A 115,343-nucleotide genomic window follows, 5' to 3' on the forward strand; every position below is an offset into this window, starting at 1 on the left:
TTTACTAGCTCATTATTATTTGTTGTTATTCTTTTTCAAAAGAATTAAAAAGCGAATTGACTTCGCAAATGTTTAATCTTAAGTTCTACAACTTAAAATTACCTTACACTTGTAATCAAAATCTTGTTCAGTTTTCAAAGATCTACTCTTGATTGTTGCTGTTTAATTCTTCCTTAACGCAACATGTATAACTATACTACGTTGTGTTTTAAATGTCAACAGATAAACTCAATTATTTTAAATTTATTTGTTAGCAATCGGCAAAACCGTTACTGCAACATCAAATATAATACAGTATTTTGCACTTTAGTGCAAGAGCAATATTTATGATAATTAATTTAGTTCATAATCAGTGACTTATTAATTATTATAAAATCATTTTTCTCTCTCACTGAGCATTTACTACTATACATGCGCTCAAATACTTTGTCAACACTTTTGGTCAAAAAAGGTCAAACTTTTTTCAATTTTTATTTTCCATCTAATAAATGAACGTAATCGTACAAGTGATCAATCTTTACAAAAGCTACTCTAACAATGTTTCAAATCATTTTTGTACAAATAAAAAGAGATGATTAAAATCATCTCTTTTTCTATCAAACAAATCTATTTTTTATTATATTCATCCTGTGGATTATCAGAATTATCTTCTGGTCTCATAGTTGGGAACAAGAGAACATCACGAATGGATGGTGCGTCAGTTAAAAGCATTACCAAACGATCAATTCCAATTCCTAATCCACCTGTAGGAGGCATGCCGTACTCAAGTGCTTCGATAAAGTCTTCATCGATACCCTGAGCTTCATCATTCCCCTCTTCACGTTCCTTAGCTTGAGCTTCAAAACGTTGACGCTGATCAATTGGATCATTTAATTCAGAAAAAGCATTAGCATATTCATTACCAAGAATATATAATTCAAAACGGTCCGTAAATCTTGGGTCATCAGCATTTTTCTTTGCCAAAGGAGAAATTTCAATTGGATGACCATAGACAAACGTTGGCTTCTTTAGCTTTGGTTGAACGAACTGTTCAAAGAAAGCATTAATGATATGACCAACTTTCCAGTATGATTCATAGTGCACACCGTGTTTATCAGCCAACTTCTTAGCGTCATCATCCGACATCTTAGGCCAAAAATCAACTCCCGTATATTTTTTCACGGCATCAACCATATGAATTCGATCGAATTCTTGGTTCAAATCAACTTCTTCACCCTGATACGTAACCTTACCATTATCACTAACGGCTTTGGCAGCGGCTCTAAAAATTCCTTCGGTTTCATCCATTACATCATGAAAATCAAAGTATGCAGCATAGGTCTCAAGTTCAGTAAATTCAGGATTGTGTTCCTTATCCATCCCTTCATTTCTGAACACACGGCCAATCTCGTAGACACGTCCCATGCCACCTACAATCAAACGCTTCAAATGAAGTTCCAGTGCAATTCGCAAATATAAATCAATATTTAAAGCATTATGATGAGTTATAAATGGACGAGCGGATGCTCCACCGGCAGTAGTGTGTAATACTGGGGTCTCAACCTCAGTAAAGTCCATCTTATTATCCAAGAAGTTTCGAACTGCCTTAATAATTTTACTCCGCTTCTGGAAACGCTCAAAACTATCACGATTTGAGATTAAATCAAGGTATCGCTGACGATACTTTTGTTCTTTATTTTGTAATCCGTGATACTTATCAGGAAGTGGACGAAGTGCCTTTGATAGGAAAGTAATGGATGTCGCACGAACGGTTAGTTGCCCCATGTCTGTCTTAATTACTTCACCAGTAAAGCCAAGAAAGTCCCCGATGTCAGCACGTTTAAAGATATGATACTGTTCTTCTCCAACAACGTCTTTTCGAACGTAAACCTGGATTTTACCCGAACGATCAAGGATATCGGCAAATCCAACTTTACCTTTGCCCCGTTTAGCTACCATTCGCCCAGCAATCGTAGCCTTGACATCTTTTTGTTCTAATTCTTCCTTATCGTACTTATCAAACTCTTTGTCTAAATCTTTTGCCAAATAAGTTGGCTTAAAGGCATGACCAAAAGGATCAATTCCCTCATCTCGTAGCTCTTGCATCTTTTCTCTACGAACTTTTAATTGGTCATTCATTTTCTTCTCTTGTGCCAATTCAAATCCCCCAAACTAGTAACTTACATTCATAATAACATAGTTAAGCATCGTAATTATGCATTTTTCCGTGCGTTTCTCATCGCATCTTTTTCTAGAAAATCATCGAAGATCTGGTCCATCTCTGCTTCAGACTTAGCATTGTTTAACTTCACTTTGGTTCGAGCCGAATGAGAAATTCCTTTCAAGTAATAAGCTGCCTGACCTCTGAATTGTCTTGGTCCAACATATTCACCCTTAATTCGAACCAGCCCATGCAAATGTTCCTTAGCAGTGTTGATTTTTTCCTCAACACTTGGTTCCGGGATTAATTCACCAGTTGATAGATAGTGCTCAGTTTGCCTCAAAATCCAGGGATTTCCTTCAACGGCACGGCCCATCATTACTGCATCACAACCTACTTCATCAATCATTTGTTTAGCCTGTTGTGGAGTAGTCACGTCACCATTTCCAATGAACGGAATCGTCAATGCATCGGCAACTTCTTTTAAAATTTCCCAGTTAGCATGACCGGTATACATTTGTTTTCTAGTTCGACCGTGCATCGCAACAGCAGAAGCCCCAGCCGCCTCAGCAGCAAGCGCATTTTGCACCGCATAAACATGATCCTCATCCCAACCAGTTCGCATCTTAACCGTTACTGGCTTTTTAACGGCAGCAGTTACATATGACACCATTTCATAAACCTTATCAGGATCAAGGAGCCACTTAGCCCCGGCATCGGTCTTAACGACCTTATTTACGGGACAACCCATGTTGATATCGATAATATTAGCAGCCGTCTTCTGATCAATAAACTTAGCAGCCTCCACTAAAGTTTCTTTGGTTCCACCAAAAATCTGAATACTCATTGGGTGTTCATTAGGATCAACGTTAACCATGCTTAACGTTTTTTTGTTGTTATACATAATTCCACGATCGGAAATCATTTCACAAACAACTAATCCCGCACCAAACTTTTTACAAATGATTCTAAAGGCTGAGTTCGTAACTCCAGCCATTGGAGCTACTACTAGTTGATTTGGAATCGTTACGTTTCCAATTTTCCACTCCATTTTTTCACCTCATCTAAATTGTTTCCAAACATTTTATATAATACCATACCCGTACAAAAAAGAGCGAACCGTATGACAGCACGCTCTTTGATACTACTTATCCCTCTCATTCAGTAAATCAACCAATTCATCTTCCGAAAAGTTATACTTTTTACCACAAAAATTACATACAACCTGTGCCCCATGATCTTCATCAATCAATTGCTGCAGATCCTTCTTACCAATTCCCGCAATGTCTTTGGCAAATTTTTCTTTGGAACAATTGCAGACAAATTCGACTGGCATATGATCAATAACGTTCAGATTATCCGTGCCAAATAACTCATTCAAAATGTGATCAGGATTAGGATCCTTTTCTAACATGGACGAAATACTGGGCGCATTCTTTAAAGTCTGCTCCAACTTATCAATTGCCTCGTCAGAAGCACCAGGCATGACTTGAATCAAATATCCCCCGGCACTTTGGACGTTGTTTTCTCCGTCAATGTCAACTGAAACTCCAACGGCTGATGGAATCTGTTCTGACTTTGCTAGATAAAAGGTAAAATCATCACCAATTTTACCGCTTGCGAGTGGAACATCACTAGTGTAGGGTTCACTTGTTCCCTGATTTTTAACAACTTCTAAAAAACCATTCGTTCCTACACCCTTAGAAACATCAACTTTCCCATCCTTTGTGAGTGGCAAGTTAACGTGAGGATGCTGAATGTATCCCTTAATGTGTCCCTTAGCATCAGCATCAATAACCATTCCGCCGACTGGACCACGTCCATTTAAGCGAACAGTCATACTTTCTTTTCCCTTTAACACTGAGGCCGACAGCATCAAGGTTGCAGCAATCGTTCTTCCAAGTGCTGCCGTTGATGTACTCCAGGTACCATGAATTTTTTGAACATAACTGACAATTCCAGTCGCGTTTAAGCCGTAAACCCGAAACATCCCATCTTTAGTAAGTGCCTTAACTAATACATCATTTTTATCATTCATTTTATTCCCTCCTTAGATTAAAAAAGAACGTGGGCTTTGATCCCAACGTTCTTTTCGTTTATTGATCTTGATTATCAGAATCTTGGTGATCTGAATTACTATCATGATTTTCATCGTGTTTTTCTTCAGAATGATCAATTTCTTGTTCAAGTTTCTTTTCGTGCTCGTGCTCCTTAGTGTCAATGGCTTTCTTAGCTTGTTCAAAGGTTTCATTTTCACTAGGGTACTCATCACTATTAGTTGAATGTTCAGGCATTTTACCGGTCTTGTAGAGACTCAAAATTTCCTTTTCATCCAACGTCTCGTATTTAAGCAACGCATCCGCAATTGCCTTGTGCTGATCACGATGACCCTCAATAATCTCCTTAGCTTCACCATGAGCTTCATCAATAAAGTACTTCACTTCATCATCAATCTTAGCTGCGGTTTCCTGTGAGTACTTAGGAGCAGCGTATGGATCTTGGTTAGGACTTTCGAGTTCCACGGTTCCAATCTTGTCACTCATTCCATATTGAGTAACCATGGCACGAGCAAGATTAGTGGCTTGCTCAAAGTCATTTGAAGCACCAGATGATTCAGAATGGAAAACGACTTCTTCAGCAGTTCTACCACCCATTAACCCAGCTAATTGTTCTTGAGCGTTCTTCTTTGAGATCAATTGTTGGTCTTCCTTAGGCAGCATGATGGCATATCCACCAGCACGACCTCTTGGAACAATGGTAACCTTATGAACAACTCGAGCGTCATTTAATACTAAACCAACGATGGTATGACCAGCTTCATGGTTAGCCACAATTTGACGTTCGTGTTCGTTAATAACCTTATTACGTTTAGCCGGTCCAGCAATAACACGATCCTCAGCTTCATCCATATCAGCCGCATTAATCTCATTATCACCATTTCTCGCGGCCAGTAAGGCAGCTTCATTTAGCAAGTTCGCTAAATCAGCACCAACAAATCCGGGAGTCTGTTTAGCAATTTCATGAAGGTCAACATCAGAAGCAAGTGGTTTGTCTTTGGCATGAACTTTCAAAATTGCTTCTCGTCCACGAACATCAGGCTGACCAACTAAGATTTTCCGATCAAAACGACCTGGACGAGTTAAGGCTGGGTCTAAAACATCAGAACGGTTCGTGGCGGCAATGACAATAACACCTTCATTACCAGTAAAACCATCCATTTCAACCAACAACTGGTTAAGGGTTTGTTCACGTTCATCGTGACCGCCCCCCATTCCGGATCCACGTTTTCGTCCAACGGCATCAATTTCATCAATAAAGATGATGGCCGGTGAATTCTTCTTAGCTTGAGCAAACAAGTCTCTAACACGACTCGCACCAACCCCAACGAACATCTCAACGAAATCAGACCCTGATAATGAGTAGAATGGAACGTTTGCTTCACCGGCAACCGCCTTGGCTAACAGCGTCTTACCAGTACCCGGAGGTCCTTCAAGCAAGACACCTTTTGGTATAACGGCACCCAGCTTAGTAAACTTCTTTGGATCCTTTAAAAATTCAACAACTTCGACCAGTTCTTGTTTTTCTTCATCTTCACCAGCAACGTCACTAAACTTAACATTACTCTTAACTGGTTTAGCCTGGCTCTTTCCGACTTTCATGACACCACCAGCGCCACCACCTGCTCCACCAGCTTGCTTCATCATAATGTAGAACAAGTAAATGAAGATTAATAATGGTAGAACTGAGATTGCTAAGTTTAACCAAAAGCTATTCGATTGTGTTTCTTTAGTACTCATCGGCACCTTATTCTTATTAGCTAACTTGGTAATCTGACTAACCGATGAGTCATTCTTTAAAATGCTAGTAGTGAATCCATTTACCTTAGTGTAAGTATTGTTGCTCGACTTGGTAAGTTTTCCATTACTAAAATTAAGCGGAATCCCGTTATTTTTCTGCTTAACATTTTGGGGCTTCTTGTACTGACCAGTTATTTTATATACACCGCCAGAAGGTTGAACAGAGAAGTTTTTAACCTTGTTCGTCTGCAAATCATTTGTAAATTGACTTGAACGAATTCCCTGAGTTTGAGTGCTTTGTGATCCGCTGCCACCACCAGTGACAAGCATAATCACACCCATGACAACCACAAAGATGATGATATAAAATAGGCTACTCTTAAAAAGCCCATTTTTATTATTTTTCATTTGTGCCTCCCAATCTAATTTCTCGAAAAGATAACAAATAGAATGTTATCACTTTTACTTTAAATGGACGACCGTTTAGGCCGAATAAATTGAAGGTTTTAAAATTCCAATGTACGGTAAGTTACGATAAAAACCCTTGTAATCAAGTCCATAACCGACAATAAATTCATTTGGAACGTTAAAACCCACATAATCTGCCTTGGCAGGGACAACTCTTCCCTCAGGTTTATCAAAAATGGTACAAACTTTAATTGAATTAGCTCCTCGATCTGAAACCAAATCCTCAAGAAATTGAAGGGTGCGTCCTGTATCAATAATATCTTCAACAAAAATGATATCACGGCCACTAACATCACCATCAAGATCACGGATGAGCTCAACTTTTCCGGTTGAAGCAGTCCCACCCTTATAGCTTGAAACATCGACAAAATCAAGATCTAGATATATGTCCATCTGGCGAATAATATCGCTCATAAATAGCACTGCCCCAGTCAGCACACAAACTACTAGTGGCTTTTTGTCTCGATAATCATTACTTAACTGCTTCCCTAGCCTTTTTACTGCAGAAGCAATGTCTTTTTGACTATATAAGACCCGCTCAATATCGTCATTCATTTGTTATATCCTTTCGCGTAATTAAAAGTTCATACCCGTGAGTTGCACCCTTAGGCAACCACTTGCTTTCCTTATAACCAATGACGGCCAACACACTCTCCTTACTGTCCACTAGTACTTGCACGTGACGTCGCTTGGCACTTGGAACTTTCTGATTAATTAACAATCTTCTTAAACTCTGATGACCGCCATTCTTGAGTTCAACGGTATCATCCGGTTTAAAGGCTCTTTTGGACAATGGAAACTGAGAGTCCGCCAAATCAAAATGACTTCGACGCCAAAAGTTTCCCTTTGGAACATGATTTTCATCAAAAATACCAAAATTAAATCCGTTAACGTTGCGGTTCCACTGGTTTAATTCTACCACAAACGAACTTTCATCACGGTGATCATCGTAATTGTTAGGAGATTGTTTAAAAAACATGATTTTATTATAACTTTTTTCAAAAAAATAAGCATTTGAAATTCGCAATTTCCCCTGTGGTTTTCCAAAATCTTTAACTAAAGTCAAAATTTCAGTAATTTGATTATCAGAAAGAGTAACCGTTGACGTCAACTGTTTTAACAATGCGCGAAGTAAAATGGAAAGTTGATTAATTGACGTTGTATCGTACTCGGCACTTACGCAATCTCTTTTAATCTTTAAGTCATGTCTCAAAAGATCAGCTTGAGCGAAACCACTTGATCCGTCGAGTTCCGATTGCAAATTACTAGCAAACTTAGCAAAATGAGAGATAACATTAGGATTTTCTTTAATTAATTCTGGTAAAACCTGGTTACGAATCCGATTACGGAGGACCGTATTTTCAAAGTTAGTTTTATCATCATACCACGTTAATGAGTGTTCTTTAGCATACAAACGGATGGATTCTTTCGAAAACTGTAGTAATGGTCGAACCATCGTTCCTCCATTAAAGGGATGACTCTCTTTAATTCCTTGAACCTCAAACAAATTCCCACTGCGAATGAGTTTCATAAGGATGGTCTCGGCTTGATCATTTTCTTGATGAGCCGTTAACAAGACTGAAGCATTAAAATCATTCATGACTTCCGCAAAAAAATGATAGCGAAACTTACGAGCTTGATTCTCCACCCCACTACTAATCTGGTCGTGATTCCAATTGCCAACCCGCAAATCAAGGTGATGTTTCTTACAGTAATCAATCAGAAACCGTTCTTCAACCTCACTTTGTTTTCGTAAATGGTGGTTAACATGAGCAACAATAATATGAGGTTTAAAATCTTTTAAGTGTTGGAGTAAATCTAACAAAGCCATAGAATCAACTCCAGTTGAGACCCCAATCACAACATTTTCGTCTTTTTTCCACCACTGTTTCTTCTTAACCAACGAATTAATTTGATTACGTAAATTCAAATTAACCTCCAAAACAAAAAAGCCGAGCAATTTGCCCAGTTATTCGTTCATTAACTACGACGACCACCACGACCGCCGCGTTTTCCTTCTGTGTTTTTCTTAATGACGGACATCCGACTTTCGCTTTCTTTCATGAAGTCTGAAAGCAAATCATCAAAGCTTTCATTCTTACCCTTATGGCCATTACGATTGTCGCGGCCACTGCGATGTCCATGATTCCCGTTATTTGAGTGCCCGTAGTGTGAATGCTCATCATGATTATGTTCACCATGATGTTGATGTGATTCTTTTTCTGGATGATCGGAAGCTTTGCGAATTGATAGGCCAATCTTACCATCATCCCCAATGCTCAAAACCTTAACGGTCACTTCATCGCCAACCGACAGAATATCATGAATATCTTTTACGTAACCATCAGAAACCTCACTGATATGAACTAGTCCAGTCTTATGATCGCCTAGATCAATGAAAGCTCCAAAATTAGTAATTCCTGAAACTTTCCCAGTGACCTTCTCTCCAACCTTAATTGTCATAAAAAAGCCATTCCTCCTAATAAATGTTGTGTTAATTATAACATAATCCTTTAAAGTAAAATAAAAGAAGATTACATCCTAGTAATCCTCTACTCATTACCAATCTTACTATTCTGTGGGAAACTGTAAACAGTTTCGCCTGGTTTTGTATAATAATATTTAGCTCGCATCAATTCTTGAAGATAATTCTTGTTATTTAAAAGCTTAATTTGTTCATTAAGATTCTTTTCTTTTTGTTTTTCAACCTGGTAATCCTGTTTTTTTCTGGTAATTTGGGCATTCACACCGTGAATTTGATTCATTCCACTAACAATTTGCCACCCGAGCGCCAAAAAAGCCACGGCAAATATTGCCACGAGAGCAACCAGTCGCTTGGTTCTTTTACTTAACTTCTTATTATCTCTTTGATGTTGGTTTGCTTTACTTTTCCTTGAAGCAGAATTCAAGTATTCAACGTTGTTATTTCTGTTCATCAGGAATGCCTCCACGAATTTATATGAACATAGTACCACATGTAAAGCCAGAATATAATATTAATTCAACAATAATTATTCTAATTCATCATTTTCAGCCCGATAGTCACGATCATAGGTTTCACTGATGGTCTTATACATCGTGTCTGAATCAGACTTTTTGGTGGTATCTAACAGTTGTAGCACCTCTACGGTTAAATTTTTATTTCCAAACTTAATCAGAATTTGATCGCCAACCGAAACCTTACTTGATGATTTAGCTGGCTCGCCGTTTACAAAGACTCGCCCTTGATCGGCAATCTTTTTGGCAACTGGACGACGTTTTATAATCCGTGAAATTTTTAAAAATTTATCAATTCTCATTTTTGCTTATCTCCTACAAACCGTTTCATAATTGGAACCATCGCTAACTCCGAAGCCGTCAAAACTTTTCCTTTCAGACACATTCCTAAAAACACGAATGCCCCAATCGGAATAACAATCATTAATTTAATAACATCTACCAGTCGACTGGTATCTCCAAGGACGTGGTTCAATCCGAATTCAGTTAAAACAACGACAATCACCATTACCATACTGATTAATGATACCTCTAATAGGAACTTCCAACTAAAAATGTGCTCATGAACCCGCTTTGGACTAGTATACCAGTTAACTAATAACACGATTAACAGAGCAATGATAGTTGATAATGAAGCACCAATGATTCCGAAATGAATTACGCACCACTTAGTGATCATTATTTTACAAATTAGACCTAACAAAATAGCGGTCACCGTACTTTTAAAGTCATCAATACTCTGTAAAACCGAGTTAAAGGCTGTCACCATCGTAGCGAAGATGATGCTCAAACAATATACCGAAAGCGTGATGTCTAAATCATAACTCCCAAACAAGAGATGATTTAATTGAGGCATAATACTAATCAGTCCGAAGGTAACTGCCATCGTCACTACCAGTGTAATGCGCATACTGTGTTTTACAAGGGTCTTAAATGACCTTTCTTTTCCAGCATGATGGTAATACGCCATCTGCGGCAAGACGGTTGAAGAAATGGCCGTTCCAATCACTAATCCTAGTTGAACAATGGGCTGAGCGCGATCATAAATCCCCTTTTGGGTCTGAGCCATTAGATTACTTACACCACTTACTACCAGCCCATTTTTTACCGTAAATGAATCGACCAACTGCATTAACACCATTAGAGCAGCTAAAACACTAAGCACACCACCTTGTACGATGATTTGCTTCGCTAATTTCAGGTAGTTAAATTTCAAATCTTGAAAGTGAAAATGAGCAAGTATGTCACGTGCATAATATCCCAAGATAAGTGCTGAAAAAATCGCTGCTAATGGAGCCGATAACATTGCTAACGTCCCCATCTTGTATAAGTTCCAATGCTGGACGGCTGCTAAATAGGCTACCACAATGATCATTGAAACCCGCACAAACTGCTCTACCACTTGAGAAGTCGCCGTTGGAATCATCTGCATGCTAGATTGAAAGTACCCCCTCACATCCGCTAAAAGGGGCATCAACAAAAACATCCAGCTTACCGCTTGAATTACGGGTTTTAATTCAAAGTCTCCCATTAAAGCAGCAATTTCTGATGAAAATAACTGTAATCCACCAAAAATAATCACCGAAATGATCATTAAGATCACCATGATTTGGAAAAACAACGTTTGCTTCTCCCCTTCAGTCTCCCGTTCCACAATCATCTTGGAAACAAACGCTGGAAGACCGGTCAAGGCAAACGCAACCCCAATCCCATAAATAGGATAAACCTGCTGATAGATGTAAAATCCAACGTTTCCAACAAAATTTTCCAGTGGAATCCGATAAACAGCACTTAGTACCTTTGAAATAATGGCAGCTACCGAAAGGATCAAGGTTCCACTAACAATCTTTTTACTTGTCTTTTGATTCATGTTCTTCTTGATCCAATCTTATTTTACTCAAGCCTTTGACAAATTGATAAAGCTGTTTCAACCAATCGGCATCTTTCATCGTTGGTTGAACAACTAACTTAATTTGAAAACACCCGTTAACCACTTTCACTGAGGAACGAAAATCCGTATCAGCAATGGCTTTCAAAATTTCCTTACTAGTGAATCTTTGGGTTCCTACCTTACTCATGGTAACGGTTAAATTATTTTGATCTTTGCGAATTTTATCAATCAGATCATAATCGGCAAGCATCTTAATGCGGTCAATTTCAAGCAGATTAGCTACTTCATCAGGATATTCACCAAACCGATCAATTAAATCACTTTGTAGTTCGGTAAATTGTTCCTCACTATCCATCTGTCGGATTCGCTTGTATAATTCAATCTTTTGTTGCTGATCCTCAATGTAAGTCGCCGGAAGATAAGCTTCAATCCCGAGTTCAACCTTTGAATCAGACTTTTCAACCACGCGATGCTGGCCCTTCTTCTTGGAGACAGCGTCAGACAACATCTTAGTATACATATCATAACCAACTGAATTAATAAAACCGTGCTGCTGCTTTCCAAGCACGTTTCCAGCCCCACGAATCGAAAGATCACGCATGGCCACCTTAAATCCTGAACCCAATTCAGTGAAATCCTTGATGGCTTCTAGTCGATTCTCAGAAACTTCGGTCAACACTTTATTTGGCTGGTACATAAAGTAAGCTTGTCCTACTCGATTACTTCGACCAATTCTTCCCCGAATCTGATAAAGCTGGGAGAGTCCCATCCGATCCGCATCCTCAACGAACAGGGTATTCGCATTAGGAATGTCAACTCCCGTTTCGATGATGGTCGTCGTAACCAACACATCATAATCTCCGTTAACAAAGTCGTACAGGATCCCTTCCATTTGATTTTCGGACATCTGGCCGTTGATGGAAGCAATCCGCGCATCAGGCAAAAGGGTCTGCAACTTGTCGACCGTCTGATCAATATCTTTAACCCGATTATGCAAATAAAAGACCTGTCCCCCGCGTTGCATCTCCCGTCTGATTCCGTCCACAATCGAACCCTCATTTTGTTCCATCACGTAGGTTTGAATCGGATAGCGATTAGCCGGAGGCGTTTCAATGACTGATAGGTCACGAACGCCCATCATTGACATGTTTAAAGTCCGTGGAATTGGTGTGGCAGTTAGCGTCAACACGTCAACATCCGACCTCAATTCCTTGATTTTTTCTTTGTGTTTAACCCCAAATCGTTGTTCCTCATCGACGATTAAAAGACCTAAGTCATTGAACTTCACGTCTTTAGACAGCAAACGGTGGGTGCCAACCACGATATCAATTTTTCCGTCCTTTAGGTCTTGAATGGTTTGGCGGGTCTGTTTGGGCGTGTCAAAACGCGAGAGAACTCCGATTTTAACCGGGAAACCATTAAATCGTTCAACCATGGTCTCATAATGTTGTTGAGCTAGTACCGTTGTCGGCACTAGAAAAGCCACCTGTTTCCCGGCTTCAATGGCTTTAAAGGCCGCTCTCAAGGCTACCTCAGTTTTCCCGTAGCCCACGTCTCCAACCAGTAAACGGTCCATCGGATGGAGACTCTCCATGTCTTTTTTAATTTCATCAGTACTTCGAAGCTGATCGGGTGTCTCCGTGTATGGAAACGCCTGCTCAAACTCAGCCTGATATTGGTCATCAACCGGAAAGGCATAACCCGACTCGGCCTCCCGTTTGGCGTATAAGTCAACCAGATCATCAGCAATGTCTTCCACCTTAGAAGCGACTGACCGTTTGGTCTTGGCCCATTCCGTTCCACCAAGTTTATTAATTTTTGGATGTTTATCTTCAGATGAAACGTATTTTTGTACCAAATTCAGTTGGTCAACAGGAACGTAGATCTTAGCTCCCTTTTGATAGGTCAAAGTCATATAGTCCTGATGCCTACCATCGACTTCCATAGTCTTCATCCCATCGTATCGTCCAATTCCGTGATTAACGTGAACAACGTAGTCACCGGGTTTTAAATCGGTATAGCTTTTGATTCGCTCTGCATTAGAAAAGGTCTGTCTTCTAACTCGTTTCTTTTTCCCTTGTTCATTCACCCGTTTAAACATATCTGATTCAGAAACAATCGCTAGGTTAGCGGCCGGCAAATCAAAGCCATTTTTTAGGTTAGCTGAAACAATCTGAGTCTTTCCCTTAATAATGTTATCAGTGGTTGATTGAATGGCCTCAACACCAAAATCACTCAACGTTGACGAAACCTTTTCCACTCGTTTTTCATCACTAACGGCAATGACCACGGTTCGTTTCTCAGCTTGATAACGTTGCATTTCTGCTTTAAACATCGGCATTTGTCCAAAAAAACGCTGCATTGGGTGAACCTTGATGTCGATGATGTCAGAAAGCTTCATTCGCCCTAGTCCCTTTTGAAACAGAGAAAATAAAAGGGTCGCATGATGGTCACTGCTAGTAACCGTTCTAAAATTAAGCGACAGTTTCTGGTCAGAAAACAGTTCATGATTATCTTCAACTGAATCACGCCAGTTCTGTTCGTCACTTTCAAGTTGCTTATTAGCATCCCTTATGCGACTGTAGTCATCATAGACTACCATCCCATTTTCAGGTAAATAATCTAAAATTGAGGTTTCCTTTTCAAAAATAAACTGACTGTACTCACTCCATTTTTGGTCAATCGATTGGCCTTTGAGCCCGTCAATCACCTGTTGAATGTTATCAACTAAAACGTCACTGCCGTCGTCTTTGATGGTTTGGTTCAATCGTTTGGAAAGTTCCTTGATTCCATGCTTGCGATCGCTTTCGCTGGGTAAAAAATCAGAAGCTGGCAACACACTAATCTCATCAACATTTTCCACACTTCGTTGGGTAGCAGCATCAAAGTAACGCATGGAATCCACTTCCGTATCAAAAAAATCAATCCGAATCGGATAGTCCGAATTAAGCAGATAGATATCCAAAATTGATCCACGATTAGCAAATTCACCGGGGGCGGAAACCATGTTCTTCTTCTCGTAACCCATTTGAACCAACTGTTGTTGAAGTTTTATAAGGTCCAAGTCGTCTCCAACCTTGACGTGTAATTGGGCTTGATTGAAACTAGTTGGCTCTGGTAGATATCGTTTAAGACCAGCCGTTGAAACAATCACCACCACTGGTTTTCCTGACTCAAGCGCGTTTAGGGCCCGCACTCTTTGAGCTCGATACTGCGGAGAGCTGGTTGCAATCTCTGCCGCGACGAGTTCTTCAGCTGGAAACTCAAAGACCTGATCTGAATCCATTACTTCATTAAAAGACTCGGTAATTTGATCCGCATGGTTCATCGTATCGGTTACGTATATCGTAGGTTTTTGCTTATCATTAATTAATTGTTTTAATAATAGAGTACGAGCGGATCCACTAGTCCCAGTGATCAGTTGCTTGGTATCAGGAGCAAGATTAGAACTGATTTTTTCATACTGTGGCATTTCTTTTAACGTTTCATCTAGCTTCAAAAACTCATCTCCTCTTTTATTAATTATACGAATTAATTAAACTGATTTTCTAACTTACTGAAGGGAGTACCAGAAACCCACTCGTCTAATGCTTTAACCGCATGATCCTCCGCTTCTAAAAACGGTGCCCGTTGTTCCAGACTAAATTTACTCAAGACATAGTTCACAACACTTTCACGTTTGGGATGACTGGTTCCAATCTTAATCCGATCAAACTGATCGGTCCCAAGGTGGGCAATGATACTTTTAATTCCATTATGACCACCAGCCGAACCGTGGTTTCTTAGCCGAATTCGTCCCACTGGTAAATCCATGTCATCGTAAACAATCACTAAATCATCAAGATCTAATTTGAAAAATTGCATCAACGGATGAACTGCGCGCCCTGAATCATTCATCATCGTCGTTGGTTTGACTACCATTACCTTTTCACCATTGACTATTCCCGTACCATACATGGCATCCATCTTTTGTTTATTAATCGCAATCTGGTTTTGATCAGCAAACTTATCAACCACCATAAACCCCGTGTTATGCCTGGTACCATCAAATTCAGCACCAACGTTGCCTAATCCCACAATCATTTTCATTGCTATTGTCTCCCATTTACTTCTAATTAACCTAAAATGGCCGAAATGAATAATTACTCACTCGGCTTAATCATGTTTATTGTATCATAATAGATTAACGATTTGAGCTGATCCCGTACCATTAAGAATATGGTTCTGTATAAATAAATTCGTTCATGATATAATCAGTTTGTGAACAAACTAATTTCAAAAGGGAGAAATATTATGGCTGAAAAACACGAAAAAGTTGTTTTAGTTGGTGATGGTGCCGTTGGTTCATCATACGCATTCGCAATGATGCAACAAGGGATCGCCGAAGAATTTGTCGTTGTTGATATCGACAAAAACAGAACTGAAGGAGACGCATTGGACCTTGAAGATGCCCAACCTTTCACTTCTCCAAAAAAGATCTACTCTGGTGACTACAGTGACTGTAAAGACGCTGATTTAGTTGTGATCACTGCTGGAGCTCCACAAAAACCCGGTGAAACTAGACTTGACCTGGTTAACAAAAACTTGAAGATTTTGACTACCATCGTTAAGCCAGTTGTTGATTCTGGTTTTGATGGAATCTTCTTAATTGCTGCTAACCCAGTTGACATTTTAACCTACGCAACCCAAAAGATTTCTGGCTTTCCTAAAAACCGTGTCTTTGGTTCAGGTACATCACTTGATACCTCACGTTTCCAAGTTGCCGTTGGTAAGAAGTTAAACGTTAACCCACAAAGCGTTAATGCTTACGTTATGGGTGAACACGGTGATTCAGAATTTGCTGATATTGATGAAGCTTCAATCGGAAACGTTCCATTGGTTGAATTTGCTAAACAAAATGGTGTTAGCAAGGACGACTTATTGAAAATGGAAGCCGAAACTAGAAACAAGGCCTACGACATCATTAACAAGAAGGGTGCTACTTTCTACGGAGTTGGAACTGCTTTGATGAGAATTTCAAAGGCCATTTTAAGAGACGAAAACACCGTTTTACCAATCGGTGCCCCAATGAATGGTGAATACGGTTTGTCCGATATTTACATTGGAACTCCTGCCATTGTTAATGCTTCAGGAGTTGCCAAAGTCCTTGAAGTTCCATTAAGTGATGACGAAAAAGACAAGATGAGTGCTTCAGCTAAAACTTTAAAAGAAACCATTGCTAAAGGTATGAAGACCATCAACCTTTAAAAATAAGTTTAAAAAGAACAGACATTTATGTCTGTTTTTTTATGCTCCCAGTTATTTTGTGTTAATATTAATTAGAAATTACTTATGTGAGGAGCCTTAACCATGATTTTGCAATCTTTAGTTAAACCTAAAAGTGACCTGATTACTGTTGATGAAAACACTGATCTCGACACCGCATTAAAATTAATGGAAAAGAATCATTTTCGTTGCATTCCCGTTTTAGATGCCACTCATAAAGCCTTCAAGGGTAACATTTATCGCATGCACATCTACAAACACGAAGCCGATGGCGGCAAGATGTCCGACTCGGTTATGACCCTGATTAGAAACGAAACTAAATTTGTTAACCTGAATTCAGCTTTTTTCAAGGTCTTCTTTACGATTAAGGATCTTCCATACATTGCCGTTCTTGACGAGTTCAATAATTTTTATGGCATTTTAACTCACACGAAATTGATGGAAAGCTTGTCACAATCATGGAACGTGAAATTTGGTAGCTACGTGATTTCAGTTGTCTCACCTGGTGAACGTGGGGACTTAGAAGAGATGGCTCACATTATTACTAGATATACCGCCATTTCAAGTGTGATCAGCTTGGATTCAGTTGATCGTTCTGGTAAAACGGTCTATCGAACCATGTTTACCCTCCCGTCTAAGGTGACTAAGGATCGTCTGGACCGCATCATTGCAGCTCTAGAACGAAAGGGATTCAAAGTTCCAGAAGTTGAAGATCTAAAACAAGAATCAAAAGAAACTCCAATCGAAGAAAATTAGATACAAAAAAGAACGTGGAATAATTCCACGTTCTTTTTTGTATCTTATGTATCATCAGACTTCGTGCGTGCTCTGACTGAGCCCTAGACTTAAACTAAGACCAGCATCAACTTTTCTCATGATATCTTTACTTAAATGAGTGACATGATCTTTAAGACGCTGCTTATCAATCGTCCTAATTTGTTCTAACAGAATCACCGAACTCTTCTCAATTCCGGCATTCTGAGGTGTAATACCCACGTGAGTAGGCATCTTTGGCTTAGTAATCCGAGCCGTAATTGCGGCCACAATCACAGTGGGACTATAATGATTTCCAACGTTATTTTGGACTACCAAAACTGGTCGCATTCCACCCTGTTCAGAACCAACGACTGGAGATAAGTCTGCATAGAAAATATCGCCACGTTTAATTTCAACGTTTTCCATAGACTATTCCTTCCGCATAAATAAACTTACAACCGTGACTTCTCGTCTTCATAATTGTCAAAGAGCCGTCTTGCGATCTCATCCTCACATGGAGAATATTCATCAACAATTATTGAATTTAGATTGGCCATGATTGAGTAGCCATAAATTAAAGAATTAATTAGAGGGTCTTTATCAAACGAGTCACAGTCCATGGCAACTTTGTGGTTGTCAAAAGAAAGTCCTAGTTTGGTGAAATATTCTTCATTTTTCTGAGACCAAATAGCATCAATCGTGTATTTGTATGTCATGGAGAATTCCTCCTTACAAATAGTTACTTCAAATGATTACTTGATTTATACACCCGTGGCAATCGATCCGAATACCCACATGCAATCTCATAGTGAATGGTATGACAATAGTCGGCAACGTCTTGGAGAGTAATAGTATGACCATGATCAGTTCCCACCAAAGTCACCTTCGTTCCAATTGGTAACTGATGTGGTAACTTCACCATCAGTTGATCCATACATACTCTTCCGACAATTGGACAATACTGTCCATCTACTAAAAGTGAAAATCCCTGCATTGAGCGACGAACTCCGTCTGCATATCCAACAGGAACCGTTCCAATCCACTCCTTTGAGTTGGATGTATAAGTTGCACCGTATCCAATTGAACGACCAGCATTAACCTCTTTAACGTAAACTAACTCACTGGTAAAGCTCAGTGCTGGTTTCAACTTAAATGGTGAAGCAATCTCAACCCCCGATGGATTCAAACCATAGCCAGCCACTCCAAAGCGGACCATGTTTCCACCCGCTGCTTTATGCCACATACTAGTAGCTGAATTTGCCACGTGAACATAACGAGGTTTATCGGGAATCGCAGTCATCAATTCGTTAAAATTATCCAATTGATACTTAAAATAATCATCATTAGCGCTATCTGCGGTAGAAAAATGAGTAAATACTCCCTCAAAGTCAATATACTCGCTAGTTCGGTTCAACTCAACTATTGCATCTCTAACTTCCGAAACAGTTTGGAGTCCGATCCTTCCCATTCCAGTATCCAAAGCCAAATGAACCCTAATCTTGTTCTTTAATTTCAGTTGCTCAGCTAACTTAGCTGCCCGCTTAATCCAATCAATCGAGCTCACCGTAACCGAAACATTGTACTTCGCAATTAATGGAACATTTGAAAGGTTACAAAGACCCAAAACAAGAATGGGTTCAGACACAAATCCAGCTTCTCGAAGCTGAATGGCTTCGTCTAAAATGGCAACACAAAAACCAGTAGCTCCTGCTTGTTTAGCAATCCTCGCTACTTGAACCGCACCGTGTCCATAAGCATTAGCCTTGACAACCATGAATAGATCCGACTTGGCATCCAATCGTTTTCGTTCCTCACTAATGTTATGAAAAATGGCATCTTCATCAATAACTAGTTGTGCATTTCGATTTCTTCCCACTGCCATAACGTATACTTCCTCGAATAAAGTACTATCTAATTATTCTTTGATAATTATTATAACACTTAATAAATTAATTTTCTAAATAAAAGAGAGAACCAAGAAGGCTCTCTCTTTGCTACTTATTCTTAATAACAAAATTCTTTGATTTACCGTGGTTACCACCATTATGACCTCGTGAATCACGACGTCTTGAGTCGTGACCACCGCGATGATTGCCAAAGCGTTTGTGACTGTTCCGGTCATTTCTCTTACCGCGATAACCGCCACCACGATGACCACCAAAGCCACCATGATTTTTAAGTGGTTTTTCGGCCGTAATGTGAACCTTAACCTGATCTCTTGTCATGTCATTCAAAAGAGCAGAAACCAAATCGACACTGTCATACTTTTCAAGGAGCTTTTTTGCGACCCGCTCAAACTTGGCAGTATCCGTCTTCTTTACTAACTTTTCAATATCATCTTCAGCAAATTTTAACTGACCAGCAAGGGCTTCGTCTTCTGAAGGTGGCTTTAAAGGAAGCATCCTTACCTTGGTAAGTCGTTCAATTCCTCTTAAATAACTCATCTCATTTGGAGTGACAAACGTTACTGAAGTACCATGATGTCCGGCACGACCAGTTCTCCCAATTCGATGAACATAACTTTCTGGATCTTGAGGAATATCAAAGTTATAAACGTAAGTGACACCCGAAACATCAATTCCTCTAGCAGCCACATCAGTAGCCACTAAATAATTAATCTTGTCGTTCTTAAATTCGTTCATAATCTGAGTTCGCCGTTTTTGGGTTAAATCACCGTGAAGACCAGCTGCCCGATAACCACGCGCAATCAGTCCCTTAGAAACTTCGTCGACTCGTCGTTTAGTTCGACAAAATACGATGGTAACCTTGGGTGTTTGAACGTCAAACAAACGGGTCATTGTATCAAACTTTTCGTTATCTTTAACCTTAACGTAGTACTGATCAACTAGGTCAGTGGTTAATTCCTTCGACTTAACCGTGATCTGCTTTGGATCTCTCATGAACTGAACCCCAACTCGTTTGATGGGTGCCGGCATGGTTGCTGAGAAAAGCAAAGTTTGCCGATCTTCTGGAATGTTCTTAATGATGCTTTCAATATCATCTAAGAATCCCATGTTAAGCATTTCGTCGGCTTCATCTAACACCAAGTACTTAACGTGTCCTAGTTTTAAGGTGCGACGATTAATGTGATCAAGAATTCGTCCTGGAGTTCCCACCACAATCTGTGGCTTCTTCTTCAAATCTCTAATTTGCTGGCGAATATCTGAACCACCATAAACTACTTGAACTCGAGCTCCTTCAACGCCACCAAGACGTTGCATCTCTTTTTGCGTTTGAATGGCAAGTTCTCTAGTTGGTGAAATTACAAGTGCCTGCACATCTGGATTATTCAGATCGATTTCTTGCAGGATTGGAAGGGAAAACGCAGCCGTTTTCCCAGTCCCAGTTTGAGCCTGTCCAATAACATCCTGACCCTTTAACAATAATGGAATTGTCTGAGCCTGAATTGGAGTGGGTTCGTCAAAGCCTGATTTTTCCACGGCTTTTAATAGACTATCAGATAGTCCTAAATCTTTAAACTTCAAATGTGTTCCTCCTATTGAAACTACAATTGTGAATTCAATGATTTGCTTGGAAAAAATCCGTTTTCCATAATGCGCAAATCGTCTGATTCACATTTATTTCTATATTCTTCAGCGATTACGTGTCTAAAACATATTACACCATCTGGCCTAATTTCACAAACCGAAGAACCTATTCTAACGCTTTTAAAACTCGTTCTAAGTGAATTCCGTGACTCCCTTTTAACAAGACTTCATCCCCAGTAGATAACTGGGAGTCTAGGCTTTTAGCTAATTGATCAAGCTGATCAACTGGATAATAATGAAGGGCATTTTGATTGGGATATTTTTTTTGCAACATTTGATATAAAGACTTCATAAGTGGTCCAACTAGGTAAACCTGGTTAATCAATTGCGGATCGATTGCATCAGAAATATCCTCATGCATCTCCACTCCCTTATCACCAAGTTCCAGCATGTCACCTAGAACTGCAACTCGCTTCCCTTGTAAATGAGTGGATTGAAACGCCTTTAAAACGGCTTTTAGAGCTGATGGGTTCGAATTATATACGTCACTTAAAATCATTTCACCATTTTGACCCTTAACCCATTCAGTTCGATTATTAGTAAAACTGGCATGGTCTAGTGCTGATTTCATGTTGGCCGGCAGGATTTCCGCTAGTTCACCAACTTCAATGGAAGCAAGGGCATTGTTGACGTTATAGTCACCAATTAGCGGAATGGTGAATTTCATGTTTCCAAACCGATTGGTCTTAAACGTCGTTTCGTGGTCGCCGTCATAGACATCCTTTGGGTAAATATCATTAGTGTCTTTTCTTCCAAAGGTCAACTTTTCAACGTCAAGTGATTTAGCCCGTTCGTTTAATAAGGGTTCATCACCGTCATAGACAAACACCCCATCTGGTCTAAGTCCATGGGTAATCTCCATTTTGGCATCAGCAATCTTAGCACGGGTTCCGAAAAATTCAATGTGAGCTTCACCAATCATGGTAATGACAGCGATATCTGGTTTAACTAGCTTACTTAAAAAGTCAAGTTGGCCGGGTCGATCCATCCCCATCTCTACCACCAAATATTCTGTGTTAGATTCCATGGAAAGGATCGTAATTGGGACTCCAATCTCATTATTAAAGTTAGCGTGCGTCTTAGTAACATTAAACTGAGTGGTAAGAATTGAAGCAATCATGTCTTTAGTAGTGGTCTTGCCATTACTTCCGGTAATTGCCACCACTTTAGGATTAATCTTATTTAAATAGTGTCGACTGAGATCCTGTAGGGCTTTTAGTGTGTCATCGACTAAAATAACCGGAAAATCCTTCGGAACATCACTAATTCGACTTTGACTCCAAAACGTTGCGTTAGCCCCGTTTTTGATGGCACTAGCAATGAAATCGTGCCCATCGTGATTCCCAGTGAGTGGAACAAAAAGATCATGCGGTTTTAACTTCCGACTATCAAACGAAACTCCCGTTATTTCAACGTTTTCGTATTTTTTTGAATTCAAGTCACCATTAACGGATTTTGCAACCTCTAAAAGGTTCATTTTCATAACAAAAACTCCTCTTAATTCGATGTAAATGCATTTAAAGTATATCAGAAAAAAATCAATAAAAAAGCGACTCAGCTGGTTTAAACCAAATCGTTTAATTCTCCCTCATCATCAACGTCTCTTTGAAGTTCCCACGTTTTAGTGGAAATATCATAAGTAATTTGACCAACTTTAAAGGCTCCACTTTTCAACTGGTCATAAGAGTTCCAAATTACCTTTGGAGATCGTTTTTTGTGTCTCATTAAGGGAATCTCAAGCTTTGGTCTCTTCATAACTATCATATCACACGGAATAATAACTCCCGTAATTCCCAGTTTTAACAACTTGGTCATGGTACGTTCGTCGATATCCCTAAACGGCACTGACTTTACGAACATTCGTCTACTGTTCCACTGCTTTTTTAGATGCCGTTTAATGCAGACAGCTAAAATTTGATTAATGGCACTAAAATGACGCATGTATACCTTTGTAAAGCCAGTGGATTCACCCAAAAACACAAATTGATTCTTCAATTTAACCGAAAATGGACTCGTTTGATTGAGTGGGATACCCATGTGACTCAAGTACAATAAATCTGCGATTTCATCCTCATTTAAAGAATCCAGATCCTCCCGGTTTCTAAAATCAACCCATTTCTTGGTACTAATTTTATTGTTAATCATGTACTCTCTAATTTCATTTTGACCGGTAATTAAATCAAATTTAGTGGACATATTGAAATCATTTGCGTAACGATAATCATCATTTAATAAAATAATATTTTGGGGATCGTTCTTAATTCCGTTTAAAAAATCCAACGGAAGAATTCCCCAACTGTAGGCAAAATTCTTAACTGGATTAACCTGAAAATACACTGTGTTAATTAACATATTTGTCTTGCTCCAATCCTTATTACCCCTTTCACCATAAAATAAGATTTTAATAACCATTTTTCCAACTCACGTCATTTTCTTACGTTATAATTAGCATTCATTTTTATATATATGGAGTTCAATTACTGTTAATATAGTAATAACGATTTAAATTTCGGGAGTGTGGATTATGAAAAAAACTAACGTTTTATTTGTCTGCTTGGGGAACATATGTCGATCTCCCATGGCAGAAGCAATGTTTAAAAAAATGCTTATAAATAAAGGACTTTCAAATCATTATTCAGTAAGTTCAGCTGCCACCGAAAACGATGAAGCAGGTAGTCGTCCTCATCCTGGTGCTCAAAAAACCATGGACGCTCATCACTTGGATTATAGTGGGAAACAATCCCACCCAATCACCGCTTACGACATCGATCATGCTGATTACATTATTACCATGGATGACTACAATATCAGTGATCTTAAAAAGATGATCCCCAAAAGTCAATGGAATAAGCTTCATTTATGCATGGACATTGTTCCCGGTAAAAAGGGAGTCAACATCGTTGATCCTTGGTATACCCATCGATTTGAGGATACCTATCAAATGCTGGATCAATCTTTGCCCCTGTGGCTAAAGTACATGCAAGAACATCATAACAGCAAACAGGAAGGAAGCGAATCATTTGAATCAGAATAAAGCCCCAATCTCTGATCCGGTTCCTTCAGAAATATGGCACAAAAACCTAGTAGCACTATGGTTTGGGATGTTCATGAATGGATTAGGTTTTAGTGAAGTCATGCCTTTTCTCTCCTTGTTCATCGCTACCCTAGGCCACTATAATTCTAGTCAACTAAGTATCTATAGTGGGCTTGCTTTCTCAGCCTCTTTCATTGTTACCGCCGTCGTCTCTCCCATTTGGGGATCTTTGGCTGACAGATACGGACGAAAAGTGATGCTTTTACGAGCATCACTTGGAATGGCAATCTGTCTAATATTGATGGGCTTTGTTACTGCTGTTTGGCAGTTAATTGCCCTTCGATTTATTCAAGGAATCTTCTCTGGATACATGAGCAATGCCAACGCCTTACTTGCGACTCAGGTACCAAAGCGAGAAAGTGGGAAAGCCCTTGGAATTTTAACCACCGGCAACGTCTCAGGAACCCTTTTTGGTCCCTTCATTGGCGGAATCTTAGCTTCTGTCTTTAGTTATCGTCTTACCTTCTTCATTACTGGTGGTTTACTCATTTCCGTCTTTTTTGTCACGCTATTTTTCGTTAAAGAACACTTTAAACCGGTTGCAAAAGAAGACAACTTATCTACCAAACAGGTTATTTTCGAACTTTCAAACGTCAAACTGATTTTTGGAATGTTCTTGACCACCCTGATTATTCAAGCCTCTAATTTCTCCATTTCACCCATTCTGTCACTGTACGTCAAAGAAATCATGCACAATAGTCCTCAAGTCACCTTCTACAGTGGAATTGTTGCCGCAGTTCCGGGGATTGCCACGCTTTTTGCCGCCCCCAAACTGGGAGCATTAGGCGATCGAATCGGGACCTCCAAGATTATGCTAGGCGGTTTCATCTTTGCCATCTTGGTCTACATCCCCATGGCGTTTGTAACCAACGTCTGGGAATTAATGGGACTCAGATTCCTAATTGGAATCTCCAACGCCTGTATGTTACCTGCCGTTCAAACCATTTTGGCTAAAAACACCCCATCTAACGTTACTGGTCGGATTTTTAGCTGGAACCAGTCCATGCAAGCAGCTGGAAACTGTATCGGACCCATCATCGGCTCCATTGTTTCTTCTTTGTTTGATTACTCAAGTGTGTTCATTTCAACCGCGATCCTTGTCTTCATTAACTTCTTGTTAGTATTAAACGAAACCAGAAACGAACAGAAGACCGTAAACTAAATTTAGACAAAAAAAGAGCCAACTAAAAGTTGGCTCTTTTTATTTATTATTATTTGTCGGCAAGACCATATTTCTTGTTGAAACGATCGACCGCACCATCTGCTTGGTTGAACTTTTGCTTACCAGTGTAGAATGGATGTGAATCAGATGAAATTTCAACTCGGATTAATGGGTAAGTGTTGCCGTCGTCCATTTTGACGGTTTCATCAGAGGTTGCAGTTGAACCAGTAATGAACTTAAATCCAGTACTTGAATCTTGAAAAACAACTTGATGAAAATCTGGATGAATTCCTTTTTTCATAATATTTCGCTCCTTTTGCCCTAAACACAGTTCAGAGATTGATTATCGAATATAACATCAACCATAATAGCTTAACATTATTTTTTGACGTACGCAATAGGACCCAGGCGTTAGTCGTCCTGGTCAATCATCTGGACGTTAGCGTGTAGATTGGTTAATTTATTAGTAATATTATCATATCCGCGTAAAATATTGTCCGCATTTTCAATGACGGTCTTACCACTAGCCATCAGCCCAGCAATGACCAAGGATGCCCCAGCGCGGATCTCTCCGGCTTGAACGGTTGTCCCATGGAGGTTCTCACTCTTACTGATAATAATTGAATTATCAGTTGGATTGACCTTGATATTAGCCCCCATCTTCTGGAGCTGGGCAATGTGATTCTGACGTTCCGGATAAATCGTATCGTGAATCACACTATCCTCGTCTGCTTTAAACAGCATGGGGGTAATTGGTTGTTGTAAATCCGTCGCAAACCCTGGAAACGGTGCCGTTTTAATCTCGATACCATTTAATTTCCCAGTCTTTGGAACATAAATACTGTCTTCGCCAACTTCTAATTGAACGCCGGCTTCAATCAACTTAGCCGTGTAGGCTTGTAAATGCTCAGGAATTACGTTCTTAACGTTAATTCCCTTCCCAACAGCGGCGGCTAACGTCAAATATGTCCCCGCTTCAATTCGATCAGGGATAATCGTATGCGTCGCCTTGGCCTGGAGATGATCAACGCCTTGAATCCTGATGACGTCGGTCCCAGCTCCCCTGATCTTAGCTCCCATACTATTCAAAAACGATGCAATATCAATAATTTCCGGTTCTTTAGCGGCATTACTAATGGTAGTAACCCCATCAGCCTTTACCGCTGCCAGAATCGTGTTGATCGTCGCTCCAACCGAGACCATGTCAAAGAAAATTGAAGCACCATGAAGTCCATTTTCCGTTGCATTAATATCGACCGAATCATCACTTTCATTGACTTCTGCACCCAAGGCCTTAAAGGCGCGAATGTGCTGGTCAATTGGCCGTGGTCCGATATTGTCTCCACCAGGGAAACTAATCGTGGCACGATGAAACTTGCCAAGAAGCGCTCCCATAAAATAATAGGAAGCACGCAGACTTTTAATTGCTTTACCGGGCAATTCACCCTCAAGTATATTAGTTGGATCAATGTTTAAGACACCATCTGAAAAATCAGATGTTACGTTCATCGACTGGAGGATTAGCATGAGATTATGCACATCCAGGATATCGGGAACCATGTCAAGTTCCACTGGACTATCCGCCAAAATAGCGGCTGGTATCAAAGCAACCGTACTATTCTTAGCTCCGCCAACGGTGACGTCGCCGTATAGAGGATGTCCTCCTGATATTTTTAGTATCGTCATAATTGGTAATCCTCACTTATATCATATCTTTTAATAATAATCATAGGAAAGTTTTCACCAAAACACAATACAAAATCAGAAATTATTTTATTAAGATTATAAAGAAGCCTGATTACTTCTTGTGATTATGCATGTGTTCTTTGTCGGAAGCGGCGACAAACGCCTTGAATAATCCCTCGGGACGATTTGGCCGTGATAAAAATTCGGGATGGTATTGTGCTGCAACATAAAATTTATTGGCTGGAACTTCGACTACTTCAACCAAGTGATCATCTGGTGAGGTTCCAGAAATAACTAAGCCAGCATCTTCCAAGTCTTTTCTAAATTTATTATTGAATTCATAACGATGACGATGACGCTCTGAGATTTCCTTTTTGTTGTCGTATGCAGCGGCGGCTTTACTCCCTGCTTTTAACTTAGTCTTATAAGCACCCAAGCGTTGGGTTCCACCAGCATCAGTAACATCATTTTGATCGGCCATGAGATCAATCACATTGTGCTTAGTTTGCGGATCAAATTCAGTTGAGTTGGCATCCTTATAACCCACAACGTCTCTAGCATATTCGATGGTAGCAATCTGCATTCCAAGGCAAACACCTAAATAAGGAACATCATTTTCTCTAGCATATCGAGCGGCTTGAATCATTCCTTCGACCCCTCGATTACCAAATCCACCAGGAACCAATATTCCGTCCATTCCCTTTAACTTCTTAGAAACGTTGTCTCTGTTAATCGTACCCGCATCAACCATGTGAATGTTAACCTTATCGTCAGCAGCATAACCAGCATGTTTTAAAGCTTCATTGACGGACAAGTAGGCATCATTTAGATCAACATACTTACCAACAATGGCAATGTTAACCTCGCCCTTGAGATTTCTGATGTGCTTCTCCATCTTCTTCCAATCTTTCATGTCAGCCTCTGGAGCTTTAACGTTAAAGTGCTTTAAAATCTCATCGTCCATGTCTTGTTTTTGAAAACTAAGCGGGATTTGGTACAAGTTAGGAGCATCGATGGACTCGATGATATCCTTAACCGGAACATCACAGAACATGGCAATTTTTTTCTTCATCTCATCACTAACTGGTTTCTCAGCACGAAGAACCAACATATCGGGTTGAATGCCAATTCCCCTTAATTCTTTAACACTGTGCTGGGTTGGTTTGGTTTTCATTTCCTTTGCGGCGTGCAGGTACGGAACAAGCGTAACGTGAATATAAAAAGTATTCTCATCACCGACTTCATGTTTCATCTGACGGATGGCTTCCAAAAACGGTAGGGACTCGATGTCTCCAACTGTTCCACCAATTTCTGAAATAACGATATCAGCGTCCGTGCTTTGAGCGGCACTCATAATCTTTTGTTTAATCATTCCAGTAATGTGAGGGATGACCTGAACGGTTCTCCCAAGATAATCTCCGTGACGTTCTTTTCTTAGAACTTCTTCATAGATTTTACCGGTCGTAAAGTTAGAGTACTTGTTTAAATTGTTATCAATAAAACGTTCGTAATGACCTAAATCAAGATCAGTTTCAGCACCATCATCGGTAACAAAGACTTCTCCGTGTTGATAAGGATTCATTGTTCCCGGATCAATGTTGATATATGGATCAAATTTTTGGATCGTAACGTTAAAGCCACGATTCTTCAATAATCTTCCGATTGAAGCCGAAACAATTCCCTTTCCTAAGGAAGAAACTACTCCACCGGTTACAAAAATATACTTAGTCATGCTTAACTCCTCCATCAAATTTAGGTTACAACATAAAAAAAGCTCCCCATTCATTGAATAGGGAGCGGTTACTTATTCGAAATACTTCACATGTCTGTAAAGTGCCCAAATAGTATGTTAAGTGATTCTACATAATTAGTCAAGTTTAATCATTGTCGTCGTCATCATCTTTTTTATCGTCATCGTCATCTGGATTGACCTCTGAGAGGTCGCCTTCAACACCGTCATCATCGTCAATGGCGTCATCATCAGTATCAGGATTTTCTTCATCAAGATCCTTATGATACTTATCCTTGTCGTCAGGGGTATCATCAAAATCATCCTGATCTTCTGGATCATCGTTATCATAGTCGATCACGTCATCATCGTCAGCTGCATCAGCCATAAAAGCATTCACCTTACGATGCTTTTTGGGAGTATTACCGTTGTCTTCTTCACCTTCATTGATGGTGGCTTCGTTAATGGATTCATATGGGTACCAAGTACGAAGACCCCAAACGTTATTGCCAAGGGAGATAAAACTCCCATCAACATTAAGGTCTGTGTAGAATTGAGGTAAACGATCACGAATTACTTGGTTGCTGTCCCCCAAGTATTTTTGTACTTCGTTGGTTAAATCAACGAATGACATGGTTTTACCAGCATCAGCTAAAATTGCATGAGCCACTTCAACCATTGATAATTCGCTTTTATCTTGCTTGTCTAATTCTTTAAGTTCCAATTCGACCACGCCTTTCTAGATTCCTAACAGACTAATAATACTAGTTTAACATTTAAATTGCAATTTGACTCGATAGTCGCCGACTTTCTGTCCGTCGGTGTACAATTCATAATTAATCTCAATCATTTGCCATCCGTTTTTATCATCTCTAGATTGCTTAATACTAGTGGTATGTGCCCCAATTTTCAAATTACCAAATGGCGTTCGGTACAAGTCTTCGATTGTTTCGTTTGGTTTAAAATGAAGTTCAAGATGATTTTTGCCAGCACGAGTTAACCGAATCGCATCTTTTCCAATCCGGTAGGTGACAGGAACGTTCGGTTGTCCGTCAACGTGTTCAACGTAACGTAAATAACGATAGCCGTTAAGCATAACTAGTTGCCCATTTTCTTTAAAATGATGGTGTTCGACGTTTTCGTCCTGTTTTATTTCGATTGCAATCTCAACTTGAACTTTTTCGATCTTTTCGTTTTCTGTCAAAAATATCACCTCACAAATTTGATTTTACGCCGTTAGCAATGGAAATGCACTAACTTTGAGTTTGTCATGACGTTTATTTTTATTTCAGTTATAATGAAGAGAGATTAGTATAAGTGGAGGTCTTTTATTGAAGTATTACAATCAACCATTGAAATATGACAAAGTTTTTCGTGACCCAGTTCTGGGTCACGTTTACGTTGAACACCAAGTAATTCTTGATCTCATTAATACGCCTGAATTTCAACGTCTAAGACGAATCAAGCAGTTAGGAACTACTTCATTAACCTTTCACGGAGCAGAACACACCCGATTTAGCCACTCTTTAGGAGTGTATGAAATTACTAGACGAATTTGTGATAATTTTAAGCGAAATTATCCGTCTAAAAAAGCGGGTGATGGCTTATGGGACGATTCAGAACGAATTGTGGCCCTGTGTGCCGCTCTACTTCACGACGTTGGTCATGGAGCTTATTCACATACGTTTGAACACATTTTTCACACCAATCACGAACAGATTACCCAGCAAATCATCACTTCAAACGAAACGGAAATTAACCACGTCTTAAGTGAGGTCGGTCCCGATTTTCCCGAACGCGTCGCCAGTGTCATTAACAAGACCTATGACAATCCGCAAGTCGTCCAAATGATTTCAAGTCAAGTTGATGCCGATCGGATGGACTACCTTCTAAGCGATTCATATTACACCGGAGCACAATACGGTAATTTTGATTTGGATCGGATTCTTCAGGTGATGCGTCCGTACTCTGGTGGGATTTGTTTTCGGGCAAGTGGTTTACATGCGATTGAGTACTACATTGTTTGTCGTTTTCAAATGTATCAACAAGTATACTTCCATCCCGTCTCACGTTCGATGGAGGTTATTTTAAGTCACCTACTGATGCGGGCGAAAGAATTAGCGTTACAACCTAAGAGCACCTTTAAGCCTAGTCTTTTAATGCCAATCTTTTCTAATAACTACTCCCTAGATGATTATTTACAAATTGACGATGGGGTGCTTAACACCTACTTCGTCATGTGGCGAAAGTCGGAAGATCCGATTCTCTCTGACCTCGCCAAACGTTTCTTAAATCGGCGTCCCTTTAAATCCGCTAAATACAATGATCAGACGGAATTTTTAATCCCTAAGCTACAAAAGATCATTGAAAAAGCCGGATTTAATCCAAAGTACTACACTGCCACTGACAACAGTTTTGATCAGCCCTATGATGTCTACGATCCCAAAAGTAAACATCAAAACGCCCAGATTGAACTGATGGAAAATGATGGTAATTTGGTAGAACTCTCTCAAACTAGTGACCTAGTTCGTGCCATTACCGGAAAACTAATTGGTGACAAGCGTTTTTTCTTTCCACGTGAAATGCTTAAGCCAACAAAAAACGTTGAACTTTTTCAACCTTTATACGATGAATTTCAAAAATACATTGATAATGACAACCTTATAATTCCAAAGGAGAACTAACATGGATATCAAATTAATTGCCATCGATATCGACGGCACCCTATTAAACGAAAAAAATCAATTAGCAAAAGCAACCATCGAAGCTATTACTAAAGCCTGCAATCAAGGCATAAAAGTGGTTCTTTGTACTGGTCGCCCCATTACTGGCGTAAAGCCATACCTTGATAAGCTCGGAATTGACGGAGACGATGAATACGCCATCACTTATAATGGTGCCCTAGTCGAAACGGTTAGTGGCAAAGTGTTAATCAAAGAAACGGTTAAGTATGATGACTTTTTAGAAATTGAAATGATGTCACGAGAAATGGGAGTTCACTTCCAAATCGAAACGGTTGATTCCATTACCACTACCGATCGTGATATTAGTCCCTTTTCCGTTGAAGAAAGCCATCTTGTTTCGATGCCCATCAAATATCGAACTCCTGGTGAAATCACTCGTGACGTCAACATTTACAAACTGATGTACGTTGATTATCCGGACAAGATTACCAAAGCAAAGGGCAATCTACCAAAATCAATCTACGACCGAATGAGTGTCGTTCAGAGTTCACCGGTCTTTCTTGAGTTTATGAACTCAAATTCAAGTAAAGGCAATGCCTTACGGGATCTTTCCGAAAAGCTTGGTTTAAAGCCAGATAACGTCATGGCCATTGGCGATCAGGGGAATGATATTTCGATGATCAAGTTTGCGGGACTGGGAGTGTCCATGGGTAACGGAATCGATGAAGTTAAAAAGAACTCCCAATTTGTTACTAAACCTAATTCAGAAGATGGGGTAGCATACGCCATCAATAAGTACGTTAATCAATAACAAACGAGCGCAAAAAAATAATCTTAGCATTTTAAGCTAAGATTATTTTTTATCCATTACTTTTTTTCATCATCCTTACCATAGTCAAATCGATGACTAAACAGCGGACTAACGGGACGATTTTCGTTAATTCTAGTAATTGCGTCTCCAATTAATGGTGCAACTGAAATTTGTTTGATCTTGTCAATTTTTTTATAATCGGGTAACTGAATGGAATCAGTCACAACCAGTTTCTTAATTGGCGAAGCTTCGATTCTTTCGGTTGCTGGCCCTGATAAGACGGGATGGGTACAACATGCATAAACTTCTGAAGCACCAGCATCCATTAAGGCTTGCGCACCTTTCGTAATGGTTCCAGCTGTATCAATCATATCGTCAATCATGATACAACGCTTCCCCTTTACATCCCCAATGATGTTCATAACTTGAGCAACGTTGGCTTTTGGGCGACGCTTATCAATAATAGCAATTGGAGCCTTTAAAAACTCAGCCATGGCACGAGCTCGACTCACCCCACCATGATCAGGTGAAACAACTACCGCGTCTTTTGCGAGTCCGTTCTTAATGAAGTAATCAGCAAGGAGCGGTGCCCCCATCAAATGATCAACGGGAACATCAAAGAATCCTTGAATTTGAGCAGCATGTAAATCAAGGGCTACCAAACGTGTGATTCCATCTTTTTCCAGCATGTCTGCCACTAACTTAGCGGTAATTGGTTCACGACTTCGTGCTTTTCGATCTTGTCTAGCGTAACCATAGTATGGAATAACCACGTTAATGGTTTTGGCACTTGCTCTTCTTAAAGCATCGATCATGATTAATAATTCCATTAAATTATCATTAACGGGATCAGAAGTTGATTGGATAATATAAACGTTATCGCCACGAATGCTTTCTTCAATATTAATTTGAATCTCACCATCACTAAAGCGACTGACGGAAGCCTTTCCCAAGGGAACTCCCACTCGTTTAGCAATCTTTTCTGCAAGCGGACGATTTGAATTTAAAGAAAAAATCTTTAATTTTGGATCAGCATACTTTTCAGCCATTATAACCCCCACATTTTTTTCCTACCTAATCAATTCCATTATATTATTTTCAGAAAACAATTTCACTATTTAGCTCAAATTAATTAGCGCCTTTAAAGGGAAGCTTTTTATAATAACCCGGCTTGTTAGTCTGGCGCTCTCTAGCAATTCCCATGTCGTACTGATCCATGTCGTCGGTAATGGTCGAACCAGCCGCAATAAAAGTATGATCAGCGATGTGGACTGGGGCGATCAAGTTGGAATTACTTCCAATAAAAGAATCATCACCAACCGTTGTGGTGTGCTTATGGGCTCCATCGTAATTCGCAAAAATCACTCCGCAACCAATATTAATGTGTTTACCGAGTTTAGCATTGCCAACATAAGTCAGATGACCCATCTTGGTTCCCTCACCAATGGTGGCACTTTTAACTTCACAGAAGTTGCCAATGTGAACATTCTTTTCAATCTTAGCGCCTGGTCTTAAATGACTATCGGGTCCGATATCAGAGCCGGACATCATCTCAGAATCTTCAATTACCGAAGAGAAGACCTTAACGTTATCATGAATTTTACTACCAGAAATTTTAGAGTGGGCACCAATGATACAGTTACTACCGATTTCCGTCCCATTTTGAAGTTGAACTCCTGGTTCAATAATGGTATCCTGACCAATTTTAATGTCACTATCAATATAGGTATCATCGGGATTAACAATCGTAACACCATTTTGCATGTGCTGACGATTAATCCGGGCTTGCATAATTTGAGTGGCACGGGCCTGAGCGACCCGATCGTTTACACCCATCGATTCATTAAAGTTCGCCATCTTGTAGGCAGCAATTGTGTGACCCTCATTTTTTAAAACTTCAATGGCATCAGTTAAATAATATTCACCCTGAGCGTTATCGTTATTAATCTTGTGCAAAGCCTCAAATAACGAATGATTATCAAACACGTAAACCCCAGTGTTAATCTCATGAATGCCCTGCTCTTCCGGCGTAGCATCCTTTTGCTCCACGATCTTTTCTACAATCCCAATGTCATTTCTAACAATCCGGCCATAACCAGTCGGATCAGGAGCTTTAGACGTCAAAATGGTCGCGGTGGCCTTTTTTTGTTCGTGATACTCAAAGAGTTGCTTAAGAGTAGAGGAGGTAAATAATGGAGTATCACCACTAATAACTAACGTCTCACCATCTGAGTTCTTTAAAAGTCCTTCAGCTCGTGCAACGGCATCGCCAGTCCCAAGTTGTTTATCTTGGACGACGTACTCACAACGATTGCCAAGTTCGTTTTCCACATCTTCAGCACCGTAACCAACAATCGTGATGATGTTATCCATATCTAACTTGGATACCTGCGTCAAAACATGGTCAACCATTGATTTCCCACAAATTCGGTGGAGAACTTTATATAACTTGGACTTCATCCGAGTGCCCTTACCAGCCGCTAAAATAATCGTATTCTTTGAACTCATTTTTGTTCCCCTTGTAATTAATTTTTAATTTGTACTCCCAAAAATTTTTTGGGCATAATTGCCAGGTTTAATCTCAATCTGATCATCTTTAATATCCATTTTAAGTAATGAAGTAAAATCAGTAACCTTTCTGTGACCTGGATCATCGGTTTCAACAAAAACCGTACTGCCCACCAGATGACAATCGAACTCATCAATCAGGGACGTCAGACCAGAAATCGTTCCGCCACCACGCAAAAAATCATCAACAATCAAAACGTTAGAACCTGGCTTCAGGCTTCTTTTTGAGATGGTCATTCGTTTAACTTCCTGACTAGATGCCGAAACGTAGTTAACACTCACGGTCGACCCTTCAGTAATTTGAGAGTCGTGCCTAGCAATTACCAGTGGCACATTTAAATACGTGGCAGAAGCTTCGGCAACTGGAATTCCTCTCGTTGCCACCGTTAGTACTGCGTCAACTTTCTGAAACAGGTATTGGGTGGCAATGATCCGCCCAATGGTTTTCAACTTCTCCGGTTGGCCTAAAATATCGGACATATAAACATAACCACCAGGAAGATAACGATCGTTATCGTTTAAGATGTCAGAGACCTCTTTAATAAACTGATCAGCCGCCTCTTTTAAAATGTATGGCGTAAATTTGGCGCCCCCAGAAGCTCCGGGAACGGTCTCAACCAGACCAATCCCACGTTGTTGAAATGCTTGCTTCACAATGGCTAAGTCCTCACTAATGGAAGATTTAGCAGAATTGTAGCGCTTAGCGAAAAAAGTTAATGGTACTAATGTATGAGGACGGTTTAATAGATAGTTTGTCATATCTACTAATCGTTCACTTCTTTTAAATTTCATGCTTTCACCTCGTCATAAATTGGCACACAAGGAAATTTTAGCATAAATGTTCGTGTTTTACTTCACTTTATCGAAAAAAGAGTAAAAAAAAGAGGAACTAAATCAAATTAGCCCTCCCTAAAGTGATTATAAATCAGTGATCCAAAGTAAATGGCAACCTCAATAACAGCAATAAAGAAACTTACCGGCCAGTTCGTGTAGTATCCAAGCGTTAATCCAGCCCAAACTCCGATCAAACCAAAAACAATGGCCAGTCCAATCATTTTTCCGACTGAATGGGCAAAGTATTTAGCACTCGCAGCTGGCAAAGTCAAAAGGATAAAAATCAAAAGTGCCCCGACAATTTGAGCAGCCACGGAGACACTTAAGGCCAGCATCACTAGGAAAATCAATGAGAGGATTCCACTTGGAATTTTCTGGGCTCTGGCTCCCACTGCATCAAACGAATCAAACTTTAAGTCCCGATAAATACATAGGGTCACGATTAACACAATCACCGATAACCAAATCATCTGATGGACTTCAGAAGCACTGATTCCAACAATACTTCCGAATAGGATATTAGTGGCGTAACTAGCACTACTGTTTGAAAGGGCTAGAAATAAGACTCCTAGTCCAATAAAGAGGGCCGAAACAGCACTGATGGTATCTTCTCGTCTTTCGGCAACGGAACCAGCACTCATTCTCCCAACTAGAACCGAACTAATGGTGGTAAAGAGTAGCATCCCGTTTAACGGACTAATCCCAACAAACATTCCAAAGGAAGCTCCAGCAAACCCAATCTCAGATAAAGTGTGGGTCAGAAACGGCATGTTTCTTGAAACGACAAACACCCCGATGACCCCACAGACCACCGCAATGATGGTACTTGCTAAAAAGGCATTACGCATAAATTCAAAACTAAACATCGGCTTGCCCCTTCCAAAATTCTTCAACATTTAAGTTCTTAATTGGTCCAAATTCATAATTATCAGGACGCAAAAACAAGTATTCGTTAGCGAACTTCTTTGCTAGCGGAATGTCATGCGTAACAAAGATTACGGTTAAGTCCCTTTTGACGTTTAGGTCGGAAACCACATTAAGCAGGTTCTCCTTGGCCTCTGGGTCAAGACTTGCCGTCGATTCATCCAAAATCAAAAGATCGGGTTTCACTACCAGCGCCTGTGCCAGATAAGCTCGCTGTTTTTCCCCACCGGAAGTTCTTCCTAATGGTTCTTTGGCAATATCAGTTAGGTTAGTCTCAGTTAGGACCTGATTTAACGTTTCACGATCTTTTCTTGAAAGCCACGGTAGTTTAAAACCACTAAAAGCTAGAGCAACAAAATCTTTTACCGACAACGGATATTCGGTATCAATATTTCTAAACTGGGGCACATACCCAACCTTGACCTGAGAACGATCCGGGATAAACTGAACCTTTCCACTGGTGGGCTTCAATTGACCAAGAATCACTTTGATCAAGGTGGTCTTCCCTACTCCATTCTGGCCTACAATACTTAAAAAACTACCACGTTTCACGTTAAAGCTCAAATCACTTAAAACGTGTTTATCCGCAAAATTAACGGTTAAATTTTCTATCTTTAAAACTAAGTCATCCATCTTTAAACTCCTACCATTTCGAGCTTCAATAGTACTAACGAAGCTTACTAACTAATCAATAGTTCTCAACTAATATAACACTGTTATCTTAAGACATGCAACTAACAGCTCGGGGAAATCATGGATTATCTTGACTAATTTAAATGCCCTTATTATCTTACTAACTACTAATAATATAAAGCAAAAAAAAAGACCTTTCGGTCAATTCATTAAACAAAGTTAATCTCGATGTTCTTGGTTAAAATATCAGTATAACTGTATGATACTTGTCCTAACTTCTCGTCTGGATCAAGTGTAATTAAAAATACAGCGGGAAATGTCTCAGCCAGAACCCCATCATATTCGTTAGTTCGTTTTCTTCCGGCTTGTGCAGTTACATGGATTTCCTGTCCAATGTGATTATCTAGAAATAATTTAATCTTAGATAGACTAGTTGGCATTATCAATCACCTCGCGTATTACTATTATACATTAAAATCAATATAATGTAAAGGTAATGGATGAATAGCCTGTTATGCCAGCAATCCACTTATGTGAAACTGATTTGCCATTTTCACAAATTGATCAACCGATAACTGTTCGGGACGGTCTGACTTATTAATGCCTAACCGTTTTAAATCCTGTTCAATTTGTTCTTTTACCTCAGGTTTCTTCCCAAAAATACCCTGCAAATTATTCCAGAGTGTCTTTCTTCGGTGCATGAAGCATCCATGAGCAAAGCCAAAGAAAGCTTTTTCATCGTAAGCAATCACCTTTTTATCTGTTTTCGGGGTTAACTTGACCACCGCAGAATCAACTTTTGGTGAGGGGATAAAGGACTTAGCCGATACGTTAATTGCAATCTCAACGTTTTCTAGATACTGAGTGATAACCGTCAAAGCCCCATAGTCGCGATTGCCCGGCTTTGCGCTAATTCGTTTTGCCACTTCTTTTTGCATCATCAATACCGTTGAATCAAATTTAACGTTGCCCTTTAAAATATCCATCAAGATTGGTTTGGTGACATAGTAAGGCAAATTAGCCACAACTTTTAGGTGGTGTTTTCCATCAAAGTTTTCTTTAATTAATTTTGGCAGATTAGCCTTCAAAAAGTCTTCATTAATAATTTTAATGTTGTCATAGGGACTGAGAGTTTCATCTAAGATTGGGAGAAGATTCTCGTCAATTTCAAAGGCCATTACGGCGTGAGCTGATTGAGCAATTTGTTCAGTTAATGCCCCAATGCCAGGTCCAATTTCAATTACATCATCGGCTTCTGATATTTGGGCAACTGCAACGATTTCTTTTAAAACTCCAAGATCGTTCAAGAAATTTTGCCCCAAGCTTTTCTTCGCATTTAAACGGTATCGGTTCAAGATGGCCTGGGTCCGAGCTGGACTGCCGATTGCAGGAACTTTACTCATCTAATCCCTCCTTATCATCAAGTTGCTTTAATGCATTGTTAAACTGTTTTTTCGTGATGCCAAACATTCGTAATCTTTTTTGCATTTGTTTAGCGTTAACATACCCCAAATGAAGCAATTCACCAAGTTCCAGTCGGCGTTCCTTGGCTTCTTTCGTTCCTACTAAACCAGCTTGAATCAAATCCCGCTTGCCAATGACTTCTGGATTCTCATCGCTTTCGGTGTACACTTCAGACAAGGCATTCCGAATTGCTTCTGGACTAGCATGCTCAACTCCAAGAGATCCCTTCTGTGTATCAGGAACTGCTTCCGACTTTTTCAAAAAGGCATGCTTTGCTTCTGGAATCTCATCTGAAATTATTTTTCTGATTTTTTCCCCAGAAAAATCTGGATCAGTAAAAACGATGATTCCACGGGTTTGTGCCAACCGATCAATTAGATCGAGGGTCTCATCCGAAATCGCAGAACCCCGGGTTTCAATCGTATCAGCATCAACGGCTCGTTGAATTTGTTTGGTATCATCTTTTCCTTCAACCACAATTACTTCTTTAATTCTTTTCATTTTAATTATCCAATCCAAATATTCGATTCGTATTTTCGTACGTCGCCTTTGCGACCACATCAGGATCAATGTCTTTAAATCTGGCAACTGCTTCTAGGGTATACAAAGAATAAGCCGGTTCATTTTGTCGTCCGCGAAACGGCTCAGGTGTCAAATATGGGGCATCCGTCTCCACTAGAATCTTATCCAGCGGAGTTAAACGAGCGGCTTCATGAACCTCTTTGGTTTTCTTGAAGCTCACGACCCCACTGTATGAAACCACCATCCCTAAATCAACGAATTTCTTCATCCATTCACTATCTCCGTTAAAACTGTGGATAATGCCACCGACTTCACCAATATTTTCATCTTTTAAAATCCGATAAACATCCTCAAAGGCATCCCGGTTATGAACTGAGATTGGTAAATGCATGTTTTTGGCAATTTCAATTTGTCGCCGAAAGACTCGTTCTTGCACGTCTTTCGGTGTGACATCTTGAAAATAATCCATTCCAATCTCACCAACGGCAACCACTTTGGGATTTTCTAGTTGCTTTTCGAGCAGTTCTTCCTGCTCGTGATTGTAATTCATAGCGTCTTCTGGATGCCATCCAATAATTGAATACAGATTGTCGTACTGAGCTGAAAGCTCCAAGGAACGCTCATTTAGCTCAGTATTGGACCCGACGTTAGCCATTCTAACAACACCAAGTCTTTTGGCGTGTCGAACGTAGCCCTCAATATCATTTTGGAATGGTTGATCGTTTAAATGAGTGTGGGAATCAAATATTTTCATTGACTATTCCTTTCATAATCGAAAAAGTTTCACTAATCATTGACTAGTGAAACTTTTTTACTACTCTAAAGTACTGCCATTATCTAAAGTTTGGTCAACAGTTGCTACTTTAATTGAACCGTCTTTTTGTTCAACGGACAAAATCATTCCCTGACTTAACTCACCACGAAGTTTCTTTGGCTTTAAGTTAGCGACAATGATCACTTTTTTACCAATTAACTGTTTAAAATCTGGATACCACTTGGCAATTCCAGAAACAATCTGACGGTCACCGTCATCGCCAGCATCAAGTTGAAACTTAAGTAATTTATCAGCATTTTCAACTTTAGCTACGTTTTTAATCTCTGCGACCTTTAATTCAATTTTTTCAAAATCACTAAAATCCAAATTCTTTTTCTCTGATTTTAAAATTGTCTTTTCTGGGTCAAAGGCCTTCTTTTGATCAGCACGTTTCATTGCTGAACGACCCTTGGTTTTGTCAGATTGAGTCATCTGATCCTTAATGAATTTAACTTCAACGTCGTGATCTAAACGAGGGAAAATTGGTTCACCATTTTCAATCACCTTTTGTTTTTCTGGAAGTCCAGAAAAAGCGGCATTCTTGATATCAAACCCATCCATCTGATCAAGACCTAATTGACGATACATCTCATTAGCAGCATTTGGCATAATTGGACTTACTAAGATTGCAATCAAGCGCAGACTGGCAACCAAATGACTCATGACGTTTGCTAATTTAACTTGATCATCTGCGTCATCCTTGTTCTTAGCCAAGGTCCATGGCTCGGTCTGATCGATGTACTTGTTAGTTTGAGAAACTAATTTCCAAATCTCAGCCAAGGCATCAGATAAATGAGTGTCATTCATTAACCGTTTAAATTCTGAAACGGTTGTTTTAGCAACTTTTTGTAAATCAACACTCGGTTGATCATTGGAATCGTGATATGAAGGTGTTACGCCATCTTCGTATTTATTGACCATTGCAATCGTTCGGTTCAACAAGTTACCAAGGTCGTTAGCTAGGTCATAGTTAACCCGATCAACAAAGTCTTCAGGAGTAAAAATCCCGTCACTTGCAAACGGAATTGCTCTAATCAGATAGTATCTGGTAGCGTCTAATCCATAACGATCGATTAACGTCTCAGGATAAATTACGTTGCCCTTTGACTTGGACATCTTTCCGTCTTTCATGGTCAGCCAGCCGTGGCCATAAATTTTCTTTGGCAGTGGGAGACCAAGGGCGTGAAGAATAATTGGCCAATAAATGGTATGGAAACGAACGATTTCTTTTCCAACCATCTGTAGATCAGCTGGCCAAAATTTCTTAAACAACTCGTCATTATCACTGTCATAACCAAGGGCAGTGATATAGTTTGACAAAGCATCAATCCATACGTAAACCACGTGCTTAGGATTTGACTTAACGGGAACTCCCCACTTAAAGGTGGTTCTCGAAACCGCTAAGTCATCCAAACCTGGTTTTAAGAAGTTGTTAACCATTTCGTTCATTCTAGAATGCGGCTCAATGAAGTCAGGATGCTCTTTGTAGTAATTCATTAACCAATCAGAATATTTACTCATCTTAAAGAAGTAACACTCTTCGTTAACAAGTTGAACTTCGTGTCCAGATGGGGCTTTTCCGCCAATCACGTTGCCTTCAGCATCACGATAAACCTCTGCTAATTGTGATTCGGTAAAGTATTCTTCGTCTGAAACCGAGTACCACCCCGAATACTGTCCAAGATAGATGTCGCCTTGGTCTTGTAACGTTTGAAATATTTTTTGCACGGCTTTTACGTGTTTATCATCAGTGGTTCTGATGAAATCGTCGTTAGAAATATCCAAATTAGCCCACAAGTCAGATATTTGAGTGGCCATCTTATCAACGTAACTTTTAGGATCAACACCCAACTTTTCTGCTTTTTGTTCAATTTTTAGTCCGTGTTCATCGGTTCCGGTTAAATAAAACACATCGTAGCCAGATTCCCGCTTAAAACGAGCCAGTGCGTCACAGGCAACCGTCGTATAAGCATTCCCGATGTGTAACCTTCCTGATGGATAATAAATTGGTGTTGTAATGTAATATGTTGGTTTTTCAGCCATCCCAATTCGCTCCTTTATTCCTATCGTACAAATTAAATCGTACCAATATTATACTACTTTTGCCCCTTAAAACAGATCGAGTTGCATGGGAGCTAACCCACCAAAGTTCAATCCTAAAATCTTTTTTAACTGAAGGGCATTGTCAGCCGCATCATGACCAGAATTGTTGTTAAAAATGACGCAAACTACCTTAGCTTTTTGGCGTAGATCATCAACAACTTCGGCAAAATGCTTTAATTCCTCTTCGTTATAACGGTACAGAGTCCGTTTCTTACGCCACTGGGAGCTCTTTTCAAACCAGCCCTTTTGGTTTTGACCGTGCAGTCGAAGCATGACGAAATTCTTATCCGTAACAACGGGTTCAAAGGGCACGCCATCTGACAGGTTATGGGGCTCGTCAGCGATCACTTCACTCATTTTGAGGCTCTTTAGATAATCATGGACATCATTTGAGATTTCATCACCATACCAGCTAGGATTTCGAAACTCAACTGAGATGGGTAAACTTCCCATCCACTCACGAACTAGTCGAAGGTACCTAATGTTATCATTATTTAAACGGAAGTACGGCGGAAATTGAAATAAAACGGATGCCAACTGGTTACTATCAACCAGTGAAGCAACCATCTCACCATACCGCATAAATTGCTCCCTTCTAACCTGCTCATTATCTTCACCAAACTGTGGCAAATGATGTTTGGTCATCAAATAATTGGCCTTTAAGATGAATTGAAAATTGTTTGGAACCTGCTTTTGCCAACTCTCCACCGTCTTAATTTTAGGGATGCCGTAAAACGGATTATCAACTTCAACAACGGGAAAATGTTCCGCATATTCTGATAAAGTAACTTTGCGATCTTCCCCATTAATCAGTGATGGATGATCAGACCAGGTTGTCAGTCCAATTAAAATCACGTTACCACCTATACTTTCAGTTTATCAAAGAAATCAACGGCATCTTCTTGCACCATGGTGAACGGAAACGGAAAATTAAGTGCCTCTTGGTTAATCGCAATCACATCGGCACTGGGATTACGGTAATCAAGTAATCCGGCAAACGGATAAACTCGCATTGAAGTTCCGACGATCACAATTAGATCACTTTGACTCATCAATCGAACACTATTTTCAATTGTTTGAGGATTAATTCCCTCACCATATAAAACAATGTTAGGGCGCAAAATTCCACCACAGTTTTGATGATACATACTCTTCATATATTCCTGATAATCAACGTGTTTGCCACATTTTTGGCAGTAAATATCATAGAGGTTGCCGTGAAACTCATTCAGGTTCTTTGCGTCAGCTTTTTCGTACAGATTATCAACGTTCTGAGTGATAATACTAGCCCGATTTTGACGGGTTAATTCCGCCTGCTTTTTGTGAATAACGTTGGGTTGAGCATCTGGATAGTACATGTTCTTTTTGACGTACTCGTAGAATACCTCAGGTTCATTTACTAAGCAGTCGTGACTCAAGTAATATTCCGCTGGTTTACTGCTCTTGTCATTCGTATACAATCCGCCCTTAGAACGATAATCGGGAATTCCAGAAGGGGTAGAGATTCCGGCTCCCGTTAAAAATACGATGTTTTTAGCATTATCAAACTTTTCTTGAATATTATCTTGATTCATATTGTCACCTTATCTCAATAAATATGGAATCCGTAAGTCTTGATACAACTCTTTAACCGTCTTTGAATATAGTTCTTTGAAATAGTCTTCACTTGCCTTTTTACCAGCTGGACCACTTGTCACAAACGAATTTTGGTCATCCGATTTGGTAAAGCCCACGTACGCTCTTTTGTTAGTCTTGGTCTCCTTTAATTCTGAGTGATAAAGGTTAAAAACCTGTTTCACTTGCAAACCGAGTTGGCGCTTTGAGAAGACCGCCGTTAGCATCACAAAATCATTTAATTGTAAGGCTGGTAGTCCCCAGTTCTTCATCTGTTTATCAAAATCACGGTATAGTTTGACCACATCGCGTCTGAGAGTAAACGGGGAATCAACTGGCTTCTCAGTAAGCATTGCGTAAAGTTCCTTAGCGGCCTTTAAAGAAATGGGAAAACTCGTTTGAAATACGTCTTCGTACTGATCAAAGTGGTCGCCAAGAAAAATCATGGCATCCAGAATGGTCACCAATCGTAACGGCATTTCATCGTCGACCTTCCCAGATTCAGGGGTAATCGTCTGTCTAACACCCTTAACATATTCTTTTTCAACCGCTTCATCAACTAAACCGTGCTTTCGCTGTTCAGCATACACGACAAAGTGACATACATCATCGTACAACTCAGTTCCCATGTACATTAACTGTTCATCAAGTTGCTTATCCCCACTAGTAAGGGGAAAGTAAATCTGTGGAAAACCACGGAGTGTCATTAACAAGTGTAACAACTCATGAGTAGCAGTAAAATCCGGCTCAGTCAGATCTCTAATCTGCACGTAAAGTCGATCACCATCTTGCACGACTTGCGCTTGGTCATGTCGCACATAACCGGACTTTAAGTTGCCAATAAATTGAACCTCAACATCCCCTGGAAAAAAGTGACTGACTTCGTTAATTAAGCCTTGCGTCGTCTTACTTAATTGCACATTATCATTATTTTCGGCCATCTGATCCAAACTTCCCTTCTATAATTTGTTTTGCGTTTTCTAAGTTTCTTTGATTTGTTGGTAATTTCTTTAATGCGTTAATCACCATGTCCAAGTTCTTACTGGAAGCTCCAGCAGACATGGCGAGTGATTTCATCTGAAGGTTCATGTGACCTCTTTGAATCCCATCGGTTACAAGCGCCTTTAGGGCTGCCAGGTTTTGTGCTAATCCCACAGAAGCAATCACCTCCATGAACTGCATGGCAGAGCTAACGTTTAAAATTTGATAGTTAATCCTACTCATTGAAAAGAGCCGAGTTGCACCACCAATGATTCCTGAGGGTACCGGAATGGTAATTTCTCCCTTTAATCCGTCAGGAGTAACTCGCCATTGACTAACCCCACGATACTGACCATCCCTTGCGGCATAGGAATGAACCGCACTTTCAACGGCGCGCCAGTCATTACCAGTGGCAACGAGAACCGCATCAATCCCATTCATGATCCCCTTATTGTGAGTTGCTGCCCGTTTTGGGTACTTATTTGCAATTAATGAGGCTTCTGCGATTTTTTCAGCAACGTTTTTTCCGTCCAATTGACCTCGCTTTAGGGCCCGAAACGGAACGGTTCCTGATGCTGTAACCAAATTTTTATCCCCATAATTCGATAAAATACTCATTAAAGATGATTGACTAGTGTTGATTTCAATGTATGTCGAAAGAGCCTCGAGCATCGAATTCATGATGTTAGCCCCCATCGCATCACCGACATCAACGAACAGTTCAATCACCAGATAATGATCGTAAAGAGGTGAGACGGTCAAATCGTGTATACCACCGTATTTATCAATTGTGGGATGAGCATCGTGTGCAACCTGCATTAATTTAACTCGCTGATTTTCAACCCATTCGGTAAATTGAACTGGATCCGAGACTCCTAAAATGACTTCACCAGTCAAGATGCGACTCTGAGACTTTGCCTGAATGCCGCCACCAACACGGAGCATGTTGGCGCCGTTACTAGCGGCCGCAATGACCGAGGGTTCTTCAATCACCATCGGAATTAAATGTTCGACTCCGTTAATTACAAAGTTAGTTGCAACCCCCTCTGGCAATCCGTAGTCAGTAAGGTAGTTTTCAATCATGTGGCTACTAGCGTCTACGAAGTGACTTTCAATCACATCAAGTTGTGTTCGATCAAGATCGGCAAATTTGGCAACCTGCTGTAACCGTTTTTGATATGATTTTTTATAAAATCCATTAAAATCGTTCAAAATGACACCTATTTTCTAAAATGAGGACTATTCTCAATATATTCATTAATCAGTCCCTCACGCACGCCACCGTTTGAAAAAATGACCCGCTTGGAATCAATAAAATGCATCATGACAGTTAAACAAAGGGAACCACCAATGATGACGTCGGCACGGTCGTTTTCAAGCCCATTAATCTTTTGACGCTCAGCCAAAGTCTTACTCAGAAACATTTCCATCGTACTGTTGACCTGTTTTCTGGTTAACTGAAAATTTTGGATGTGATCAACATGGCTTAAATGTTGGTACTGCCGATTAATTCTTGCAATTGCGCGGGCAGCTCCACCAATCAAAACAATCGGATAATGAAGGGGCTTCTTAATCCAAGGAATCCGACTATACACTTCGATAACGTAAGACTCAGCCGCAAATAAATCAGCTGGAGTCACCTGATTAATCAAATGAAATTGTTCCGAAATTTTCACTGCCCCAATAGGAACGCTGATACAATGGATATCTTTTTGGTTTCTAACCTGAATAATTTCAACACTAGCACCACCAACATCCATCAAGAGATAATCTTTAACCGCCAATCGATCAGAGATTCCTAGATAATCATAGTAAGCCTCTTCCTTGCCGGTTAACACGCGAATCTTAATGTGAAGCTGCTTATAAACATTGTGTAAAAAATCCTTTTGATTTTGAGCTTGGCGCACCGCTGCCGTAGCAATGGCACGAACCACAACGTTTTTATACTTTGAATACTCTGACTTAAAGGATCGAAGCGCCGAGATCGTACGATTCATTGCAGTTATCTGTAAAATGTTATTTTGTCCGATTCCCTCAGACAATCTCGTATCGTTCTTAACGCGTTTAATCTCATGATAACTTCCATCGGAATCGATGCAATAAATTGCCATTCTGACTGAGTTTGAACCGATATCAATGATAACAAAGTTCTCCATTCGATTCTCCTCCTCAAGTATTTATTCATATTTGGTGCTATGACAATTTATCTACTTAAAATAATTAATCCCCATGGCATCGCGAACTTCTTCAAGGGTGTTTTCTGCAACAATGTTAGCCGCGTCGCTTCCGTCTTTTAAGACCCTGTATACATACTCAGGATCCTCAGCTAACTTTTCTCGACGTTGTCGAATTGGCTTGAGTTCAGCTTGCAAAACTTCGTTTAAATACAACTTAATTTTAACATCTCCAAGACCACCGTGTTGATATTGCTTTTTAAGTTCACTAACTTTTTGCTTGTCGTGAGCGAAAATATCCAGATACGTAAAGACCGTGTTTCCTTCAACTTGACCTGGGTCATCAACGTGGACGTGCTTTGGATCCGTGTACATGGACATCACTTTTTTCTTAATGGTATCGGCATCGTCAGCAAGGTAAATAGCATTGTTAAGCGACTTACTCATTTTGGCATTTCCATCGAGGCCGGGAATGCGCCCCATGCCTTTCGGTGGAAAGAAACCTTGTGGTTCAACCAATACGTCTCTGTGATAGGCACTATTAAAACTTCTGACAATTTCCCTGGTTTGTTCAATCATTGGCTCTTGATCTTCTCCAACCGGAACCACGGTTGCCTTAAAGGCGGTGATGTCAGCGGCTTGACTGACCGGATAGATGAAGAAACCAGCTGGTACACTTTCACCAAAATTTTTCTGTTTAATCTCAGTTTTCACGGTCGGATTTCGTTTCAATCGGGAAACCGTTACTAAATTAAGATAAATCATGGTTAGTTCATTTAAGGCTGGGATCTGAGATTGGACAAAGATTGTTGATTGATTTGGATCAAGTCCAACCGCTAGATAGTCCAAGGCTACCTGCAACAGACTGTTTTGAATCTTCTTTGGATCACGAGCGTTATCGGTCAAGGCCTGCATGTCAGCAATCATGATGAATGGGTCGTAGTTACCCGAATTCTGCAACTCTAAACGGCTCATTAACGAACCAACGTAGTGTCCAATATGAAGTTTTCCGGTTGGACGATCACCAGTTAACACGATTTCTTTTTTTGCCATAGTAATTTTCCTTTCTTTAATAAAAAACGTCCTATTGAATAATCAATAGGACGCCTTGCACGTGGTACCACCTAAATTGCAGAGATTTCTCTGCCACTTAAACTATAAGGTTGTTACCCATTATCCAGTTCGTGTCGTCTGACTAATCTCAGTAAACATAGCCTCTCTGTTATTTGACTTCACTACTTACTAAACTAAATACATATTAATTTCATTTTATGCGATTTATGACGGGTTGTCAAAGCACGAAAAAATTGACAGTACCGGCTTTTCAAATTAGAATTATTCACGAATTAAAGGGAGGAGTATGCACTTGAATAAGGATGAAAAAAACAAAGAGCAAGAGCGGGTCACCTGGGTTGGTTCCCAGTTAGACGAAAAAATCCAAGATACCCAAACCGAATACCAAAAAGCCAAGGCAGAAACTCAACGAGTTCAAAAAGATTACGGGACCAATACATCTGCAAACTATTTAGAAGCTGATGACCGGATTGAAACCAGCGCTGATCTGCAACAACAACGAAGCTTAACTAACAAAGTGGTTGAGGATCAAGCCATTGTTGAGGGCCAACTAGCCACTTACCAGGATCTTAAAAAATCACCCTACTTTGGTCGAATTGACATCTCTGACGAGGGCTTTTCTGACGTTGATCACCTATACATTGGAAAGGCGTCATTCATCGATAAAAACGGTGAATTTTTAATCTATGATTGGCGAGCTCCCATTTCAAGTGTCTACTATAATGGTACGCTTGGAAAAGTCACTTACGATACTCCCAACGGTAAACAAGCCACTGACCTTCTAAAGAAGCGTCAGTTCCAGATTAAAGACGGCAAGATCATCAACATGTTTGATACCAACGAAACGGTTGGCGACGAACTCTTGCAGAATGCTTTAAGTGATGAAAACAACGAAAAGATGCAAAACATCGTGGCCACCATTCAGCACGAACAAAATGACATTATTAGAGATACCACCAGTAATCTGTTGGTCGTTCAAGGAGTAGCTGGATCAGGAAAGACCTCAGCACTCTTACAACGGATTGCTTTTCTGTTATATCACAGTCGGGACTCTTTAAATGCTGACCAAATCCTACTCTTTTCTCCGAATCTTCTTTTTAGTAACTACATCAAGGACGTACTACCAAGTTTAGGGGAACGTAATATGCGTCAGGTTACACTAGCTGAATTTTTTGCCCACCGACTTGAGGGCATGAAGGTTCAGACCCTTTTTCAACGTTACGAAGCTTCTGATCATGATTCTGATTCTAAACTTCGCGAATTCAAAAATAGTCAGAACTTCATTGATCAGATTGAAAACTACGTCCAAAATCTCACCTCTGATCAAATCAAGTTCGATGATATTCACTTTAATGGTGAGGTTTACTTTTCTAAAAAGGAAATTCGTGAAATTTACGCTAGTCTACCCAGTGGGATGACCAGTAGTGAAAAACTTCTGCAAACGAAGAACCGCTTAATAAAGAGACTGAAGAACCGTATTCACGATGAAACTAAGAAAAAATGGGTCGCTGACATTATCGACACCATGAGCGAAGAACAGTACCACAATCTTCTGGGTGAAAAACACTTAAATGACTTTGAGGAACTAGACGATGAACGAAACTACATTGCCACGCGACTAGTTAAAGATCGACTTAGTACCGTGTACGATGCCATCTACAACGATGAGTTTTTCGATCCATACGTTCAATACGCCGATTTTCTTGACCACGTTAAATTGCCTGAAAATGTTGAACCAGATGCTTTTAAACAAAGCAAAAATGATTTCCTAAATCACATTGAATTTCACCAAATTGGTTTGGACGACACGGCCCCCCTACTGTACTTGAGGGATCGCTTCAGTGGGGAAAACAAAAACGTTAACATTAAATACCTTTTCGTCGACGAGATTCAGGACTACTCAATTGCCCAGATTATGTATCTCAAGCTCATTTTTCCGAGAGCTAAGTTCAACCTGATTGGTGATAGTGAACAGGCCATTTTCAAGGATGTCGAATCAGCCCAAACATTACTAGACAAGCTTAATGATGCCATTCCTAGTAAACATTCCCGGCTAATTCAGCTGAATCGTTCATACCGCTCAACCTATCCCATCACGTCCTTTTCCAAATCATTACTACCAGATGGGAATAACATCGAGGCCTTCAATCGAAATGGAGAAAAGCCTGAGCTAATCGTTAAAGATGGATCAGAAGAACTAACTAAAACCCTTTTTAATGTTATTAGTGACCAACTTAAAAAACACGAAACCGTCGCGGTCATTACTAGAGATGCCACATCGGCCAAACAAGTTTATCAAAAGGTAAACGCTCACTTTGACTCTACATTATTAAAGGATAGTGACCGAGATATGACCTCACCAGTTGTTGTACTTCCCGTCTACCTGGCCAAGGGACTCGAATTTGATTCGGTCATTGCCTGGGACGTCTCAAAAAAGAATTATCCTGATCAGCACTCACTTGGAGTCCTTTACACAATTCTGACGCGAGCCATGCATTCGTTAACCCTGTTGTGTAACGGCAAGGTTTCGCCGTTGATTCCCCAACAAGCCATCAGTGATAATTTAATTAAAATCAGCAAAAATTCAACGGCCGAATAAAAAAACTCTCACTATGATTACGTAGTGAGAGTTTTAAACTATGAAAATAAATGATAAGCCATTCCCGGGAGTCGAACCCGGCACCTTTTCCTTACCATGGAAATGCTCTACCTACTGAGCTAGAATGGCATTCCCATTTTACCACACCAAAAATGGTACACTAGGATAGAATTCATAAAGATTAGAAAAGGACGATAATATGAAACGACATTTTAAACTTTCCCTCCTAGTCACTTGTCTCGTACTACTGATTACTCCACTCACAGCATGTCACAAGTCGGCAGCCCATGACCCAAAGAAAATTCAGGTTGTAAGTTCCGTTAACTTTTATGGAGACGCGGCCCAACAAGTCGTTGGAAAGTATGGTCACAACACGTCCATCATCAATTCAGACGTTGATCCACACGACTTTGAACCAACAACTAACAACGCGAAAGAAGTTGCCAAGGCAAACGTGGTCATCTCAAACGGAATTGGTTATGACGATTGGATGAACGAATTAATTCACAACGCTGGAAACGATCATCAACAGGACGTAAACGTCGGCAAATTGATGCATAAAAAAGATGGCGACAACGAACACATTTGGTATAAACCAACTACCATGGACCACTTAGTTGATCACTTAGTGAATGTCTATAGTAAAATTGATCCGGATCACCATGAGTATTTTGAAAAAAACGCCCAAGCCTACAAGCATGAATGGGGCAAAACGCAACGGTTAATCAAGCAGTTATCAAAGAATTCGCACGGTCAATCAGTTGCAACCAGCGAACCCGTCTTTGACTACTCACTTTCAGCCCTTGGTTACAAACTTAAGGACTACGGGTTCTCAAATGCCATTGAAAAAGGCGTCGATCCTTCAGTCAGTGACATCTCCAACCTGCAAAGTGATATGCGCAATCATAAAATTGCTTTCTTCGTTAATAACACTCAATCCGATAGCCCGGTGGTAACGCAAATGGTTAAGTACGCTAAAACACATCATGTTCCCATCCTAAACGTATCAGAGACCGCTCCAAAGGGGCAAAATTACATGCAGTGGATGAATAATCAGTACCGAGAACTTGGAAAAATCCAAAAACAACAATAAAAAATGATGCTCAAAATTTGAGCATCATTTTTTATCTAGTTAACCTTTAAAGCTTGTTCCATTGCCTTTTGTTCCATCTGATTTTTAGCTTTGTTCTGCATTTGCGCCTTAAATTCATTCTCAGCTTGTTTCTGCAGCTTAGCTTGGTCCTTTGGTGACATCTTTGGATTTTCGGCCATAGCTTGTTGTATCTTAGCTGCTACAAACTGTTTCCCAGAAGCAGCCATCTGTTGCTGAGCTTCAGGATTTTGTTGTGACTGCTTCATTTGAGCAGCCTCTTGTTTCATGGCCTTCCCAAATGCTTTAGCTTGTTCAGGTGTGAATACCATGTAACCTGATTTTACGTGGAAGGTATTCGTACGTTTAATAAAGGCTTCTTTTTGAGCAAACATGAAGAAGACTTTGTAAAATTTATTTTTGTAGACCCAATCTTGTTGCTTCGTAACCAGTTTGTTTGAATCGCCACCTGGTTTGATTTCATTCGTAGTGTCAATCGCAGGTGTTACGGTTGGCTTCTTTTGATTTGCATTCTTTTTGTAGATCACAACTTTATCATTAGTCTGACCAATCTTCTTATACAATATCATGTTGGCTTGATTGTTCACTGATGTAAACGAAGTGGTCTTAACCGTGGTCTTCTTTTCCATCCCAAAGTGATTGTGGTAATTGGCAATCATTAGACCAATCGTAATGATAATCAAAGCAGCAAATATAAGGCCTAAAGAGGTCGCCACTTTTTTATTAGCAATCAAATTCCACGTTAAGAAAAAGGCAATTACAAAAATAATTAGTAAGATAAATATCATTATTTTTTACCTCCCTTTTCAAAAACAGGATCTTCAGTAACATGACCCTTTTTCAACGCAAACGTCAAAAGAAAGGCAATTAATGAGATTAAGAATGCGACTCCAAAGGCTGCCATGTATCCTTTCAAATTAGCGTTAATTGCTCCAGCTCGATATGCCAACGGATTAATTTTAAGTAAGTGTTTTGCTGGCATATTATTGGTAGTAACATTGGCTAAAATTGAAATCATAACGGCCGTTGAAATTGATCCACAAACCTGTCTAAAGGTATTGTTAGCAGCAGTTCCATGTCCCATTTCAGAAACTGGAAGAGCATTCATTCCAGATGTCGTTACTGGCATCATGGACATTGCCACCCCAAACATTCTAATCGCATACAAAATAACAACGTAAATGGTTGGAGTATCCTTTGTTAAAAACAAAAATGGAAAAGTTCCAACCGTCAATAAGAACAATCCACCCATTGCTAAACGACGGGCTCCAAACTTATCGAATAGTCTTCCAGTAATTGGGCTCATAAATCCGGTTAAAAGTGCTCCGGGTAATAGAGTCAATCCGGAATGAAAAGCACTCATCCCTCTAACAATTTGTAAGTAGAGAGGTAAGACCATTTCAACTCCGACCATTCCCATGAAGACCACCGCACTGACAATGGTTCCAAGTCGAAATTCACGTGATTTGAAAACATTTAAATTCAAGAACGGGTTCTTCATGACCAGTTGACGCCATCCAAAGAGAATAATAAAAATGATTCCAATAATTAATCCCCAAATGACAGTTGGACTGCCCCAACCGTCATTTCCAACTGACGAGAATCCATAAAGTAAACTACCAAAACCAATGGTAGACAAAACTAATGAGAGATAATCTAGCTTACTTTTCTTAGTTGGAAGAACTGGTTTAACAAAAAACAGTCCTAAAACAATGACTACGGCAACAATGGGAGCAATAATCCCAAACAAATTTCGCCAAGATGAAGTATCAATCACCCATCCAGACAAAGTTGGTCCAATGGCAGGCGCTAAACCAACGACGATTCCAGCAAGTCCCATGGCAGTGCCCCGTTTTTCTGCTGGAAAAATTGACAACATGATAGTCTGAAGTAATGGCATGGCAATACCAACTCCAACACCTTGAATCAAACGTGATCCAAATAAAAACCAGAAGCTTGGAGCTATCCATGACCCCACCGTTCCAATCTCAAAGATGATCATTGCTGATAAGTACAGCCATTTAGTGTTAAAACGTCCACTCAACCAGGCACTAACCGGAATCAAAATTCCGTTAACCATCATAAATCCGGTGGTTAACCACTGAACGGTCGAGGTATTAACATTAAAGGCACGCATTAATGTAGGAAAAGCCGTTGACAAAATGGTTTGGTTTAAAACCGTACAGAAGGTTCCAACCAAAAGAATAATGACAAACATGGTCCGATTATACTTTTTGCCATTAGCATCAACAGCAGGAATATTATGCATTATATATGCCCCTTTCAAAAGCTTAATTAATTAATATTTGCTCAAAATTACAACACCAACTACTATACAACCATCCGATGTTTATGTCAATTTAATTGACACGTGCATTATTTTACATATAATTAGTATTGTATTATTTAATGAATTCATCGAGTTTGATTAAGCATAGAAAGTAGGTAAACCCTTGGAAAATGAGAATGATCAAGACGTAGCTGACCTCAACGGACGACTCGGAAAAATCATCAAAAAAAATAACATTTCGGTTGGCATTGGTGATATTTCCAAGTGCTCCGGTCTTTCCCAAAGTAAGATTCGCTACTGGGAGCAGCGAGGATACATTACTTCTTTACCAGTTCATAAAAATCAAAACAAGCGATATAGCATCTATACTCTAGTAACCGTTTTATTAATCAAATCCTATCTAGAGTCCGGCTTTACTCTAGCCACGGCAGTAGATAAGGCAAAACGTCACGAAGAAATCAGTAAAGTTTTTAAAAAATTAATCCTTGATCGGGTTCAATACGTTAAAACTAAAAATGACGACTACTGCATTAATATGGGACCTCTTTCAGACGACCCCAGTAAATCGGTCATTATCAAAGTAAGCGATCGTGGTAGTAAAATCACACTAATGGATACAAAAAAGACACTTCCTAATTAATTAGGAGGTGTCTTTTGGTTTAGATTAAATTATTTATTTTCGCCTAATTTAACCTTGTCTAAAATGTTTAAGTCAGAGTCAATATCATAAACAATTGGTTGACCAGTAGCAATCTCAACGTTCACGATGTCTTCATCAGAGATTCCTTCAATGTACTTAGTTAAAGCACGAAGAGAGTTACCATGGGCAGCAACGATCACATTCTTGTTGTCTAACAATTTAGGAGCAATGTGATCTTGCCAGAATGGAATAACTCGTTCCAAAGTAACCTTTAAGTTCTCACCACCAGGGATCGCCTTTGGATCTAAGTCAGCATAACGACGATCTTTAGCAGCTGATCCCTCATCATTTGCGTCCAAAAGTGGAGGCAAAACATCGTATGAACGACGCCAGATGTGAACTTGTTCCTTACCGAATTTTTCAGCAGCTTCCGCCTTATTTTGGCCTTGAAGTGCACCATAGTGACGTTCGTTTAAACGCCAAGACTTCAAAACTGGAATCCATAATTGGTCACTTTCATCCAACACATAATTTAAAGTCTTGATGGCACGCTTTAAAACTGAAGTGTAAGCTTGGTCAAATTGAATTCCTGCTTCAGCAATTAATTTACCCGCATTTTTAGCCTGCTTAACTCCTTCTTCACTTAAGTCAACGTCAACCCAACCAGTGAATTGGTTCGATAAGTTCCATTCACTTTGGCCGTGTCTAACAAATACTAATTTAGCCATTGTAATTACCCCTCTTTTGTTTTTATACTAACTCATTTTACATCATTTAAAACTTTTTTTCACTAACTTACTGATCTTACTAAACCAACCTGGTTTTCGATTTCTCGCCACTTCATCAACGTTTTGGACTCCCAAGACGTCCAGTAAAAAGGTGAAAACAGGAACCGAAACGATTAATCCCCACGTTCCAAAGATGTGTTCACCAACCAGGAGGACCACGAACGTAAAGAAGATTGGTAGTTCGGTCTTAGCCGACATGAACTTGGGGTTTAACACGTATGCTTCAAGTAGATGAACCAACATAATGATAATGAAGATGTATACCACGTATCTAAATCCACCTACAGTATAACCAATCAAGGTTAGAGGGATTAACGAAATGATAACCCCAGCCACCGGAATGAGGCTCAAGAAGAAAATCATGACAGCTAAGATCAAAAGCTGTGGAATTTGCATGATCCATAAACAAATCGTGGTAATGGTCGTGTTACAGATTGCGATAAAGAATTGGGCTTCAATCACGACCCCAAAGGTTTTGACGAAAGTCTTCGCGAAAAACAGGATATCCGAGAAGAACCACCCAAAGGTACTGGTTAAAAACTTCTTAGAAAAGCGCTTCACCTGCTTAAGTTCCAAGGTAAAAAAGAAACTCAAAAGTAGTGACAAGAACATAGCAATCCCAGTTGAACCAATGCTTGTAATGTAACTCCAAATCAGGTTCATACTTCCCTTAATCTGGTTTGGTACATTAAAGTTCTTTAGTAACCATAAAACCCACGAACGTAATTCTGGGTTTTTAATCGAATGGGGACTTTCATAAAAGGTAATTAGCGTCTTGGTTATTTCAACTCCCTGCTCAGCAATCTGGGGGAGGTACAGGACACTTACCAGTACAATGGCTCCCACAATTAATAAGTAAATCACAATGACCAAGATTGGAATCGGAATCTTAATCCGGGCCCGAATCCAAAGTACTAGCTTGGTTATTAATAACGTAAAGATAAAGGTCAAAAGAATGGTGGTCATCATTGAGCGACAGAGATACAGAACAACGACAATTAGCAACAAGACCACTGCCCGTCTTAATTTTGTGTTATTTAAAAATTTTTGCCACCAATTGGTTAAATTCTCCATTTTGGTTTTAATCCATCCCCTCTCCATTCATAATTCGTATTTAACACTTTACTCAAATCAATTTTAATAGTAGTACGTAATATTTTTATTATAGCATCTAATGTAATTTGTTAAAATTCATGTCAGTCTATTTTACGAGTTTCACAAAAAAAGGTTATAATGGCCATATAACTATTGAATTAAAGAGAGGTTTTTATATGCTTGAAAAGACGTTTTACAGTGAATTTATCAAACACAGTTTTAATATTCCATTAAAGGTAACATACTGGGATGGTTCTACCAAGACTTATGGTAAGGGTGAGCCTAAAGCTCACATTACCATCCACAAGGCAATTCCAATTAAAGATATTACCAGTAATGCTTCAATCGCTTTAGGTGAAGCATACATGGATGGTGTAATCACTGTTGAAGGGATTTCTTTAGAAGATTTAGTTGCAGCAGCTTACCTGGATAGCAGCAGTTTCTTACACAACAAGAAATTCATTAAGTGGCTACCAAAGTCTTCTCATTCAGAAGCGGCAAGTAAAAAAGATGTGCAAAAGCATTATGACATCGGAAATGAATTCTACAAAATTTGGCTGGATAAGACCATGACCTATTCATGTGGTTACTGGGAAAGTCCAGAAGATAGCCTGTACGATGCTCAGATGAATAAAGTTCATCACATCATCAAGAAACTAAACCCACAGCCTGGTGGTACTCTTTTAGATATCGGTTGTGGTTGGGGTACTTTAATGTTAGTTGCCGCTAAAGAATACGACCTAAAGGTTACTGGTGTAACTCTTAGTCAGGAACAATGCGACTACGTTAACGAACAGATCAAAAAATACGGTCTTGAAGACGTCGCTGAAGTCCGCCTTCAAGATTACCGTGAACTACCAAAGTCAGAAAAGTGGGATTACATCACGTCTGTTGGAATGTTTGAACACGTTGGGAAAGAAAATCTTGATGAATACTTCAAGGTTGTTTCAGACCACTTAGCGAAAAACGGAAACGCCCTCATCCATGGAATTACCAGACAACAAGGTGGTGCGATCAATGGTTGGTTAAATAAGTGGATCTTCCCTGGTGGTTACATTCCCGGTTTGACCGAAAACTTAGACCACATTATTGATAATGGCATGCAAATCTATGACCTGGAATCACTAAGAAGACACTACCAGAAGACTACGGAAACATGGGACAAAAACTTCAATGCGCACCGAAAAGAAATTGAAAATATGTTTGACGAACGTTTCTGCCGCATGTGGGACTTGTACCTTCAAGCCTGTGCCGCTTCATTTAAGGTTGGAAATATCGATGTCATGCAGTACCTCATTTCAAAGGGACCGGCTGGTGCATCACTTCCAATGACTCGTGACTACATGTACAAATAACTTAATATAATAGATAGTAAAAGACGTAACTTCATCAATTAAAGTTACGTCTTTTTGTTATCAAATATTCATTAAAGGACAAACGTTAACAGAAACACCGCCGCTAGTCCTGCCATCACTGAAACTAGCATAGATCGGGTCCAGTAAGCAATCCCAATTACCAACACGGCAGCGATTAACTCTGGTCCCTGACCACTAATCGAAAAGGCATATGACTGATTAATAAAAATATCCTTTACTACCAGTGAAGTAAACAGGCAAATTGGTACAAATTCCATCCATTCGGTAAACCACTTTGGAATTTTGCGCTTTCTAAAAAATGCTAATGGTATAAATCTTGGAGCTAAAGCAACCAAAAAACACAGCAATATTAACAGAAAGTGTTGCATCGCATCCCATTTCATAACAATTCTCCCAACTTATTCCTTCGGTGTCCCCGCAGGGTTTTTAAACGTCTTAAGAAAAATACTTTTCTTGTTGGTCTTCCGTTTTCGACTCCGAAAGTATTTATCAAGCAAAAAACCGACGAACGATGCAACTAACGTCGCCGCAACTAATCCGAGTGTTGATTTAGTTAACACTAAGAAGAAGATCGCAAGGCCAGCAGCAAAAAGTGCAATAAACACTTTTAGCAAATCCTTTAACTGCATCACAATCATATACAAGAAGAGCGCTGTGAGTGCGAAATGCACCACGGTTAGATCAATTGTAAGAGCTGACCCAATTAAACTCCCCACTAAGTTACTAATGGTCCAGAAAAATAACGTAAAATGTTCTACTTGCAACGCATCCTTCGGGGTCCATTTCTTGTCAGTTGAAAACTTTAAATAGTTCACAGCGTAATTTTCGTCATTTAAAGAACAGGCAAAAAAGAACGTAAAGAGCGTGTTCTGCCCGTGAAGATACTTAGAAAGACTCGATCCTAATAATGCGTATCTAAGCTCTAGGAAAAACAGCATCAACACAATCGTTAGAAGTGGTGAATTAATGGTTAACATGGATGCGATCAAAAATTGGGCACCACCGGAAAAAACCAGTAGTGATACCAAAATCGTGTTAAACGTGTTAAATCCCGCGGCGTGTAGCAAAATCCCACACGCCAAACCAATTGGAATGTAACTCAAGTCTAAGGGAAACGAGACCTTGAAATTGGCTTTCCAAGTAGGTTCATTAGGATTCGGTACTAATTTTGTCAATTGAAATCCTCCACTTGATTTCTTGAATAAATAACCTAAAAAAATTAATTAACTTTTTGCGTACATTGTTCATTATAAGAAAAAATGGCAAAATAACAAACCATAATTTTGTTCTAATGGTAATTATCAGAAAAATTCCACAATTTCACGGAACAATCTCGAAAAGAAGCCAACCTTATCAACGCTTTGACAAGTAACGATTGGTGCTTTTCCACCATCATGATTTAAAAATTCCACCTTCTGATTTTTAAATCCAACCTGATTCGTTCCAACTTCCTGATTTTTAAGCACAGGAGCTGATACCGCATTGTCTTTAGCATGCTTTGAATCAAGTATAATTTGGTCGCTAAATTCATTTGGTTGAGAAACCTTGCCCCACAGGGTAACTGGTTTGCTCATCTTGACTTTAACCGTCCGTTTTTTCCCGTTAATCACCCTTAGATGATTCTCGGTAAATTGATCGTTATCATACTCCATGGGGCGATAATTCTTGATTACGTGTTCCATTAAGTTCTTAGTAACGATAAACCGTTGATTAGGCTTAGCACCCATAACTACTGTGATAATGCGGTGATCATGGTGATTATCTAAAGTCCCCGCGAAGTTTTCACCCGCTTTCTTAGAAGTTCCCGTTTTTAGACCATCAACGTTTAAGGCTGGATCGTAATATCGTTGTCCCTTCAACATTTCGTTAGAGGTCTTGACAACTTCTTGCGGTTTTTGGTCGGTATCACCAAAGGTATACTGCGTTTTCTTAGTGGTTTTTAGAACATCAGGATACTGCGAAATAATTTTGGAAGAGATGATTGCCGTGTCTTTTGCTGACATCTCATTTTCAGAATCACCAGTCACCCTTGGCAAATTCATCGGTGCAACCTGTTTGTTAGTCAGACCACAGGCATTATAGAATTTGGCGTCTTTAATTCCCAATTCTTTGGCAGTTATTCGCATGGTTTTGGCAAAATTCTCACTGTTACCAGAGATTTTATCACCAAGCGCCATCGCACTCGCGTTAGCTGAACCAATCAGGGCCGTTGAATAGAGCGCCCTTACCGTGTATTTCTTATGGGCCTCTAATTTAACGTTGGTGAACCCTTTTTTGGTACTTAATTTGGCAACTGCAGGTGAAATATCCACCTTAGTGTCCCATTTCAATTGATGATCATGAACTCGTTTTTGAACTATGTATGCGGTGAGTAACTTACTCATCGAGGCTGCCGGTAAGTTTCTAGCAGCGTTTTTTTGATAAATAATCTGTCCTGATTTAGCGTCCACTGCAATGGCAGCTTTACTATCGATTTCGTTCGAGTTAGCCTTTGCCAAGGTCTCTGGAATCATTAAAACGAGCGCTAACGTCATGATTAAAAATGAAACGAGAAATTGATGACCACTATGATTACTTTTCTTGGTTTGCATTTTTCTCTCCTATCACATGTTTATTTTTCCGTAATGGATGCTTAACATCTAACGGAAGGTAAATTTTAAACGCGGTTAATTTTTTCGTTGAAGAAACGTTAATATAACCTCCCTGATTGGTGACAATCTCACGAACAATGGCAAGTCCTAAACCAGTTCCACCAGTTTTGGTATTTCGTGACTCCTCAACCCGGTAAAAACGATCAAAGATGTGATCTAGCGACCCCTTAGGGATCTGTTCGCCATCGTTTGAAACGATAATTTCAACTCCTTCACTACTAAATGGCTTAGCAGAAAGATAGATATGACGTCCACCCTTTCCATACTTAAAAGCATTCGAGATCAGATTATTAAATACCCGACCTAACGACTCCGCATTGGCTTTGATCGAAATATCGTGCTTGAGTGGCTTCATCTCAATCGTCATCTTGTGCTTAGATGCATCAAGTTTAAATGAGGTCTGAAGCTGCTCTAATAGCGCATTCACATCAATGTTATCAATTTTTTGCGAAGGCTTAGACTTATCGCCCGCTTTAGCATACTCAAAAAGCCGATCCACTAATTGTTTCATTTGTTGCGCCTTTAAATAAGCAATATGTGAATACTTTAAAATGTCGTCTTCATTTTGATACTGACCGTCTTCAATGAGACCAAGGTATCCCAGAATTGAAGTCAAGGGCGTTCTTAAATCATGACTAACGCTAGTGACCAATTTGTCCTTTGAAGCTTCCACCTCTCGCTCATCATTCATGGATTCAATGACACTATCAACAAGCGCGTTAATACTTTGAATGACCCGCTCGGTATCTCCCTTTAATTCAAAGGGAATTCGATGGTCAAAATGCCCGTTCGCAATGTAATGCAATTCCGAAATAATGTGGCGGAGTTGCATTTGATGATAGCGCCGAATCAACCGCCAGTAAATAATAATGACATCGATTACGCCCATAGCAATGATGAAGAGATTCTCCCAGCTAAGTAGTCGAAAATGCATCGGGCCAAAGGTCACCGACTGCTTAATGATGAAGATTCCGTCCCTTAGACCCGGGTTACTCTCGATTGATTCAGTGATAATCACGGTAATCGCCAAGTTTAAAAGGAGTAATAATATTAAAGTAACTACTCCTTCAACAAATAATTCAGTTTTTTCTTTCGTCGTTAATTTCAAACTCAAGATTCCTCTTATTATTTATGCTTCCACTTTGTAGCCGACGCCCCAAACGGTTTGAATCACTTTTTCACCGCCAGTGGCTTCTTCAATCTTGTCACGTAAATGACTGACGTGAACCATGACGGTTTTAGCTGAAATGATACTTTCTTGTTTCCAAACGCGCTCAAAAATCTCATCAGCTGAAAAGACCCGGTTAGGATGGCTGGCAAGAAGGTACAAAATACCAAACTCCAGAGCGGTTAACTGGATTTCTTTGCCGTCTTCCGTCTTAACTTCGTGTGAATCCTTATTGATAGTCAGTGGACCCACGTTTAAAATGTCAGGCTTGTCCTTAGTGACATCGTTTTGACTTCTTCTAAGCAGGGAACGAACCCGTGCCATGATTTCCAATGGGTTAAATGGCTTGGTGACGTAATCATCAGCTCCAGAAACCAATCCCTGAATTTTATCCATATCAGCCGTTTTGGCGGACAACACAATGATCGGAATCTGGGAGTCTTTACGGATTTCTTTAATAACATCAATCCCACTCATTTCCGGCATCATGATGTCTAAAATTACCAAGCCAATGTCTGGCTCAGTGCGCAAAAGTGATAATGCATCACTACCGTTATAGGCTGAGATTGGTTCGTAACCTTCGTTTTTAATGTAGATTTCTAATAATTGTGCGATTTCTTTATCGTCATCAACAACTAAAATTTTCATTTTAATTACCTCGAATTCACTGTTTTCTTTCAGTTTATCAGATTGAAAACAGAGATTAACCAAAATTGTTTTAATATTATAAACATTTAAACTTTCACATCAAAAAAATCGTAGACCAGTTGATCCACGATTAATTAATTAATTTCGGTTCCCGGTAAATAGTCCATTGGTAATTGGGAAACGATGACGCATGTACAAAATTCCCGCAATTCCAATTACACCAATCACTGCATCAACAATCGGACTGGTAATCGGGTTAATTACTCTCGGAATATACGTTCCACCAAAGAAGACTAGCATCCAAATTGCGAACAATAGAACCATCATCAAAGCTCGAATGATGCCATTATATTTATGTTTTACTCCCGGAGCAAACAAGTTAGTCATAAGTGGCATCCCTGCACCAGCAACAATGGAGGAAACGAATATGCCAGTAATCCCCATTACACCACCTTTTGATGCTTGCGAAGAATTAATGAAGAACATGGCCGCGTACAAGAAACAGAACAGGACCAAAAACCACAAAAAGTTGTACGTGGCATCAATCACGTAGGTGATGGGCGTCATCTTTTGGGGTTTCTTTGGTGGATGAACCGTGACTTGCACTTTATGAGCAACCGTTCCATACAGATTCTTTGCGGTCACCCCACTCTTTTGGGCCCTTTTTAGTTCATTTACCATCGTACTGATTTGAGCAGCCTGCTTTTCTGGCTCCAATTTGGTTTCCGAAAGTTCCTGCTTAAACTTATACATGTATTCAGCATTTCTCTTGGTCAAACCAACGTGATCAAATTGTTCTCGTTCAGCAATCTTAGTGTTTGAGTGATGTTGATGCTGTTTTGCTTTAGCATTTCGTTTTCGATTATCTTCCTCGCTCATAATTTCCTCCTAGACGTTGAACCTAAATTCTGCAATGTCTCCATCATGCATGACGTAATCCTTACCTTCAACCCGCAATTTTCCGGCCTCTTTAACGGCATTTTCACTTCCGTATTTATCCAGGTCTTCAAAGGACATAATCTCAGCTCGAATAAAGCCTCGTTCAAAATCAGAATGGATAATTCCAGCGGCTTGAGGTGCTTTAGTGCCCTTCTTGAAGGTCCAGGCTTTGGTCTCTTTGCCACCTGCAGTAAAGAAGGTTTCCAGTCCAAGCAATTTGTATGAAGCCCGAATCAACTTATTTAGACCAGGCTCACTAACCCCCTCAGCCTCAAGAAAGTCAGCTTTATCATCATCACCTAGTTCAGCGATTTCCTGCTCGGTTTCTGCCGCAATTCCAATTGCCTGCGCACCGTGTTTTTGAGCATAGTCTTTAACCATTTTAAAGTACTTGTCACTTTCTGGATCCGCCATCGATTCTTCGCTGATGTTAGCGACATACAAGACGGGTTTAGAAGTCAAAAGAAACAATCCCTTAACGATCTTCTGCTCGTCTTCATCAAAATCAATATCGCGGACAGCTCCGCCATCTTCAAGCACCGGTTTAATCTTGTTTAAAACATTCAGTTCTTCCTTGGCTTCATCTGAGCCCTTTGCTGCTCTTTGAACTTTTCCAATTCGTTTATCAACGGCATCTAAATCAGCAATTCCAAGTTCGACGTTGATCGTTTCAATATCGCCAATGGGGTCAACGGTTCCCGTAACTGAGGTAATATTGTCATCATCAAAAGCCCGAACAACGTGGACAATTGCGTCCACTTGACGAATGTTTTCAAGAAACTTGTTTCCAAGCCCTTCACCTTTACTAGCACCCTTTACAATCCCCGCAATATCGGTAAATTCAAAAGTAGTTGGTACCACCTTTTTAGCCGGGATTAACTCCTGAATCCGGTCCAGCCGTTTATCTGGCACTTCTACCATTCCTACGTTTGGATCAATCGTTGCGAAAGGATAGTTAGCCATTTCAGCACCAGCTTTTGTAATGGCATTAAAAAGTGTTGACTTACCAACGTTCGGCAACCCAACGATTCCCGCTGTTAAAGACATCCTGCTTACCTCTTTTAATTAATTTCTTCGTGTTTTTCTAGTATTTTCTTTAAACGTTTCTCAAATTGTCGTCGACTGATCATCACAATGTGACCACAACCCATGCACTGAACCTTAATGTCAGCTCCCATTCGAATGATTTCCCATCGATTGGTGCCACAGGGATGCTGTTTCTTCATTGCAACGATATCATGCATTCCATACATAAAAATATCCTCCCTAGTCGAGATGAATATCCAATAGGTCTAAAATCCGGTTCAAATCGTCGTTTGACATGTAATCAATCTGGATTTGTCCCTTACCAAGCTTAGAATTGGTCTCATTAATCAAAACTTTGGTTCCAAATTTATCTTGAAGTTGGTCCTCGCTCTCCTTAATGTAGGGAGACTTGGACTTTTTCACTGGTCGTTTACTCTTGGTTGAGTGAGCCTTATTAGCCTTGGCAATTAACTTTTCTAACTGTCTAACCGTGAGGGTTTCATCCTTAGCCTTAGCAGCTAAATTCAAAAGTTGTGATTTTTCTTTGACCGATAAAAGGGCCCGGGCCTGCCCCATTGAAAGTTGCTTTTTTTGCAGCATATCCTTAACGGATTGTGGCAACCCCAGCAAACGAAGATAATTGGCAATGTAAGGGCGGCTCTTGCCTAAGCGTTCTGAAACTTGTGCTTGAGTTAAATTCAGTTTCGTCATTAAAGTATCGTACGCTTGAGCTTCTTCTAGTGGATTAAGGTCCTCACGCTGCAAGTTTTCCATTACAGCGATTTCCATCATTTGCTCTTCGGTAGCATCACGAATGATTGCTGGAATTTTGGCCTTCCCAGCAGCTTTAGATGCCCGAAATCGACGTTCACCAGCAATAATCTGGTAATTATGATTATCAACATCGTGGCGCACAATAATTGGCTGAAAAACTCCTGATTCTTTAATGGACTGGGTTAAATCGTCAAGAGCCTTCTGATCAAATTTCTTTCTTGGTTGATAAGGATTAGGCGAAATTTCGGTTAGGTCAAGATCAACAACTGCTTCGTCATTACTATTAACATCATTGTCCTTAAACAATGCTTCAATTCCACGTCCTAATCCCTTACTATTTTTGTTGGTCATGGGCAGCTAACACTTCCTTTGTCAATTCCATGTATACTTTGGCGCCTTTTGATTTGGCATCATAGTCAATGATCGGCAGTCCATGACTGGGAGCTTCCGATAAGCGAACGTTTCTGGGGATGACGGTGGTGTACACCTTATCCTTAAAAAACTTTCTAACCTCACCATTGACTTGTGCTCCAAGATTAGTACGGGAATCAAACATAGTCAATAACACTCCCTCAATCTTGAGGTTGGGATTAAAGTGTTTCTGTACCAAACCAATGGTATTAAGTAATTGGCTCAGTCCCTCTAAGGCGTAATACTCAGACTGAACCGGGATCAAAATCGAATCACTGGCAGTAAAAGCGTTAATCGTGATTAATCCTAAAGAAGGTGGGCAATCAATTAAAATGTAATCGTACTTGTCAGAGACACTCTCAAGTGCCGTTTTCAATCGAGTCTCACGCGCCATCATGGGGGTCAACTCAATCTCTGCTCCAGATAATTGAATGGTAGCAGGAACAATATCGAGATTTTGATGAGCTGAATGTAGAATAACGTCTTCAATCGGCTCTTCATTAACTAAAACATCATAAATATCTTTATTAATTTTTTGCTTACTAAGACCAACGCCACTAGTGGCATTTCCTTGGGCATCGGCATCAACCAGCAGGACTTTCTTGCCCTTTGTGGCTAGGTCAGCCCCCAGATTAACAGCAGTCGTGGTCTTACCAACGCCACCCTTTTGATTTGCAAGCGATATAACGGTTCCCATGTTGTTCCCTCCTTCTTACTTGATCGGATCCTTATTTGGAGTTCCTGCTTTTCTTGGATACTTCTTTGGTGTCTTGGTGATTTTATCAATGACAATTATATTTCTTACTTCATCGTTTTCTGGTAATTTAAACTCAAAGTCACTTTCGACTTTACCACCTAAAGTTGTAATTGCCTTCTGAGCTCCCTTCAGTTCTTCAGGAGCCCTAGCGGCCTTTAACGCAATTAACTTGCCGCCGATCTTAACCAGTGGGAGGCACAACTCAGACATCACACTCAACCGCGCCAGTGCCCGTGCGGTTGCAAAATCAAATTGTTCGCGATCATTTGACCGCTTTCCACCAAATTCCTCGGCACGAGCATGAACAAGGCGCACGTCAGTCAATCCCAGTTCACTAACTAGTTGTTTCAAAAAAACAATCCGCTTATTAAGTGAGTCCACGATGGTGACCTCTAAATCGGGATTAATAATCTTAAGTGGGATTGACGGAAACCCTGCCCCCGCACCAACGTCTACAATTGACCTTGATTCTCTAAGCTCTGGTATGTAAAAAACGGGAGTAAGTGAATCGTAAAAGTGCTTTAAATACACGTCGTCACGTTCAACGATGGTCGTCAAATTCACCTTTTGATTATAGGATACTAAGAGTTCGTAGTACTTTTTAAACTGTTCTACTTGAAAGTCCGATAGTGAGACATTGTGTTTTAACAATGCCGCTTTAAATTGTTCTGGATTCATTTACTTCTCCTATGTAAAACAAACAATTGGAAACTAATTAAAGTTAAACCAATTTAAATTAGACCCTTTATTCATTATAACGAAAATTTAAAGATTTCGTTACCAAAAAAAGGAAAAAAGTCACCGAGAAATTTACCCCGTTCTGTTTAATCTGGCATCTTTTGAACTTCAGACTTAAACCAGTCATTAAACGCTTGGGCGTCAATGTCAACGGCAACCTTAGCATTGGTTTGACCATGATGATAAGCACCACGAATATCACCAACGGTGGCGCCATTGGCGGGTCCAGTAGTTTGAATATCAATCCACATCTCTTCAGTAGTAAGTGATTCTGGGTGTAACAGGTAAAAAATCGTATTAACATCGTGCATGGCCACGCCTGCATTACTTTGATCCCCATCACTAGTGATAATGGCAGAGAGCATCTCTCCCGCTCGATTCATTTCCTTAATTTCAGCTAAAGTTTCGTTAGTAAGAAGAGCCTTCTTGGTCACATCAAGTCCAATCATCACAATTGAAACACCACTTTGATACATTATTTTGGCCGCATCAGGGTCAGTAAAGACATTAAATTCAGCAGCACTGGTCATGTTACCACGTCCAAGTGCTCCGCCCATGGCAACAATCCGCTCTAACTTGGCTTTTACTTCTGGATATTCAGACAGTAGGAGAGCAACGTTGGTATAAGATCCCGTTGCGACCAACGTGACTGGTTCTTCACTGTCCATAATGTGGTCATGAAGGGCTTTCACCGCGGTCATTTTCAATGGCTCTGGCAGTTCACCCGTAAAATCATAACCGCGCATCCCAGATTCACCATGAATCCGAGCTGCATCTTCAAACGGCTTTATTAAGGGATTTGCGGCCCCACTAGCGACTTTGACCCGCTCACCATCATGAAAAAAATTAATAATTTTAAGGGCATTAATCGTCGTTTTATCAACCGTTACGTTTCCAGCGACGGTGGTCACCAAGTCCACACCCAATTTTGGCTCATTGAGTGCCACTGACAAAGCTGCTGCATCGTCAATTCCTGGGTCCATGTCCATAATAATTTTTTGCATAATATCCCTCCGTTTTAAATCCGTCGTTATTAGTCAAGTTTACCACACGCATAATTGAATTAGCTGCTTCAGCTTAAAAGCAATCAAAAAAGAGACGGCCTAAGCTGTCTCTTTTTTTAAGTATGGAAGTAAACTTATTGATGGTCGTTTTACTCGATCAAGGATTCCTAATCCATCTAGAACCGTTCCGCCAATCACACTTACTTTATTAACATCTTCAATGTGGCGATCAGTTGATTGGTTATCATACAACATTACTGGTAAAATCTTGTAAGTCGATAATCCATCCTGGGTTTGTGAATCACCAACTCGACTTGAGGTAACAATCAACAAGTCATCATCCTCTAAAGAATCCATCAGTTCTGATAACATGACATCAACTTTCTTCAGTTCCGATGAAAATTGATCCAAATCACCCTCCATAGCGGAGGTCTGAAGATCTGGAACTTGAACGTAAATAAAACCGCTCCGAACCTTTTCCAGCTGATGATTTAATTCAACAAAAGCAGAGGTATTATCGGGTACCTGAATCCGTCTGGAAAAGTCCTGAACCTGAAGATATTCCACAAACCGGGAAATGATCACGGAACTCTTTTCCGCTTTATAAACCTCTTCAAAGACGCTTGACACACGTGAATTAACGGCACAATCAAACATTTCTCGCAGTCCGGATGCGGGTCGATTAACAACGGAATTAGTTCGAACTAATCCGTAAGCGCCCTCGGGATTGACTTCATCTGATGAAGAACGCTCCCCATCAAAAAAGATGTTAAAAAGGCCCAACCGCCGAAGCGATGGTAAATCTGACTTTGAGGATTGATTCAAAACGTGTGAAAGGATGTTATCGCTTGAAGCGTTAAGTTGTTCTGCTTCATTGTCCGAGCGTAATCCGAGTGATGCTAAATCCACAACAATTACCCTTTTATAACTCACGTTTTCATCTCCCATGCGACTTAATAAAATTTAATTATATTCTATAATGCAATAATAAAATGCCCATGTCAATTGACTTAGCAGTAAAATGATAGTATCACAATTCACAACCGAGGTTTAAAAAATGAAATCAATTAATGAAGACAACATCATATTATTAGGTGACTCGTTAACTCGTGGTTTTGACGGAGAAAAAGATTTAGTGCACAATTGGCCCTATTATTTAGGTCAAATTTTACCATTTAACTTCATCAAAAACGCGGGCCAGAATGCCGGTACCATTACCGGAAATTGTGAGCTGGACTTAACCTATCAGGTTAGCCACAACAATTTTGGTGACTACGACATCGCCACGATCTTTTATGGTACCAACGATTTTGCCCACCGCTACGATACTTTAGAAGTCGTTAAAAGGATGTTAAATGAAAACATCCAGCAAATCAAGATCGAAAATCCGTCCATTCAAATTCTGGGAATCCTTCCATTTAACCGCTTCGATGGTGGCACCGATAACTACAACATTGAGGGACTTGCCCACTACACGTTTGGGCAGCTCCTTTGCGGCTTAACCACCGTCTACCGCCAAAATAACATTCCGTATCTGAACTGGCGTAAGGTGGCACCGACCATTGTCGACGACGATAATTATAGAACAAGACTACATGACCATCGTCTTCACCCTAATTCGACTACTTACAAAATGATGGCCGAAACCATTGCCAAATTTATTAAAGCAAACGTCAACTAAAAGGAGCCATAATTGGTTTCCTTTTTTATTTAACCTCATCCAGACCCTTAAGTTTGAGTTGATTATTAACATCTTGCTTAACATCAGCCCGATAATTGGTCGTTTTTGACGCTTTTTGGCCCTGATCGTTAGTTGAATCAGTTTGAACCGCAAAGTCAACGGTGGCTTTCCCCTCCCCAGTACTTGTAACCTTTTTAACGTTTACCTTAATTTGAAGATCTTTAACATCTGGTTCATGATCCTTTTTCGCAATCGTAATCATCTGATTATAGGCTGGGTTACTTTTTCCTCCAACAAAGTTTTGGTCGTACTGAACTTGATCAGCTGACTTTTCGTCAAAAACGTCATGGTTCAGTGGCTCCCACACGGCTTTAAGCAGACCAGTTGCTGCCTTTTTATCAACGAGCTTTTTAAACGGGAGTTTGATCTCAGAGTGATTATTCTTCATCCCGAGGTACTGAACATCACTTTTCATTGGTTTGCCGTCAACACTCAGAGTGGCCCAGATTGATGAATCATCACCAATGGGTAAATTATTGACCTTCGCCTTGCCGTTTTCACCAATTTGAGCAACCGGATGATTGTCAACGTAGACGATGGCGTTTGGGACACTTTGAAGCCCAAACGAAACCACGTTAAACGTCAGGTGCACCGTATCAGATGACTTCATCAAACTAAACTGACCCGAAGTCTTAAGTTGCTTACCACCGGCCGTGGCAGTCGCCTCAATCTGGTGAACTCCCGGGATGAGTGACTTCACTTTCAAATCACCATTGCCATCCGTTTTACCTGCTTTGTTTCCATCAATTGTCACGTTGGCTTCTGAAAGATTGGTCTTAATTTTAGGATCAATTGGTTTAACTACCAGTTGATAACGTGGAAATACCAGGAAATTCTTCCCCGTTTGTTTATAAACCAAGTTGCTTTCAGCCACTTTTTCACCGTTAATCTGCATCTTGAGCCGATTAACTGCTTCGGAATTTTGATCGAAATCGTTAACAAGGGGTTGAAGGGCCTCTTCACTTGGAGCACCCGTTTGCCCGTCAATTTTGATTCCAGCAATCACCTGCTTTTGTTCGTGATTACGCAGGGCATTCACCAAGCGGTCACCACTGGCTTTTTTTGAATAATACTTTGTCCCGGAAACTCCGACCACAATCACGATGATAATTTCCAACACGAGTAAAAAGGCCAAGAATTTATGTGATTTACGTTTTTCTGCCAATCTAATTTCCATCCTTTTATAATATGGGGAAATCATAACATACACCAAACAAAAAGAAACGTAGCACAGAATGCTCGTTTCTTTTATAGATTATTAATCGTTATCGGTACTATCCGATACTTTCTTAACTGACTGGTTACTCTTGATGATAAACGGAAGATCATCAGAATCATCACTGCCAGGATTTCTGACCAAGATGGCATTGTACTCAAACGTCTGATGACGAACCGAACTATTGTCATCGTCGTCATTGTTATCGAAAGTATAATCAACCTGATAAGTGACTTGCGTCTCCCCACTATCATAAGGTGCTACCGATTCGGTCCTTTCACTAGTTTCAAATGACTCAATTTTATCGTTGTCATTATAACTTTTGACCATCTTAAGCATATCCTGACAAGCGGGACTACCATTTCCACCGTCAAAGAAATGGGAAATATCAACGTCGTTACCGGCACCACTCACCTGAGTCCAGAGCGGATTCAAGACCTGATCAGCCTGATCTTTCGTGGCAATCCCATCAAACTTCGGTTCAATCGTGTTGTTATTATCAATGTCTTTTAAATTATAGGGTTTACTCTGAATTAATTTACCGGACTTGCCCTTCATCTGAACTTGAACGTTCATGTTCGTACTAAATGGGTAGTCAGAAAGCTTAAAGCTCCCATTGTCACCAATCGTTCCAACCTTCTTGTTTTGAATCAACACGTCTGATCCTGGTTGCCCCTTCACTGTAAAGGTGATAATTCGAAGTGGTAAGGACGCTGAACTGGCACCATCAATCCAGTCGAATTGACCATTATTGTGCAATTCACGGCCATTGACTTTTCCAGCAGTGGTGATGTTATAAAGACCCGGTGCAAGTGGCCCAATCTTCTTAGCCTTTTGACTTCCCATGTTGCTGGTAATTTGCTTGCCGTTCACACTCAACGAGACGCCATTCAGGTTAGTGGAAATACTAGAATAAACGGGTTTGACCATCAGTTTATACTTAGGGAAAACTAACCAGGTGTTACCCTCCTGCTTAAATTGCAGGTTGTCGGTCACCGGATTATCGTTATCGCGCATGAACTGACTCCTAAGCTTTGATAACTGGTCCTTATTACTAGCATAATAATTAATGGTTGGCTTCATCGCTTTCCCACTAATCTTAAAGTTCGGGTCGTTTGTTTCCGACACATTGGCTAAATTCTTTTCCTGATCATTCTTAATTGCTGAGATGACTCGGTCGACTTGATTAGCTTTTGAATAGTAATTCTTTCCAAAGAAGTAACCACCGATAAGTACCACTACCAAGACCACCACAATCACCCAAATCACTTTAGTAAGTGGTTTCATCTTCTTTTGTTTTTGCGGACGATTAACGTTACTTGTCTGACGCAGGGGCCGACTCCCTGATGTCTTGCGACTTGGTCCTGCTTGACTTTTTGGTGATCCATTAGGAGTTAATTTATACCCACAATTGGGGCAGAACTCATCATTTGCATTAATTCGGTGTCCACAATTGGGACAAAAAGACGCTTCTTCACTCATTTTGACTCCTCCTAGTATCCCTGCCCAAAGTTAGCAGCAAAGTTGTTAATGATCTCTTGAGTCAGCGTTTGAAGTTGAGAGCCCAGGCTATTACCCAAAATAGCTACTAGGACAGCGGAAATGATTGCCACGATAACCGTTACAATCAATAAAACATAGAAACTATCAATCGACCCAAAATTCTTAGAAAAGAGCATTTCATAAATTAACGCCCAACCCGAAATGGTGATGGCCAAGTCGACCACGTAGAGACCAATTAAAAATAAAATTCCAGCGGGCATGACGGCTGATAGAAGCAAACCCACTAACAGTAAAATAATTCCAACGTTTAAAAATTTACCGTACTCATTCGTATAATCACTAAGGCTCATATTGTTGTTCATAATGAAGTGAACTCCGACATAGCCTAAAATCCAAGCTAACAGACCGATTACGGCAATAATCAGTCCTAGTCCTATAACACTCGTGTTAATGACGCCATCCATCTTATGAATAAGTGAGTATGGAACTGATTCAGAGGCCAGTCCACTCTTCATTCTCATTGCTAAAATAAACGAAACTAGCCAGGTCAAAACGGCGAAGATTCCAAGCGAGATATATCCCAGATACTTCTCACTAGCAGCCTCATATTTGACTGGATGTTTAATTGATTCAATGAAATAATTAAACATGCTGGTTAATCCGTTAGAAACGTCAGCCTGTGAATTACGGGGATGTTGCTGCTTTTTTGCTTCATTATGTACCTTGTTACTGCTTGTTTGACTGTTGCCAGTCAACTTAGTTCCACACTTGACACAAAACTTTGCGCCCGGCTTGTTATTAAAATGACAATTAGGACATTCATTCATACTAGTTCCTCCAATTAAATAAATATTAAGATTTTCTTACGTTTACATTATCACATACTGATTAGCTCAATCAAAGGGCTAAGGCACATAAATAAAAAAATCAATTAATTGCGGCATGGGATATCGGTCACTCAACAATTCCCGTTCACCAATTCCCTCAGTGTTCGTGAATTTTGATGAACTATAATCCCATTATTTGATTATTCAACTTATTTAATTATAATTATTATAAGATAATAAAGGAGGCGTGCTTATGATTCATTGTACTGGAAACGATGTTTTTATAAATGATCAAAAACTATACAATACCGTGCAAATGGAGATGCAGGATTCTCATAACTTTTACGAATTTGCTGTCCACATTGCTTATGCCCTAGAGGGTAAAATGGCTGTTAATGACATTGCCAAAATCGTGGAGGCCGCTAGTAACAACCACTTAAAGGTCACCGAAACCATTAACGTTTGTCCTAAAGCTCTTCAAGAAGCACTCAAAAAATCACAGTACCTATAAGAAATTCCTTAGCTTGGATGGGCTAAGGAATTTTTTTGGTTTCAGGTGATGTTATCTAAAACTCATTTGAAGTAATATGATTAGTATCACTGATTAAACTTCAAACTACTATTAATGGAGAAAAAATGAAAAACAAACGCAACGTTCTACGAAACATTAACGATCTCATCTGTGGCATTGCCCTGGTATTTGCCATCATGTTCGCCCACTTCAATATTTTACTAATCACGGTCTTAATCGTTTTTATTGATGAACTCTTATGGGGCATGTTCGGCAAAAACAAGAAGACTACGTGGTATTTAATTGCCGCGATTATTGGTTTAATTGGTGCCATCGGTTACAACTTCATCTAAAATAAAAAAATACTAGGACAATGTCCTAGTATTTTTGAACTAATTTAAATTAGCATTTTTTCATTTCAGTTTGGCTGACCCACTGATGGTTAACGTATTCTTTGCCACCATTAGTTGGTTTGAAGGTTACAGCATAGGCAGGACCGTCACAAACTTTAACAATCTTCCCCTGAGCACCTTTCATGCCGGGCATGTGGTCAGCTTCAACGGTGACTTTTTCGCCCTTTTTCAAGGTAGCACCCTGTTTATCAGCCTTAAGTTGGTCTTTTGTAACGAACTCATGATTTTTAACTTCAGCCTTACCATCGGTTGGCTTGTAATCGATGACATAAAGTGGTGAATCATATGCTCCGGTAACTTTAGCCTTAGCACCTTTCATCCCTTTCATGTGGTTAGCTGATAGTTTAACTTCAGAACCAACCTTAAACTTAGGATTTTTAGCGGCAGCTAAGTCAGTTGGTAGGTTCATCTTATGCTTCATTTGCATATTCATGTCCATTGACTTATCGCCCTTGGTTTCCTTCATGTCTTTTTTACTCATTGTTTTTTCGCTACTGCTACTCGACATATTTGATGACGAACTGGACTTAGAACTACTCTTGCTTTCTCCACAACCAGTAAGTACCAATCCCACACTAGCTACGGCAGCTAACGTAAATAATGTTTTCTTCATTTTCATCTTTGAAGAGCTCCCCTTGATATTTTTATGATGTTTCAACTGCTAAGATAGCACCGTCGACACCAAAAAGTTACTAAAATGACTTACCGTAAGTATATTTTAAGATTCTTATAGATTCCTTCAAAATTAAGTAATATGTTTGCACATTTAACCCTAAAAGTTCATGCTAAATATATATAATCTTATGTTTGTGAGGTGAAAATTAATGGGTACAGAAAGTTTAATCATTTCAATTGTTGCATTAGTTGTGATTTTGATCATTCTAATCGCTCTAGCATGGTTGTTCTACAAGTTTCTCGGTGGTAGAGACAAGGCAGCCTGGAAATCATCAATGCAAATGGCATTCACAATTGCCTTTGGAATCATCGTTGCATTCATCGTAATGGGATTGTTCAAGATGATCGTCGCAGCCATTGCGGCCATGATCGGTATGCAAGGCGGAATGATGTAATTTACTAAAATAATGCCAAATGGCATTATTTTTTTATTATCACGGTCAATTCAAGAGGAACAACAATAATGAGAGTAAGCATTTTGCAACACACTTCTGATGAGGGACCCGGAGCAATCTCCGACTGGATTCATCACAACCATTACCAGATGTTCGTTTATCATCCTTCTCAGTTTAAGGTGCTACCAGACGCTGCTACAACCGACATGTTAGTAATCTTAGGCGGCCCAATGAGCGTCAACGACGACACAAACTGGATCAAATCCGAACGTGAACTAATCAAACGGATGATTAGCCAAAGAAAACCAGTCTTTGGCGCCTGCTTTGGTGCCCAACAAATGGCCAAAGTTCTAGGAGCTTCCGTCTTTGACTCGCACACTAAGGAAGTTGGGTTTGCTCCCGTCTACTTAAAAACAAAACTCATCTCCGGATTATCCAACCAACTAGAAGTGCTCCACTGGCATGAGGAAACGTTTCAGATTCCAGATGGTGCCTCGTTATTGTACTCAAGTGATCAACTCGTTAATCAGGGATTTGTAAAGGATAACCTCGTTGGCCTCCAGTTTCACCTTGAACCCAACCACGACAACGTCACCGAAATGGCAATTAACGACTACCCTTACCTTACTGGGTCCGTTTTAAGTCAGTCTAAAAACACCATCATTAACCACCCAATTTCAAAACAGAACCATCGCGATTTATTCAAGATTTTGGATTACATCGCAAACAAATAGCACCCACCTAGAAAAAGTGGATGCTTTTTTGATTTTATTTAAAAGCAAAGTACTTAGAAACAAAGTAATTAATCACAATGGCCATGATTTGTGTTCCAACCACACAGATAAAACTGTTAAACAACGTGGGACTCCCAATCAACCCGTGAACAACGGGAAGTTGGAATAGCCAAGCCGAATAGTTTAAGTGATCTAAAAATAAAATCTTAATGAAAAATTGCGGAAACTTATCGATCATTACGTAAGTCATCAAAAAGTCGAGGACTAAAACAAACAATCGTCCCGAAACAAAGTTAACGATCTGAGCCTGAAGTGTCTTGGACTGCGTTCCACTGTTAAAAACAAAGTATTTGTTCACCACAAAAGCAAACGCAATCGACAGAACTTGGGCAATTAAGACGGGAGTAAAATCACTGGTAAAAATCTTCATCGAAACGAATCGACTGACAAAGTAAACCAGGGTGGTCATGGCTCCCCAAAACAAGTATTCAATTTTTTCATCAAAAACTAATCTTTTTACGATATCTAAGTAGTTAGTAGTATTAGCGTCGTTTGTATCATTCATGATATGCATCAAACCCCTTCTTAGTCATTTTATCACAATCAATTAAGTTATAAATTTGTGATTTCCTTAAAACTTAATCTTTTCGGTCGTGTTAAAATAAAACCAATCATTAACGAAGGGAATGGACGTCATGGATTTAAGCACGTTTATCTGGCTCGTCATAATGATGGTGGTCGTTTTCGTAGTAGTAACCATCATTACCGTCTTAGTGAGTCTTCATCGCGCCAAAAAACGACAGGAAAAAGAGAACCGACATTCTGATTCCAAGTAGCTTAGTTACGTGAAAACGTTAAAGTTACGATTATCAGCCATAAAACTGTATAATGAGTGAAGAAAAAGAAGCGTGATTTTTAATCGGGATGGTGCCATGAATCACATTGTTTTAGTGACTGAAAAATTATCATTAGCACTTAGTTTCAACCAAACTTTTAATGACAATGGATACTTTGTCGAAGATTTATACGATGTTTCAAGCCTCCTATCATCCATTCAAAAGTACAAAGAACAGGCCATTATTTGGGACCTAAGTACCGTTGCAGCTCAAAAGTTGATCGAACTTATCCCTAAAATCCGCCAAACGGCCTCACTTCCAATTCTCGCCCTGGGAGAAAAAAAGGACGAGGGCATCGTTGATCAATTATTTAAAGTTGGCATCGACGACTACATCATCCAACCATACAACGCTGACGAAGTCATGCTCCGGATGAAACATCGCGCCCGTTTCTACCAAGACGAAAATAATAGTCTAAAGCAGGAAAAAAATAAGAAGGTCAAGCCACGATTTCACTTTTCTGACATCGACGTTGACTTAGATCAGAAGGTTGCCACCAAAAACGGTACTTCGCTCCGACTAACGCCTAAGGAATTCAAGCTTTTAGAGTACTTTCTGACTCACCCCAAACGAATCCTGAGTCGTGAACAAATCCTAAACGGCGTTTGGAACGATCTTTACATTGACCAGTCCTCGCGGATGCTTGAAATGCACATCAGCCATTTAAGGGACAAGATTGAACCTAATCCCAAAGACCCCGTCTTAATCAAAACGATCCGTGGCTTTGGTTATGAATTTGAAGCGAAATTAAATAAACCATAATAAATGACATCCAAACCATTAACGGGCTTGGATGTCATTTTATTTGTTTTTCATTTCATTATTTTGAATTTTGACCACCTGCTGATAGGCATTATCCATCCACTCCAAGTAGTTTTTATCTTCAGGAATCGTTTCGGTCAATTTTACAACCGGCACATCATGATCCTTAGCTAATTTGACGAGGTTCTTGACCATTTTACTGTCAGCCTGCGTGTTATCAACAAAGAAAGCAATCCGATGGTGAGTGATATCATCCCTGATGTTTTGAATACTCTTAGGTGACGGGTCAATCTCCTTCTCGGTCGCATTGGCAAAATCAGGGTCATTTACCTTGTATCCCATGTAACTAAGGGCATCATCGAAAACCGGTTCACTGACGTCGACCTTGCGATTTAACTGGTGATCGTTCAGATTATCTCGTGCCTTTTCCACCTGCTGCTTAACTGGTTCATACTCTTTTAAATACCGCTTGGCATTATCATGAAAATAACGTTTGTGATTCGGCTGTTTCTCACTATAGACGTCTGCCAGTCGGTAGACGAGCTTATTAACGGTATCAGGATCGTACCAAATGTGCTCGTTATCCCCATCTTTTCGGTTCATCACCTTTGAAACGTTGACAACCGACGTCTGATCACTTCCATTCTTTACCAGCTTTTTCATCCAATCGTCGTATCCAATGCCATTTTCAACAACCACGTCTGCTCTTGCAACTTGATTCGCATCACTCGTTGAAGGATCAAAATCGTGTGGGTCACCGCTTCCCTTAATAATCGGCTGAACGCTCCCCTGATTTCCCAAAACATTTTTCGCAATTTGACCATAAAAATTAGTTGAGGTAACCACTCTCAGCTTATGGTTGGCCCGTTCATCTCCTGATTTTTTGCCACAACCAACTAGCACGATGACACAAAATAAGATTAAAATTGCTGTTATACTTAACTTAAACTTTTTTATCATTGTTTTTCTCCTTTGAAACATCATCCGAAGTTAAGTTGACCATCATTAAACAAATAATACTCACTTAATATAACACTGTTATCTTAAATTGAGCAATCAATCCACTGGAGGAATTTTCATGGCAAACGTTCGTAACCAGGATAAAACCCATTCCCTATTACTAGAGGCCGGGTTTAAGGCCTTTCTAAAAAACGGGTTTGATAAGACAAAGATTCGTGAAATTTGCCGAAACGCTAACCGGACAACCGGTTCCTTTTACAAACACTTTGAATCAAAGGATGCGATTCTAGATGAAATTCTTGATCCCTTTATCAAGCAATTAAAAGACGAATATGAGAATCAGTTTAATCAGGGAATGGCTAAAATCAGTCCAGCCAGCGTTCAAACGGTGTGGAAACAAAACATTTTGAATATGAATCCAATCATCCACACCCTTTACGCTAATCCGAAGTATAAGGAATTAATTCTTTTTAAATCAGAGGGGTCGAAGTACGACAATCTAGCCGAAATGCTAACGAAATACTTTACCCAAAAAATTGCTAACTCCATTGGGATCATGCAAGAACGTAACATCATCACTGTTAGCTTTAAGTTTAACTACCAGGAACTGCATTTTCACGTGTTCTCGTTTTATGCTACTTTTTGTGACATTTTGAAACATCGGTATAACGAGCAAGAGGCCATCATGCTGTGTAACAACCTCTACGACTTCTTCTACCCGGGATGGATGGCATGGCTGTCCATTTAGTTTGTTTTTAATAACACCGTTATTTAAGACCCCCTTCAATAGTACTTGAAGGGGGTCTTTTTGGCTTTACCAAACATTTACATAAAAAGCCCGTAAAATTTACTTAACATTTACATTCACCTTATATACTTGGTTCGTAAACAAAATAATGTCCATTTAAACCAAAGGAGATTTCGTCCATGTCATTAGGCAAAAAGAAAAAGGTTGCATTGATATTAACGTGTGGACTGCTGGCGCTGGGACTCGCCGCGTGCGGATCATCATCTTCCACCAAGGCCAAAAACGGTAATAAGATTACCGCCGTTGGCTCCACGGCACTTCAACCACTGGTCGAGCAAGCGAGTCGAGAGTATCAGGTTAGTAACCCGAAAGTTAACATTAACGTCCAGGGTGGTGGATCTGGAACTGGCCTAAGCCAAATCCAACAGGGAGCCGTCAATGTTGGTAATTCAGATGTCTTTGCTTCCCAACAACCAGGTGTTACTGCTAAAGATTTAGTTGATCATAAGGTTGCCGTTGTTGGAATTGCCCCGGTTGCCAATAAAAAAGTGGGAGTGAAAAATCTCTCAATGAAACAACTTGAACAAATCTTCACTGGTAAAGTCACCAATTGGAAGCAGGTCGGCGGAAATAACGTCAAGATCGTGGTGATTAACCGGGTCGAGGGAAGTGGAACCCGGATGACCTTTGAACAATCCGTTTTAAAGGGCAAAAAAGCCGTCAACGCTCAGCAACAAGACTCAAACGGAACGGTGCAACAGATTGTCTCATCGACTCCCGGTGCGGTTAGTTACCTCTCGTTTCCATATTTAAACAATAAAACGCAAAGTATTTCCATCGATAAGGTGCAACCAACCGACCCCAACGTGGAACATAACAATTGGAAAATCTGGTCGTATGAACACATGTATACCAAGGGCAAGCCCAGTGGAACCACCAAAAAATTTATTGATTACATGCTTTCAGATCATGTTCAACAGAAATTAGTCAAGCAGATCGGATACATTCAAGTTAAAAACATGAAATTTGAAAAGAATGCTGAAGGTCAAGTTCAAGCGGTTAAATAATTATGAAAGTGGTTTTTATATGAATGACATTAAAGAAAAATTACTGAAACCATCAAAAGAAACTCATCAAGATAAAGTTGGTCATTTTATCAGTCTCATATGTATCGGCCTGATCGGCATCCTCGTCATTACCATCCTCTTCTTCATCACCACCAAGGGACTGGCGACCTTTACTTCCGATCACGTCAGTATCATCGATTTCTTCACTAAGGGGGACTGGAATCCCAGTCAAACGGGACCAAATGGGAAACCAGAAGTTGGGGCACTTCCAATGATCGTCACGTCATTTGCGGTCACCCTACTATCCGCTATTCTTGCCACCCCATTTGCGATTGCCATGGCCCTATTCATGACCGAAATCGCTCCCAAACGAGGGCAAAAGATTCTGCAACCAGTAATCGAATTACTCGTTGGAATTCCATCCGTTGTCTATGGTTTCATCGGCCTAATGGTCTTGATTCCCATCGTTAGAACGGTGTTTGGAGGGACCGGTTCTGGAATTTTACCAGCTACCATCGTTTTGTTCGTCATGGTTCTTCCGACCATCACCTCAATGTCAGTCGATGCTTTAAAGGCCGTTCCACGAGACTATCGGAGTGCTGCCCTATCACTTGGAGCCACTAAATGGCAAATGATGTACAAAGTGGTCTTACGGGCTGCCACTCCGGGAATCCTTACCGCGATGATCTTCGGAATGGCGCGCGCCTTTGGTGAGGCACTAGCCGTTCAAATGGTCATCGGAAATGCAGTCCTCATGCCAACCAGCTTGACAAGTCCAACTGCAACTTTAACCAGTCAACTGACGACCCAAATGGGTAATACCATCATGGGAACGTTGCCTAACAACGCCTTGTGGACATTGGCTTTAGTTTTACTAGTAATGTCACTAGTATTCAACGTCATCGTAAAACTAATTGGAAAGAGGAGTGCATTTAAAAAATGAAAATAAATGCCAAAAAAATTAATAAGTTCGCCATTGGGACCATCTGGGCCTTAGTCGTGGTCGTAGTTCTGATCTTAATCTTCCTACTCGGTTACATCCTCATTACCGGTCTACCCGATATCTCGTGGAAGTTTTTAACCACCACGTCCAGTTCGATCAGTGCCGGCGGTGGAATTAGAGATCAGCTCTTTAATTCTGTCTACCTGTTAATACTGACGATCATCATCTCGCTGCCAATCAGTCTTGGGGCCGGAATTTACCTGGCAGAGTATGCCAAGGACAACTGGCTCACAACGCTCGTTAAAACGGCCATTGAGGTTCTAAGTTCATTGCCTTCCATTGTCGTTGGGCTGTTTGGCTACTTGGTGCTAGTAATCAAGTTTCAACTTGATTACTCCATTCTGTCAGGAGCGATTGCTTTAACCATCTTCAACCTGCCACTCCTTACCAGAAGTGTCGAAGATTCCATCGAAGAGGTGCCAAAGTTACAAAGAGAAGCCGGGTTATCGCTTGGACTCTCCAAGTTTAAAACCATTACTGGAGTTGTGCTACCACTCGCGATCCCGGGCATCATCACCGGTGTCATCCTTAGTTCTGGTCGAATCTTCGGAGAAGCCGCCGCCTTAATTTACACTGCTGGTCAAAGTGCCCCAATCGTAAGTTACACCAACTGGAATCCTTTCAGTCCCAGCAGTTTCCTAAATCCCATGCGTCCAGCTGAGACCCTTGCAGTTCATATCTGGAAACTAAATACCGAGGGAATTGTTCCAGACGCACACGTTGTTTCAAGTGGCGCTTCAGCGGTTCTTATCATTGTTATCTTAGTCTTTAACCTGTCGTCTCGGTTCTTAGGTAACTGGGCTTACCGCAAGATGACTGGGACTTCTAGAAAAAAGCGAGGTTAAAACATGGCTCAACAAAATTACGATTTAGACCACCATCAAATTATTACACCACCAGGAGAAATGGCCCTTGAGACCAAGGACATTAACGTTTTCTACGGTAAAAAGCAAGCTACCTTTGATGCTTCACTGGCGTTTTCAAGGTTCAAAATCACGGCTCTCATTGGAGCCTCGGGATCTGGCAAATCAACCTTCCTTCGCTGTCTCAATCGAATGAATGATGGTGTGGCGAACGTTACCGGTAGAATCATGTACAGAGACGTAGACATTAACCAAAAAAAATTAAACGTCTACGTCCTTCGAAAAAACATTGGCATGGTCTTCCAACACCCCAACCCCTTTGCCAAAACCATTCGTGAGAACATTAAATTTGCGCTTAGAAAACATGGCGTAAAAGATCCACGGGAACTTGATCAACGAGTAGAACAAAGTCTAAAAGCCGCTGCACTATGGGACGAAGTCAAAGACAAGCTGGATACAAGCGCCCTTGAATTATCTGGTGGACAGGCTCAAAGGCTCTGTATCGCTCGTTCAATCGCCATGCAACCTGACATCTTGTTGTTAGACGAACCAGCGAGTGCTCTTGATCCCATTTCAACCTCTAAGATTGAAGAAACGCTTCTAGAGTTAAAGAAAAAATATACGATTATCATCGTGACCCACAATATGCAACAAGCCGCCAGAGTCAGTGACTATACCGCCTTCTTCCATCTTGGACACGTTATGGAGTACGCTAAAACAGCTGACATTTTCACCAGACCACAGGTCAAAGCCACTGAGGATTACATTTCCGGCAACTTCGGTTAAGGAGAAGTAAATGACAACTAAAACGGAACCAAAAGAGATTATCAAAACTGAAAACGTCAATTTGTACTATGGAAAGCGAAAAGCGTTGCACGACATTAATTTAAACTTCAAACAAAATGAGATTACCGCCCTAATTGGACCATCTGGATGCGGAAAGTCGACATACCTCCGTTGTTTAAACCGAATGAATGATCTTATTCCAAACATTACCATCACGGGAAGCTTCACGCTCAATGGTCACAATATTTATGGTCCAAAAGAAGACATCGTGGAACTCCGAAAAGAAGTCGGAATGGTTTTCCAGCAACCCAATCCTTTCCCCTTTTCCGTGTACGATAACGTTACCTTTGGCTTAAAATTAGCTGGCGTTAAGGATAAGCAACTATTGGACGAACGCGTCGAAGAATCTCTAAAGCAGGCGGCTATCTGGGATGAAGTTAAGGACAAACTTCATAAAAGTGCGCTTTCATTTTCTGGAGGACAACAACAACGAATCTGCATTGCTAGACTCTTGGCCATTCAACCAGACGTGATTTTACTGGATGAACCAACGAGCGCGCTCGACCCTATTTCGAGTCAGATGATTGAGGACACCCTCCTAAACATCAAGGACAAGTATACGATCATCATCGTGACTCATAACATGTCGCAAGCTTCTCGAATCTCAGACAAAACGGCGTTCATGCTGAACGGTCGACTAGTGGAAGTAGGCAAAACCCAAAAAATGTTTATGAATCCTGATAAGCAAGAAACAAGTGACTATCTCAACGGAAAATTTGGATAAGGAGAATGACTATGGGAGCATTATTTGATGATGAATTAAAGAAACTTAAAGGACACTTCATGGAAATGGGATTTGACAGTAGTGAACAAATCTATCAAGCCACCAAATCTTTCATTGATCATGATAAGGACCTCGCACGCAAAATCATTGCGGAAGACCCCAAGATTAACAACGAAGAAATGGATTTAGAGAAACAGTCCTTACAACTGATCGCACTCCAGCAACCCGTTGCCAGTGATTTTCGTCAAATTATCAGCATCCTAAAGGCCAGTACCGACATTGAACGAATCGGCGATCACGCCAATACGATTGCGAGAGAAACCATTAACGCCAAGGGCCATGAACGAATCCCGGCGGTCGAAAAAGTCATCAGTGAAATGACTGAACAAGTCCGTTCAATGTTAGAACAGGTACTAGAGGCCTTCTTTGAGGGCAATGCCTCGGAAGCCAAGAAAATTGCTGACCAGGATGAATCAATTGACAAGTATTACCATTCCACCAGAAAGTTAGTAACTGAATCCCTGAAAAAGAACAGTAAGACGGCGCAAGCGGCCCTAAGTTACCTAATGGTCATCCGATTGCTAGAGCGGATCGGTGACCACGTCGTGAACCTCGCCGAATGGTTAGTTTACAATCAAACCGGCAAGATGGTCGAACTAAGTCACAGCACCAATCACGATGAAGAATACTTTGAAAACAACAAGTAACAAAGAAACCACCCTGATATTTCTATCAAGGTGGTTTTCGCTATTTATTGATTACTGGTTCGCTCAAAGAAGTCCAAAAACAACTGTTCCTCTTTTGGATCGTTTTGCCACAATAATTCTGGGTGCCACTGGATTCCCATGATACTAGCATCATCATTTTCAACCGCTTCGATGACACCGTCAGGAGATTTGGCCGTGACGGTCAAACTATTTCCGACCTTTTTTAGGCCCTGATGATGAATTGAGTTCACCACCGGATGGTTTCCAACGGAATGGACCAACTGGCTTTTGGCTTTCACTTGCACCTCATGAAAATTATGCTTTGGATCGTCGTGTTTCACGTGTTGAACGTTAGACTTGGGTAAATCAGTGGCAATGTCTTGATAAAGACTACCACCAAAAGCTACGTTTAATACTTGAAGCCCCCGACAGATCCCTAAAAGTGGTTTTCTCCGGCGCACCATTTCTTTAATCAGTCCCATTTCCCACTCATCATGGGGTCGATAGTGCGCATCGTCTGGTTCGACTGATTTTTCGTGGAATAATTCCGGTTGAACATCTTGACCACCAGGAATAATTAAGCCATCAACTAAGTCAACATACTCGGAAATCATATCAAGCTCAGCCATGGGAATAATAACAGGCAGAATGCCGTGTTTTTGCAGTAAATCAATAAAAACTTGAGCAGTATAATTGGCGTAATCAAGGTTATAGTTAGGCGTCTTAATCCGGTTAACGTTTGCCGCAATTCCAATTCTCAAAATGAACCCCTCCATTACAATTTAGTAATTCCTAATGAATAAGAGCCATCCCGAATTAACGGGATAGCTCTTATTTGGTTTAAAAGTTAGTTTGGTCCAACTTCCCTATAATTGCAATAGCTTAATTAATTTTTTAATCTTTATTCGGAACTCAGACTCACAATTGGATCTAACTTAGCGGCCTTGGCTGCTGGAGCAAGTGCTGCTAGTAAACAAATAATAACAAAGACTAGTGCCCCAATAATGGAATTGGCCGGTGAAATTTGAACAATTGCGTACTTAATCGCTCCACTTGAAATTGTATCCGCTCCCCATTCGGCCAGGTAAGCGATGATAACCGCAAAAATGGACGAGAAGACTCCCAGAATAAAGGCCTCGGAGAAGAATAGGTTTCGAATGTTGCCCTTGGTAAATCCAAGCGCCCTTAGAATCCCAATCTCCTTGGTTCGTTCGGCAACACTAATGTAGAGCACCACGATGATCATAATTGCTGACACAAGGAGCGAGATTGCCGCAATTCCTGCTAGAACCCAAACAGCGACGTTAATGTAAGTGTTCAGTGTTGATACAATCGCACCCGCACCAGTAATTTGGTACTTGGCTTGTTGATTAGGACCCTTCAACGCCTTAATCTTATCTTGAACGGGTTGAACGTTGGGAACTCCACCAGCAATGTTCACCGCGGCAAAGTTCGGTTCGTACTTCATTGTAGCCTCACTAAACATTGACTTCATCGTGTTGGAACTAACAAGTGCCATTGGGTTCACGTCACTAGTCACCCCACTCACAGTAACCTCTTTTGATAGGACATGGGGCTGCCCGTTATCATCGGGGGCATTCGCAAACAACTTAATTTTTTGGCCTGCCATGTCGTACGGACTCTTTTTATTAAAGCTTTGGGCCGTCTTCTTATTAATCAACACCTGATTATCTTTAGTGGGGACTGCTCCGGATTTAATGTTCTTCTTTAAGACCGCTCCTTGATAGTATGTTTGAATGTATTGAACGGAAGCGGTTTTATCGGCCGCTTTAAACTGACCGCCTGCTAAAAACTTACCCAACGTTGAACTTTTGACATTCTTTAGGTCCTGCAACTGCTGGTTATCCTGGTTGGTCAGAAGTTCATTTTTAGGATTTTGTTCCTCTCCTTGTTTCTGTTTTCGACTAACCTGAATGGTAGTGGGATTAACCTCCGAATAAATTTCATGGTTAATGTATCCCTTGACTCCATTGCCAAGACCTAACATGAAAATGACCGAAAAGATGCCGATGGCCGCCCCAAAAATAATTAACAGGTTGCGCTTCAGGTTATAACGAAAGTGTTCAAAGGCCATTGTAAAGATGGAAGCAAGTTTGGCCGGACGCGCCTGAAAGTCCGCCTGCGTTTTATTAACCGGGTAAGCGGGTTTTAAAATCCTATCTTCATCAATCTTCCCGTTGGCTAAATGAACGATCCTCGTTCCATAATTGGCAACCACCTGAGAGTGGGTGACGGCAATGACCAGTTTTCCGTCTTCGGCAATTTCGTTCATTAGTTCCAAGATGTCATCGGTATTTTGAGCGTCCAAGGCACCAGTTGGCTCATCAGCAATGATGATATCTGGGTCAGAAGCAAGTGCTCGAGCAATTGAAACCCGCTGCATTTGTCCACCTGAGAGTTGATTGGGGTACTTGTTACGGTGGTCATACAAACCAACCTTTTTTAAAAGTTCAGTGGCCCGTGCTTCTTGTTGTTTATGCGTTAAAGTTGTCATTTCTAAAGAGACCATCACGTTCTCTTTAATGGTCAGATGATTCACAAGGTTAAAGTTTTGAAAGATAAAACCAATTGTGTTGCGCCGATACTCATCAAGTTGTTTACTGGTATCTTTTTTTAACGATTTCCCGTCAATTAAAACGTCACCGGAATAATCACTGTCTAGTCCAGCGATAATATTCATAAGGGTCGTCTTTCCACCACCAGATTCTCCCAGGATGGAAACAAATTCCCCACGATCGAAGTTGAGACTGATCCCGTTTAAAACATGAAAATCCTGATTATCCACATAATAGGACTTTTTGATGTTTCTTAGTTCTAAATAAGCCATTTGGTTCTCTCCTTCTTTTTTAGTAGTGTCCATTTTAAACTAATTTAACCAAAAGTAAATTTTAACCTGAAAGTAAGACCGGCCTTAACGGAAAATTAAAAAAATAATTTTGTGAAATATTTTCGTAATTTTTTCATAACAATAATTAAAATTAATTGCTTAATTCCCACTCTAATGCCGTTATCTATTTCACTTATCAAATTTCTTCTTTGTTCAATTTTTATTGGATCTATTTCAGAAGCTGGAATGCCCTTGCAAACAGTTTTCAAACGGTTTACATTATTACTTGGAAACAAATCTGATATTCCTGAAAGAAATCTTTCCATTTTTTTCGATCAGTTATGTTCAGATTGTAACGATATTAATTCATCAACTTTTCGAAAGGAAGTTATCTTATGTCAAAAATGAAAGCTTTAGTTATGACAGCTAAGCAACACATGGAGATTGAAGACAGAGATGTCCCAACCCCTAAGGACGACGAAGTCTTAGTTGAAACTGCCTACGCTGGTATCTGTGGTACCGACCACGCCTTATACAATGGTCTCCCAGGTTCAGCTGATGCTACTCCTCCAATCGTGTTAGGTCACGAAAACTCTGGAGTTGTTTCCGCAGTTGGAAAGAACGTTAAGGACTTCAAGAAGGGTGACCGTGTTGTTGTTGACCCTAACATTTACTGTGACAAATGTTTCTACTGTCACACTGGCCGCTACGAATTGTGTGAAAACCTATCGGCCGTTGGTGTAACTAGAGATGGTGGTCTTGAAGACTACTTCACTGCCCCAGAAAAGGTTGTTTACCACATTCCTGATGAACTATCACTTCAAACTGCATGCTCAATGGAACCACTTTCATGTGCCGTTCACACGATGAAGATCACCGAAAACATTACCCCTTACCAACACGCTTTAATCATTGGTGATGGATACATGGCTAAGTTGTTTGCTCAACTACTTAGAATCTACGGAATCCAGAACATTGACATGACTGGTAGACATGATGAAAACCTTGCTTGGGAAAAGAAGGAACTTAACTTAAACAAGGTTATCAACACGACTAAGGAAAAAATCACTGACAAGTACGACATGGTAATCGAATGTGTTGGAAAGCCTGAAACCCAAGAACAAGCTGTTGAAGCAACTAATCCTGGCGCTCAAGTTATGATGTTTGGTGTTGGTGCACCAGGTCAAACATTTAACATGAACACTTACGAAATCTTCAAGAAGCAATTAACCATCAAGGGTTCAATGATTAACCCCCACAGTTTCGAAGATTCAATTGCTTTACTTTCAGATGGTTCCGTTAAGGTTACACCTTTCCAACACAACATCCTTACTTTAGAACAAGTACCTGGTGTATTAGCTGGTACTGACAAGGTTCAAGGCAAGTCAATTGTTAAAGTTAATGGTAATCTTAAATAATTGAACCAAAATCTGATCGTGGAGGGAAACTATGGCGAAGAAAACCGCTAATAGAAAAGCCAAACGTACCATTTCCATGACAGCTTCAATTATGTTCTTTATCCTTTCATTAATAATTAACTCTGCTGGAAATGTTTTGACTCTAGTAACAACTGCTAAGATTCATCCATCTTTTCTAGGTTCAGCTTACTGGACCGCAGCCGAAACCAACCTTGGAAATGCATTTCACTGGAACTTATTCTGGGCATTTCTAATCTTGGGAGTTGCCATTACCATTTTGAACGCCTTTTTAGTCGGTCACTGGGATTGGGGACGTGCCATTGGAAACGTCATCTTCATGGTTCCGTTCTCAGCACTCATCCAGGTCTTTGATGACTTCTTCATGGATGGTTCACTGCCAGTAATTGGAAAAGTATCATTTTTTACTGGATTCCCTGAAGCCAAGGGTTGGATGATGGTCGCTTTCTATGTCCTCTTAAATTTCTTCGGGGTAGCATTTATTGCAACCGCCATCTCAATCTACCAACGAGTCAACTTAGTCTTGCATCCCGCTGATGATTTGATGCAGATCCTGCGATTTAAGTACTTCAATGGTGCTGCTGGGAAAGCCATGTGGGCTTCCTACATCCCACCAACTGTCATGGCAGTGGTTGCCTTTGCAATTACTCGTCAATTTACTAACTTAGGAGTAGGAACGATCTTTGCGTTCCTATTCCAAGGTGGAATCACTGGACTTGCTGATAAATACATCTTCCCTCACCTAAAGCATCAAGCGTTAGATGTTGGTGATGAATCAACGGTTGCCGTTGATATTGACGAAGACGAAAAGACAAAGAAAAAATAAGCAAAAGAAATAACCGATCTCAACCGAGATCGGTTATTTTTATTTAAACCACTATTTCAAACTTTTTAAAATCTCGCTCAATGCTGGTTGACCATAAACGTTATAACGTTTCTTGTACGCATCAATCGTTTTTTGGTCAAAGTTTTCTGGGTCAAGTGGGACAAAACTAGTATCAATTGGGTCAAACGCTTTAATCTTAGCGTCAATCACAATCGGCTTCGTGTTACCTTCGGCCTGCATTCGGTCAATCTCAACCATGACACTATCCAGTTCATCTTGACCCGAAACTTTAAAGCCATGAGCACCCATGCCTTCAGCAACCTGGGCAAAATCCGCTTGATAGAGGTCAACACCATAATCACTAATGCCAGATTGAACGTCTTCGTGTTCAATGTAACCAAAGCGTTCGTTTGACAAAACGACATTGATAATCGGCAAGTTGTACTTGGCCTGCGTAATCACATCCTGCATGACCATTGCGAATCCCCCATCACCTGAAATCGACCAAACTTGACGATCAGGATATGAGAGTTTAGCAGCAATGGAAGCTGGTAGACCAAAGCCCATTGTTCCAAACCACGGTGACATGGCAAACTGCTGCTGCTGATTAAAGGGAAGTTGACGAATGGAATGCATGGTGTTGTTTCCAACGTCAAGTCCATAAACCGCATTCGACTTAGAATGGTCAGCGATTGCTTTCAAAACAGTCTCAGCTCTAAGACCCTCGTCGTAGTCAGTCGCAATGCTATCAAGCCACTTCAACCAATTCTCGCGATCAATTCGAGCGGCTTTTAAGAAATCACTCTTAGGAAGCTTTACATCTGAATCAATTAACATTTCTAAGAATTCCTTGGCATCACCGTGAATCGTGAGGTTGGCCTGATACTGACGACCCAAATCAGCTAAATTGTTATTAACCTGAATGATTTTCTTATCTTTAGGCATGAAGCGAGCAAACGGAAAGTCGTTTCCAAGCATAATAATCAGATCGGCAGCCTGAGAAACTTCAAATCCGGGTTTCGTTCCCAGTCTACCACGAGCACCCATGTAGCTCAGATTGTCGTTTGGCATAATCCCAGTTGCAGGAGCCGTGGACAAGACTGGCATGCTAAACTGATCGGAAACTTTCACGATCTCATCTCGAGCACCTTTAGCACCTCTTCCGTACCAAAGAACCGGATGTTTGGCTTTCTTAATCATCTTAATGGCTTCATCAACGTCAGCTTGTTTAGGGTGAACCGTTTTAATGCTACTTGAAACATTGGCTGTCTTAGTTGGTTCATAGTCAATCTCAGTTCCAAGTAAATCATTCGGTAAGATGACGACTGCTGGCCCCTTCTTTTGATAAGCCGTCCTGATGGCTTCATCAATAATCTTCGGTATCTGATCGGCAGTTGAAGCCTGGCGGTTGTAAACCGAAACGTCAGCAAACATTGGCAGTTCATCCATTTCCTGAAAGAACCGCGTGTTCATCATTGGTTGGGGAACTTGTCCAACGAGGGCTAACATAGGAGTATTGTCTTCCTTCGCGTCGTATAAACCATTAAACATGTGAGTCGCACCAGGACCCGCCGAACCAAAGGCGACCCCAATCTTACCGGTATACTTATGGTCAGCGGAAGCGGCCAAAGAACCGACCTCTTCATGTCTAACCTGAATATATTTAATGTTCTTTTTTTCCTCATCTAGCGCATTCAATAAGTTATTCAAAGAGCCAGCTGTGATGCCATACAAATGGTCGACATCCCAACTCTCAAGCACTTTCACCAGTGCTCTACTTGCTGTCATTTTACTCATAGAATCCCTCTTTTCGTTTTTCCAATTTAACTGTTGACCCAATTGAATTATAAACCACTCCATCAATTTATCCTATCAGAAGCAATAAAAAAGACTCCTAATCAGAGCCTTTACTTATTAATTCATATTTCTAAGCTGGTCATTTTTAGTGTAAAAACTATGATAACCCATGTAACATGCGATGATTGAACTAACGGCCGTAATCCCAAGCAACATGAAAGTTACCATGATCTGGTACTTAATGGCCTTAACCGGATCAACACCAGCAAAGATTAAACCAGCCATCATCCCGGGTAAACTAACCAGTCCAACGGTCATCGCAGTATCAATCGTGGGCTGCATCCCGGTCTTAATGCTGTCACGCACAATGTCAGAACAGGATGTCTTCACGTCGGCTCCCAGAGCTAATTTTTCAATAATCTGCTGTCTCCGGTCTTTAAACATGGAATTCATACTTCGATAACAAAGTCCCAAGGCAACCATTGAGTTACTGGCAACCATTCCGGTAATTGGTACCACTTGAGACGGGATAAACTTAATTGCTCCCGCAAAGACTAATACCGCAAGTACGACAATCGTGCTACTTCCTAATGCAATGATGGAAATGGGGAGTGCGTGTTCCATACCGTCACTACGTCCTTTGGCGTTATAAGCTGCGTTAAACAAAATAATTAAGATTAAAATCAGGGTTAAAAAAACGTTATTGATCCGAAAAACGAATCGTAAAACGTACCCAACTATAAATAACTGAACCACACAACGGATGGTGGCAATGATAATTGACTTATCAATGCCCAACTTTTCTTTCCATCCGACAAATAACGCGATTAAGACCAGGAGTCCAGTTAATGCGAGCGCTTGATTTGAAACAATTAAATTAGGCATCTTTATCTCCTTTAACTAGTCGTCCGTTAACAATTGTGACTAACTCGGTGGCATGGTCAATCTCACCTTGATCATGAGTAATCATGATGACCGTGGTGTGATCTTTTTGATTAATGTAGTTAATCATCTTGTGCACACTTTCCTTGGTGTTCTCATCAAGGCCAGTGGTAACCTCATCTAAAATAAGCACATCAGGCACAAACATGATGTTGCGAATTAATGCGACCCGTTGGCGTTCCCCACCAGAAAGATTATCGACCGTCCGATCCAAATCACCATCACCTAGATCGACGGTTTGAAGTGCTTTTAACGCATGTTCTTTATCAAACGGTTTATTTCGAATCTGATATGGGAACTCAAGATTATCCTTGACCGTATTGCCAAACAAGGTGGGTTGCTGAACGGCGTATGATACTTTTCTCCGATACTCAATTGGATTTAAATCAGCGACGTTTTGGCCTTCAAAAATTACTTCACCAGAACTGGGAGTCAAAAGATCCGCCAAAAGTCTCACAAAAGTTGTCTTCCCACTCCCTGATGGACCAGTGATCGTAACGATCTCTCCGGCATCAACGCTCCAGCTGATATCCTTGATAATCTCACGTCCATCAGCGTCGTAGCATAGGTTTTTAGTTTCTAGTACTGCCATTTTGATACCTCTCTTTTCTTTTTAACAAATTAACAGTATGATTATACAACACTTTTGTATCATATATGAGTCTGCTATAATGACGTAGATGTTGTTATGAAGAAAAAAGGAGTTCTAATGAGTTATAAAAGAGTTATAAACAGTTCAAAAAGATCGTCAAATGTTTTGGTAGAACTCCACCAACGAGTTACGGTCACCATCAAGCGTCTCGGAATTAATGGTGAGGGAATTGGTTATTTTCACCGCAAATTAATTTTTATTCCTGGTGCGCTAGTTGGTGAATTAGTTCAAGCTGATGTAACCGAGATTAAACCTAAATACCTACGCGGAAAATTAGTTCAAATTGATAAGGAAAGTCCCTTTCGGGTTAAACCGCGTGATCCATATGCTGGAGAAGTCGGTGGTTTTGAACTCGAAGACCTCGCATACCCTAAGCAACTGGAATTCAAACGTGATTTAGTTAAACAATCGCTTAGAAGATATCATCCGAGGGCTTATGATCACTATGATGTCAGGGAAACGATCGGGATGGATAATCCCTATGAGTACCGTAATAAGGCCCAGTTTCAAGTTCGAACTGAAGCAAACGGAAGAGTCATCGCCGGATTATATAAAGAAGGAACTCACGAAGTGGTCGACATGGAGACCTGCTCCGTTCAGTATCCGCTTACCATGAAGGTCATGCGCGCTTTAGTCGAAATGGTTCAGGAACTAAACATCCCAACGTTCGTTGAATCCAATCACTCTGGCATTTTAAAAACCTTGGTAGTTCGAGCAGCTCTCAATACCAACGATGTGCAGGTGGTTTTCATCACTAACACGCCCAAATTGATTAAGAAAAATCAACTCTCAGAAATGATTTCCGATCGCCTTCCAGAAGTCACCTCCGTCATGCAAAACATCAATCCTGGTGACTCACCATTGATCTGGGGAGAAAAAACGGTTCATTTAGCTGGAAATAACAGTATTACCGAAAAAATCAATGGGTTATCGTTTGAATTGTCACCAAGAGCTTTTCTCCAACTCAACAGCATCATGACACCAAAACTTTACGATTTAGCTGGAACAGCCCTCAATCTTGATTCTGATGATCGTTTGATTGATGCATATTCTGGGGTAGGAACCATCGGTCTTTCATTAGCAAACCAAGTTTCTGAGGTTAGAGGAATGGATACCATTAAGGAAGCCATCACCGACGCCAATCATAATGCAGCAATCAATCATATTGATAACGCCACCTACTACTTTGGCAGTGCCGAGGATTTGATGCCGCAGTGGATAACCGAGGGGTTTAAACCCACGGCACTAGTGGTTGACCCACCACGCGTTGGCCTTGACCAACACTTAATTGATGCCATTTTAACCGCTAAACCACAAAAATTTGTATATGTTTCATGTAATCCATCAACGCTAGCTCAGAACCTAGTTCAACTAACGAAGTCTTATAACGTGGACTACCTGCAACCAGTTGATATGATGCCACAGACTCCGCACGTCGAAGTCGTCGTCAAATTTACTTTAAAGTCTTAGAAAGGTCCAATTGTCAATGAATCCATTCGATAACGGCAATAATAGTGGGAATAATGGCATGAACAACATGTTCTTGCCACCTAACTACGCCGTCGTGCAAAATAAAGAAACCCAAGAAGTCAAAGTCCAAAAGGTGGGCTTCTCATTCACTACGCTAGTTTTTGGAATCTGGCCTTCTATTTTTCGTGGTGATTTCTATAATACCCTTTGTATGCTAGGGGTGGATTTTATCCTAGCAATGGCACTTACCGTCTTAACTGGATTAAACATCGCATCCTCTGCCTATGATATTTTTGCAATCATGCCATTAGCATGGAGTTTTGTATACAATATGATGTTTTTCCGGCATTTGCAAAATAAGGGATTTGTTCCCATCAATAAACGTTCAGCTGAACTTTTAAAACGAAGTCATTATTATAAATAATTAGGAACACAAAAAACACTTCACATAATGTGAAGTGTTTTTTTGTTTGAGATTAATGATTTTATAGCATAACGGTAACGGCAGCAGCAACGATGATCAAAGCTAAACCGATCAAAGTAGCAACCATTTCCTTTGGAGTCTTCTTCTGGTGTAAGAAGTAAACACCGGTCAAGGTAGCAACAACTACTGATACCTGTGATAGAACGAATCCAGTTGAAAGACCTAACATGTTTGGTTGTGCAGCAATCAAGTATGAGAATGCGGCAATTGCAAAGAAGAAACCAGCAATAATCTGTTTGTATGAAACACCCTCAGCAAACACATTTTCACTCTTCATGTTCATCAAACCGTAGATAATAGCCATCAAGACCATTCCCATTGCCTGTGGCAAGAATGCTTCCATTGGGGTCATTACTGAAGTGGACTGTGGCAAAATTCCCTTAGCCCAAGTCAAGTTATTAACCTGTGGAGCGGCTGAGTATAACCAGTAACCAATAACACCAATTAACTGTAAGATAACGGCTTTTTCAAGCGCACCTTTATTAACGTTTTCTTTGTTTTGGCTCCAAGTGGTAAGAGTGGCACCGATAATGATAACGATCAAAGCAAGGATTCCAATGATCTTGTGACCAATACCAGGCCAACTACTTAACGCAAATGCACCCCACAAAGCAGTTACAATCAACTGAAATGCGGTCGTGATTGGCATAACTCTTGAAGAACCAATCAAAGAATAACCTTTAAAGGCCATGATTTGACCGAAGCCCCAACCCATACCAGACAAGATTCCGTAGACTAAGTTCCAGCCCATTGGGAAGCCAGCTTGTGTGAATAATAAGACAACAATCGCAAAAATCAATGTACCAACTGTGGCACCAAAGATTTGGTTCGTTGGTTTACCACCAATTTTTGATGAAATAGTTGGAAATAGCCCCCAACCAATCACTGGAATTAATCCAATTAATATTGCTTCAAAACTCATATCCCATACCTTCTTTTCAAAATACTTTTGTAACCCTTATTTACGAAATTAATTATAACACGTCAAAAATAAAAAGAAAACGTTTTCATTAAGAAAAATTTAAAAACTTGCCAAAGCAAGTCTTAATTAATGGGTTTAAAAGCTTGCGTGGCCTTAACCGCTCGCTTCCATCCCTGATACAATTTATCTCGTTCAGCTGCTTTCATTGAAGGGGTGAAAATCTTTCCCTCTTCGTAAATGGACTGAACTTCATCTAAATCTTTCCAGAACCCGGTTGCTAGTCCACTCAAGATGGCAGCCCCAAATCCGGTCGTTTCTTCATCGCTGGCTCGTTGAACCGGAATATTCAAAATGTCAGACTGAAACTGCATTAAGTAACTATTGCGACTAGCTCCCCCATCAGCTCGAATCTGTGGAATATCGAGATCGGTATCGGACTCCATTGTGTTAACGATATCCTTAGTTCCATACGCAATTGACTGAAGCGTGGCCTTTACAAAATCATCACTGTTAGTTCCTCGGGTAATCCCAAAAACGGCTCCTCTGACATTTTGGTCCCAGTATGGGGCCCCTAATCCATTAAAAGCAGGAACAACGTAGATTTCATTGTGGTCGGTCGATCGTTTAGCCGCCTGTCTGGACTCAGGAACACTGGTGATAATCTTCATTTGGTCTCGAAGCCACGTCAACGCACTTCCAGCCACGAAGATTGAACCCTCAAGTGCATACGTAATTTTTCCGTTAATTCCATACGCAATGGTCGTCAATAAGTTCTCGTCTGAGTACTGTGGCTGGTGTCCAGTATTCATCATGATGAAAGCACCATCACCATAGGTGTTTTCAACCATTCCCTTTGAAAAGCCCATTTGTCCGATCAACGCCGCCTGCTGATCGCCAGCAATTCCAGCAATTGGGACACTAACACCATAAAATTGATAGTTTTCGGTCGTTCCATAAACTTCATCAGAAGCATGAACGGTCGGAAGCATGATCTTTGGAATGTTTAAAATCTTCAAGATTTCGTCGTCCCACTTTAAGTCATTAATGTTAAACATCATCGTTCGACTGGCGTTCGTATAATCAGTAATGTGATATTTCCCACCAGACAATTTCCAGACGAGCCACGTATCAATGGTCCCAAATAACAATTCACCATCAGAAGCGCGCTTCTGTGAACCATTAACGTGGTCTAAAATCCACCTGACCTTGGTAGCAGAAAAATACGAGTCAATAACTAGGCCCGTTTTTTTATGAATTAGGTCCTCGTACCCTCTGTTTTTTAAGTCTTCAGCAATTGAATTAGTTTGTTTTGAAAGCCAACCAATGGCATTGTAAATGGGTTTGCCGGTCACTTTGTCCCACACTACCGTGGTCTCACGCTGATTGGTAATCCCCACTGAGGCAATGTTTTCGGGGTGAATGGAGGCGTCAATCAAGGCACTCGCAATGGCAGAAAGCACGGAGTTCCAAATCTCGTTTGGATCCTGTTCAACCCATCCGTCACTATTGATAATTTGAGGAACTTCCTTGTAACTCTCAATGACTTTTCTACCACTATGATCATAAATAATCGCTCTCGTACTAGTCGATCCTTGATCAATCGCTAGGACGTAATCTTTATTGTCAGACAACTGGTTCATCTCCGTTTCATCGTATTTTTGATACTCATATTAGCACGATTCAATTCATCTCACTACTTGAAAATAAAAGAGAAAGTAGAATAAAATCTACTTTCTCTTTTATGGCATCATTAATTAACGCTTAACTTCAACCCGAATGTCAGCATCAATATCTTTTGGCTCAACCTGTTCGTCATAAGAAAAATCAGCATCTTTAAAGTATTCCTTGATTTCAGCATTAATCTCGTTTAAATCACGAACATCATTATCCTGACGTTTAATCAATAACGTGTACTGCTTGTTATCTTCATCAACGTTTTCAAAATCATAACCAACGTCAACCGTGTTTAAGATTTCTTGAATCATTTGTCTTTCAGTCATTGCCATAATTCATACTCTCCTTAATAATCTTCATACGCTAAGCTTATTCTATTTTCTAATATTTGTAAAATCATATCTCAAAAAATCATGTGGAACACGGGCTTCATGATATAATTATATTACACTGACATTGAAAGGTGGGTTACATGGAAAACATGGAAAATAAAAGAGTTCTAGCCATTCCAACTGGTGAAAATTTTCGTGAGTTAGGTGGATACCAAACTGTTGATGGTAAAACCACTAAGTGGCACAAGTTACTACGTGCGGGACACTTAGGTGAGCTCAGTGAAAATGATCTAAAAACCCTTGAGCATTACGGGGTTCGCTTTGACGTTGATCTCAGAAGTCAACCTGAAGTCGACATGCTGGCCGATCAAGTGGAAACTTCTGCCGTCGACTACATTTTTGATCCGATCTTTAAAGAAGACGCAACTGACAATTCGAAAAGTCCAGCTGAAATGAAGAAAGTCCTGTGCAATCACCCTAATTATGGTCATGATCATATGGAACACGTCTATAAAAGCATGATTAAAACGAAACACTGTCGTTTGGCTTTTAAAAAATTATTTGAAGTTCTACTCGATAACAGGCAAGATGACGAGTCCGTCCTATTTCACTGTACAGCTGGAAAAGACCGAACCGGAATGTCTGCGACCATGATCCTCTCTGCCCTAGGGGTCGATCGTAAAACCATCGAAGAAGATTACCTGTTAACCAATCAGGTGGCAAAACCAGTGATTGATGCTCGATTAGAGCAAGCCAAAGAAGAAGGATATAATGATGCAGCCCTAAAGAGTCTAAGATCCCTTTATAGTGTCTCATTAGACTTTTTCAATGCCGCAATGGATGAAATCAATCAATTATACGGCGGAATGAACCAATTTCTCCATGAAGGTATTGGATTGACCAATGCCGACATTCATCAGTTACGTCAAATTTACCTTGAATAATTTGCATATTGTTAATTCGGCTAGGTAATGATACGATGAGTTTATCAAAAGTAGTCTAATATTTAAGTGATAAGAGAAGTGGCGGTTGGTGCAAGCCACACAGGATATTAGATGAACTACCTAAAATTACACATCAAAATAAGTGCAGGTACTTTTGTATCTGAACGTGGGTGGTACCGCGCACAAGCGTCCCAGTAGTCAATTACTACTAGGACGCTTTTTATTTATCAACAACAGGAGGAAAACAGCAATGAATATCATTGAAGATTTAAAATGGCGAGGTGCCATTAACCAAACAACCGACGAAGACGGACTAGAAAAATTAACCAACGAGAAAAAGATTGCCCTATACTGTGGGGTCGATCCAACTGGTGATAGTATGCACATTGGTCACCTAATTCCGTTTATGATTATGGAACGTTTTTCACGGGCTGGTTTTCACCCTTACATCCTAATCGGCGGGGCCACCGGTTCCATCGGTGATCCAAGTGGGAGAAACACCGAACGTCCCCTTCAGACCAAACAGATGGTCAAACACAACGTTAACGCCTTAACAAAGCAAATGAAGCACCTCTTTGGCAGTGACAGTAACATTCACATCGTGAATAACTACGACTGGACGTCTAACGTGTCACTGCTTGATTTTCTTCGTGACTACGGAAAACTCTTTAACGTCAACACCATGTTATCAAAAGAAGTGGTGGCCAGTCGCCTGGAAAAGGGCATTTCGTTCACAGAATTCACCTACCAAATCCTACAAGCATTGGACTTTCTCACTCTTTATCGTGACCATGACGTTCAACTTCAGATTGGTGGTGGAGACCAATGGGGAAACATCACGGCCGGAATTGACCTCATTCATCGCGTTGAAGGTCAAGACGCCGAGGTATACGGATTAACCATCCCATTAATGCTTAAATCAGACGGAACTAAGTTTGGAAAGACCGCTGGTGGTGCTGTTTGGCTTGATCCAGAAAAGACCTCACCGTATGAATTCTACCAGTTCTGGCTAAACCAAAACGACGCTGACGTTATCAAATACCTCAAATACTTCACCTTTTTGCCTAAGGATCAAATTGATGAACTGGCCCAAAAAGTTAAAGATGAGCCTTGGAAAAGAGAAGCACAGAAAACGTTAGCACGTGAGGTCACGAAATTTGTGCACGGTGAAGACGCCGTTAAGCAGGCCGAAAATATCTCAAAAATTCTTTTTAAAGGCAACGTTCAAGACCTATCAGTAAAGGAAGTTAGTCAGGCATTTAACAGTGTCTCTACGTCTTCGATTAGTTCTGATCCCGTAAACGTAGTCGATTTAATCATTGCAGTTGGAGTTGATAAATCCAAACGGCAGGCTAGAGAAGACGTTAATAATGGCGCTATTACCATCAATGGTGCAAAGGTTACCGACGTCAATACTGAAATTAACCCCCAAGCTCAATTTGACGGGAAGTTTATCATCATACGACGCGGCAAGAAACGTTACTTCTTAGCTAAGGTTAAGTAAATAAATCCCAGTATCATAAATATGGTACTGGGATTTTTTGGATTCAAAAAAGGGGCGAAGAATTATTCTTCGTCCCTTTTGCATCTTGTTTTCCGTTTGAGTAATCGTTAACTTGAAATTAAATCTTACCAGTAGTTATGTGATGCTCGAAATTGAGCAGCGGCAGCGATTGAACCGTAACGTGAAACTGCGTATTGACGAGCCACACGTTCTTGGTTAGCTGGAGAGTAATCACCATTTAGATATGATGAAGACAATTGGTATTTACCAATGTACTGACCATTTCGAGCACTGTATGAGTTACCAGATTCAACTTGTGCAATTGATGCTAAACCAGAGTTATCACCGGCATTGCTTGCATTATTGTTACTGCCTGCAGCAGGTTGAGTAGTGGTTGTAGTTGTTGCTTGTTGTTGTGTTTGAGCAGCTTGTGCGTTTTGCTGTGGTGCAGCAGTGTATTGTGCATTGCTACTTACCTGAGCAGATGGTTGTGTTTGAGTATTGTTACTTTGGTAAGTCATGTTGCTTGCGTTAGTAGGTAATGTTAACTTTTCTCCGACATGAATCAGGTTGACATTCTTAAGGTGGTTAGCCTTAACAATGCTGCTGATGCTAGTATTGTGTTGCTTTGCGATTTTTGAGACTGTGTCACCGCTCTTAACGGTAACTTGATTAGTGTTAGTGGCAGCGTTGGCGTTGAAGCCTGCAGTCATTAACACACCGGCTACTGTGAAAATAGATGCTAAAAGCACCTTTACGTTTCTAGATTTTAATAAAATGATAAATCACTCCTATAAATTTTTGTTACTTCCGTTTTCTTAAAACTGAAATATACTCAAACAACAATTTCACATTCTAAATACTGTTATTTACATGGCAAAAACAGCAATGTTAAAAAAACCGATTATTTTGTCACGTTGTAACGTCAATGTAACAAAACTCGTAAGAATGCCCGTTTTCAAGGATTGATCAACATTTCACAACACCAATTTTTAGCAAAAGAAAAAGCCTTCTGCCATAAAAAAAGTTATTAAAAGCATAAGACTTTACTTAATTTCATCATTTTTCAGCTAATTTTCGATTAAAATAGTGCTCTAATTTACTCTTAGGATACACTCCGGTGACCTTCTCAACGCCCTTTCCGTTACGAAATAATACTAGTGTTGGAATACTCATGACCCGGTATTTTCTGGCAATCTCCTGATTATCATCGACATTAAGCCTTAAAAACTTGATTCGACCTTTGTACTCACGTTCCAGTTCTAAAATCAACGGATCCATCATTTTACATGGACCACACCATGGTGCCCAGAAGTCAACCACGGTCATTGGTCCCGTAATTTCTGAGTCAAAATTATTCTGGTTTAGATCCACTGCCATAGTCTTTCCCCCTCTTCACGTTAATCGCATGGATAACTAAAGTAGCCACTAGTGTGACAATTACCAAGATTCCAAACCATCCCGCTGGAATCTCAATGTCAATCATTGGAATCGATAAGAAAAGTTTCAATGCAATGATAATGATCAAAAAGTACGCCATCGGCTGTAGTTCAGGAATCTTTTTCATCAACATCATTATGACTTCAGCTACCCCACGCATCGCTAAAATCCCAATCATCCCACCAATTAAGACGATCACTGGATTAGGTGAAATGGCTAACGACGCTAGCACCGAATCAATTGAAAAGATAATGTCCATGAATTCAATCTGAACTACCACCCACCAAAAGTACTTGCGAGTGTGGTTTTTCTTATTTGGTTTGACCTGATGAGTTCGGCTCTTTTTGTGCTTATTCTTGTGCATATTATAGAAGAAACTAAACGCAAGATAAAACAAATAAGCTGCACCTAATACCTTAATGATCCAGAACCTAATTAGGTACACTCCGACTCCGATGATCAAAAAGCGAAAGATGTATGCTCCCCACATTCCGTAAAACAAAGATTCTTCCTGCCACTTTTTAGTAGGAAGAACTTGAGTCTGGGCCGCAAGGACAACTGCATTATCAACGGATAAAAGACATTCAATCACTACCAATGAGAAAATAATCAACCAGTCATTTCCAGACGTTATGACGGTTTCCCAGTTATGTAGATCAAAAAAAGGACCATATAATTTAGCGAGTAGGTCGAACAATCAAAGACTCCTCCATTAGTTAGTTGTAATTAGTAATTGTTAATTGCTTTAACGTCGTATTTCATTAATTGATGGTTCACGATGACACCAATCAGCTTATTAGCGTAATCGGGATCGGTAGCGTAGCCATTTTTTTGCAACAAGTTGGCTTCTTGCCTAAAGCTCGTAATGCCCGTTTTCTTTAAAAACTTGGTATTTAAAGTCTCATTATGATCCTCGATGGCATCAGCAACCGATGGATATTTTCTAAACTGACCCACTTCGGTCGTTTTCTTGTTATTAACGTACTCGGTCGTATCGTACGAGATTGACTGACCATTGTACGTTCCCTTGATTCCAAACGGATTATTGGCTTTCTTATAGAGTTCGGATTGCCCCCAATTCGATTCGAGAATGGCCTGTCCGATCACGATACTTGGCAAAACCTGTTGTTTTTTTTCGTAAATCTTAACGGCTGGGTCACCAATTTTTTGAATAAACTCTTTGTGCTGAGTTTCGATCTCTTTATCACGTTTCTTGGTTGCGTTATTCATTTGCTCTTGTCGAACTTGATATGAATGGTTAATCAACATGTGTCTAATCTTAAATGCAGCGAACACAAGTAGTAAGACGACGACTACTCCAATCACAACTGCAATCCACACGTTTTTCTTTTTACTGTGTTTCACGGACAACATCTCCCTATGTGGTTATTATACCTTAGCCAACTATTTTTTGTTGAGTATTTATGATTACTTAAAAAAGTTTCTTACTCATTTCCAATTACGCATTATAATAGAAGAAACACCCACTAAAATCGACTAACTTAGCCATTTAGTGTAGTATGAAGATATCTGACAATATAGTAACGGGAGTAGTTTTGCATTGATTAAAATTGAAAAAATCAACCAAAATATTAACTGGATTAAAACCATCGATTGCCGTCCAGCTGATAAGGAAATTTTAAAAACAGAATACCATTTAAATAACGAAATGCTCTATTATGCACTTGACCGTCACGAACGACCTCGGGTTGAATATTACGATGAAGAAGGAGTCCTCCTTTTCATTTTTGATGTGGCCGAACCGACTCGTTTTAACGGGGATGTTTCTGCTGAACCAATTGGAATCATAACCCATGACAACATGTTATTTACGTTCACGGCCGATAAAACTAACTTCGTTAACGAACTCATTTCTTCCATTATAAAAAAAGCCGGTTCAAAACAACTCGCAGAATTGCAACCAATTGACGTAATTAATAAAACGTTGTACCAACTATCCGTCCAATACTTTGATTATATTAACCAAATCAACAGTGTCAGAACTAACATTCAACGTAACTTACGTGGCAAGGCCAATAAAAGTGCCATCAACCACCTGCTTAATCTACAGACCGACTTAGTATATTTCCTAACGTCACTCGGATCAAACAACGATATGATTAACGACTTCAAGCGGCGTTTTACAAGGGACCTCACTGAGGATCAAAAAGCTGCCGTTGAAGATATCAGTATCGAACTTCAACAGGGACTTTCGATGGCAGAGATGGCGAACGCCGCGACTCAGCAAGTAGCAAGCGCTTATTCCAACCTCCTTGATAGTGACTTGAACAACACAATTAAGTTTTTAACCGTTTTTTCGTTAATTCTAAGTGTTCCAAACATCGTATTTGGGTTCTATGGTGAAAACGTAAAACTTCCATTTATGGATAAACCATCAGCGTGGATTATAACCATTATCATCACGATCATTTTTATCATCATTGTGTTGCTGTTTTTACGCGCAAACCATTTCTTTAAGAACTAATTTAATATAAAATGAGCATGAGGGGGTAGTGAAATAAAATGAAAGGAATTTTCTTCGATGAAACATTTTATAAGGACGTTACACGAAAATAGGATTTTCTCTTTAATTATTTGGCTAGTTGTCATTTTTATGGCAATTGTCAGTCTCCCCAACCTGAGTCAGGTTGTGATACAGGCTGGCAACCCGGAAATGAACTCAAAGTCCCAGATGTATAAAGCACAGAACTTACAGAACCAATGGGGCGAAGGCTTAGATGGAACCACAAGTATGAACATCGTTTACCACGCCAACAAGGGTAAAATTACCAGTTCTGAGCAAAAGGACATTTACAATCGGGTTGGTAAGATTCAGAAAAGTAACGGGGACAACGGTATTAGTCGGATCACCACCGCTCACACGAGCCCGAATGGTGCCTCAAAGTTTATCTCCAACGATCAATCAACCGAGATTGTGAATATTCATGTTCCAAAAAGCAATGCCACAAGTGCAAGTTTTGCTAACACGCTTCAAAAGCAATTCAACGTTGATAATGGACTGAAGACGTACGTCACCGGTCCGCAATTAATTAATCAAGACAACAATGAGAAGATTTTAAGCGTCACTAACATTGTGACCATTGCAATTTTCATTCTTTCTTTAGTCTTTATTGCCATTGCATTTAGATCACTATTAGCACCGGTTTTTACCTTTATCACCCTGATCATCGCTTACCTGGTTTCATTAAGTGCAACAGCTTTAATGTCAACTCAACTTAGTCTCCCGTATTCGCCATACATTCCTTTAGTAACTGGCTTGGTAGTAACTTTATTTGGTACCCTTGCTAGTTTCTTTTTGTATCGACGTTTTGAATTGGCACTTAAAAACGAAAGCGTTGACCCCAGTAAAACAGCCACTAAAAGTCTTACATATCCACTTGGGGCAACCGCAATAATTACGTCATTAGCATTTGGATCACTTTACCTGCTCAAGTTTAGTTCGGTTCGGGCCATTGGTAGCGTCGCAATTGTCGTACTAATAACTCTATTCGCCGTGATGACCGTGACCCCAATGTTCATGCAACTCCTTGGACCAACCTTTTTCTGGCCAAAGAAGAAGACTTTAAAACTCGCAAACGAGGGCTTCTGGGGTAAACTTGCCCATGTCTCGTTTTTAAAACCTCTCCTAGGACTACTAATTGCATTAGTGATTACGGTCCCACTAGTTTTATTCTATCGTCCTAATGTAACCTACCTTACTAACAACAATTTAATTGCTAATGATCAGGCTGAAGTCGGTAGACACATCCTTCAAAATCACTTTAATAAGGGAAAACCAACTCCAGTCACTATTTACATCAAAAATAACCGACCCTTTAATAATGACAACACCATTAGTGCCATTGACCAGGTTACAACGAAGCTTCAGTCCCAAAAAAACGTTGCGCAGGTGTACTCTGTGACTCAACCAGGTGGGGATGAAATTGATAAATACTATTTACGAGATCAATTGAATAAGACCACTTCAACGCTTAATGACATTAGTAATTCCCTTAAGGGCTCACAAAGAACCCTTAAGGGTGCAAACAAGACACTTCAACAGAAAAACATTAAGAATCAAACTAAATCAGTCGATTCACTGATTAGACAACTTGATCGGATTAGCGATACGAGTGAACAAGCTGACACCAACAATTTCAGCACATTCACTCCACTTGAAACGGCTCAGTCATCTAATCAAGCCCAGAAGTCCAAAAAACTTCGCCAAAATCTCTCACAAGTGTCTGATCAGTTGAGTACCACCAGTCAAAGCTTGACCCAGTTAAGCAACCAAATCTCTGACGCCCAAAATTCTGGACTGGAAGCGCAAGAAGCGGTCCAGCAATACAACGAACAAGCGTCTAAAGTTCGTGGTGAAATTGCGTCCGTTAACCGAACTTTAAAGGAAAGTAAGGATAAGTTAACGCCCGTCACTGGTTACTTAAATGGTGTCAAGAAGTCAAGTGCTGGGAATACCTTCTACATCTCACCGCAACAGATTAATGACACCGATTTTTATCAAACTAAGTATAATTTTGCAAGCGAGAACCAAAAAGTAACCAAGCTCGAAGTAGAATTTAATAATGAGCCCACCGGCAACACGAACTTAAATAACGTTCACAACATGCAAAATACGGTTAGAAACCAGTTACAAAACACCAGCCTGGAAAACGCTGAGGTCGCTTATACCGGACAACCAATTGAAAACGCCAACGTTCAAACTAACTTTGACCACGACTTTATTATTGGAATAATGATGATCATCTTAATCGTTTTCGCCTCCATCATCATCGTTAGTCGTTCCATTCTCCAACCATTTTGGTGGTTGGTCACATACGTGATGAGTGTCTTTGCAGCACTGAAGGCTACCCAACTTATCATGTACTATGCCGCAAGTGACGGTCAATTAAACTGGCAGGCATCCGTTTCCATGCTGGTTCCCCTTTCCATAATTGGGATATTTGAATTAACCTTTTTGGCCATTTCCTACCGAAAACAAAATCCGGACTTACTAGGATGGTTGACCGGTGGGACAAGTGCATTTACAAAAACAGTTAGTTACGTGATGTTTGCTACCATTATCATTACATTCGGCCTTTTCGTTAGTTTGCTTCACTCGCTTGACTTCATCGGGCTCACCGTCATCATCACGGTTATTATCTTTAATGTCATCCTGCCACTTGTCACAACTGGACTTGGCAAACTAGCAATCACGTTACCTCGTTCCGATTTGCATCATTGGCCCTTTTATAAAAACAAACGAGCCAAAAATAAATAATCAAAAAGCCATCAGTTAAACTGATGGCTTTTATTATGCCCTAAACATTCATTTTACGAATTGATTTAAAGTAAAGAAACAAGACGACCAAAGAACCAGACATTGCAGTAACACCAAATAATACAAAAATCACCTGGATGTTAATAACCTTTGAAAAGGCACTGATAAACAATGACTCAAGTGCCATCAAAAGAGCCGTAATTAGATTGCAAAAAGACATCAACGTAACTCGGAGTCGTTTCACCACTGTATCCTGCAGTTCAGCGTTTAGTGTCGTATCCCACACTTCAAAAAGTGAACTAAAAATTACAAATGCAATTAAAGCAACGATGAAATTCGAAATCCCTAAGAGCAGTGACATCAATAAGCCAATTGCCATGCTTAAAGAAATCACCCTCATTCGGCCATATTTAGCAACTACTTTAAAGACGTTTGCCGAAAAAACAGCTCCAATGATATCAACAATCGCTAGGATCATCGCAATGTTACCGGTGCTAAATCTTGTAATGTGGGATAGGTACAACGACCCGTATTGATACATAATCGAAGCCGTAGCCTGTGAAATCGCCACTACTAGGATTAACTTCTGGTAGTTTTTATTACTAACCAAGAAAATCCGTAATTGCTTTAAGACACTTGGAGCATTGGGCTCATTAACCACCGGTCGGGGTTTAATCACTAATACCGTCATGATTGAAAGAACGTGGGCCATAATTGAGGCGGTAAAGACCAGTGGCCACGAAACGTCTGCCAAATACCCACCAACCATATTACTGAAAGCAACCGTACAAATCATGATGGCGTTGTATCGTCCCCAAAATTTCTGGTAGTGTTGTTTTTCATCTGACTCATAAATGATGGCCTCATCGGTTCCCGAAATTAGCGAAAGTCCAATTCCAAACAAAACGAACCCACCAAATACTAGCAAGTGGTTACGTGCGACAAAAAAAGTTGCAACATATAATACACACATTATCTGACCCAAAATCAAAGTGGTTTTGTAGCCAATTTTGTCAGCAATGATTCCGGATGGTAGTTCACAAATAACCTGAGTTGCGTTAATCACAAGTTGTAATAATGCAATTTGGCCAACTGACCATCCCATATGTTTCAAATAAAGCATCCAAATTACTAATTCAAAGGTTAAGTTAGAAAAGAATGCGTACGTATACATTTTCCTGATATTTTTCATAATTTCCCTCATTTCAGTTTAACGATTACTAATGAAGTTGAGGAAATTCAATGATTGATTCAGGATCAATGTTTCATCCAAATAATCGAATGAAATTATGACTCAACTTCATTTCACAACTATTTGGGAAACAGTTTGTCTTTGAATAAATACCGTTACATGCCGTGCTGAAAACTTACTGCCAATTTCTTGAAATTCGCTTTCCATCGTTGACACCTCCGACATAATTAATGATTATTCAAAAGTATATACTTTTAGTCCCTAAAAACAAGGCTCCTAACAAAAAGGGAATCGGCACCTCTGCCGATTCCCCACTGGGTTAAATTCTAAAATACTAACAAAACAGCAACTAGTATCAAAATTGATACCAACCCCAGCACTGTCAAAATGACTTTTTCAAGCAATGCCATTATCAAATGACCCTTCCTAGCACTCTACTTTTTCTACTGCCAATAAATATGCTACCGTACATAAGTCATTCCGTCAAAAAACACCAAAACTGATTATCAGCTTTGATGTTTTTTGACGATTAATTTTAGTTATCTTTTAAGAGGTACTTAACGGCCCCGTCTTTATCAAGGTAGCCATACAGACGCTTCGTGTGAGCGTCATCAAAGTATCCCATGTCTGCCATTCGTTTCCCATTTACTTCGTCACAACCATGATCCACTCGCTTAAAAAAGGAATACAAAAAAGCAATTCGTGATTTAAACTGCGTCGCCTTTTGATAAGCAGACGTCAGGGTGTAACCGTCATCTAGATATTCTTTCATTAACTTAATCAGTACAAAATTTGAAAAATCAAAAACTCGTGACGCTAATTTTTCAACCCGGGTACTTCTCACGTATCCCTTTTTCTCCCAGTATCGGAGTTGTCTTGGTGATACCCCCGTCATCTTACTAACTTCACCAATTCGAAAAATAAAGTCCTGCATGTTAAATGAATTGATGATCTTGTCATTAGCTTCATGCATTTGTCGCCTCGCCTCCACTACTTATTGTATTCAGTGACCTTGATTTGATTACCATCAACACTCATCTTAGTAATACTGCCATTTTCGGGACGTTTTGTCATATCATACTGTCCTTCAGAAAAACGTTCTACTAAACTAAGCAGGGTATTTCCGTGACTAATCAAGAGGACGTTGTCGCCATCTTGAACCTTAGCATCGTGAGTAATCATATCTAACCCCTTATCAAGTCGTTTCCAGTAATCAGTTGCATTTTCAGCCATATGGAAAGGATCAGCCTCTTTCATATAGTTCTTAGCCGTATTGATATCATATTTATTTACAATGTCTTTAAAAGTTGGTACTCCATGAGGTGCTCCGGCCTCGTACCACGCTTCATCCATGTTTAATCCTTCAAAATAACCATAAAATTGTTCACGAAAATTGGGAGATACGACAGGCTCATTAATATCTGAAACTAAATTATCGTTTAGAATAATCTTGGCGGTATCTTCAGCACGAGTAGTATCACTGCAGTAAGCTTGAACAAATTTGATGTTAGATAAACGTTTAGCGGTCTTTTTGGCACCAGTAATTCCCTTGTCGGTTAGTGGTGAATTACTCCAGCCTTGTAATTTGTTAAAAATATTGAAATAAGTTTGTCCGTGTCGGACAACGTATAGGGTAAATTTTGCCATTGTATCTCCTCCATTCACACTCTAAGTATATCACTTGTGGGCTTTAACTTTTCTCTAAGATTCTCCCTCAATCCTACCCAAATTTAATAAATCTGATAAGATAGGGGTTGGACTTAAAAAGGGGACTTTATACCTTGAAAACGATCAAGAAAATTCTGTCCAAATGCAATACTAGAATTGGGTTTTTCGTCTTACTAGTAGTACTTTTTTGGGCTAAAACAATTTACGCATATTTCACTGACTTTAATTTGGGTGTCGACAGTATCTTTCAACTGTTTTTGCTCCTAATTAATCCAATCGCAACCACCGTTATTATGTTAGGTTTGGCGCTTTATCTAAAACCAGCTAAACTTTTTTATCCAGCAATCCTGTTTCTGGACTTTCTAAACACGGTTCTTTTATACTTAAACGTAATTTACTTTCGTGAATTCACCGACTTTATGACGGTGTCGACCATGACCGGTTATTCCAAGGTCAACCAGGGACTAAGCGGAAGCTCATTAGCACTAACTTCGCCCCACGACGTTTTTTACTGGATTGACATCGTGATCGTCATCCTCTTACTTTTGTTTAAAGTGATTAAGATTGACAAACGGCCACTACAGGCCCGAGTTGGTTTTGCGGTTTTCTCACTTGGAGCCCTCATGTTAGTTGGTAACATTACTTTGGCCGACATGGATCGGCCCCAATTATTGACCAGAACCTTTGACCGCACTTACATCGTTAAATACCTGGGTTTGGATTCTTTTACCGTCTATGACGGAATAAAGTCCCAACAAACCAACAACATGCGAGCCAATGCCAATAAGTCTGACTTAACGGGGATTCTTAAATTCAAAAAAGAACACTACGCCGCTCCTAACAAGAAAATGTATGGGATTGCCAAGGGTAAAAATGTCATTATCATTCATCTAGAAAGTTTTCAGCAGTTCGTGATTGATAAAAAGATCAATGGCCAGGAAGTCACTCCATTTTTAAACAAGTTGTATCACAGTAAGTCAACTTATTCCTTTGATAACTTCTTCCATCAGGTTGGCCAAGGTAAAACGTCCGATGCAGAAAACATGCTCGAGACTAGTACTTATGGTCTCCCACAGGGATCCTTATTTGCTCAACTTGGCAGTGACAACACCTTCCAGGCTGCTCCTGCCATCCTTGGTCAAAAGGGATACACGTCCGCCGTCTTTCACGGAAACGTTGCTAGCTTCTGGAACCGAAACAACACTTACAAAAACCTAGGATATGACTACTTCTTTGACGCCAGTTACTACGATACCTCGGGTGATAAGTCAACCGGATACGGACTGAAGGATAAGCTCTTATTTAAAGATTCAACCAACTATCTTCAGCACCTCCAGCAACCGTTCTATGCTAAATACATCACGGTTACCAATCACTTCCCGTATCAACTAGACGCTGAGGATCAGAAGGATTCTGATTTCAAGGCCCCTGATACTAATGATGAAGCCGTTAACAACTACTTTGTAACGGCCCACTATCTCGACCAATCCGTTCAGGAACTCTATGAGTACCTTGACAAAGCCGGTTTACTAAAGAACTCCGTGATTGTCCTATATGGGGATCACTATGGCTTATCGAACTCTGAAAACACCAGCTTAGCACCGCTACTTGGAAAAGACCCCAACGACTGGAATGACTTTGATAACGCCCAGTTGCAACGAGTTCCGTTCATGATTAACATGCAAGGAATCAAGAATGGTCACGTGGATCATACCTATGGTGGTGAAATTGATGTACTTCCAACCTTGATGCACCTTCTTGGAATCAGTTCCAAGAAGTACATTCAATTTGGGACGGACCTCTTCTCCAAGCATCATGATCAGGTCGTTGCTTTTAGAAATCGGGACTGGGTTTCTCCTGAGTACACTTCGGTTAATGGGACGGTCTATGATAACAAGACCCAAAAAGTAATCCATCCGGATAAAAAGTTGAAACAGAAGTTAGAAAAGACGCAAGATAAAGTCAATCTAGAACTCTCGTTATCCGATACGCTGAATGAACAAAACCTACTTCGTTTTTATCATCCTAAGGGATTTAAACCAGTTAACCCGCAGAAGTACAATTATGCTAACGGATTGGACCATGAAGAAAACATTGAAAAGAAGCTTGGAAAAGCCTCAACCAGTCTCTACTCAGAACGACATGATAAGAGTACAAACAGTTTATACCATACCGATGCTCCTGAGCTTTACCATAGTTCAACTAACTCTAATCGAATTCAAATTACCAACCCTGATTCAAACAAAGAATAACTATAAAGAACCCACATCGGTTGATGTGGGTTCTTTTGTATGGCTGTACTAGTTTTTACCTGTGCTATAATACGGGTAAATCTAGGGATGGAAGGTTACAAATTATGACTAAGTATACAGTTACAAAAAGAGCCAAGCAGTATAAACAGCCCCGTGGTGGTTTCATTCCCGTCTCATCCCTTCACATCAAGCAGTTTACGCCAGACGAATTTCTGCCAATTGCTAGTGAAAACATCACGCCCAGCTTTATGGGACTGGTCGTCGACTATCTAACACGGTTTGAAGTCACCGGAGACGTCGTAGCAGCATTCAGCATTCCTGAAATTGGTGCCCATAACGTTGACCTACTAGCGGCCGAAAAGACTGGTCACCATTACGATGGTAATATGGACCGTTTTAAACAATTAACCAGTGAAATCAATTCCGGACTTGATGATGACAGCATTCAGTGCGCCATTCAACTCGTTAATTATGACATTGACTACCGGATGGGACCTAGTTACTACGTTCCTCGTCCCAAGTATCAAGCAAATGATGTTACCATTGAGCACATTAAACAAATGGTTAACCGGGGCGTTCAGTTCTTGAAGCAAGCATCAGAAGATGGGCCCATTACAATTGACTTTGATTTTCCCGGTGCGTACACCGACACCGTCGTAAACGGCGATGGTGACTACCTGACCAAGGATGGGCTGTGGGATTTCAAGGTATCAAAGGCTAAACCAACCAATAAATTCACCCTCCAGATCCTGATGTACTACATCATGGGGCTCCATTCAGCAAATAAGTCTTATTTTGAAATGGTTAAACAGTTAGGCTTGTTTTATCCACGCCAAAATTGTCTGTATTGGATTAACATAGCCGACATCAAAACCAAGACGCTAGAAACGGTGGCAGAGGATGTCATTGGATACTAAAATACCACTATCGTTGAGGTAGTGGTATTTTTGTCATATTTTAGTTTGCGGTTGTCTGAATAATTCGGAGGTCTCCCTTTAACTGATACGTTTTGGCTTGAACTGGCAAGACATACGTACTTCCCTTTTCAAGCGAATACGATTTGCCATCGACAATTAGTGTCCCTGTTCCATCAATAACAACGTTCACTGAATAAGTCTGCATGTCTTTAATCTCGGCTTGACCGTGAACCACAATTTGATAAACGTTAAAGTACTTTGATTTCAATAGACGTGTCCGGGCTGGATTATTTGAATCGACAACCAGTTGGGTTTGCTCGGGGTCTGGTAGAACGTTCGGAGTATTAGTTACTTTAATGGCATCTTCTACCTGGAGTGGTCGTTTCTTCCCCGTCTTTTGATCCACCCGGTCGAAATCATAAAACCGGAGCGTGTTGTCAGAATTTTGTTCCACCTCAAGAGCGACAATGCCTGCTCCCAAAGAATGAAGCGTACCAGCTGGTACATAAACCATCTCACCTGGTTGAACCGTTTTCGTTTCTAAAATCTGGTCTAACTGGTGGTCTTTAATGGCCTGACGAATTTCATCCTTACTTTTGGCGGAATGACCGTAATATACCTTTGAATCTGGTTTGGTGTCTAAAATGTACCAGCACTCAGTTTTTCCATTCTTTTCATTAAAGTACTTTTGCGCGTTCTCATCACTTGGATGAACCTGGATTGACAAGTTTTCCTTGGCATCCAAAATTTTAACCAATAGTGGAAAGGAGGCGTTAGCCGGATGCCCACCAAATAGTGCTGGATGTTTCTTCCAAACTTCTTTTAAAGTCTTTTCATCGTAGGGTCCGTTATAAACCACTGACAAGTCATCACCATAAGTCGAAGCAATCCACGCCTCTCCAACGTGATTACTATTTAACTGATAGTGATACCGCTTTAGTTCAGTTCCACCCCACATCTTATTCTGTAAAACGGGCTTTAAAAATAAGGGAAATACTTCATTTGTCATGAACATCATCCTCCAGTTAAGAAATTTCAACTAGTTTCATGATAGCATCATGTTAATGGTTTCACAACATTTATCCTTTTTTGAACCTACTTGCGGTGAAGCGAAGTACTGTGAACGGGTCCCCTTCGGTCGGGATAAATTTCTTTCATTAAAACGTTAATGGCGGTGGGAGCCTCACCAAATCCAGTCGCAATCAAGTCTTGTTTGCCGGGATAAGTAATCTGATCCCCAATCGCAAAGACCCCTGGCACACTGGTCTCAAAAGATTGATCAACCTCAAGTAAGCGATGATTAAGGGCTGGTTGAATCTGCCATTCCTTTAACTGGCGATTATTCGAAATAAACCCGTAGTTCACCACGAGATCATCCACCATCATTTCCATCTCGTCATCTTCAGTCTTAACCTTTTTACTGGTAACCCTTAAACGATTATCAATCTCATCCAGTCGTTTGATTAAGTATGGAGTAACCACTTCAACTGATGATTCTTTCAATCGGTCAACCATGTACTCAAGACCACGAAATTCGTCCCGCCGGTGCAATAAAAACACCTTACTTGCAACCCGTTCAAGCATTAAAGCCATGTCAACGGCGGAATCGCCACCACCAGCAACCATAACGTCTCGCCCCTTGAACTGGTTTAAATCATTGATACTGTAAAAAAGACGTTTCCCAGTGAGCTCTTCGGCATTTTCAGCCCGTAGTTCACGCGGCTTAAAGGCACCGTTGCCAGTTGCAATGATGACGGCTTTACTCTTAGTGGTCCCCTTACTGGTTTCAATCTCAAAATAGTCATCTTTTTTAATCACATCGACTACCTTACTCTCGACCTTTTGGTCAACATCAACGGTGTCAAGTTGTTTTTGCAGCCGTGAAATCAGCTCGTCACCCGTGACGCCCGCAAAACCAGCCACGTCCAAAATGGTTTTTTCAGGATAAAGCGCTTTGACCTGGCCCCCAAGTTCAGGAAGGCTCTCAATGATCTGCGTTTTAGCATCCCGCAGGCCAGCGTAAAACCCCGCAAACATCCCAACGGGACCGCCGCCAATAATTGTTATATCGTACATATTTTCCATTTTTATCACTCTTTATCTAATTTTATCTTTAACCAAAGTTTACCATGCAAAGACAAAATAAAAAAACCAATTTCATATCTATCGCAATTTCCTACATATTAAAGTATTATAAAGTTGTACTGTAACTGAAGTTATATAGGAGGACTTTATATGAGTACCAAAAAAATGATTTTGGACCTTGATACTGGAATCGATGACTCAATGGCACTAACCTACGCGGTTGGCAATTCTGAGATTGATTTAATCGGGGTCATTGCTTCGTTTGGCAACATCGAAGCCGAACGGGCAGCCGTTAATACCCTTAAAATTTTAGATTTACTTGGTGCTTCAGACGTTCCGGT

115 protein-coding genes and 1 tRNA gene (1 of these 116 running past the window's edge) are annotated in these 115,343 nt (G+C 40.2%); 35 read left to right on the forward strand and 81 right to left on the reverse strand.

Annotation, left to right across the window (positions count from 1 at the left end):
- Positions 1-606: 606 nt before the first annotated feature.
- The 12 genes from lysS to pth form a co-directional block, all read right to left on the reverse strand.
- Positions 607-2,136 (reverse strand): lysine--tRNA ligase, encoded by a 1,530-nt coding sequence (gene lysS, locus AC6UC9_RS03940; RefSeq protein ID WP_500701193.1) that lies wholly within the window; start codon positions 2,134-2,136, stop codon positions 607-609.
- A 56-nt stretch (positions 2,137-2,192) separates the two neighbouring features.
- Positions 2,193-3,191 carry a tRNA dihydrouridine synthase DusB gene (gene dusB, locus AC6UC9_RS03945; RefSeq protein WP_500701194.1) on the reverse strand — a complete coding sequence of 333 codons (999 nt, stop codon included), beginning with the start codon at positions 3,189-3,191 and terminating at the stop codon, positions 2,193-2,195.
- A gap of 93 nt (positions 3,192-3,284) precedes the next feature.
- Complete coding sequence (hslO, locus tag AC6UC9_RS03950) at positions 3,285-4,178, reverse strand: Hsp33 family molecular chaperone HslO (protein ID WP_500701195.1); 894 nt, start codon at positions 4,176-4,178, stop codon at positions 3,285-3,287.
- A 58-nt stretch (positions 4,179-4,236) separates the two neighbouring features.
- Positions 4,237-6,345, reverse strand: coding sequence for an ATP-dependent zinc metalloprotease FtsH (ftsH, locus tag AC6UC9_RS03955; RefSeq protein WP_500701196.1), 2,109 nt, complete (start codon positions 6,343-6,345; stop codon positions 4,237-4,239).
- A 75-nt stretch (positions 6,346-6,420) separates the two neighbouring features.
- Complete coding sequence (hpt, locus tag AC6UC9_RS03960; protein ID WP_500693970.1) at positions 6,421-6,960, reverse strand: hypoxanthine phosphoribosyltransferase; 540 nt, start codon at positions 6,958-6,960, stop codon at positions 6,421-6,423.
- Positions 6,953-8,335, reverse strand: a complete 1,383-nt coding sequence (gene tilS, locus AC6UC9_RS03965) for a tRNA lysidine(34) synthetase TilS (RefSeq protein ID WP_500701197.1) — start codon at positions 8,333-8,335, stop codon at positions 6,953-6,955. Before tilS ends, hpt begins: the two co-directional genes overlap by 8 nt.
- 50 nt (positions 8,336-8,385) lie before the next feature.
- Positions 8,386-8,868, reverse strand: coding sequence for a S1 domain-containing RNA-binding protein (locus tag AC6UC9_RS03970; protein ID WP_500693972.1), 483 nt, complete (start codon positions 8,866-8,868; stop codon positions 8,386-8,388).
- An 89-nt stretch (positions 8,869-8,957) separates the two neighbouring features.
- Complete coding sequence (locus AC6UC9_RS03975; RefSeq protein ID WP_500699654.1) at positions 8,958-9,341, reverse strand: FtsB family cell division protein; 384 nt, start codon at positions 9,339-9,341, stop codon at positions 8,958-8,960.
- A gap of 75 nt (positions 9,342-9,416) precedes the next feature.
- Complete coding sequence (locus tag AC6UC9_RS03980; RefSeq protein ID WP_500693974.1) at positions 9,417-9,704, reverse strand: RNA-binding S4 domain-containing protein; 288 nt, start codon at positions 9,702-9,704, stop codon at positions 9,417-9,419.
- Positions 9,701-11,272, reverse strand: a complete 1,572-nt coding sequence (locus AC6UC9_RS03985; protein WP_500701198.1) for a putative polysaccharide biosynthesis protein — start codon at positions 11,270-11,272, stop codon at positions 9,701-9,703. The genes AC6UC9_RS03980 and AC6UC9_RS03985 overlap by 4 nt, the downstream gene beginning before the upstream one ends.
- Positions 11,253-14,792 (reverse strand): transcription-repair coupling factor, encoded by a 3,540-nt coding sequence (gene mfd / locus AC6UC9_RS03990; RefSeq protein ID WP_500701200.1) that lies wholly within the window; start codon positions 14,790-14,792, stop codon positions 11,253-11,255. Before mfd ends, AC6UC9_RS03985 begins: the two co-directional genes overlap by 20 nt.
- Positions 14,793-14,824: 32 nt before the next feature.
- A complete protein-coding gene (gene pth, locus AC6UC9_RS03995; RefSeq protein WP_500701201.1) occupies positions 14,825-15,382 on the reverse strand; it encodes an aminoacyl-tRNA hydrolase in 558 nt (185 codons plus the stop codon).
- A 204-nt stretch (positions 15,383-15,586) separates the two neighbouring features.
- Here pth and AC6UC9_RS04000 point away from each other — a divergent pair, with 204 nt between their 5' ends.
- Both AC6UC9_RS04000 and cbpA read left to right on the forward strand, forming a co-directional pair.
- Positions 15,587-16,540 carry an L-lactate dehydrogenase gene (locus tag AC6UC9_RS04000; RefSeq protein WP_500701202.1) on the forward strand — a complete coding sequence of 318 codons (954 nt, stop codon included), beginning with the start codon at positions 15,587-15,589 and terminating at the stop codon, positions 16,538-16,540.
- A gap of 102 nt (positions 16,541-16,642) precedes the next feature.
- Positions 16,643-17,314, forward strand: coding sequence for a cyclic di-AMP binding protein CbpA (gene cbpA, locus AC6UC9_RS04005; protein ID WP_500693979.1), 672 nt, complete (start codon positions 16,643-16,645; stop codon positions 17,312-17,314).
- 54 nt (positions 17,315-17,368) lie between these two features.
- On the opposite strand, the gene AC6UC9_RS04010 is transcribed toward cbpA, so the two are convergent.
- The 6 genes from AC6UC9_RS04010 to AC6UC9_RS04035 all read right to left on the reverse strand — a co-directional run bounded on the left by AC6UC9_RS04010 (position 17,369) and on the right by AC6UC9_RS04035 (position 23,214).
- Positions 17,369-17,740, reverse strand: a complete 372-nt coding sequence (locus AC6UC9_RS04010; protein ID WP_010022835.1) for a type II toxin-antitoxin system PemK/MazF family toxin — start codon at positions 17,738-17,740, stop codon at positions 17,369-17,371.
- Between the two features lie 26 nt (positions 17,741-17,766).
- Positions 17,767-18,030 (reverse strand): hypothetical protein, encoded by a 264-nt coding sequence (locus AC6UC9_RS04015; protein WP_500693980.1) that lies wholly within the window; start codon positions 18,028-18,030, stop codon positions 17,767-17,769.
- A gap of 23 nt (positions 18,031-18,053) precedes the next feature.
- On the reverse strand, positions 18,054-19,196 hold the full coding sequence (alr, locus tag AC6UC9_RS04020) for an alanine racemase (protein ID WP_500701203.1): 1,143 nt from the start codon (positions 19,194-19,196) through the stop codon (positions 18,054-18,056).
- 112 nt (positions 19,197-19,308) lie between these two features.
- A complete protein-coding gene (cshA, locus tag AC6UC9_RS04025) occupies positions 19,309-20,799 on the reverse strand; it encodes a degradosome RNA helicase CshA (protein ID WP_500701204.1) in 1,491 nt (496 codons plus the stop codon).
- A 169-nt stretch (positions 20,800-20,968) separates the two neighbouring features.
- Complete coding sequence (locus tag AC6UC9_RS04030) at positions 20,969-22,345, reverse strand: UDP-N-acetylmuramoyl-tripeptide--D-alanyl-D-alanine ligase (RefSeq protein WP_500701206.1); 1,377 nt, start codon at positions 22,343-22,345, stop codon at positions 20,969-20,971.
- 80 nt (positions 22,346-22,425) lie between these two features.
- Complete coding sequence (locus AC6UC9_RS04035; protein WP_500701207.1) at positions 22,426-23,214, reverse strand: hypothetical protein; 789 nt, start codon at positions 23,212-23,214, stop codon at positions 22,426-22,428.
- A 172-nt stretch (positions 23,215-23,386) separates the two neighbouring features.
- On the opposite strand from AC6UC9_RS04035, the gene AC6UC9_RS04040 reads away from it, so the two are divergent.
- Positions 23,387-23,896 (forward strand): low molecular weight protein-tyrosine-phosphatase, encoded by a 510-nt coding sequence (locus AC6UC9_RS04040; protein WP_500696918.1) that lies wholly within the window; start codon positions 23,387-23,389, stop codon positions 23,894-23,896.
- Complete coding sequence (locus AC6UC9_RS04045; protein ID WP_500699646.1) at positions 23,883-25,118, forward strand: multidrug efflux MFS transporter; 1,236 nt, start codon at positions 23,883-23,885, stop codon at positions 25,116-25,118. Before AC6UC9_RS04040 ends, AC6UC9_RS04045 begins: the two co-directional genes overlap by 14 nt.
- A 49-nt stretch (positions 25,119-25,167) precedes the next feature.
- Here AC6UC9_RS04045 and AC6UC9_RS04050 read toward each other — a convergent pair whose 3' ends face one another.
- The 5 genes from AC6UC9_RS04050 to AC6UC9_RS04070 all read right to left on the reverse strand — a co-directional run bounded on the left by AC6UC9_RS04050 (position 25,168) and on the right by AC6UC9_RS04070 (position 29,737).
- Complete coding sequence (locus tag AC6UC9_RS04050) at positions 25,168-25,419, reverse strand: type B 50S ribosomal protein L31 (RefSeq protein ID WP_500693987.1); 252 nt, start codon at positions 25,417-25,419, stop codon at positions 25,168-25,170.
- 110 nt (positions 25,420-25,529) lie between these two features.
- Positions 25,530-26,804 carry a UDP-N-acetylglucosamine 1-carboxyvinyltransferase gene (murA, locus tag AC6UC9_RS04055; RefSeq protein WP_500693988.1) on the reverse strand — a complete coding sequence of 425 codons (1,275 nt, stop codon included), beginning with the start codon at positions 26,802-26,804 and terminating at the stop codon, positions 25,530-25,532.
- Positions 26,805-26,916: 112 nt separating this feature from the next.
- On the reverse strand, positions 26,917-28,536 hold the full coding sequence (gene pyrG, locus AC6UC9_RS04060) for a CTP synthase (protein WP_500701208.1): 1,620 nt from the start codon (positions 28,534-28,536) through the stop codon (positions 26,917-26,919).
- Between the two features lie 145 nt (positions 28,537-28,681).
- Positions 28,682-29,257: a DNA-directed RNA polymerase subunit delta gene (gene rpoE / locus AC6UC9_RS04065; protein ID WP_500695768.1), complete on the reverse strand. Its 576-nt coding sequence runs from the start codon at positions 29,255-29,257 to the stop codon at positions 28,682-28,684.
- 45 nt (positions 29,258-29,302) lie between these two features.
- Complete coding sequence (locus AC6UC9_RS04070; RefSeq protein ID WP_500701209.1) at positions 29,303-29,737, reverse strand: YwiB family protein; 435 nt, start codon at positions 29,735-29,737, stop codon at positions 29,303-29,305.
- 127 nt (positions 29,738-29,864) lie between these two features.
- On the opposite strand from AC6UC9_RS04070, the gene AC6UC9_RS04075 reads away from it, so the two are divergent.
- Together AC6UC9_RS04075 and yidA are read left to right on the forward strand one after the other, a co-directional pair.
- Positions 29,865-31,217, forward strand: a complete 1,353-nt coding sequence (locus AC6UC9_RS04075) for an HD domain-containing protein (RefSeq protein ID WP_500693992.1) — start codon at positions 29,865-29,867, stop codon at positions 31,215-31,217.
- Position 31,218: 1 nt separating this feature from the next.
- Positions 31,219-32,028, forward strand: coding sequence for a sugar-phosphatase (yidA, locus tag AC6UC9_RS04080; protein WP_500701210.1), 810 nt, complete (start codon positions 31,219-31,221; stop codon positions 32,026-32,028).
- Between the two features lie 56 nt (positions 32,029-32,084).
- On the opposite strand, the gene AC6UC9_RS04085 is transcribed toward yidA, so the two are convergent.
- From AC6UC9_RS04085 to trpS, 16 genes are all read right to left on the reverse strand, one after another.
- The gene (locus AC6UC9_RS04085; RefSeq protein ID WP_500693994.1) at positions 32,085-33,077 is read right to left on the reverse strand and encodes a ribose-phosphate diphosphokinase; all 993 of its coding nucleotides are present in this window, start codon (positions 33,075-33,077) and stop codon (positions 32,085-32,087) included.
- A 79-nt stretch (positions 33,078-33,156) separates the two neighbouring features.
- A complete protein-coding gene (gene glmU, locus AC6UC9_RS04090) occupies positions 33,157-34,536 on the reverse strand; it encodes a bifunctional UDP-N-acetylglucosamine diphosphorylase/glucosamine-1-phosphate N-acetyltransferase GlmU (RefSeq protein ID WP_500701211.1) in 1,380 nt (459 codons plus the stop codon).
- Between the two features lie 24 nt (positions 34,537-34,560).
- Entirely contained in the window at positions 34,561-35,388 is an 828-nt protein-coding gene (purR, locus tag AC6UC9_RS04095; RefSeq protein WP_500693996.1) for a pur operon repressor, read from the reverse strand.
- A 107-nt stretch (positions 35,389-35,495) separates the two neighbouring features.
- Positions 35,496-36,296 carry a metal ABC transporter permease gene (locus tag AC6UC9_RS04100; protein WP_500693997.1) on the reverse strand — a complete coding sequence of 267 codons (801 nt, stop codon included), beginning with the start codon at positions 36,294-36,296 and terminating at the stop codon, positions 35,496-35,498.
- Entirely contained in the window at positions 36,289-36,987 is a 699-nt protein-coding gene (locus AC6UC9_RS04105; RefSeq protein ID WP_500701212.1) for a metal ABC transporter ATP-binding protein, read from the reverse strand. Before AC6UC9_RS04105 ends, AC6UC9_RS04100 begins: the two co-directional genes overlap by 8 nt.
- 209 nt (positions 36,988-37,196) lie before the next feature.
- Positions 37,197-37,427: a Veg family protein gene (locus AC6UC9_RS04110; RefSeq protein WP_500693999.1), complete on the reverse strand. Its 231-nt coding sequence runs from the start codon at positions 37,425-37,427 to the stop codon at positions 37,197-37,199.
- Between the two features lie 72 nt (positions 37,428-37,499).
- Positions 37,500-38,390 carry a 16S rRNA (adenine(1518)-N(6)/adenine(1519)-N(6))-dimethyltransferase RsmA gene (rsmA, locus tag AC6UC9_RS04115; RefSeq protein WP_500701213.1) on the reverse strand — a complete coding sequence of 297 codons (891 nt, stop codon included), beginning with the start codon at positions 38,388-38,390 and terminating at the stop codon, positions 37,500-37,502.
- Entirely contained in the window at positions 38,383-38,952 is a 570-nt protein-coding gene (rnmV, locus tag AC6UC9_RS04120) for a ribonuclease M5 (protein WP_500701214.1), read from the reverse strand. Before rnmV ends, rsmA begins: the two co-directional genes overlap by 8 nt.
- Before the next feature lies 1 nt (position 38,953).
- On the reverse strand, positions 38,954-39,727 hold the full coding sequence (locus AC6UC9_RS04125) for a TatD family hydrolase (RefSeq protein ID WP_500701215.1): 774 nt from the start codon (positions 39,725-39,727) through the stop codon (positions 38,954-38,956).
- A gap of 60 nt (positions 39,728-39,787) precedes the next feature.
- Positions 39,788-41,830, reverse strand: a complete 2,043-nt coding sequence (gene metG / locus AC6UC9_RS04130; RefSeq protein WP_500701216.1) for a methionine--tRNA ligase — start codon at positions 41,828-41,830, stop codon at positions 39,788-39,790.
- 66 nt (positions 41,831-41,896) lie between these two features.
- The gene (locus AC6UC9_RS04135; protein WP_500701218.1) at positions 41,897-42,745 is read right to left on the reverse strand and encodes a DUF72 domain-containing protein; all 849 of its coding nucleotides are present in this window, start codon (positions 42,743-42,745) and stop codon (positions 41,897-41,899) included.
- Positions 42,746-42,753: 8 nt separating this feature from the next.
- Complete coding sequence (locus tag AC6UC9_RS04140; RefSeq protein ID WP_500696929.1) at positions 42,754-43,464, reverse strand: NAD-dependent protein deacylase; 711 nt, start codon at positions 43,462-43,464, stop codon at positions 42,754-42,756.
- Positions 43,465-43,473: 9 nt separating this feature from the next.
- Positions 43,474-44,445, reverse strand: coding sequence for an IpaB/EvcA family protein (locus tag AC6UC9_RS04145; RefSeq protein ID WP_500696930.1), 972 nt, complete (start codon positions 44,443-44,445; stop codon positions 43,474-43,476).
- Positions 44,432-45,697 (reverse strand): hydroxymethylglutaryl-CoA reductase, degradative, encoded by a 1,266-nt coding sequence (locus tag AC6UC9_RS04150; protein ID WP_500701219.1) that lies wholly within the window; start codon positions 45,695-45,697, stop codon positions 44,432-44,434. The genes AC6UC9_RS04145 and AC6UC9_RS04150 overlap by 14 nt, the downstream gene beginning before the upstream one ends.
- An 8-nt stretch (positions 45,698-45,705) precedes the next feature.
- Positions 45,706-46,641 carry a Ppx/GppA phosphatase family protein gene (locus AC6UC9_RS04155; protein WP_500694008.1) on the reverse strand — a complete coding sequence of 312 codons (936 nt, stop codon included), beginning with the start codon at positions 46,639-46,641 and terminating at the stop codon, positions 45,706-45,708.
- A gap of 51 nt (positions 46,642-46,692) precedes the next feature.
- The gene (gene trpS / locus AC6UC9_RS04160) at positions 46,693-47,712 is read right to left on the reverse strand and encodes a tryptophan--tRNA ligase (protein ID WP_500701220.1); all 1,020 of its coding nucleotides are present in this window, start codon (positions 47,710-47,712) and stop codon (positions 46,693-46,695) included.
- A 307-nt stretch (positions 47,713-48,019) separates the two neighbouring features.
- On the opposite strand from trpS, the gene helD reads away from it, so the two are divergent.
- Positions 48,020-50,332, forward strand: a complete 2,313-nt coding sequence (gene helD / locus AC6UC9_RS04165; protein ID WP_500701221.1) for an RNA polymerase recycling motor HelD — start codon at positions 48,020-48,022, stop codon at positions 50,330-50,332.
- A gap of 56 nt (positions 50,333-50,388) precedes the next feature.
- Here helD and AC6UC9_RS04170 read toward each other — a convergent pair.
- Positions 50,389-50,461: transfer RNA gene (locus AC6UC9_RS04170), tRNA-Thr, on the reverse strand.
- 70 nt (positions 50,462-50,531) lie between these two features.
- On the opposite strand from AC6UC9_RS04170, the gene AC6UC9_RS04175 reads away from it, so the two are divergent.
- Positions 50,532-51,425: a metal ABC transporter solute-binding protein, Zn/Mn family gene (locus AC6UC9_RS04175; protein WP_500701222.1), complete on the forward strand. Its 894-nt coding sequence runs from the start codon at positions 50,532-50,534 to the stop codon at positions 51,423-51,425.
- Positions 51,426-51,460: 35 nt separating this feature from the next.
- Here the strand turns inward: AC6UC9_RS04175 and AC6UC9_RS04180 are convergent, their stop codons facing one another.
- Together AC6UC9_RS04180 and AC6UC9_RS04185 are read right to left on the reverse strand one after the other, a co-directional pair.
- Positions 51,461-52,231: a DUF4811 domain-containing protein gene (locus tag AC6UC9_RS04180; protein WP_500701223.1), complete on the reverse strand. Its 771-nt coding sequence runs from the start codon at positions 52,229-52,231 to the stop codon at positions 51,461-51,463.
- Positions 52,231-53,712: an MDR family MFS transporter gene (locus AC6UC9_RS04185; RefSeq protein WP_500701224.1), complete on the reverse strand. Its 1,482-nt coding sequence runs from the start codon at positions 53,710-53,712 to the stop codon at positions 52,231-52,233. Before AC6UC9_RS04185 ends, AC6UC9_RS04180 begins: the two co-directional genes overlap by 1 nt.
- Positions 53,713-53,896: 184 nt before the next feature.
- Here AC6UC9_RS04185 and AC6UC9_RS04190 point away from each other — a divergent pair, with 184 nt between their 5' ends.
- A complete protein-coding gene (locus AC6UC9_RS04190) occupies positions 53,897-54,373 on the forward strand; it encodes a MerR family transcriptional regulator (RefSeq protein ID WP_500699628.1) in 477 nt (158 codons plus the stop codon).
- A gap of 29 nt (positions 54,374-54,402) precedes the next feature.
- On the opposite strand, the gene AC6UC9_RS04195 is transcribed toward AC6UC9_RS04190, so the two are convergent.
- Both AC6UC9_RS04195 and AC6UC9_RS04200 read right to left on the reverse strand, forming a co-directional pair.
- Positions 54,403-55,101 (reverse strand): 2,3-diphosphoglycerate-dependent phosphoglycerate mutase, encoded by a 699-nt coding sequence (locus tag AC6UC9_RS04195; RefSeq protein ID WP_500701225.1) that lies wholly within the window; start codon positions 55,099-55,101, stop codon positions 54,403-54,405.
- Positions 55,102-55,143: 42 nt separating this feature from the next.
- Complete coding sequence (locus AC6UC9_RS04200; RefSeq protein ID WP_500701226.1) at positions 55,144-56,262, reverse strand: AI-2E family transporter; 1,119 nt, start codon at positions 56,260-56,262, stop codon at positions 55,144-55,146.
- Between the two features lie 170 nt (positions 56,263-56,432).
- On the opposite strand from AC6UC9_RS04200, the gene AC6UC9_RS04205 reads away from it, so the two are divergent.
- Positions 56,433-57,611, forward strand: coding sequence for a class I SAM-dependent methyltransferase (locus AC6UC9_RS04205; protein WP_500694017.1), 1,179 nt, complete (start codon positions 56,433-56,435; stop codon positions 57,609-57,611).
- A 71-nt stretch (positions 57,612-57,682) separates the two neighbouring features.
- Here the strand turns inward: AC6UC9_RS04205 and AC6UC9_RS04210 are convergent, their stop codons facing one another.
- The 13 genes from AC6UC9_RS04210 to AC6UC9_RS04270 form a co-directional block, all read right to left on the reverse strand.
- Positions 57,683-58,015 carry an AzlD domain-containing protein gene (locus tag AC6UC9_RS04210; RefSeq protein ID WP_500694018.1) on the reverse strand — a complete coding sequence of 111 codons (333 nt, stop codon included), beginning with the start codon at positions 58,013-58,015 and terminating at the stop codon, positions 57,683-57,685.
- Positions 58,016-58,030: 15 nt separating this feature from the next.
- Positions 58,031-58,807 (reverse strand): AzlC family ABC transporter permease, encoded by a 777-nt coding sequence (locus AC6UC9_RS04215; RefSeq protein ID WP_500694019.1) that lies wholly within the window; start codon positions 58,805-58,807, stop codon positions 58,031-58,033.
- Positions 58,808-58,933: 126 nt separating this feature from the next.
- The gene (locus AC6UC9_RS04220) at positions 58,934-60,223 is read right to left on the reverse strand and encodes a D-alanyl-D-alanine carboxypeptidase family protein (RefSeq protein ID WP_500701227.1); all 1,290 of its coding nucleotides are present in this window, start codon (positions 60,221-60,223) and stop codon (positions 58,934-58,936) included.
- On the reverse strand, positions 60,204-61,391 hold the full coding sequence (locus AC6UC9_RS04225) for a sensor histidine kinase (RefSeq protein ID WP_500695786.1): 1,188 nt from the start codon (positions 61,389-61,391) through the stop codon (positions 60,204-60,206). The genes AC6UC9_RS04220 and AC6UC9_RS04225 overlap by 20 nt, the downstream gene beginning before the upstream one ends.
- A gap of 21 nt (positions 61,392-61,412) precedes the next feature.
- A complete protein-coding gene (gene croR, locus AC6UC9_RS04230; protein WP_500694021.1) occupies positions 61,413-62,099 on the reverse strand; it encodes a response regulator transcription factor CroR in 687 nt (228 codons plus the stop codon).
- A gap of 138 nt (positions 62,100-62,237) precedes the next feature.
- On the reverse strand, positions 62,238-62,978 hold the full coding sequence (locus AC6UC9_RS04235) for a DUF1129 family protein (RefSeq protein ID WP_500701228.1): 741 nt from the start codon (positions 62,976-62,978) through the stop codon (positions 62,238-62,240).
- A gap of 9 nt (positions 62,979-62,987) precedes the next feature.
- Entirely contained in the window at positions 62,988-64,085 is a 1,098-nt protein-coding gene (gene ychF / locus AC6UC9_RS04240) for a redox-regulated ATPase YchF (RefSeq protein ID WP_500694023.1), read from the reverse strand.
- Between the two features lie 14 nt (positions 64,086-64,099).
- A complete protein-coding gene (locus AC6UC9_RS04245) occupies positions 64,100-64,291 on the reverse strand; it encodes a DUF951 domain-containing protein (RefSeq protein WP_500696940.1) in 192 nt (63 codons plus the stop codon).
- A 13-nt stretch (positions 64,292-64,304) separates the two neighbouring features.
- On the reverse strand, positions 64,305-65,189 hold the full coding sequence (locus AC6UC9_RS04250) for a ParB/RepB/Spo0J family partition protein (protein ID WP_500701229.1): 885 nt from the start codon (positions 65,187-65,189) through the stop codon (positions 64,305-64,307).
- A complete protein-coding gene (locus AC6UC9_RS04255) occupies positions 65,173-65,946 on the reverse strand; it encodes a ParA family protein (protein ID WP_500694026.1) in 774 nt (257 codons plus the stop codon). The genes AC6UC9_RS04250 and AC6UC9_RS04255 overlap by 17 nt, the downstream gene beginning before the upstream one ends.
- Before the next feature lie 15 nt (positions 65,947-65,961).
- Positions 65,962-66,684, reverse strand: coding sequence for a 16S rRNA (guanine(527)-N(7))-methyltransferase RsmG (rsmG, locus tag AC6UC9_RS04260; protein WP_500701231.1), 723 nt, complete (start codon positions 66,682-66,684; stop codon positions 65,962-65,964).
- Between the two features lie 146 nt (positions 66,685-66,830).
- Complete coding sequence (rihC, locus tag AC6UC9_RS04265) at positions 66,831-67,748, reverse strand: ribonucleoside hydrolase RihC (RefSeq protein WP_500701232.1); 918 nt, start codon at positions 67,746-67,748, stop codon at positions 66,831-66,833.
- A 99-nt stretch (positions 67,749-67,847) separates the two neighbouring features.
- Positions 67,848-68,681, reverse strand: a complete 834-nt coding sequence (locus AC6UC9_RS04270; RefSeq protein WP_500694029.1) for an alkaline phosphatase family protein — start codon at positions 68,679-68,681, stop codon at positions 67,848-67,850.
- Between the two features lie 124 nt (positions 68,682-68,805).
- On the opposite strand from AC6UC9_RS04270, the gene AC6UC9_RS04275 reads away from it, so the two are divergent.
- The gene (locus AC6UC9_RS04275; RefSeq protein ID WP_500701234.1) at positions 68,806-69,429 is read left to right on the forward strand and encodes an SGNH/GDSL hydrolase family protein; all 624 of its coding nucleotides are present in this window, start codon (positions 68,806-68,808) and stop codon (positions 69,427-69,429) included.
- 25 nt (positions 69,430-69,454) lie between these two features.
- Here the strand turns inward: AC6UC9_RS04275 and AC6UC9_RS04280 are convergent, their stop codons facing one another.
- The 3 genes from AC6UC9_RS04280 to AC6UC9_RS04290 all read right to left on the reverse strand — a co-directional run bounded on the left by AC6UC9_RS04280 (position 69,455) and on the right by AC6UC9_RS04290 (position 73,035).
- Positions 69,455-70,654 carry a zinc ribbon domain-containing protein gene (locus tag AC6UC9_RS04280; protein ID WP_500701235.1) on the reverse strand — a complete coding sequence of 400 codons (1,200 nt, stop codon included), beginning with the start codon at positions 70,652-70,654 and terminating at the stop codon, positions 69,455-69,457.
- Positions 70,655-70,747: 93 nt separating this feature from the next.
- Positions 70,748-72,187: a zinc ribbon domain-containing protein gene (locus tag AC6UC9_RS04285; protein ID WP_500701237.1), complete on the reverse strand. Its 1,440-nt coding sequence runs from the start codon at positions 72,185-72,187 to the stop codon at positions 70,748-70,750.
- Between the two features lie 11 nt (positions 72,188-72,198).
- Positions 72,199-73,035, reverse strand: coding sequence for a DUF6574 domain-containing protein (locus AC6UC9_RS04290; RefSeq protein WP_500701239.1), 837 nt, complete (start codon positions 73,033-73,035; stop codon positions 72,199-72,201).
- A 253-nt stretch (positions 73,036-73,288) separates the two neighbouring features.
- Here AC6UC9_RS04290 and AC6UC9_RS04295 point away from each other — a divergent pair, with 253 nt between their 5' ends.
- Both AC6UC9_RS04295 and AC6UC9_RS04300 read left to right on the forward strand, forming a co-directional pair.
- Complete coding sequence (locus tag AC6UC9_RS04295; protein WP_500694034.1) at positions 73,289-73,546, forward strand: hypothetical protein; 258 nt, start codon at positions 73,289-73,291, stop codon at positions 73,544-73,546.
- A 125-nt stretch (positions 73,547-73,671) separates the two neighbouring features.
- Positions 73,672-73,899, forward strand: a complete 228-nt coding sequence (locus AC6UC9_RS04300) for a hypothetical protein (protein WP_500701241.1) — start codon at positions 73,672-73,674, stop codon at positions 73,897-73,899.
- A 49-nt stretch (positions 73,900-73,948) separates the two neighbouring features.
- On the opposite strand, the gene AC6UC9_RS04305 is transcribed toward AC6UC9_RS04300, so the two are convergent.
- Positions 73,949-74,578: a YdhK family protein gene (locus AC6UC9_RS04305; RefSeq protein ID WP_500695798.1), complete on the reverse strand. Its 630-nt coding sequence runs from the start codon at positions 74,576-74,578 to the stop codon at positions 73,949-73,951.
- A gap of 205 nt (positions 74,579-74,783) precedes the next feature.
- Between AC6UC9_RS04305 and AC6UC9_RS04310 the strand changes: the two genes are divergently transcribed.
- Positions 74,784-75,029 (forward strand): hypothetical protein, encoded by a 246-nt coding sequence (locus tag AC6UC9_RS04310; RefSeq protein ID WP_500694037.1) that lies wholly within the window; start codon positions 74,784-74,786, stop codon positions 75,027-75,029.
- 68 nt (positions 75,030-75,097) lie between these two features.
- Positions 75,098-75,763, forward strand: a complete 666-nt coding sequence (locus tag AC6UC9_RS04315; protein ID WP_500701243.1) for a type 1 glutamine amidotransferase — start codon at positions 75,098-75,100, stop codon at positions 75,761-75,763.
- Between the two features lie 34 nt (positions 75,764-75,797).
- Here AC6UC9_RS04315 and AC6UC9_RS04320 read toward each other — a convergent pair whose 3' ends face one another.
- Entirely contained in the window at positions 75,798-76,328 is a 531-nt protein-coding gene (locus AC6UC9_RS04320; protein ID WP_500701244.1) for a GtrA family protein, read from the reverse strand.
- 130 nt (positions 76,329-76,458) lie between these two features.
- On the opposite strand from AC6UC9_RS04320, the gene AC6UC9_RS04325 reads away from it, so the two are divergent.
- Entirely contained in the window at positions 76,459-76,599 is a 141-nt protein-coding gene (locus AC6UC9_RS04325; RefSeq protein ID WP_500695801.1) for a hypothetical protein, read from the forward strand.
- A 96-nt stretch (positions 76,600-76,695) separates the two neighbouring features.
- The gene (locus AC6UC9_RS04330) at positions 76,696-77,421 is read left to right on the forward strand and encodes a winged helix-turn-helix domain-containing protein (protein ID WP_500701245.1); all 726 of its coding nucleotides are present in this window, start codon (positions 76,696-76,698) and stop codon (positions 77,419-77,421) included.
- 39 nt (positions 77,422-77,460) lie between these two features.
- Here AC6UC9_RS04330 and AC6UC9_RS04335 read toward each other — a convergent pair whose 3' ends face one another.
- Positions 77,461-78,381 carry a metal ABC transporter solute-binding protein, Zn/Mn family gene (locus tag AC6UC9_RS04335; RefSeq protein WP_500701246.1) on the reverse strand — a complete coding sequence of 307 codons (921 nt, stop codon included), beginning with the start codon at positions 78,379-78,381 and terminating at the stop codon, positions 77,461-77,463.
- 118 nt (positions 78,382-78,499) lie between these two features.
- Between AC6UC9_RS04335 and AC6UC9_RS04340 the strand changes: the two genes are divergently transcribed.
- The 7 genes from AC6UC9_RS04340 to phoU all read left to right on the forward strand — a co-directional run bounded on the left by AC6UC9_RS04340 (position 78,500) and on the right by phoU (position 84,339).
- The gene (locus AC6UC9_RS04340) at positions 78,500-79,129 is read left to right on the forward strand and encodes a TetR/AcrR family transcriptional regulator (protein ID WP_500701247.1); all 630 of its coding nucleotides are present in this window, start codon (positions 78,500-78,502) and stop codon (positions 79,127-79,129) included.
- A 179-nt stretch (positions 79,130-79,308) separates the two neighbouring features.
- Positions 79,309-80,196 (forward strand): phosphate ABC transporter substrate-binding protein PstS family protein, encoded by an 888-nt coding sequence (locus AC6UC9_RS04345; protein WP_500701248.1) that lies wholly within the window; start codon positions 79,309-79,311, stop codon positions 80,194-80,196.
- A 19-nt stretch (positions 80,197-80,215) separates the two neighbouring features.
- The gene (pstC, locus tag AC6UC9_RS04350; protein ID WP_500694045.1) at positions 80,216-81,139 is read left to right on the forward strand and encodes a phosphate ABC transporter permease subunit PstC; all 924 of its coding nucleotides are present in this window, start codon (positions 80,216-80,218) and stop codon (positions 81,137-81,139) included.
- Between the two features lie 2 nt (positions 81,140-81,141).
- Complete coding sequence (pstA, locus tag AC6UC9_RS04355) at positions 81,142-82,044, forward strand: phosphate ABC transporter permease PstA (protein WP_500701305.1); 903 nt, start codon at positions 81,142-81,144, stop codon at positions 82,042-82,044.
- A gap of 3 nt (positions 82,045-82,047) precedes the next feature.
- Entirely contained in the window at positions 82,048-82,848 is an 801-nt protein-coding gene (gene pstB, locus AC6UC9_RS04360; RefSeq protein ID WP_500701249.1) for a phosphate ABC transporter ATP-binding protein PstB, read from the forward strand.
- 10 nt (positions 82,849-82,858) lie between these two features.
- Positions 82,859-83,632, forward strand: coding sequence for a phosphate ABC transporter ATP-binding protein PstB (gene pstB, locus AC6UC9_RS04365; protein WP_500701250.1), 774 nt, complete (start codon positions 82,859-82,861; stop codon positions 83,630-83,632).
- 11 nt (positions 83,633-83,643) lie between these two features.
- Positions 83,644-84,339, forward strand: a complete 696-nt coding sequence (gene phoU / locus AC6UC9_RS04370; protein WP_500694048.1) for a phosphate signaling complex protein PhoU — start codon at positions 83,644-83,646, stop codon at positions 84,337-84,339.
- A 44-nt stretch (positions 84,340-84,383) separates the two neighbouring features.
- Here the strand turns inward: phoU and AC6UC9_RS04375 are convergent, their stop codons facing one another.
- From AC6UC9_RS04375 to AC6UC9_RS04385, 3 genes are all read right to left on the reverse strand, one after another.
- Positions 84,384-85,100: a gamma-glutamyl-gamma-aminobutyrate hydrolase family protein gene (locus AC6UC9_RS04375; protein WP_500701251.1), complete on the reverse strand. Its 717-nt coding sequence runs from the start codon at positions 85,098-85,100 to the stop codon at positions 84,384-84,386.
- 140 nt (positions 85,101-85,240) lie between these two features.
- Positions 85,241-87,187, reverse strand: coding sequence for an ABC transporter ATP-binding protein/permease (locus AC6UC9_RS04380; protein WP_500701252.1), 1,947 nt, complete (start codon positions 87,185-87,187; stop codon positions 85,241-85,243).
- 95 nt (positions 87,188-87,282) lie between these two features.
- Positions 87,283-87,513: a hypothetical protein gene (locus AC6UC9_RS04385; protein WP_500694051.1), complete on the reverse strand. Its 231-nt coding sequence runs from the start codon at positions 87,511-87,513 to the stop codon at positions 87,283-87,285.
- A 78-nt stretch (positions 87,514-87,591) separates the two neighbouring features.
- On the opposite strand from AC6UC9_RS04385, the gene AC6UC9_RS04390 reads away from it, so the two are divergent.
- Both AC6UC9_RS04390 and AC6UC9_RS04395 read left to right on the forward strand, forming a co-directional pair.
- Positions 87,592-88,605 carry a zinc-dependent alcohol dehydrogenase family protein gene (locus AC6UC9_RS04390; protein WP_500694138.1) on the forward strand — a complete coding sequence of 338 codons (1,014 nt, stop codon included), beginning with the start codon at positions 87,592-87,594 and terminating at the stop codon, positions 88,603-88,605.
- 31 nt (positions 88,606-88,636) lie between these two features.
- Positions 88,637-89,449: a DUF6198 family protein gene (locus AC6UC9_RS04395; protein ID WP_500701253.1), complete on the forward strand. Its 813-nt coding sequence runs from the start codon at positions 88,637-88,639 to the stop codon at positions 89,447-89,449.
- Between the two features lie 51 nt (positions 89,450-89,500).
- Here the strand turns inward: AC6UC9_RS04395 and spxB are convergent, their stop codons facing one another.
- The 3 genes from spxB to AC6UC9_RS04410 form a co-directional block, all read right to left on the reverse strand.
- The gene (gene spxB / locus AC6UC9_RS04400) at positions 89,501-91,246 is read right to left on the reverse strand and encodes a pyruvate oxidase (protein ID WP_500696958.1); all 1,746 of its coding nucleotides are present in this window, start codon (positions 91,244-91,246) and stop codon (positions 89,501-89,503) included.
- 117 nt (positions 91,247-91,363) lie between these two features.
- Positions 91,364-92,131: an ABC transporter permease gene (locus AC6UC9_RS04405; protein ID WP_500694054.1), complete on the reverse strand. Its 768-nt coding sequence runs from the start codon at positions 92,129-92,131 to the stop codon at positions 91,364-91,366.
- The gene (locus tag AC6UC9_RS04410; protein WP_500694055.1) at positions 92,124-92,780 is read right to left on the reverse strand and encodes an ABC transporter ATP-binding protein; all 657 of its coding nucleotides are present in this window, start codon (positions 92,778-92,780) and stop codon (positions 92,124-92,126) included. The genes AC6UC9_RS04405 and AC6UC9_RS04410 overlap by 8 nt, the downstream gene beginning before the upstream one ends.
- A 117-nt stretch (positions 92,781-92,897) precedes the next feature.
- Between AC6UC9_RS04410 and rlmD the strand changes: the two genes are divergently transcribed.
- Both rlmD and AC6UC9_RS04420 read left to right on the forward strand, forming a co-directional pair.
- Positions 92,898-94,310 carry a 23S rRNA (uracil(1939)-C(5))-methyltransferase RlmD gene (gene rlmD, locus AC6UC9_RS04415; protein WP_500701254.1) on the forward strand — a complete coding sequence of 471 codons (1,413 nt, stop codon included), beginning with the start codon at positions 92,898-92,900 and terminating at the stop codon, positions 94,308-94,310.
- A gap of 16 nt (positions 94,311-94,326) precedes the next feature.
- Positions 94,327-94,734, forward strand: coding sequence for a hypothetical protein (locus AC6UC9_RS04420; protein ID WP_500701255.1), 408 nt, complete (start codon positions 94,327-94,329; stop codon positions 94,732-94,734).
- 61 nt (positions 94,735-94,795) lie between these two features.
- Here AC6UC9_RS04420 and rbsU read toward each other — a convergent pair whose 3' ends face one another.
- The 3 genes from rbsU to AC6UC9_RS04435 all read right to left on the reverse strand — a co-directional run bounded on the left by rbsU (position 94,796) and on the right by AC6UC9_RS04435 (position 97,722).
- Complete coding sequence (rbsU, locus tag AC6UC9_RS04425; RefSeq protein ID WP_500694058.1) at positions 94,796-95,716, reverse strand: ribose/proton symporter RbsU; 921 nt, start codon at positions 95,714-95,716, stop codon at positions 94,796-94,798.
- A 122-nt stretch (positions 95,717-95,838) separates the two neighbouring features.
- Positions 95,839-97,356, reverse strand: coding sequence for a glycerol kinase GlpK (glpK, locus tag AC6UC9_RS04430; protein ID WP_500694059.1), 1,518 nt, complete (start codon positions 97,354-97,356; stop codon positions 95,839-95,841).
- 114 nt (positions 97,357-97,470) lie between these two features.
- Complete coding sequence (locus tag AC6UC9_RS04435; RefSeq protein ID WP_010022943.1) at positions 97,471-97,722, reverse strand: hypothetical protein; 252 nt, start codon at positions 97,720-97,722, stop codon at positions 97,471-97,473.
- Positions 97,723-97,862: 140 nt separating this feature from the next.
- Between AC6UC9_RS04435 and AC6UC9_RS04440 the strand changes: the two genes are divergently transcribed.
- Both AC6UC9_RS04440 and tyrS read left to right on the forward strand, forming a co-directional pair.
- Positions 97,863-98,666, forward strand: a complete 804-nt coding sequence (locus tag AC6UC9_RS04440) for a tyrosine-protein phosphatase (RefSeq protein WP_500701256.1) — start codon at positions 97,863-97,865, stop codon at positions 98,664-98,666.
- Positions 98,667-98,916: 250 nt separating this feature from the next.
- A complete protein-coding gene (gene tyrS, locus AC6UC9_RS04445; protein ID WP_500701257.1) occupies positions 98,917-100,170 on the forward strand; it encodes a tyrosine--tRNA ligase in 1,254 nt (417 codons plus the stop codon).
- A gap of 125 nt (positions 100,171-100,295) precedes the next feature.
- Here the strand turns inward: tyrS and apf are convergent, their stop codons facing one another.
- From apf to AC6UC9_RS04465, 4 genes are all read right to left on the reverse strand, one after another.
- Positions 100,296-100,949 (reverse strand): aggregation-promoting factor, encoded by a 654-nt coding sequence (apf, locus tag AC6UC9_RS04450; protein WP_500701306.1) that lies wholly within the window; start codon positions 100,947-100,949, stop codon positions 100,296-100,298.
- Positions 100,950-101,229: 280 nt separating this feature from the next.
- Positions 101,230-101,550, reverse strand: coding sequence for a thioredoxin (gene trxA / locus AC6UC9_RS04455; RefSeq protein ID WP_500694063.1), 321 nt, complete (start codon positions 101,548-101,550; stop codon positions 101,230-101,232).
- Positions 101,525-102,307 carry a TerC family protein gene (locus AC6UC9_RS04460; RefSeq protein WP_500701258.1) on the reverse strand — a complete coding sequence of 261 codons (783 nt, stop codon included), beginning with the start codon at positions 102,305-102,307 and terminating at the stop codon, positions 101,525-101,527. Before AC6UC9_RS04460 ends, trxA begins: the two co-directional genes overlap by 26 nt.
- 29 nt (positions 102,308-102,336) lie before the next feature.
- On the reverse strand, positions 102,337-102,975 hold the full coding sequence (locus AC6UC9_RS04465) for a glycoside hydrolase family 73 protein (protein ID WP_500696966.1): 639 nt from the start codon (positions 102,973-102,975) through the stop codon (positions 102,337-102,339).
- A gap of 196 nt (positions 102,976-103,171) precedes the next feature.
- Here AC6UC9_RS04465 and AC6UC9_RS04470 point away from each other — a divergent pair, with 196 nt between their 5' ends.
- Together AC6UC9_RS04470 and AC6UC9_RS04475 are read left to right on the forward strand one after the other, a co-directional pair.
- On the forward strand, positions 103,172-104,095 hold the full coding sequence (locus AC6UC9_RS04470; protein ID WP_500694066.1) for a magnesium transporter CorA family protein: 924 nt from the start codon (positions 103,172-103,174) through the stop codon (positions 104,093-104,095).
- Positions 104,096-104,152: 57 nt separating this feature from the next.
- Positions 104,153-106,888, forward strand: a complete 2,736-nt coding sequence (locus AC6UC9_RS04475) for an MMPL family transporter (RefSeq protein ID WP_500701259.1) — start codon at positions 104,153-104,155, stop codon at positions 106,886-106,888.
- Positions 106,889-106,928: 40 nt separating this feature from the next.
- On the opposite strand, the gene AC6UC9_RS04480 is transcribed toward AC6UC9_RS04475, so the two are convergent.
- The 3 genes from AC6UC9_RS04480 to AC6UC9_RS04490 all read right to left on the reverse strand — a co-directional run bounded on the left by AC6UC9_RS04480 (position 106,929) and on the right by AC6UC9_RS04490 (position 109,727).
- On the reverse strand, positions 106,929-108,080 hold the full coding sequence (locus AC6UC9_RS04480) for an MFS transporter (RefSeq protein ID WP_500701260.1): 1,152 nt from the start codon (positions 108,078-108,080) through the stop codon (positions 106,929-106,931).
- Between the two features lie 535 nt (positions 108,081-108,615).
- Positions 108,616-109,053 carry a MerR family transcriptional regulator gene (locus AC6UC9_RS04485; protein ID WP_500701261.1) on the reverse strand — a complete coding sequence of 146 codons (438 nt, stop codon included), beginning with the start codon at positions 109,051-109,053 and terminating at the stop codon, positions 108,616-108,618.
- A 17-nt stretch (positions 109,054-109,070) separates the two neighbouring features.
- Entirely contained in the window at positions 109,071-109,727 is a 657-nt protein-coding gene (locus tag AC6UC9_RS04490; RefSeq protein ID WP_500701262.1) for a histidine phosphatase family protein, read from the reverse strand.
- 134 nt (positions 109,728-109,861) lie between these two features.
- On the opposite strand from AC6UC9_RS04490, the gene AC6UC9_RS04495 reads away from it, so the two are divergent.
- Both AC6UC9_RS04495 and AC6UC9_RS04500 read left to right on the forward strand, forming a co-directional pair.
- A complete protein-coding gene (locus AC6UC9_RS04495) occupies positions 109,862-112,000 on the forward strand; it encodes an LTA synthase family protein (protein ID WP_500701263.1) in 2,139 nt (712 codons plus the stop codon).
- 104 nt (positions 112,001-112,104) lie between these two features.
- The gene (locus AC6UC9_RS04500) at positions 112,105-112,917 is read left to right on the forward strand and encodes a hypothetical protein (RefSeq protein WP_500701264.1); all 813 of its coding nucleotides are present in this window, start codon (positions 112,105-112,107) and stop codon (positions 112,915-112,917) included.
- Positions 112,918-112,957: 40 nt separating this feature from the next.
- Here the strand turns inward: AC6UC9_RS04500 and AC6UC9_RS04505 are convergent, their stop codons facing one another.
- Entirely contained in the window at positions 112,958-113,926 is a 969-nt protein-coding gene (locus AC6UC9_RS04505) for a type I phosphomannose isomerase catalytic subunit (RefSeq protein ID WP_500701265.1), read from the reverse strand.
- A gap of 86 nt (positions 113,927-114,012) precedes the next feature.
- Positions 114,013-115,002, reverse strand: a complete 990-nt coding sequence (locus AC6UC9_RS04510) for an NAD(P)/FAD-dependent oxidoreductase (RefSeq protein WP_500701266.1) — start codon at positions 115,000-115,002, stop codon at positions 114,013-114,015.
- 150 nt (positions 115,003-115,152) lie between these two features.
- Here AC6UC9_RS04510 and AC6UC9_RS04515 point away from each other — a divergent pair, with 150 nt between their 5' ends.
- Positions 115,153-115,343, forward strand: the 5' portion of a protein-coding gene (locus AC6UC9_RS04515) for a nucleoside hydrolase (protein ID WP_500701267.1). It continues 769 nt past the right edge of the window; the window shows 191 of its 960 coding nt (coding positions 1-191); its start codon is at positions 115,153-115,155; its stop codon lies beyond the right edge, outside the window.

Source organism: Fructilactobacillus sp. X7R4C1, from assembly GCF_059901115.1.

Excerpts from the sequence above, each read along its gene's own strand:
- dusB (WP_500701194.1), bottom strand. The coding sequence starts at position 3,191 with ATGGAGTGGAAAATTGGAAACGTAACGATTCCAAATCAACTAGTAGTA.
- AC6UC9_RS04395 (WP_500701253.1), top strand. The coding sequence starts at position 88,637 with ATGGCGAAGAAAACCGCTAATAGAAAAGCCAAACGTACCATTTCCATG.
- AC6UC9_RS04205 (WP_500694017.1), top strand. The coding sequence starts at position 56,433 with ATGCTTGAAAAGACGTTTTACAGTGAATTTATCAAACACAGTTTTAAT.
- AC6UC9_RS04480 (WP_500701260.1), bottom strand. The coding sequence starts at position 108,080 with ATGAAAAATATCAGGAAAATGTATACGTACGCATTCTTTTCTAACTTA.
- rsmA (WP_500701213.1), bottom strand. The coding sequence starts at position 38,390 with ATGAGTAAAGTTCCTGCAATCGGCAGTCCAGCTCGGACCCAGGCCATC.
- AC6UC9_RS04105 (WP_500701212.1), bottom strand. The coding sequence starts at position 36,987 with ATGGATGACTTAGTTTTAAAGATAGAAAATTTAACCGTTAATTTTGCG.
- AC6UC9_RS04475 (WP_500701259.1), top strand. The coding sequence starts at position 104,153 with ATGAAACATTTTATAAGGACGTTACACGAAAATAGGATTTTCTCTTTA.
- trxA (WP_500694063.1), bottom strand. The coding sequence starts at position 101,550 with ATGGCAGTGGATCTAAACCAGAATAATTTTGACTCAGAAATTACGGGA.
- trpS (WP_500701220.1), bottom strand. The coding sequence starts at position 47,712 with ATGGCAAAAAAAGAAATCGTGTTAACTGGTGATCGTCCAACCGGAAAA.
- AC6UC9_RS04310 (WP_500694037.1), top strand. The coding sequence starts at position 74,784 with ATGGGTACAGAAAGTTTAATCATTTCAATTGTTGCATTAGTTGTGATT.
- AC6UC9_RS04175 (WP_500701222.1), top strand. The coding sequence starts at position 50,532 with ATGAAACGACATTTTAAACTTTCCCTCCTAGTCACTTGTCTCGTACTA.
- AC6UC9_RS04500 (WP_500701264.1), top strand. The coding sequence starts at position 112,105 with ATGACTAAGTATACAGTTACAAAAAGAGCCAAGCAGTATAAACAGCCC.
- AC6UC9_RS04085 (WP_500693994.1), bottom strand. The coding sequence starts at position 33,077 with ATGGCTGAAAAGTATGCTGATCCAAAATTAAAGATTTTTTCTTTAAAT.
- helD (WP_500701221.1), top strand. The coding sequence starts at position 48,020 with ATGCACTTGAATAAGGATGAAAAAAACAAAGAGCAAGAGCGGGTCACC.
- AC6UC9_RS04275 (WP_500701234.1), top strand. The coding sequence starts at position 68,806 with ATGAAATCAATTAATGAAGACAACATCATATTATTAGGTGACTCGTTA.
- cbpA (WP_500693979.1), top strand. The coding sequence starts at position 16,643 with ATGATTTTGCAATCTTTAGTTAAACCTAAAAGTGACCTGATTACTGTT.
- AC6UC9_RS04030 (WP_500701206.1), bottom strand. The coding sequence starts at position 22,345 with ATGAAAATGAACCTTTTAGAGGTTGCAAAATCCGTTAATGGTGACTTG.
- AC6UC9_RS04210 (WP_500694018.1), bottom strand. The coding sequence starts at position 58,015 with ATGAAATGGGATGCGATGCAACACTTTCTGTTAATATTGCTGTGTTTT.
- rbsU (WP_500694058.1), bottom strand. The coding sequence starts at position 95,716 with ATGAGTTTTGAAGCAATATTAATTGGATTAATTCCAGTGATTGGTTGG.
- murA (WP_500693988.1), bottom strand. The coding sequence starts at position 26,804 with ATGACGATACTAAAAATATCAGGAGGACATCCTCTATACGGCGACGTC.
- pstB (WP_500701249.1), top strand. The coding sequence starts at position 82,048 with ATGGCTCAACAAAATTACGATTTAGACCACCATCAAATTATTACACCA.
- glmU (WP_500701211.1), bottom strand. The coding sequence starts at position 34,536 with ATGAGTTCAAAGAATACGATTATTTTAGCGGCTGGTAAGGGCACTCGG.
- AC6UC9_RS04325 (WP_500695801.1), top strand. The coding sequence starts at position 76,459 with ATGGATTTAAGCACGTTTATCTGGCTCGTCATAATGATGGTGGTCGTT.
- AC6UC9_RS04250 (WP_500701229.1), bottom strand. The coding sequence starts at position 65,189 with ATGACCAACAAAAATAGTAAGGGATTAGGACGTGGAATTGAAGCATTG.
- AC6UC9_RS04010 (WP_010022835.1), bottom strand. The coding sequence starts at position 17,740 with ATGGAAAACGTTGAAATTAAACGTGGCGATATTTTCTATGCAGACTTA.
- AC6UC9_RS04290 (WP_500701239.1), bottom strand. The coding sequence starts at position 73,035 with ATGAATGAATGTCCTAATTGTCATTTTAATAACAAGCCGGGCGCAAAG.
- tyrS (WP_500701257.1), top strand. The coding sequence starts at position 98,917 with ATGAATATCATTGAAGATTTAAAATGGCGAGGTGCCATTAACCAAACA.
- AC6UC9_RS04015 (WP_500693980.1), bottom strand. The coding sequence starts at position 18,030 with ATGACATACAAATACACGATTGATGCTATTTGGTCTCAGAAAAATGAA.
- pyrG (WP_500701208.1), bottom strand. The coding sequence starts at position 28,536 with ATGACTAAGTATATTTTTGTAACCGGTGGAGTAGTTTCTTCCTTAGGA.
- rsmG (WP_500701231.1), bottom strand. The coding sequence starts at position 66,684 with ATGAATCCAGAACAATTTAAAGCGGCATTGTTAAAACACAATGTCTCA.
- AC6UC9_RS04485 (WP_500701261.1), bottom strand. The coding sequence starts at position 109,053 with ATGCATGAAGCTAATGACAAGATCATCAATTCATTTAACATGCAGGAC.
- AC6UC9_RS04405 (WP_500694054.1), bottom strand. The coding sequence starts at position 92,131 with ATGCCTAATTTAATTGTTTCAAATCAAGCGCTCGCATTAACTGGACTC.
- AC6UC9_RS04235 (WP_500701228.1), bottom strand. The coding sequence starts at position 62,978 with ATGAGCGAGGAAGATAATCGAAAACGAAATGCTAAAGCAAAACAGCAT.
- AC6UC9_RS04440 (WP_500701256.1), top strand. The coding sequence starts at position 97,863 with ATGGAAAACATGGAAAATAAAAGAGTTCTAGCCATTCCAACTGGTGAA.
- AC6UC9_RS04380 (WP_500701252.1), bottom strand. The coding sequence starts at position 87,187 with ATGGCTTATTTAGAACTAAGAAACATCAAAAAGTCCTATTATGTGGAT.
- AC6UC9_RS04145 (WP_500696930.1), bottom strand. The coding sequence starts at position 44,445 with ATGGCCGAAAATAATGATAATGTGCAATTAAGTAAGACGACGCAAGGC.
- AC6UC9_RS04050 (WP_500693987.1), bottom strand. The coding sequence starts at position 25,419 with ATGAAAAAAGGAATTCATCCAGATTTTCATCAAGTTGTTTTTCAAGAT.
- purR (WP_500693996.1), bottom strand. The coding sequence starts at position 35,388 with ATGAAATTTAAAAGAAGTGAACGATTAGTAGATATGACAAACTATCTA.
- rihC (WP_500701232.1), bottom strand. The coding sequence starts at position 67,748 with ATGCAAAAAATTATTATGGACATGGACCCAGGAATTGACGATGCAGCA.
- AC6UC9_RS04300 (WP_500701241.1), top strand. The coding sequence starts at position 73,672 with ATGAAAAACAAACGCAACGTTCTACGAAACATTAACGATCTCATCTGT.
- spxB (WP_500696958.1), bottom strand. The coding sequence starts at position 91,246 with ATGAGTAAAATGACAGCAAGTAGAGCACTGGTGAAAGTGCTTGAGAGT.
- AC6UC9_RS04315 (WP_500701243.1), top strand. The coding sequence starts at position 75,098 with ATGAGAGTAAGCATTTTGCAACACACTTCTGATGAGGGACCCGGAGCA.
- AC6UC9_RS04295 (WP_500694034.1), top strand. The coding sequence starts at position 73,289 with ATGATTCATTGTACTGGAAACGATGTTTTTATAAATGATCAAAAACTA.
- rnmV (WP_500701214.1), bottom strand. The coding sequence starts at position 38,952 with ATGAAAAGAATTAAAGAAGTAATTGTGGTTGAAGGAAAAGATGATACC.
- AC6UC9_RS04385 (WP_500694051.1), bottom strand. The coding sequence starts at position 87,513 with ATGGAAAGATTTCTTTCAGGAATATCAGATTTGTTTCCAAGTAATAAT.
- AC6UC9_RS04335 (WP_500701246.1), bottom strand. The coding sequence starts at position 78,381 with ATGATAAAAAAGTTTAAGTTAAGTATAACAGCAATTTTAATCTTATTT.
- ychF (WP_500694023.1), bottom strand. The coding sequence starts at position 64,085 with ATGTCTTTAACAGCGGGAATCGTTGGGTTGCCGAACGTTGGTAAGTCA.
- hslO (WP_500701195.1), bottom strand. The coding sequence starts at position 4,178 with ATGAATGATAAAAATGATGTATTAGTTAAGGCACTTACTAAAGATGGG.
- AC6UC9_RS04200 (WP_500701226.1), bottom strand. The coding sequence starts at position 56,262 with ATGGAGAGGGGATGGATTAAAACCAAAATGGAGAATTTAACCAATTGG.
- AC6UC9_RS04155 (WP_500694008.1), bottom strand. The coding sequence starts at position 46,641 with ATGGAGAACTTTGTTATCATTGATATCGGTTCAAACTCAGTCAGAATG.
- yidA (WP_500701210.1), top strand. The coding sequence starts at position 31,219 with ATGGATATCAAATTAATTGCCATCGATATCGACGGCACCCTATTAAAC.
- AC6UC9_RS04040 (WP_500696918.1), top strand. The coding sequence starts at position 23,387 with ATGAAAAAAACTAACGTTTTATTTGTCTGCTTGGGGAACATATGTCGA.
- rlmD (WP_500701254.1), top strand. The coding sequence starts at position 92,898 with ATGAGTTATAAAAGAGTTATAAACAGTTCAAAAAGATCGTCAAATGTT.
- AC6UC9_RS04435 (WP_010022943.1), bottom strand. The coding sequence starts at position 97,722 with ATGGCAATGACTGAAAGACAAATGATTCAAGAAATCTTAAACACGGTT.
- AC6UC9_RS04345 (WP_500701248.1), top strand. The coding sequence starts at position 79,309 with ATGTCATTAGGCAAAAAGAAAAAGGTTGCATTGATATTAACGTGTGGA.
- AC6UC9_RS04180 (WP_500701223.1), bottom strand. The coding sequence starts at position 52,231 with ATGATATTTATCTTACTAATTATTTTTGTAATTGCCTTTTTCTTAACG.
- AC6UC9_RS04390 (WP_500694138.1), top strand. The coding sequence starts at position 87,592 with ATGAAAGCTTTAGTTATGACAGCTAAGCAACACATGGAGATTGAAGAC.
- AC6UC9_RS04255 (WP_500694026.1), bottom strand. The coding sequence starts at position 65,946 with ATGGGAACCGTTATATCGCTTGCAAATCAAAAGGGTGGCGTTGGTAAG.
- phoU (WP_500694048.1), top strand. The coding sequence starts at position 83,644 with ATGGGAGCATTATTTGATGATGAATTAAAGAAACTTAAAGGACACTTC.
- AC6UC9_RS04000 (WP_500701202.1), top strand. The coding sequence starts at position 15,587 with ATGGCTGAAAAACACGAAAAAGTTGTTTTAGTTGGTGATGGTGCCGTT.
- glpK (WP_500694059.1), bottom strand. The coding sequence starts at position 97,356 with ATGAACCAGTTGTCTGACAATAAAGATTACGTCCTAGCGATTGATCAA.
- AC6UC9_RS04195 (WP_500701225.1), bottom strand. The coding sequence starts at position 55,101 with ATGGCTAAATTAGTATTTGTTAGACACGGCCAAAGTGAATGGAACTTA.
- AC6UC9_RS04285 (WP_500701237.1), bottom strand. The coding sequence starts at position 72,187 with ATGAGTGAAGAAGCGTCTTTTTGTCCCAATTGTGGACACCGAATTAAT.
- croR (WP_500694021.1), bottom strand. The coding sequence starts at position 62,099 with ATGAAAATTTTAGTTGTTGATGACGATAAAGAAATCGCACAATTATTA.
- AC6UC9_RS04505 (WP_500701265.1), bottom strand. The coding sequence starts at position 113,926 with ATGACAAATGAAGTATTTCCCTTATTTTTAAAGCCCGTTTTACAGAAT.
- metG (WP_500701216.1), bottom strand. The coding sequence starts at position 41,830 with ATGGCTGAAAAACCAACATATTACATTACAACACCAATTTATTATCCA.
- AC6UC9_RS04320 (WP_500701244.1), bottom strand. The coding sequence starts at position 76,328 with ATGAATGATACAAACGACGCTAATACTACTAACTACTTAGATATCGTA.
- AC6UC9_RS04035 (WP_500701207.1), bottom strand. The coding sequence starts at position 23,214 with ATGTTAATTAACACAGTGTATTTTCAGGTTAATCCAGTTAAGAATTTT.
- alr (WP_500701203.1), bottom strand. The coding sequence starts at position 19,196 with ATGGCAGTGGGAAGAAATCGAAATGCACAACTAGTTATTGATGAAGAT.
- AC6UC9_RS04125 (WP_500701215.1), bottom strand. The coding sequence starts at position 39,727 with ATGAAAATATTTGATTCCCACACTCATTTAAACGATCAACCATTCCAA.
- AC6UC9_RS04490 (WP_500701262.1), bottom strand. The coding sequence starts at position 109,727 with ATGGCAAAATTTACCCTATACGTTGTCCGACACGGACAAACTTATTTC.
- pstB (WP_500701250.1), top strand. The coding sequence starts at position 82,859 with ATGACAACTAAAACGGAACCAAAAGAGATTATCAAAACTGAAAACGTC.
- AC6UC9_RS04245 (WP_500696940.1), bottom strand. The coding sequence starts at position 64,291 with ATGTATGGAATGCATGATATCGTTGCAATGAAGAAACAGCATCCCTGT.
- AC6UC9_RS03975 (WP_500699654.1), bottom strand. The coding sequence starts at position 9,341 with ATGAACAGAAATAACAACGTTGAATACTTGAATTCTGCTTCAAGGAAA.
- AC6UC9_RS04510 (WP_500701266.1), bottom strand. The coding sequence starts at position 115,002 with ATGGAAAATATGTACGATATAACAATTATTGGCGGCGGTCCCGTTGGG.
- AC6UC9_RS03980 (WP_500693974.1), bottom strand. The coding sequence starts at position 9,704 with ATGAGAATTGATAAATTTTTAAAAATTTCACGGATTATAAAACGTCGT.
- AC6UC9_RS04410 (WP_500694055.1), bottom strand. The coding sequence starts at position 92,780 with ATGGCAGTACTAGAAACTAAAAACCTATGCTACGACGCTGATGGACGT.
- AC6UC9_RS04330 (WP_500701245.1), top strand. The coding sequence starts at position 76,696 with ATGAATCACATTGTTTTAGTGACTGAAAAATTATCATTAGCACTTAGT.
- AC6UC9_RS04140 (WP_500696929.1), bottom strand. The coding sequence starts at position 43,464 with ATGAATCAAGATAATATTCAAGAAAAGTTTGATAATGCTAAAAACATC.
- ftsH (WP_500701196.1), bottom strand. The coding sequence starts at position 6,345 with ATGAAAAATAATAAAAATGGGCTTTTTAAGAGTAGCCTATTTTATATC.
- AC6UC9_RS04340 (WP_500701247.1), top strand. The coding sequence starts at position 78,500 with ATGGCAAACGTTCGTAACCAGGATAAAACCCATTCCCTATTACTAGAG.
- AC6UC9_RS04305 (WP_500695798.1), bottom strand. The coding sequence starts at position 74,578 with ATGAAAATGAAGAAAACATTATTTACGTTAGCTGCCGTAGCTAGTGTG.
- AC6UC9_RS04420 (WP_500701255.1), top strand. The coding sequence starts at position 94,327 with ATGAATCCATTCGATAACGGCAATAATAGTGGGAATAATGGCATGAAC.
- pstC (WP_500694045.1), top strand. The coding sequence starts at position 80,216 with ATGAATGACATTAAAGAAAAATTACTGAAACCATCAAAAGAAACTCAT.
- AC6UC9_RS03970 (WP_500693972.1), bottom strand. The coding sequence starts at position 8,868 with ATGACAATTAAGGTTGGAGAGAAGGTCACTGGGAAAGTTTCAGGAATT.
- AC6UC9_RS03985 (WP_500701198.1), bottom strand. The coding sequence starts at position 11,272 with ATGAATCAAAAGACAAGTAAAAAGATTGTTAGTGGAACCTTGATCCTT.
- hpt (WP_500693970.1), bottom strand. The coding sequence starts at position 6,960 with ATGAATGACGATATTGAGCGGGTCTTATATAGTCAAAAAGACATTGCT.
- pth (WP_500701201.1), bottom strand. The coding sequence starts at position 15,382 with ATGAAAATGATTGTGGGATTAGGCAACGTTGGTGCTGAATTTGATGGT.
- AC6UC9_RS04185 (WP_500701224.1), bottom strand. The coding sequence starts at position 53,712 with ATGCATAATATTCCTGCTGTTGATGCTAATGGCAAAAAGTATAATCGG.
- AC6UC9_RS04110 (WP_500693999.1), bottom strand. The coding sequence starts at position 37,427 with ATGCCAACTAGTCTATCTAAGATTAAATTATTTCTAGATAATCACATT.
- AC6UC9_RS04100 (WP_500693997.1), bottom strand. The coding sequence starts at position 36,296 with ATGTTTAGTTTTGAATTTATGCGTAATGCCTTTTTAGCAAGTACCATC.
- AC6UC9_RS04220 (WP_500701227.1), bottom strand. The coding sequence starts at position 60,223 with ATGCAAACCAAGAAAAGTAATCATAGTGGTCATCAATTTCTCGTTTCA.